This window comes from Rhizobium sp. ARZ01 (assembly GCF_014851675.1).
Taxonomy (GTDB): Bacteria; Pseudomonadota; Alphaproteobacteria; order Rhizobiales; family Rhizobiaceae; genus Mycoplana.
Window position 1 is genome coordinate 55,949 of record NZ_JACVAE010000002.1, and the last position, 113,554, is coordinate 169,502.

The 113,554-nt window shown below is 60.8% G+C and carries 114 protein-coding genes and 2 tRNA genes (1 of these 116 only partly in view); 35 read left to right on the forward strand and 81 right to left on the reverse strand.

All coding sequences use genetic code 11. The features are described 5' to 3' along the window. The first annotated feature begins 190 nt into the window (after positions 1-190). The 3 genes from aceA to IB238_RS14410 all read left to right on the forward strand — a co-directional run bounded on the left by aceA (position 191) and on the right by IB238_RS14410 (position 3,143). Positions 191-1,480 (forward strand): isocitrate lyase, encoded by a 1,290-nt coding sequence (aceA, locus tag IB238_RS14400; RefSeq protein WP_192248018.1) that lies wholly within the window; start codon positions 191-193, stop codon positions 1,478-1,480. A gap of 173 nt (positions 1,481-1,653) precedes the next feature. Further along, positions 1,654-1,893 carry a hypothetical protein gene (locus IB238_RS14405; protein ID WP_192248020.1) on the forward strand — a complete coding sequence of 80 codons (240 nt, stop codon included), beginning with the start codon at positions 1,654-1,656 and terminating at the stop codon, positions 1,891-1,893. 143 nt (positions 1,894-2,036) lie between these two features. Beyond that, entirely contained in the window at positions 2,037-3,143 is a 1,107-nt protein-coding gene (locus IB238_RS14410) for a LuxR C-terminal-related transcriptional regulator (RefSeq protein ID WP_192248024.1), read from the forward strand. A gap of 75 nt (positions 3,144-3,218) precedes the next feature. Here the strand turns inward: IB238_RS14410 and IB238_RS14415 are convergent, their stop codons facing one another. Next, the gene (locus IB238_RS14415; protein ID WP_192248028.1) at positions 3,219-3,452 is read right to left on the reverse strand and encodes a hypothetical protein; all 234 of its coding nucleotides are present in this window, start codon (positions 3,450-3,452) and stop codon (positions 3,219-3,221) included. A gap of 134 nt (positions 3,453-3,586) precedes the next feature. Next, positions 3,587-4,768 (reverse strand): NAD(P)/FAD-dependent oxidoreductase, encoded by a 1,182-nt coding sequence (locus tag IB238_RS14420; RefSeq protein WP_192248031.1) that lies wholly within the window; start codon positions 4,766-4,768, stop codon positions 3,587-3,589. 183 nt (positions 4,769-4,951) lie between these two features. On the opposite strand from IB238_RS14420, the gene IB238_RS14425 reads away from it, so the two are divergent. The 5 genes from IB238_RS14425 (at position 4,952) to edd (ending at position 12,022) form a co-directional block, all read left to right on the forward strand. Further along, a complete protein-coding gene (locus IB238_RS14425; protein ID WP_192248034.1) occupies positions 4,952-6,388 on the forward strand; it encodes a glutamine synthetase family protein in 1,437 nt (478 codons plus the stop codon). A 109-nt stretch (positions 6,389-6,497) separates the two neighbouring features. Further along, positions 6,498-7,784 carry an FAD-binding oxidoreductase gene (locus IB238_RS14430; protein ID WP_192248037.1) on the forward strand — a complete coding sequence of 429 codons (1,287 nt, stop codon included), beginning with the start codon at positions 6,498-6,500 and terminating at the stop codon, positions 7,782-7,784. 93 nt (positions 7,785-7,877) lie between these two features. Next, complete coding sequence (gene zwf, locus IB238_RS14435; RefSeq protein WP_192248040.1) at positions 7,878-9,350, forward strand: glucose-6-phosphate dehydrogenase; 1,473 nt, start codon at positions 7,878-7,880, stop codon at positions 9,348-9,350. A 3-nt stretch (positions 9,351-9,353) separates the two neighbouring features. Beyond that, complete coding sequence (gene pgl / locus IB238_RS14440; RefSeq protein WP_192248043.1) at positions 9,354-10,046, forward strand: 6-phosphogluconolactonase; 693 nt, start codon at positions 9,354-9,356, stop codon at positions 10,044-10,046. A 155-nt stretch (positions 10,047-10,201) separates the two neighbouring features. Then, positions 10,202-12,022, forward strand: coding sequence for a phosphogluconate dehydratase (gene edd, locus IB238_RS14445; protein WP_192248046.1), 1,821 nt, complete (start codon positions 10,202-10,204; stop codon positions 12,020-12,022). Between the two features lie 126 nt (positions 12,023-12,148). Here the strand turns inward: edd and IB238_RS14450 are convergent, their stop codons facing one another. The 6 genes from IB238_RS14450 to IB238_RS14475 form a co-directional block, all read right to left on the reverse strand. Further along, positions 12,149-12,562, reverse strand: coding sequence for a hypothetical protein (locus tag IB238_RS14450; protein ID WP_192249637.1), 414 nt, complete (start codon positions 12,560-12,562; stop codon positions 12,149-12,151). A gap of 101 nt (positions 12,563-12,663) precedes the next feature. Continuing rightward, positions 12,664-13,755, reverse strand: coding sequence for a sn-glycerol-3-phosphate ABC transporter ATP-binding protein UgpC (ugpC, locus tag IB238_RS14455; protein ID WP_192248049.1), 1,092 nt, complete (start codon positions 13,753-13,755; stop codon positions 12,664-12,666). A gap of 20 nt (positions 13,756-13,775) precedes the next feature. Beyond that, positions 13,776-15,428 (reverse strand): alpha-glucosidase, encoded by a 1,653-nt coding sequence (locus tag IB238_RS14460; protein ID WP_192248051.1) that lies wholly within the window; start codon positions 15,426-15,428, stop codon positions 13,776-13,778. Between the two features lie 28 nt (positions 15,429-15,456). Then, the gene (locus tag IB238_RS14465) at positions 15,457-16,602 is read right to left on the reverse strand and encodes a carbohydrate ABC transporter permease (protein WP_192249639.1); all 1,146 of its coding nucleotides are present in this window, start codon (positions 16,600-16,602) and stop codon (positions 15,457-15,459) included. Between the two features lies 1 nt (position 16,603). Continuing rightward, entirely contained in the window at positions 16,604-17,614 is a 1,011-nt protein-coding gene (locus IB238_RS14470) for a sugar ABC transporter permease (protein WP_192248054.1), read from the reverse strand. 124 nt (positions 17,615-17,738) lie between these two features. Then, a complete protein-coding gene (locus tag IB238_RS14475; protein ID WP_192249641.1) occupies positions 17,739-19,055 on the reverse strand; it encodes an ABC transporter substrate-binding protein in 1,317 nt (438 codons plus the stop codon). A 346-nt stretch (positions 19,056-19,401) separates the two neighbouring features. Here IB238_RS14475 and IB238_RS14480 point away from each other — a divergent pair, with 346 nt between their 5' ends. Further along, complete coding sequence (locus IB238_RS14480; RefSeq protein WP_192248058.1) at positions 19,402-20,424, forward strand: substrate-binding domain-containing protein; 1,023 nt, start codon at positions 19,402-19,404, stop codon at positions 20,422-20,424. A gap of 76 nt (positions 20,425-20,500) precedes the next feature. On the opposite strand, the gene folD is transcribed toward IB238_RS14480, so the two are convergent. Next, positions 20,501-21,400 (reverse strand): bifunctional methylenetetrahydrofolate dehydrogenase/methenyltetrahydrofolate cyclohydrolase FolD, encoded by a 900-nt coding sequence (folD, locus tag IB238_RS14485; protein ID WP_192249643.1) that lies wholly within the window; start codon positions 21,398-21,400, stop codon positions 20,501-20,503. A 377-nt stretch (positions 21,401-21,777) separates the two neighbouring features. On the opposite strand from folD, the gene IB238_RS14490 reads away from it, so the two are divergent. After that, positions 21,778-22,572, forward strand: coding sequence for a WecB/TagA/CpsF family glycosyltransferase (locus tag IB238_RS14490; protein ID WP_192248061.1), 795 nt, complete (start codon positions 21,778-21,780; stop codon positions 22,570-22,572). A 100-nt stretch (positions 22,573-22,672) separates the two neighbouring features. Here the strand turns inward: IB238_RS14490 and IB238_RS14495 are convergent, their stop codons facing one another. The 37 genes from IB238_RS14495 to IB238_RS14680 form a co-directional block, all read right to left on the reverse strand. Next, on the reverse strand, positions 22,673-23,200 hold the full coding sequence (locus IB238_RS14495) for a hypothetical protein (protein WP_192248064.1): 528 nt from the start codon (positions 23,198-23,200) through the stop codon (positions 22,673-22,675). Beyond that, positions 23,197-23,565: a hypothetical protein gene (locus IB238_RS14500; RefSeq protein ID WP_192248067.1), complete on the reverse strand. Its 369-nt coding sequence runs from the start codon at positions 23,563-23,565 to the stop codon at positions 23,197-23,199. The genes IB238_RS14495 and IB238_RS14500 overlap by 4 nt, the downstream gene beginning before the upstream one ends. 14 nt (positions 23,566-23,579) lie before the next feature. Further along, a complete protein-coding gene (locus tag IB238_RS14505) occupies positions 23,580-24,140 on the reverse strand; it encodes a rod-binding protein (RefSeq protein WP_192248069.1) in 561 nt (186 codons plus the stop codon). A gap of 220 nt (positions 24,141-24,360) precedes the next feature. After that, positions 24,361-24,759 (reverse strand): hypothetical protein, encoded by a 399-nt coding sequence (locus IB238_RS14510; protein ID WP_192248072.1) that lies wholly within the window; start codon positions 24,757-24,759, stop codon positions 24,361-24,363. A gap of 9 nt (positions 24,760-24,768) precedes the next feature. Further along, the gene (gene fliR / locus IB238_RS14515; RefSeq protein ID WP_192248074.1) at positions 24,769-25,518 is read right to left on the reverse strand and encodes a flagellar biosynthetic protein FliR; all 750 of its coding nucleotides are present in this window, start codon (positions 25,516-25,518) and stop codon (positions 24,769-24,771) included. Further along, positions 25,515-27,602 (reverse strand): flagellar biosynthesis protein FlhA, encoded by a 2,088-nt coding sequence (flhA, locus tag IB238_RS14520; RefSeq protein ID WP_192248077.1) that lies wholly within the window; start codon positions 27,600-27,602, stop codon positions 25,515-25,517. Before flhA ends, fliR begins: the two co-directional genes overlap by 4 nt. 111 nt (positions 27,603-27,713) lie before the next feature. After that, positions 27,714-27,980: a flagellar biosynthetic protein FliQ gene (locus IB238_RS14525; protein WP_192248080.1), complete on the reverse strand. Its 267-nt coding sequence runs from the start codon at positions 27,978-27,980 to the stop codon at positions 27,714-27,716. A 5-nt stretch (positions 27,981-27,985) separates the two neighbouring features. After that, positions 27,986-28,402 (reverse strand): flagellar hook assembly protein FlgD, encoded by a 417-nt coding sequence (flgD, locus tag IB238_RS14530; RefSeq protein ID WP_192248083.1) that lies wholly within the window; start codon positions 28,400-28,402, stop codon positions 27,986-27,988. After that, entirely contained in the window at positions 28,396-28,842 is a 447-nt protein-coding gene (gene flbT, locus IB238_RS14535; RefSeq protein WP_192248086.1) for a flagellar biosynthesis repressor FlbT, read from the reverse strand. The genes flgD and flbT overlap by 7 nt, the downstream gene beginning before the upstream one ends. Then, the gene (gene flaF / locus IB238_RS14540) at positions 28,839-29,186 is read right to left on the reverse strand and encodes a flagellar biosynthesis regulator FlaF (protein WP_192248089.1); all 348 of its coding nucleotides are present in this window, start codon (positions 29,184-29,186) and stop codon (positions 28,839-28,841) included. Before flaF ends, flbT begins: the two co-directional genes overlap by 4 nt. Before the next feature lie 37 nt (positions 29,187-29,223). Further along, a complete protein-coding gene (locus IB238_RS14545; protein WP_192248092.1) occupies positions 29,224-30,300 on the reverse strand; it encodes a flagellar hook-associated family protein in 1,077 nt (358 codons plus the stop codon). Between the two features lie 4 nt (positions 30,301-30,304). Next, the gene (flgK, locus tag IB238_RS14550) at positions 30,305-31,735 is read right to left on the reverse strand and encodes a flagellar hook-associated protein FlgK (RefSeq protein ID WP_192248095.1); all 1,431 of its coding nucleotides are present in this window, start codon (positions 31,733-31,735) and stop codon (positions 30,305-30,307) included. A 38-nt stretch (positions 31,736-31,773) separates the two neighbouring features. Next, entirely contained in the window at positions 31,774-33,333 is a 1,560-nt protein-coding gene (locus tag IB238_RS24600) for a flagellar hook protein FlgE (RefSeq protein WP_246723673.1), read from the reverse strand. A gap of 116 nt (positions 33,334-33,449) precedes the next feature. After that, positions 33,450-34,121, reverse strand: coding sequence for a response regulator transcription factor (locus tag IB238_RS14565; RefSeq protein WP_192248098.1), 672 nt, complete (start codon positions 34,119-34,121; stop codon positions 33,450-33,452). Positions 34,122-34,389: 268 nt separating this feature from the next. Beyond that, the gene (locus tag IB238_RS14570; RefSeq protein WP_192249647.1) at positions 34,390-34,941 is read right to left on the reverse strand and encodes a lytic transglycosylase domain-containing protein; all 552 of its coding nucleotides are present in this window, start codon (positions 34,939-34,941) and stop codon (positions 34,390-34,392) included. Beyond that, positions 34,892-36,346 (reverse strand): flagellar hook-length control protein FliK, encoded by a 1,455-nt coding sequence (locus IB238_RS14575; protein ID WP_192248101.1) that lies wholly within the window; start codon positions 36,344-36,346, stop codon positions 34,892-34,894. The genes IB238_RS14570 and IB238_RS14575 overlap by 50 nt, the downstream gene beginning before the upstream one ends. After that, positions 36,343-37,662: a chemotaxis protein MotC gene (motC, locus tag IB238_RS14580; RefSeq protein WP_192248104.1), complete on the reverse strand. Its 1,320-nt coding sequence runs from the start codon at positions 37,660-37,662 to the stop codon at positions 36,343-36,345. Before motC ends, IB238_RS14575 begins: the two co-directional genes overlap by 4 nt. Before the next feature lie 4 nt (positions 37,663-37,666). Beyond that, on the reverse strand, positions 37,667-38,818 hold the full coding sequence (locus IB238_RS14585; protein WP_192248106.1) for a flagellar motor protein MotB: 1,152 nt from the start codon (positions 38,816-38,818) through the stop codon (positions 37,667-37,669). Then, entirely contained in the window at positions 38,815-39,465 is a 651-nt protein-coding gene (locus IB238_RS14590; RefSeq protein WP_192248109.1) for a hypothetical protein, read from the reverse strand. Before IB238_RS14590 ends, IB238_RS14585 begins: the two co-directional genes overlap by 4 nt. Before the next feature lie 351 nt (positions 39,466-39,816). Next, positions 39,817-40,827, reverse strand: coding sequence for a flagellin (locus IB238_RS14595; RefSeq protein WP_192248112.1), 1,011 nt, complete (start codon positions 40,825-40,827; stop codon positions 39,817-39,819). Positions 40,828-41,153: 326 nt separating this feature from the next. Next, positions 41,154-42,158, reverse strand: a complete 1,005-nt coding sequence (locus IB238_RS14600; protein ID WP_192248115.1) for a flagellin — start codon at positions 42,156-42,158, stop codon at positions 41,154-41,156. A 246-nt stretch (positions 42,159-42,404) separates the two neighbouring features. Beyond that, a complete protein-coding gene (locus IB238_RS14605) occupies positions 42,405-43,367 on the reverse strand; it encodes a flagellin (protein ID WP_192248118.1) in 963 nt (320 codons plus the stop codon). An 892-nt stretch (positions 43,368-44,259) separates the two neighbouring features. Further along, on the reverse strand, positions 44,260-45,126 hold the full coding sequence (locus tag IB238_RS14610; protein WP_192248121.1) for a flagellin: 867 nt from the start codon (positions 45,124-45,126) through the stop codon (positions 44,260-44,262). Between the two features lie 358 nt (positions 45,127-45,484). Then, positions 45,485-46,225, reverse strand: a complete 741-nt coding sequence (gene fliP / locus IB238_RS14615) for a flagellar type III secretion system pore protein FliP (protein ID WP_192248124.1) — start codon at positions 46,223-46,225, stop codon at positions 45,485-45,487. Next, positions 46,222-46,728: a flagellar basal body-associated FliL family protein gene (locus IB238_RS14620; RefSeq protein ID WP_192249649.1), complete on the reverse strand. Its 507-nt coding sequence runs from the start codon at positions 46,726-46,728 to the stop codon at positions 46,222-46,224. Before IB238_RS14620 ends, fliP begins: the two co-directional genes overlap by 4 nt. A gap of 36 nt (positions 46,729-46,764) precedes the next feature. Then, positions 46,765-47,475: a flagellar basal body L-ring protein FlgH gene (gene flgH / locus IB238_RS14625; RefSeq protein ID WP_192248127.1), complete on the reverse strand. Its 711-nt coding sequence runs from the start codon at positions 47,473-47,475 to the stop codon at positions 46,765-46,767. Further along, positions 47,472-48,014 carry a MotE family protein gene (locus IB238_RS14630; RefSeq protein ID WP_192248129.1) on the reverse strand — a complete coding sequence of 181 codons (543 nt, stop codon included), beginning with the start codon at positions 48,012-48,014 and terminating at the stop codon, positions 47,472-47,474. The genes flgH and IB238_RS14630 overlap by 4 nt, the downstream gene beginning before the upstream one ends. Beyond that, positions 48,011-49,126, reverse strand: a complete 1,116-nt coding sequence (locus IB238_RS14635) for a flagellar basal body P-ring protein FlgI (RefSeq protein ID WP_192248132.1) — start codon at positions 49,124-49,126, stop codon at positions 48,011-48,013. Before IB238_RS14635 ends, IB238_RS14630 begins: the two co-directional genes overlap by 4 nt. Next, a complete protein-coding gene (flgA, locus tag IB238_RS14640) occupies positions 49,123-49,602 on the reverse strand; it encodes a flagellar basal body P-ring formation chaperone FlgA (protein WP_192249652.1) in 480 nt (159 codons plus the stop codon). The genes IB238_RS14635 and flgA overlap by 4 nt, the downstream gene beginning before the upstream one ends. Positions 49,603-49,652: 50 nt before the next feature. Then, positions 49,653-50,435, reverse strand: a complete 783-nt coding sequence (gene flgG / locus IB238_RS14645) for a flagellar basal-body rod protein FlgG (protein ID WP_192248134.1) — start codon at positions 50,433-50,435, stop codon at positions 49,653-49,655. A gap of 11 nt (positions 50,436-50,446) precedes the next feature. Continuing rightward, positions 50,447-50,791, reverse strand: coding sequence for a flagellar hook-basal body complex protein FliE (locus IB238_RS14650; protein WP_192248137.1), 345 nt, complete (start codon positions 50,789-50,791; stop codon positions 50,447-50,449). Further along, positions 50,788-51,207, reverse strand: coding sequence for a flagellar basal body rod protein FlgC (gene flgC / locus IB238_RS14655; RefSeq protein ID WP_192248140.1), 420 nt, complete (start codon positions 51,205-51,207; stop codon positions 50,788-50,790). The genes IB238_RS14650 and flgC overlap by 4 nt, the downstream gene beginning before the upstream one ends. A gap of 2 nt (positions 51,208-51,209) precedes the next feature. After that, the gene (gene flgB, locus IB238_RS14660) at positions 51,210-51,590 is read right to left on the reverse strand and encodes a flagellar basal body rod protein FlgB (protein WP_192248143.1); all 381 of its coding nucleotides are present in this window, start codon (positions 51,588-51,590) and stop codon (positions 51,210-51,212) included. A 179-nt stretch (positions 51,591-51,769) separates the two neighbouring features. Beyond that, complete coding sequence (locus IB238_RS14665) at positions 51,770-52,327, reverse strand: flagellar protein (protein WP_192248146.1); 558 nt, start codon at positions 52,325-52,327, stop codon at positions 51,770-51,772. A gap of 2 nt (positions 52,328-52,329) precedes the next feature. Further along, positions 52,330-53,745: a flagellar protein export ATPase FliI gene (fliI, locus tag IB238_RS14670; RefSeq protein WP_192249655.1), complete on the reverse strand. Its 1,416-nt coding sequence runs from the start codon at positions 53,743-53,745 to the stop codon at positions 52,330-52,332. A gap of 12 nt (positions 53,746-53,757) precedes the next feature. Beyond that, entirely contained in the window at positions 53,758-54,483 is a 726-nt protein-coding gene (gene flgF, locus IB238_RS14675) for a flagellar basal-body rod protein FlgF (protein ID WP_192248149.1), read from the reverse strand. A 1-nt stretch (position 54,484) separates the two neighbouring features. Beyond that, positions 54,485-55,264, reverse strand: a complete 780-nt coding sequence (locus IB238_RS14680) for a DUF1217 domain-containing protein (protein WP_192248152.1) — start codon at positions 55,262-55,264, stop codon at positions 54,485-54,487. A 185-nt stretch (positions 55,265-55,449) separates the two neighbouring features. Here IB238_RS14680 and motA point away from each other — a divergent pair, with 185 nt between their 5' ends. From motA to IB238_RS14710, 6 genes are all read left to right on the forward strand, one after another. Continuing rightward, on the forward strand, positions 55,450-56,322 hold the full coding sequence (motA, locus tag IB238_RS14685; protein ID WP_192248155.1) for a flagellar motor stator protein MotA: 873 nt from the start codon (positions 55,450-55,452) through the stop codon (positions 56,320-56,322). Beyond that, positions 56,323-57,273 carry a FliM/FliN family flagellar motor switch protein gene (locus IB238_RS14690; RefSeq protein ID WP_192248158.1) on the forward strand — a complete coding sequence of 317 codons (951 nt, stop codon included), beginning with the start codon at positions 56,323-56,325 and terminating at the stop codon, positions 57,271-57,273. It begins immediately after the preceding gene. 15 nt (positions 57,274-57,288) lie between these two features. Further along, a complete protein-coding gene (fliN, locus tag IB238_RS14695) occupies positions 57,289-57,921 on the forward strand; it encodes a flagellar motor switch protein FliN (RefSeq protein ID WP_192248161.1) in 633 nt (210 codons plus the stop codon). 27 nt (positions 57,922-57,948) lie between these two features. Then, a complete protein-coding gene (gene fliG / locus IB238_RS14700) occupies positions 57,949-58,983 on the forward strand; it encodes a flagellar motor switch protein FliG (RefSeq protein WP_192248164.1) in 1,035 nt (344 codons plus the stop codon). Between the two features lie 145 nt (positions 58,984-59,128). Next, complete coding sequence (gene flhB / locus IB238_RS14705; protein ID WP_192248167.1) at positions 59,129-60,220, forward strand: flagellar biosynthesis protein FlhB; 1,092 nt, start codon at positions 59,129-59,131, stop codon at positions 60,218-60,220. Continuing rightward, positions 60,217-60,672 carry a hypothetical protein gene (locus IB238_RS14710; protein ID WP_192248170.1) on the forward strand — a complete coding sequence of 152 codons (456 nt, stop codon included), beginning with the start codon at positions 60,217-60,219 and terminating at the stop codon, positions 60,670-60,672. The genes flhB and IB238_RS14710 overlap by 4 nt, the downstream gene beginning before the upstream one ends. Positions 60,673-60,696: 24 nt before the next feature. Here IB238_RS14710 and IB238_RS14715 read toward each other — a convergent pair whose 3' ends face one another. The 21 genes from IB238_RS14715 to IB238_RS14815 all read right to left on the reverse strand — a co-directional run bounded on the left by IB238_RS14715 (position 60,697) and on the right by IB238_RS14815 (position 82,257). Further along, positions 60,697-61,440: a LuxR C-terminal-related transcriptional regulator gene (locus IB238_RS14715; protein WP_192248173.1), complete on the reverse strand. Its 744-nt coding sequence runs from the start codon at positions 61,438-61,440 to the stop codon at positions 60,697-60,699. A 10-nt stretch (positions 61,441-61,450) separates the two neighbouring features. Next, on the reverse strand, positions 61,451-62,191 hold the full coding sequence (locus IB238_RS14720) for a helix-turn-helix transcriptional regulator (protein WP_192248176.1): 741 nt from the start codon (positions 62,189-62,191) through the stop codon (positions 61,451-61,453). A 517-nt stretch (positions 62,192-62,708) separates the two neighbouring features. Further along, positions 62,709-63,530: an alpha/beta hydrolase gene (locus IB238_RS14725; protein ID WP_192248179.1), complete on the reverse strand. Its 822-nt coding sequence runs from the start codon at positions 63,528-63,530 to the stop codon at positions 62,709-62,711. A 216-nt stretch (positions 63,531-63,746) separates the two neighbouring features. After that, positions 63,747-65,432 (reverse strand): flagellar basal-body MS-ring/collar protein FliF, encoded by a 1,686-nt coding sequence (fliF, locus tag IB238_RS14730; RefSeq protein WP_192248182.1) that lies wholly within the window; start codon positions 65,430-65,432, stop codon positions 63,747-63,749. Positions 65,433-65,764: 332 nt separating this feature from the next. Beyond that, a complete protein-coding gene (locus tag IB238_RS14735) occupies positions 65,765-66,160 on the reverse strand; it encodes a hypothetical protein (RefSeq protein WP_192248185.1) in 396 nt (131 codons plus the stop codon). A gap of 88 nt (positions 66,161-66,248) precedes the next feature. Then, on the reverse strand, positions 66,249-66,806 hold the full coding sequence (gene cheD, locus IB238_RS14740) for a chemoreceptor glutamine deamidase CheD (RefSeq protein WP_192248188.1): 558 nt from the start codon (positions 66,804-66,806) through the stop codon (positions 66,249-66,251). Next, entirely contained in the window at positions 66,803-67,192 is a 390-nt protein-coding gene (locus IB238_RS14745) for a response regulator (protein WP_112596299.1), read from the reverse strand. Before IB238_RS14745 ends, cheD begins: the two co-directional genes overlap by 4 nt. Then, positions 67,192-68,247, reverse strand: coding sequence for a protein-glutamate O-methylesterase CheB (gene cheB, locus IB238_RS14750; RefSeq protein WP_192248191.1), 1,056 nt, complete (start codon positions 68,245-68,247; stop codon positions 67,192-67,194). Before cheB ends, IB238_RS14745 begins: the two co-directional genes overlap by 1 nt. Beyond that, positions 68,244-69,146 (reverse strand): protein-glutamate O-methyltransferase CheR, encoded by a 903-nt coding sequence (cheR, locus tag IB238_RS14755; protein ID WP_192248195.1) that lies wholly within the window; start codon positions 69,144-69,146, stop codon positions 68,244-68,246. Before cheR ends, cheB begins: the two co-directional genes overlap by 4 nt. Next, positions 69,143-69,607 carry a chemotaxis protein CheW gene (locus IB238_RS14760; RefSeq protein ID WP_192248198.1) on the reverse strand — a complete coding sequence of 155 codons (465 nt, stop codon included), beginning with the start codon at positions 69,605-69,607 and terminating at the stop codon, positions 69,143-69,145. The genes cheR and IB238_RS14760 overlap by 4 nt, the downstream gene beginning before the upstream one ends. Positions 69,608-69,611: 4 nt before the next feature. Next, on the reverse strand, positions 69,612-71,906 hold the full coding sequence (locus tag IB238_RS14765) for a chemotaxis protein CheA (RefSeq protein ID WP_192248201.1): 2,295 nt from the start codon (positions 71,904-71,906) through the stop codon (positions 69,612-69,614). Between the two features lie 16 nt (positions 71,907-71,922). Next, complete coding sequence (gene cheY1 / locus IB238_RS14770; RefSeq protein WP_056316210.1) at positions 71,923-72,288, reverse strand: chemotaxis response regulator CheY1; 366 nt, start codon at positions 72,286-72,288, stop codon at positions 71,923-71,925. Beyond that, a complete protein-coding gene (locus tag IB238_RS14775) occupies positions 72,285-72,584 on the reverse strand; it encodes an STAS domain-containing protein (RefSeq protein ID WP_192248204.1) in 300 nt (99 codons plus the stop codon). The genes cheY1 and IB238_RS14775 overlap by 4 nt, the downstream gene beginning before the upstream one ends. Positions 72,585-72,714: 130 nt before the next feature. After that, the gene (locus IB238_RS14780) at positions 72,715-74,460 is read right to left on the reverse strand and encodes a globin-coupled sensor protein (RefSeq protein ID WP_348648254.1); all 1,746 of its coding nucleotides are present in this window, start codon (positions 74,458-74,460) and stop codon (positions 72,715-72,717) included. Positions 74,461-74,973: 513 nt separating this feature from the next. Further along, on the reverse strand, positions 74,974-76,338 hold the full coding sequence (locus IB238_RS14785; RefSeq protein WP_192249659.1) for an FGGY-family carbohydrate kinase: 1,365 nt from the start codon (positions 76,336-76,338) through the stop codon (positions 74,974-74,976). 7 nt (positions 76,339-76,345) lie between these two features. Then, entirely contained in the window at positions 76,346-76,660 is a 315-nt protein-coding gene (gene rhaM / locus IB238_RS14790; RefSeq protein ID WP_192248210.1) for an L-rhamnose mutarotase, read from the reverse strand. A gap of 8 nt (positions 76,661-76,668) precedes the next feature. Then, positions 76,669-77,673: an ABC transporter permease gene (locus IB238_RS14795; protein WP_192248213.1), complete on the reverse strand. Its 1,005-nt coding sequence runs from the start codon at positions 77,671-77,673 to the stop codon at positions 76,669-76,671. Next, on the reverse strand, positions 77,673-78,650 hold the full coding sequence (locus IB238_RS14800; RefSeq protein ID WP_192248216.1) for an ABC transporter permease: 978 nt from the start codon (positions 78,648-78,650) through the stop codon (positions 77,673-77,675). The genes IB238_RS14795 and IB238_RS14800 overlap by 1 nt, the downstream gene beginning before the upstream one ends. Further along, entirely contained in the window at positions 78,647-80,146 is a 1,500-nt protein-coding gene (locus IB238_RS14805; protein ID WP_192249662.1) for a sugar ABC transporter ATP-binding protein, read from the reverse strand. Before IB238_RS14805 ends, IB238_RS14800 begins: the two co-directional genes overlap by 4 nt. Before the next feature lie 264 nt (positions 80,147-80,410). After that, a complete protein-coding gene (gene rhaS, locus IB238_RS14810; RefSeq protein WP_192248219.1) occupies positions 80,411-81,400 on the reverse strand; it encodes a rhamnose ABC transporter substrate-binding protein in 990 nt (329 codons plus the stop codon). Between the two features lie 44 nt (positions 81,401-81,444). Then, complete coding sequence (locus IB238_RS14815; protein WP_192248222.1) at positions 81,445-82,257, reverse strand: DeoR/GlpR family DNA-binding transcription regulator; 813 nt, start codon at positions 82,255-82,257, stop codon at positions 81,445-81,447. A 202-nt stretch (positions 82,258-82,459) separates the two neighbouring features. Here IB238_RS14815 and IB238_RS14820 point away from each other — a divergent pair, with 202 nt between their 5' ends. Further along, positions 82,460-84,559 carry a bifunctional rhamnulose-1-phosphate aldolase/short-chain dehydrogenase gene (locus tag IB238_RS14820; RefSeq protein ID WP_192248225.1) on the forward strand — a complete coding sequence of 700 codons (2,100 nt, stop codon included), beginning with the start codon at positions 82,460-82,462 and terminating at the stop codon, positions 84,557-84,559. Positions 84,560-84,572: 13 nt separating this feature from the next. Then, complete coding sequence (gene rhaI / locus IB238_RS14825; protein ID WP_192248228.1) at positions 84,573-85,865, forward strand: L-rhamnose catabolism isomerase; 1,293 nt, start codon at positions 84,573-84,575, stop codon at positions 85,863-85,865. A gap of 323 nt (positions 85,866-86,188) precedes the next feature. Here rhaI and pncB read toward each other — a convergent pair whose 3' ends face one another. Beyond that, positions 86,189-87,493 (reverse strand): nicotinate phosphoribosyltransferase, encoded by a 1,305-nt coding sequence (gene pncB / locus IB238_RS14830; RefSeq protein WP_192248231.1) that lies wholly within the window; start codon positions 87,491-87,493, stop codon positions 86,189-86,191. A 242-nt stretch (positions 87,494-87,735) separates the two neighbouring features. Here pncB and IB238_RS14835 point away from each other — a divergent pair, with 242 nt between their 5' ends. The 3 genes from IB238_RS14835 to IB238_RS14845 all read left to right on the forward strand — a co-directional run bounded on the left by IB238_RS14835 (position 87,736) and on the right by IB238_RS14845 (position 91,271). Then, a complete protein-coding gene (locus IB238_RS14835) occupies positions 87,736-87,990 on the forward strand; it encodes a GlsB/YeaQ/YmgE family stress response membrane protein (RefSeq protein ID WP_192248234.1) in 255 nt (84 codons plus the stop codon). A gap of 205 nt (positions 87,991-88,195) precedes the next feature. Next, positions 88,196-90,484, forward strand: coding sequence for a methyl-accepting chemotaxis protein (locus IB238_RS14840; RefSeq protein WP_246723674.1), 2,289 nt, complete (start codon positions 88,196-88,198; stop codon positions 90,482-90,484). Between the two features lie 163 nt (positions 90,485-90,647). After that, the gene (locus IB238_RS14845) at positions 90,648-91,271 is read left to right on the forward strand and encodes a hypothetical protein (RefSeq protein ID WP_192248237.1); all 624 of its coding nucleotides are present in this window, start codon (positions 90,648-90,650) and stop codon (positions 91,269-91,271) included. Positions 91,272-91,357: 86 nt separating this feature from the next. On the opposite strand, the gene IB238_RS14850 is transcribed toward IB238_RS14845, so the two are convergent. The 3 genes from IB238_RS14850 to IB238_RS14860 all read right to left on the reverse strand — a co-directional run bounded on the left by IB238_RS14850 (position 91,358) and on the right by IB238_RS14860 (position 93,332). After that, entirely contained in the window at positions 91,358-91,813 is a 456-nt protein-coding gene (locus tag IB238_RS14850; RefSeq protein WP_192248240.1) for a hypothetical protein, read from the reverse strand. A gap of 142 nt (positions 91,814-91,955) precedes the next feature. After that, complete coding sequence (locus tag IB238_RS14855) at positions 91,956-93,068, reverse strand: hypothetical protein (RefSeq protein ID WP_192248243.1); 1,113 nt, start codon at positions 93,066-93,068, stop codon at positions 91,956-91,958. A 189-nt stretch (positions 93,069-93,257) separates the two neighbouring features. Beyond that, positions 93,258-93,332: transfer RNA gene (locus IB238_RS14860), tRNA-Thr, on the reverse strand. 155 nt (positions 93,333-93,487) lie between these two features. Between IB238_RS14860 and IB238_RS14865 the strand changes: the two genes are divergently transcribed. The 12 genes from IB238_RS14865 to IB238_RS24610 all read left to right on the forward strand — a co-directional run bounded on the left by IB238_RS14865 (position 93,488) and on the right by IB238_RS24610 (position 101,804). Beyond that, positions 93,488-93,724, forward strand: a complete 237-nt coding sequence (locus IB238_RS14865) for a hypothetical protein (RefSeq protein ID WP_192249784.1) — start codon at positions 93,488-93,490, stop codon at positions 93,722-93,724. 247 nt (positions 93,725-93,971) lie between these two features. After that, complete coding sequence (gene murA / locus IB238_RS14870) at positions 93,972-95,264, forward strand: UDP-N-acetylglucosamine 1-carboxyvinyltransferase (protein ID WP_192248246.1); 1,293 nt, start codon at positions 93,972-93,974, stop codon at positions 95,262-95,264. Between the two features lie 223 nt (positions 95,265-95,487). Then, entirely contained in the window at positions 95,488-95,925 is a 438-nt protein-coding gene (locus IB238_RS14875) for a DUF2948 family protein (protein WP_192248250.1), read from the forward strand. Positions 95,926-96,039: 114 nt separating this feature from the next. Next, the gene (hisD, locus tag IB238_RS14880) at positions 96,040-97,338 is read left to right on the forward strand and encodes a histidinol dehydrogenase (protein WP_192248253.1); all 1,299 of its coding nucleotides are present in this window, start codon (positions 96,040-96,042) and stop codon (positions 97,336-97,338) included. Between the two features lie 16 nt (positions 97,339-97,354). Beyond that, complete coding sequence (locus IB238_RS14885; protein WP_192249668.1) at positions 97,355-97,822, forward strand: UPF0262 family protein; 468 nt, start codon at positions 97,355-97,357, stop codon at positions 97,820-97,822. A 5-nt stretch (positions 97,823-97,827) separates the two neighbouring features. Further along, complete coding sequence (locus tag IB238_RS14890; RefSeq protein ID WP_246723675.1) at positions 97,828-98,304, forward strand: low molecular weight phosphatase family protein; 477 nt, start codon at positions 97,828-97,830, stop codon at positions 98,302-98,304. A 141-nt stretch (positions 98,305-98,445) separates the two neighbouring features. Further along, positions 98,446-98,664, forward strand: coding sequence for a translation initiation factor IF-1 (gene infA / locus IB238_RS14895; RefSeq protein WP_004435948.1), 219 nt, complete (start codon positions 98,446-98,448; stop codon positions 98,662-98,664). A 53-nt stretch (positions 98,665-98,717) separates the two neighbouring features. Then, positions 98,718-99,338 carry a Maf-like protein gene (locus IB238_RS14900; protein ID WP_192248256.1) on the forward strand — a complete coding sequence of 207 codons (621 nt, stop codon included), beginning with the start codon at positions 98,718-98,720 and terminating at the stop codon, positions 99,336-99,338. 16 nt (positions 99,339-99,354) lie between these two features. Further along, a complete protein-coding gene (yacG, locus tag IB238_RS14905; protein ID WP_192248259.1) occupies positions 99,355-99,561 on the forward strand; it encodes a DNA gyrase inhibitor YacG in 207 nt (68 codons plus the stop codon). A gap of 178 nt (positions 99,562-99,739) precedes the next feature. Continuing rightward, a tRNA-Phe gene (locus tag IB238_RS14910) sits at positions 99,740-99,815 on the forward strand. A 433-nt stretch (positions 99,816-100,248) separates the two neighbouring features. Beyond that, a complete protein-coding gene (locus IB238_RS24605; RefSeq protein WP_246723699.1) occupies positions 100,249-100,434 on the forward strand; it encodes a flagellin in 186 nt (61 codons plus the stop codon). An 806-nt stretch (positions 100,435-101,240) separates the two neighbouring features. Next, on the forward strand, positions 101,241-101,804 hold the full coding sequence (locus tag IB238_RS24610) for a hypothetical protein (protein WP_246723676.1): 564 nt from the start codon (positions 101,241-101,243) through the stop codon (positions 101,802-101,804). Positions 101,805-102,063: 259 nt separating this feature from the next. Here IB238_RS24610 and IB238_RS14925 read toward each other — a convergent pair whose 3' ends face one another. The 5 genes from IB238_RS14925 to IB238_RS14945 form a co-directional block, all read right to left on the reverse strand. After that, positions 102,064-103,095, reverse strand: a complete 1,032-nt coding sequence (locus IB238_RS14925) for a P1 family peptidase (RefSeq protein WP_192248262.1) — start codon at positions 103,093-103,095, stop codon at positions 102,064-102,066. Positions 103,096-103,260: 165 nt separating this feature from the next. After that, positions 103,261-104,004, reverse strand: a complete 744-nt coding sequence (locus IB238_RS14930) for an amino acid ABC transporter ATP-binding protein (RefSeq protein WP_192248265.1) — start codon at positions 104,002-104,004, stop codon at positions 103,261-103,263. 25 nt (positions 104,005-104,029) lie between these two features. Further along, on the reverse strand, positions 104,030-105,133 hold the full coding sequence (locus IB238_RS14935; protein WP_192248267.1) for an amino acid ABC transporter permease: 1,104 nt from the start codon (positions 105,131-105,133) through the stop codon (positions 104,030-104,032). A 20-nt stretch (positions 105,134-105,153) separates the two neighbouring features. Beyond that, the gene (locus tag IB238_RS14940; protein WP_192248270.1) at positions 105,154-106,014 is read right to left on the reverse strand and encodes an ABC transporter substrate-binding protein; all 861 of its coding nucleotides are present in this window, start codon (positions 106,012-106,014) and stop codon (positions 105,154-105,156) included. Between the two features lie 42 nt (positions 106,015-106,056). Continuing rightward, the gene (locus IB238_RS14945; RefSeq protein WP_192248273.1) at positions 106,057-106,920 is read right to left on the reverse strand and encodes a D-amino-acid transaminase; all 864 of its coding nucleotides are present in this window, start codon (positions 106,918-106,920) and stop codon (positions 106,057-106,059) included. A 167-nt stretch (positions 106,921-107,087) separates the two neighbouring features. On the opposite strand from IB238_RS14945, the gene IB238_RS14950 reads away from it, so the two are divergent. Then, entirely contained in the window at positions 107,088-107,981 is an 894-nt protein-coding gene (locus IB238_RS14950; protein WP_192248275.1) for a LysR substrate-binding domain-containing protein, read from the forward strand. Positions 107,982-108,005: 24 nt separating this feature from the next. Here the strand turns inward: IB238_RS14950 and IB238_RS14955 are convergent, their stop codons facing one another. From IB238_RS14955 to IB238_RS14975, 5 genes are all read right to left on the reverse strand, one after another. Further along, on the reverse strand, positions 108,006-108,740 hold the full coding sequence (locus IB238_RS14955; protein ID WP_192248278.1) for a DUF1003 domain-containing protein: 735 nt from the start codon (positions 108,738-108,740) through the stop codon (positions 108,006-108,008). A gap of 112 nt (positions 108,741-108,852) precedes the next feature. Further along, complete coding sequence (locus IB238_RS14960; protein WP_192248281.1) at positions 108,853-110,457, reverse strand: 5-guanidino-2-oxopentanoate decarboxylase; 1,605 nt, start codon at positions 110,455-110,457, stop codon at positions 108,853-108,855. Then, entirely contained in the window at positions 110,454-111,644 is a 1,191-nt protein-coding gene (locus IB238_RS14965; protein ID WP_192248284.1) for a pyridoxal phosphate-dependent aminotransferase, read from the reverse strand. The genes IB238_RS14960 and IB238_RS14965 overlap by 4 nt, the downstream gene beginning before the upstream one ends. Before the next feature lie 14 nt (positions 111,645-111,658). Then, positions 111,659-112,291 carry a TetR family transcriptional regulator C-terminal domain-containing protein gene (locus tag IB238_RS14970; RefSeq protein WP_192248287.1) on the reverse strand — a complete coding sequence of 211 codons (633 nt, stop codon included), beginning with the start codon at positions 112,289-112,291 and terminating at the stop codon, positions 111,659-111,661. After that, positions 112,288-113,166, reverse strand: coding sequence for an arginine deiminase family protein (locus IB238_RS14975; protein ID WP_192248290.1), 879 nt, complete (start codon positions 113,164-113,166; stop codon positions 112,288-112,290). Before IB238_RS14975 ends, IB238_RS14970 begins: the two co-directional genes overlap by 4 nt. Positions 113,167-113,412: 246 nt before the next feature. Here IB238_RS14975 and IB238_RS14980 point away from each other — a divergent pair, with 246 nt between their 5' ends. Next, positions 113,413-113,554, forward strand: partial view of an ABC transporter ATP-binding protein gene (locus IB238_RS14980; RefSeq protein WP_192248293.1) — the start only. 632 nt of this gene lie beyond the right edge of the window; only the first 142 of its 774 coding nucleotides appear in the window; it begins with the start codon at positions 113,413-113,415; the stop codon falls past the right edge of the window.

Consider the following 113,554-nt stretch of genomic DNA (forward strand, 5'->3'; position numbering starts at 1 on the left):
ACAGTTTTGACAAATTTACAGGAGCAGTCTGTCAATGGCAACACATGATAACCCGTTTGCGTGCCGCGATTTATCAATAGTTCTCGCGAACTTGTGCGCTGCGATGTAAATCTTTCCACATCGAAACCACGGGCAAGCACACCGAGCAAGGATGTGAAGCCACATGACAGACTCGATGGAGGCAGACACAATGACCGACTTTTACAATCTCGTTCCGACCGCACCGCAGGGCCGTTTCGACGGCATCGAGCGGACCTATACGGCGGAGGATGTAAAGCGTCTGCGCGGCTCCGTCCAAATCAAGCATACACTTGCCGAAATGGGTGCCAACCGACTGTGGAAGCTCATCCATGAGGAAGGCTTCGTCAACGCGCTCGGCGCGCTTTCCGGCAACCAGGCCATGCAGATGGTCCGCGCCGGCCTGAAGGCGATCTACCTCTCTGGCTGGCAGGTAGCCGCCGATGCGAACACGGCATCGGCCATGTATCCGGACCAGTCGCTCTACCCAGCCAACGCCGCACCGGAACTTGCCAAGCGCATCAACCGCACGCTGCAGCGTGCCGACCAGATCGAGACCCAGGAAGGCAAGGGCCTCTCTGTCGAGACCTGGTTCGCCCCGATCGTCGCCGACGCTGAAGCCGGCTTCGGGGGACCGCTCAACTCTTTCGAGATCATGAAGGCGTTCATCGAAGCGGGTGCCGCTGGCGTCCACTACGAGGACCAGCTTGCATCGGAGAAGAAGTGCGGCCACCTTGGCGGCAAGGTCCTGATCCCGACCGCGGCCCACATCCGCAACCTGAGTGCTGCACGCCTCGCCGCTGACGTCATGGGCACGCCGACCCTGATCATTGCGCGCACCGATGCGGAAGCTGCGAAACTTCTCACCTCCGACATCGACGAGCGCGACCGCCCCTTCGTCGACTACGATGCCGGCCGCACCGCCGAGGGCTTCTACCAGGTGAGGAACGGCATCGAGCCCTGCATCGCCCGCGCCATCGCCTATGCACCCTACTGCGACCTGATCTGGATGGAGACCTCCAAGCCCGATCTCGAACAGGCCCGCAAGTTCGCCGAGGCCGTCCACAAGGCGCATCCGGGCAAGAAGCTCGCCTATAACTGCTCGCCATCGTTCAACTGGAAGAAGAATCTGGATGACGCAACGATCGCCAAGTACCAGAAGGAACTCGGCGCGATGGGCTACAAGTTCCAGTTCATCACGCTCGCCGGCTTCCATCAGCTGAACTACGGCATGTTCGAACTGGCCCGCGGCTACAAGGATCGCCAGATGGCGGCCTATTCGGAGTTGCAGCAGGCTGAATTCGCTGCCGAGGTGAACGGCTACACCGCGACCAAGCATCAGCGCGAGGTTGGCACCGGCTATTTCGACGCGGTCTCGATGGCGATCAGCGGCGGGCAGTCGTCGACGACAGCCATGAAGGAATCGACCGAGCACGACCAGTTCAGGCCGGCCGCGGAGTAATCGGGCAACCGCCCCTTGTTTCACTCACTCCCCGCATGTGGGGAGTGAGGCATACCCCCGGACGACGCCTCGTTGCGAGCCGATACTCAACCTGAGTGATGAAGGCGCAGGCAGGCGGACGAAGGGTGGAGGAGAGACCTTCAGTTCAAGAACCCCGTAAGAGGAGAAATGCCATGACTGTCCAGACTCGAGTCAAGGAACGCGCGGAGGAACAATCCTCGGCAATGACGCCAGATCAGCAAGCGGCAATTCGCATGGTAGCGAACGATCTGCACCGACTGAACCAGTCCGTCATGAAGGCGGTTGAGGCCGGCGTGTCCGTCGAGCTCGTCCGCTCCGCTCGCCACCACGGCGGCGACGGCAATTGGGGCGACCTCCTGATTCCGGTGATCGTCACCCAAGGCAGGGGCTGACAGACGCGGCAGCCTTTTCAGCAGTTACGCAAAACAGAAGGCCGGTTCGACCGGCCTTTTTTGCGTCATAAGCTAATTTAGCCACCCACTTGTTTATCGCAATAGTTGTGCCATAGTCGCCCTCACGTTAGGGCAGGTGAACGATGCAGTGCAATGAAACGGCGGATTTGGCTGAGCTGACGGATCTCGTGTATGGCTGCCTTTTCGGCGAGTGCAGTTGGCAAGAATTTCTGGATCGCCTCGCAACAACCGTTCCGAATGGCAAGGCTGCGTTTCACTATCACGATTTCACGGAGCCGATTGCTCGTGTGCCCTATATGTCTGGCTTCAGCAGCTCGGAGATTGATCAGTTCACGAAGCACTTTGCATCGGTTAATCCCTGGATTCCCAGGACCTCACTCGTCCATGTCGGACGGGGCGTGACTGGCGAAGACCTTCTGCCGCGCAACCTCCTGATCAAAACAGAATTTTACAACGATTGGCTGAAACCGCAGGCGGGCTGCGAAACCGCCGTCGGGGTCACGGTGATCCGCGAACCAACGCGCACCTTCGTTCTTTCCACTTGCACCTCATCGGTTGACACCGCCCTCAACAGGCGGGCCGCCGACCTGTACACGGCACTGTCTCCCCATTTGAAGCGCATGGCCGATTTCCTGCGCAAGGCCGATGTCACACTGGGGCCAGGGCGGGCTGGACTGTCATTGTTTGACGCTATCGGAACCGGACTGATCTACGTTTCGGAGAATCGCCTCGCCCGCTCCCTGAACGAAAGCGCGAAGCAAATGATTGCGGGCGGCGCGCCGGTTCGCGTCACGGCGAATGGACGCCTCGGTTTTCAATTGAACGAGATGACGGAACGGCTCGAGTATTTGACATCACGTCACAGTGCTCATGTCGAGCCGCATGTTTCGGTGGTCAAGGGCAGCGACGATGCGCTCTACCGGGTGACATTGATTCGCATGAAGTCCGATATATTTCTAGAGCTTCTGAACGGACCGACGGTGGCTGTCATCGTGGAGCCTATGACAGCAACTCGCCCCTATGTGCGCGAGGAACGCCTCATGGAAAATTTCAAACTGACCCGGAAAGAGACTCGGATTGCTTCCGGCTTACTGACAGGTCTTACCCCGAAGGAAATGGCACTGGCGGATGGCGTCAGTTACGAGACGGTACGCACACATCTCAAAAGCATCTACGCGAAGCTTCAGGTGAACTCACAAGCAGCTCTCGTCGCACTGCTGATGCGGTGACGTCCGCGACCGACCGACAAACGCATCCGTATCGCAACGGCGGCCCTGGGACCGTTTCCGGGCAACAGATGTCGCTCAGAAAAAGGCAATGGTCGTTGCAGCCACTATGGCCAGGAGCAAGGCGGCAGCGGCGCAATTAAAAGCGAGGCCGACCGCGTGGCGACGGTTTTCCTCGGTAGCGGCAATCGCGATGGCACGGGCGGCGGGGCGGCGGTGTTCTGCGGGCATGGCGAGACTCCGTTTACGAGATACGGGCACCCGGATGATCCGGCCAAGCCGGCCCACATCATGTTGCTCCGGCCCTTCCATGAACTGTCCGGCTGGGGCGGAACGCCGACTTCAAAACAGGATCGGCCCGTAACTCTTAACGAAGGGTAAAGCCCGACTACCAGCATTGCCAGCCCTACTTTCGCATGGCTGCCCTGATCGTTTCCGAGAACTGATCAGGCGGCCTGGCCAGCCGCATACCCAGAAGCCCACGCCCATTGAAAATTGTATCCGCCGAGCCAGCCGGTCACGTCGACCGCCTCGCCGATGAAATAAAGGCCGGGAACGGACTTCACCACCATGCTGCGGGAATCGAGATCGTCGGTGTCCACGCCGCCGAGTGTGACCTCGGCCGTACGGTAGCCCTCGGATCCGGCTGGCCGGACGCGCCAGCGGCGGATGTGCTCGGCGAGCGCCTCGATCTTGCGGCCGGAGAGCTCCGCCAATGTGCCGTCGACCTCTGCCTGCTTGACAATCAGTTGCGCCAGCTTGCGCGGCATATGCTCTGCCAGCACCGTCTGGACGGCCTGCCTGCCATTGGTCTTGCGCGCTGTGGCGAGCGTTTCGACGACATCCAGGTCAGGCTGCAGATGTAGCAATATGTCCTCGCCCTCCCGCCAAAAGGAGGAGATTTGCAGAACCGCTGGCCCGCTCAGGCCCCGATGCGTGAATAGCATGGCCTCCCGGAACGCAGCCTTTCCGTGGGTGGCAACCACTTCAACCGAGACGCCCGGCATGCCATCGTGTTCAGCCAGCGACTGTGGATCGAGCGTCAGCGGCACGAGCGCCGGCCGGGTCTCGACGGTGCGCAATCCGAACTGCTCGGCGATGCGATAGGCAAACCCGGTCGCACCCATCTTCGGGATCGACTTGCCTCCAGTGGCGATCACAACCGATTGGGTATCCAGCGCACCATCGCTCGTGGCGACCCGGAAACCTGTCTGCAACCGATCGACAGAGACCACCTCGGTGCCAAGCCGCAATTCTGCGCCGACCGCACGCATCTCCTTCAGAAGCATGGCGATGATGTCCTTCGCCGAATGATCGCAGAAGAGCTGGCCGAGCGTCTTCTCGTGCCAGGCGATGCCGTGACTCTCGACCATGCCGAGGAAGTCGCGCGGCGTGTAGCGGGCCAGCGCCGACTTGCAGAAATGCGGGTTCTGCGACAGGAAGTTCTTCGGCCCGGCGTTGATGTTGGTAAAATTGCAACGCCCGCCTCCGGAGATGCGTATTTTCTCGCCCGGCGCCTTCGCATGGTCGATCACGACCACCCGCCGCCCGCGTTTGCCCGCCTCGATCGCGCACATCATACCGGCAGCACCGGCACCGATGATGACCACGTCCCTTTTATCCATCACGCCGCATCGTCCTTGTTTGACCTTCCATTCCGTCCCCGTTGATGAAAGTCAATCCGGTCCTTCATTTCAGCGCTGATCGAGACGAATTTTGCTCGTAAAGACTTGTTTTTCAGCAATTCCCCCCCCTAGCCAATACATAAACTCCGGCTATGATGCCTCATCCGAAACCAACCACGGTGTGTCATGCCCTCAAAAAAGACCGTTGCCACTACAGTTCAGAAAGCCAGCCGTTCCTCCAAAATTCCTCCCGCCCTCACCGCCCCGCGCGGCGTGAAGACGTGGAGAGAGGCCGTCGACTGGCTCAAGTTCCGAGGCATCGAAGATATTGAGTGCATCACCCCGGACCTTGCCGGGGTGCCACGCGGCAAGATGATGCCGTCATCGAAGTTCACATCCAATACCTCGCTTGCCCTCCCCTCCGCCGTTTACCGCCACACCATTTCAGGCGAGTATCCGGAAGAGACAGGACAGTTCCGCTATGAACCGCGCGACAGCGATCTCAAGCTCGTTCCCGATCTCTCCACGCTGAGCGTCGTACCGTGGGAAACCGACCCTACCGCGCAGTTGATCTGCGACGTCGTCGGCTCGTCCGGCGAAAGTGTGCCCTATGCACCGCGCAACGTCCTGAAGAACGTGGTGAACATGTACGAAGAGCGCGGCTGGCGCCCCGTCGTGGCACCGGAGATCGAATTCTATCTCGTCGCCATGAATGACGACCCGGACTATCCGCTGCACCCGCCGAAAGGCCGCTCAGGCCGCACTATTCTCGGCGGCCAGGGCTATTCGATCGCCGGCATCAACGAGTTCGACGAACTGATCGACGACATCTATCACTTCTCCGAAAAGCAGGGGCTGGAGATCGATACCCTAATCCACGAGGAAGGGCCGGCCCAGCTCGAGATCAACCTTCGCCACGGCGACCCGATCGAGCTTGCCGACCAGGTCTTCATGTTCAAACGGACGATCCGGGAGGCGGCGCTCAACCACGGCATCTATGCCACCTTCATGGCCAAGCCGATGCAGGGCCAGGCCGGCTCGGCGATGCACATCCATCAGTCGGTGGTAGATATCAAGACGGGCAAGAACGTCTTCTCCAACCCTGACGGGTCGCCCTCGAAGGAATTCTTCCACTTCATCGGCGGCATGCAGAACTACGTGCCGAAGACGCTGGTGATGATGGCGCCTTATGTGAACTCCTATCGCCGCCTGACGCCGGACATGTCGGCACCGGTCAACAATGCCTGGGGCTACGACAACCGGACCACGGCATTCCGCATCCCGGTCTCGGACGCAAATGCCCGTCGCGTCGAAAATCGCCTGCCGAGCTCGGATGCCAATCCGTATCTCGCACTTGCCGCTTCGCTCGGTTGCGGCCTGCTCGGTATCATGAACGGGATAGAGCCGACGAAGCCGACCGACGAATCCGCAAATGAAGGTTCAATCGACCTTCCGCGCGGCCTCCTTGAAGCCGTTTCGTTGCTCGAATCCGATCCGGAACTGGCCAAGGTCCTGGATCCGGAGTTCATCGGGCTCTACGCCGGCGTCAAGCGCGGCGAGTTCGAAACCTTCATGCAGGTGATCAGCCCGTGGGAACGAGAGTTCCTGCTGCTCCACGTCTGATTTCCTATCCGGCTGCGCCGGAACGCCCAATCGGTGGCCCATCTAGGCCCGGTAGTCGGCGTTCCGGTCGCGCCGACTCCTCAATCTATTGCGATCGGAAGTATTTTCCATGTCATGGCAAAGCCCAATTTCTCCTGGTGTCTCCTGGTATGAAACAACAGTCGGAGAACGCCCCGAATATGCACCGATGTCTGGCTCCTGCGAGACCGACATCGCCATCGTCGGCGGCGGCTTCACCGGCCTTCAGGCGGCCTATACGCTCGCGCGTAAGGGTGTCCGTGTCGTTCTGATCGAGGCGCACCGCTTCGGAGACGGCGCATCGGGCCGCAATGGCGGCCAACTCGGCACCGGTCAGCGCGCCTGGCCCGAAGAACTGGAAGAAGACCTCGGGTACGAACGCTCCAAAGGCCTGTTTGACCTCGCCGAACATGCCAAGCAATACATCCATGAATTTTCCGCCTCCGAGAATCTCGATATCGAGTACGTGCCGGGGCAGATGAATGTCTCTCACAAGGCTGGCCTGGAAAAGTACTACCGGGCCAATCCGGAGATCGCTGCGAAGCGGTATGGCTACGCGCACTCCACTTTCATGGACAAGGCGGAAACGCAGGAACGGCTGGGTTCAACTCGCTACATCTTCGGCGTGCGGGACACCGGCACCGGTCATATCCACCCGATGAAGCTGCTCGTGGGCATCGCGAAGGCGGCCAAGGCTGCGGGCGCCGTCCTGCACGAGAAGACTCCTGCGATCAAAGTGGATCGCGTCGGCGGCAAGGCGGTTATCACCACGGCAAAAGGCACGATCACGGCAGATAAGGCGTTGATCGCCTGCAACGCCTACATCGGCAATCTCGAGCCGAAGACGGCGGCGCACGTCATGCCGATCCGTTCTTTCATCGGCGCGACGCCGGTTCTGGACAAGTTCCCCAAGATCATTCCTGGCGGCGAATCGGTGGCCGACTCCCGCTTCGTGGTGCGCTATTTCCGCAAAAGCCGCGACGGCCGCCTGCTCTTTGGAGGCCGCGAAGCCTACACGGCTGATAATCCGCGCGACATCACACAGCATATCCGCCGCCAGATTGCGGAGATCTATCCGGAGCTTTCGAACATCGAGATCCCGCACGCATGGGGAGGCTCCGTCGGCATCACCATGTCGCGCCAGCCATATGCTCGGGAAGTCATGCCCGGTATCACCTCGATCGGGGGCTATTCAGGCCATGGCGTAATGCTGTCGAACTATTGCGGCAAGCTCTATGCGGATGCGGCAACAGGCAGCAGTGCGGAGCTCGACATGCTGAAGGAATTCAAGATCCCGGCCTTTCCCGGTGGTCCGCGATTCCGCTCGCCGCTGCTTTTCCTGGCGATGACCTGGTACGCGTTGCGCGACAAACTATAGGGCAATCCATCTCGATTTTGTTGCGTCGCACTCTGGTCATTTTAAATCGATTAGAATATAACGGCGCCAACGCGAACCAAATCGAGAATTGCCATGAGCAGCCAATTCATTCCGGTCGAGCCGTTCGACTATGTCGTCTTCGGCGGTACCGGCGACCTGGCAGAACGCAAGCTTCTGCCAGCCCTCTACCATCGCCAGATTGCAGGGCAGTTCACCGACCCTACGCGCATTATCGGCGCGTCACGGGCAGCCATGACCGATAAGGCCTATCGCGAATTTGCAGCCACGGCGCTGCGCGAACACCTGAAGCCAGGCGAATTCGATGACGAACAGGTCAAAGCCTTTACCGAGCGCCTCTTCTACATCTCCGTTGACGCGAAGTCGGAACAGGGTTGGGACAAGCTCAAGGAGATTCTCGATGAGGGCAAGGAGCGTGTGCGCGCCTTCTATCTTGCCGTTGCGCCGGCAATCTTCGGCGAGATCGCCGAAAAGATCCGCGATCACAAGCTGATCACCAAACAGACGCGCATCGTGGTGGAAAAGCCCATCGGCCGCGACCTCGCCTCGGCGACGGAGCTGAACGACACCATCGGTAAGGTTTTTCGCGAGGACCAGATCTTCCGTATCGATCACTATCTCGGCAAGGAGACGGTGCAGAACCTCATGGCGCTGCGCTTCGCCAATGCGCTCTACGAACCGCTCTGGAACTCCGCCCATATTGATCACGTGCAGATCACGGTGGCCGAATCCGTCGGCCTCGAAAGCCGAGCTGGCTATTACGACAAGGCCGGTGCGCTGCGCGACATGGTGCAGAACCATATTCTGCAATTGCTCTGCCTCGTCGCCATGGAGGTGCCTTCCTCGATGGACGCCGAAGCCGTGCGCGACGAAAAGCTGAAGGTGCTTCGGGCGCTGAAACCGATCGACGAATACAATGTGGAGCGGCTTACCGTGCGAGGCCAGTACCGTGCTGGCGCCTCCTCCGGCGGCCCGGTCAAAGGCTATCTCGAAGAACTCGAGAGCGGTGTCTCCAACACGGAGACCTTCGTTGCGATCAAAGCCGAGATCGGCAACTGGCGCTGGTCGGGCATCCCCTTCTACATCCGCACCGGCAAGCGCATGGCAAACCGCGTTTCCGAGATCGTCATCACCTTCAAGCCGATCCCGCATTCGATCTTCGAGCCGGCCGCAGGCCGTATCGAAGCCAATCAGCTCATCATCCGCCTTCAGCCCGACGAGGGCGTCAAGCAATGGCTGATGATCAAGGATCCAGGACCGGGCGGCATGCGGCTGCGCAGCGTGCCCCTCGACATGACTTTTGCCCGCGCCTTCGACTCCCGCAATGCGGACGCCTATGAACGGCTGCTGCTCGACGTTGTTCGCTCCAACCAGACACTTTTCATGCGCCGCGACGAGGTTGAAGCCGCATGGCATTGGGTGGATCCGATCCTCAAGGCCTGGGAGGCGACCGGGCAGAAGGTTCAGGGGTATACCTCCGGCACCTGGGGGCCGAGCCAGGCGATCGCCTTGATAGAGCGCGACGGCCGCACGTGGCACGAGAGCTGAGCCATGGTCACGAAGTTTCACGAATTTTCCGATGGGGCAACACTCGCCGAGGGGCTGGCGGATACCGTCGCCTCGGCTCTAAGAGCGGCAATTGAGGCTCGCGGATCGGCGACGATTGCCGTCTCGGGCGGTTCGACGCCGAAGCAATTTTTCAAGGCGCTTTCGTCAAGGGACATCGATTGGGCGAAGGTGACCGTCACGCTGGTGGACGAGCGTTTCGTGCCGGCGGATAGCCCGCGTTCGAACCACCTTCTGGTGGCCGAGAACCTGCTGCATACCGCCCCCGCACGTTTCCTGCCCCTCTATCGCAAGGCGGCAAGTGCAGAGGAAGCTGCCCAACTGGCTAGTGCGGACGTGGCAAGCCTTCCGGCGCCGCTGGACGTGGTGATCCTTGGCATGGGCAATGATGGCCACACGGCCTCGTTTTTCCCTGGTGGAGACCATCTGGCGGAGGCGCTGTCCCCCGAAATGCCCCGCGGCGTGATCACCATGGAAGCCAAAGGTGCCGGCGAGACCCGCCTGACATTGACGTTCTCCAGTCTTCAGGACGCCCGGCTCCTGGTGCTGCACATCGAAGGACAGTCCAAGAAGGACACACTGGAGAAAGCGCTTGCCGCTGGCCCTGAGAGCGACATGCCGGTGCGCGCGATGTTCCGGCGCGCTGCGACACCCGTCGACATTTTTTGGGCACCGTAGCATGCCGACTAAAATGTCGGAGCGCCTGTCAATGCAAGGCAGCGGCGCTTCGATTTCGACCCTAGGCCAGGCTTGGTCGAGCCATAAGCCGGCATTCGAAGGAATGCGCTGAAGGGCCCTCGTAAACACTGCAGAGAGAAATCAGGATAGCTCCCATGTCCGCCGATTCCCGCATTGAAGCCATCACCGCCCGCATCGTCGAGCGCTCGAAGTCCCACCGCGAACCCTATCTCGACCGGGTGCGCGCGGCCGTTTCCAAGGGTGTCCATCGGTCCGTACTCGGCTGCGGCAACCTCGCGCACGGCTTTGCCGTCTGTTCGCCCCCGGAAAAGGCGGCGCTTGCGGGAGACCGCGTGCCCAACCTCGGCATCATCACTTCCTACAACGACATGCTGTCTGCGCATCAGCCGTTCGAAACCTATCCGGCCCTGATCCGGCAGGCAGCGCACGAAGCCGGCGGCGTGGCGCAGGTCGCAGGCGGGGTGCCGGCGATGTGCGACGGCGTCACCCAGGGGCAGCCCGGCATGGAACTGTCGCTGTTTTCGCGCGATCTGATCGCCATGGCGGCCGGCATCGGCCTGTCGCACAACATGTTCGATGCCGTCGTCTATCTCGGCGTATGCGACAAGATCGTTCCCGGCCTGACGATTGCAGCGCTCACCTTTGGCCACCTGCCCGCAGTGTTCATTCCCGCCGGGCCGATGACCTCCGGACTGCCGAACGACGAGAAGGCACGCGTTCGCCAGCTCTTCGCCGAAGGAAAGGTTGGCCGCGACGAACTCTTGGAGGCAGAATCAAAGTCCTATCACGGTCCCGGCACCTGCACCTTCTACGGCACCGCCAACTCCAACCAGATGCTGATGGAGATCATGGGGTTCCACATGCCCGGCGCCTCCTTCATCAACCCGGGCACGCCGCTGCGCGATGCGCTGACGAGAGAGGCGGCGAAGCGCGCACTCGCCATCACCGCGCAGGGCAACGAGTTCACGCCGGCTGGCGAGATGATCGACGAGCGTTCGATCGTCAACGGCGTGGTCGGTCTACACGCCACCGGCGGCTCGACCAACCACACGATGCACCTGATCGCCATGGCGCGCGCGGCCGGCATCATCCTGACCTGGCAGGATATTTCCGACCTTTCCGATATCGTTCCGCTGCTCGCCCGCGTCTATCCGAACGGCTTGGCCGACGTGAACCATTTCCATGCCGCCGGCGGCATGGGCTTTTTGATCAAGGAACTCTTGAAGGCCGGCTACCTGCACGACGACGTTCGCACCGTTTACGGCAGGGGGCTGCACGCCTACACGATCGAGCCCCGCCTTTCGGACGGTGGCACTGTGCGGCGCGAGCCGGCGCCGATCGTCAGCCACGATCCCAAGGTGCTCGCCAACGTCGAGCATCCGTTCCAGCACACCGGGGGGCTGAAGATGCTGTCTGGCAATGTCGGCAACGCCGTGATCAAGATCTCCGCGGTCAAGCCGGATCGTCACGTGATCGAGGCGCCGGCAAAGATCTTCCATGACCAGGCCGAATTGAACGCCGCATTCAAGGCGGGCCAGCTCGACGGCGATTTCGTTGCGGTCGTCCGTTTCCAGGGCCCGAAGGCGAACGGCATGCCGGAACTGCACAAGCTGACCACCGTGCTCGGTATCCTACAAGATCGCGGCCAGAAGGTCGCACTTCTGACGGACGGGCGCATGTCGGGCGCCTCTGGCAAGGTGCCGGCGGCGATCCACGTGACGCCCGAAGCCGCAGATGGAGGCCCGATCGCCCGCATCCGCGAGGGCGACACGATCCGGCTCGATGCGGTGCAAGGAACCCTCGAGGTCCTCACCGGCGCGGAGGAGTTCTCCGCGCGCGCGCCCGTCTCCGTCGATCTCTCCGGCAACGCGTTCGGCATGGGCCGCGAACTTTTCGCGGCCTTCCGTTCGATTGCGGGACCGGCGGATCACGGCGCAAGCGTTCTGTTCAGTTGAATGTTGGATCCGGGTGTTTCGATGCCCAGCCCCTTCCCTCAGGCTGCGCGAGGGCCGCGAAATATGCCGTCGCCCGCTCAGGAGCAGGATTGCGACGGCCGCAGGGGCCGAGACATCAGCCAGCGCTTAGGAATAAATGTCCAGCGTCTGGTTCCGATGGTTTGGATGGGCGCTGTAGACGAAGATGCGTTTCATGTCTTTTTCGGCAAGCAGTCGCAAGAAGCGGGCCTCGACAGTATCGTTGACATGAACGCGCAGGGCGAGGCAGCCAATCATCGGAATACGCGCGCTGACGATGTCGAGATAGAAGTTCTTCGGCAGTTTGAACTTGGTTGATATTTTCAGCAAAGCGCCGCTGCGCGAAAGCTTGATGATCTGGCAGCGGCGGGAGGCAAGGTTCACAATACCGCCATTCTCGGTGAATTCGATACGAGCCTCATTAAAGGTGTCCTCCATCGGGAAGTTCTTCTCCCGGTCGTACATGAAGGATTCTTCCTTGTTCAGGTAGATCGGACGCTGATGAGGAAGGTGCGTGCTCATTACGATATTCCCATGCCCTTGCTTGCTGGAGAAAACTAGGCTGGAAACATTTAAAATCAGGTTGCGCCTGTCGATAAAAGGCGCTCGTCTGTGCCGCGACATTACACCGCGCGATAGCTTTTTCCACCGTCATCAAAGAGGTGGAGCCTGCTACGGTCTGCTGTGAAACGCACGTTGTCGCCGCGCTTGACCGACCGGATGCCGGGGATTTTGGCGATGATCGGCTCACCTTCCACCAAGCCATCGATGTAGAGCAGCGTCACCTCACCGAGGGCCTCGACGATCGAAACCGTCCCCTCGAACAGGAAGTCCGCACCGGTCGTGATCTGCAGATCCTCTGGCCGCACGCCGAAGCTCGCAACCTTGCCGCGTTCGCTCTCGGCCGTCGCGATATCCATGGTCGCCCGCGTTCCGCCCTTGAGCTCGACCGTCGTCGTTGCGCCCGGGCCTGTCACCGTCGCGGGGATCACGTTCATGGCAGGCGAGCCGATGAACCGGGCGACGAAGAGGTTGGCTGGGCGCTCGTAGAGCTCCAGCGGCGCACCGACCTGTTCGATATGGCCGGCAGACAGCACGACGATGCGATCAGCAAGCGTCATCGCCTCGACCTGGTCGTGGGTGACGTAGATCATCGTCGTGTCGGCCATGCGCTCGGCGAGCTTGGCGATTTCGATGCGCGTGGCAACGCGCAATGCCGCGTCGAGGTTCGACAGCGGCTCGTCGAACAGGAAGACCTTGGGGTTGCGGCAGATGGCGCGCCCGATCGCCACACGCTGGCGCTGGCCGCCGGAAAGCGCCCTGGGAAGGCGATCGAGATACTTGGTCAGTTGCAGGGTCTCCGCGGCTGAACGCACGCGGCGGTCGATCTCCTCCTTGCTTTCCTTGGCGATCCGCATGCCGAAGGCCATGTTGTCGTAGACGGTCATGTGCGGGTAGAGCGCATAGGACTGGAACACCATCGCGATGCCGCGCTTTGAGGGCGGCACGCCGTTGACGCGCTCGCCGTCGATCATCATGTCGCCGCCGGTGATTTCCTCCAGCCCGGCAATCATCCGTAGCAGCGTCGACTTTCCGCAGCCTGACGGACCGACGAAGACGATGAACTCACCCTGCTTGATATCCAGGTCGATGCCGTGAATCACGTCCACGGCACCGTAGGACTTGCGGATATCCTTCAACACCAGCCCAGTCATTCCACCTCCCCATCTGTCCGTTATACGAAGCGGGCGAAGAACCCGCTCCATGCCGGAAGTACGATCGTTTCGTCGTTCAGTCTGCTCTGGAATCCGTGACCTTCCAAGGTCTCGATCGCTTCTGCCGGCCGCGCAACCTCCTGCGTCTCTGATCTCATGTTGAACAGGCAAAGAATGCGTTCGTTGCCGTGGCTGCGGATGAAGGAGAGCACACTCTCGTTCGCCGGCGCGAATTCGATCTCGCCCTTGACGAGGGCTGGATGCTGGCGGCGGAAGGCGAGAAAGCGGCGATAATGGTTAAGCACGGAATGCGGATCTTCCTCCTGGACGGAGACTGCCGCCGACAGGTGGGCCGCAGGCACCGGCAGCCACGGTTTGCCGGCAGAAAAGCCGCCGTTGGCAGCGCGAGAATCCCACGGCATCGGCGTACGGCAGCCGTCCCGACCCTTGAAGTCCGGCCAGAACTGTATGCCGTAGGGATCCTGCAAATCCTCGTAGGCGAGTTCGGCTTCGGGCAGCGCCAGTTCCTCGCCCTGGTAAATACAGACGGACCCGCGCAGCGACATCAGAAGCGATGCCAGAAGCGTGGCGTGGGCGCTACGGTCGACAACGCCTGCGCCCCAACGGGTGACGTGACGCACCACATCATGGTTGGAGAAAGCCCAGCAAACCCATCCGTCGGGGGCGACCTTCTCGAGCACGTGCTGAACCTCAGCGACGGTGGCTGCTGTCGGCGCATCCGGCGCCAAAAACTCGAAGGCGTAGCACATGTGCATCTTGTCGCCGCCGGAGGTGTACTCGCCGGCAATCTCAAGACCGCGCTGACTGTCGCCCACCTCGCCAACGGCAGCAATCGCCGGGAACTCCTCCATCACGGCGCGGAAGCGCTTGAGGAACTCCAGGTTCTCCGGCCGGTTCTTGTCGTAGAGATGTTCCTGGTAGTTGTAGGGGTTGACCGCGGGCGCGGTCTGCGCATTGCGGCGCTCGGGCGGCAGCGAGGGGTTGTCGCGCAATTCCTTGTCGTGGAAGTAGAAGTTGATCGTATCCAGCCGGAAACCGTCGACGCCGCGCGTCAGCCAGAAACGCGCGACGGAAAGGAGTGCGTCCTGGACGTTCGGATTGTGCAGGTTCAGATCCGGCTGCGAGGTCAGGAAGTTGTGCATGTAGTATTGCAGGCGGGTCGGGTCCCACTGCCAGGCCGAGCCGCCGAAAATCGACAGCCAGTTGTTCGGCGACGTGCCGTCCGGCTTTGAGTCCGCCCAGACGTACCAGTCGGCCTTCTGGTTCGTCCGGCTCGACCGGCTTTCGACGAACCAGGGATGCTTGTCCGAGGTGTGCGACAGGACGAGATCGATCATCACACGGATGCCGAGCCGGTGCGCCTCGGCGATCAGCGCGTCAAAGTCTTCAAGCGTTCCGAAAATCGGATCGACGTCCTCGTAGTCGGACACGTCATAGCCGAAGTCCTTCATCGGCGAGGTGAAGAAGGGCGAGATCCAGATCGCATCCACGCCGAGCGAGGCCACGTAGGAAAGGCGCTGGGTGATGCCCTTCAGGTCACCGATACCGTCGCCGTTGGTATCCTGATAGGAGCGCGGATAGATCTGGTAGATCACCGCGCCGCGCCACCAGTCCTTGTCGCCTGCCGGCAGGGCTGTATTCGTCGTCGTCATTCAGAAATCCTGTCTTTTCTGTTGAGTGTCAGCCGCCCTTGACCGAACCCGCCAGCAGGCCGCGCACGAGATAGCGCTGCAGGGCGAAGAAGACGATCAGGGGGACGATGATGGTGATGAAGGCGGAAGCCGTCAGGATTTCCCAGTTGCCGCCTCGTGAACCGAGCAGGTTGACGAGCCGCCCTGTCAGTACGAGCTGTTCTTGGCCGGTGCCGAGGAACACGATCGCGACCAGCAGGTCGTTCCAGGTCCAGAGGAACTGGAAGATTGCAAAGGAAGCGAGTGCCGGAAAGGACAGCGGCAGGATGATCTTGACGAAAATGTCGAAGTCGCTGGCGCCGTCGACGCGGGCGGACTCCATGATCTCTTTCGGTAGGCCGGCCATGTAGTTGCGCAAGAGGTAGATCGCGAGCGGCAGCCCGAAACCCATGTGCGCCAGCCAGATGCCGACATAGGTCTTGGCGGGCACACCGAAGAAGGCCCCGACACCGTTGTAGAGCTTCAGGAGCGGGATCAGCGACATCTGCAGCGGCACCACCAAAAGGCCAACAACGACGGCGATCAGGATCGCCCGACCGGGAAACCTCATCCACGCGAGCGCATAGGCGCAGAAGGCGGCAACCAGGATCGGGATGATCGTCGAGGGAATCGCGACCGTCAGCGAATTGATGAAAGAAGTGCCGATGCCTTCGGCGCTCAGCACCTCGCGGTAGTTGTCGAGGGTAAAGCGCGGCGGCACGGATGCGGTAAAGAAGATGCGCTGCCCGCGCGAGCCCTCCATTCTCTTGTCCGAGGCGATCTCAAAACCGCCGTCCGCCTGAACGGTCAGCATCTCACCGTCGTTCAACTGAGCTGTCTGGCCGGGCTGGAAAGCAGCTGGCTCGCGGCTGTTGAAGCCGAAGGCGGAGACATTGCCCTTCCGGCCTTCAAGAAGATTTCCGGAAATGACGAACTTTCCGTCTTTCTCCACCTGACTTTCGGGCGGCGGCGCGCGATAGACGAGGTTCTGCGTCGAGGTCGAAAGCGCGGTCCACCAGCCGGAGACGGCGAGTTGGTCCTTGTCGCGCAGCGAGGAGATCAGCAGCCCCGCGGTCGGCAGCGTCCACAGCGCGACTAGCAGCAGGACGGAAAGATGGACGACAAACGCCAGCGGGGAACGGGCCGCGCCGGGCATCTCAATGCCCTCCCGTTTCGCGGGTGGCATTGCGGATGTTCCAGATCATGATCGGGATCACGAGCACCATGATGACGACGGCGATCGCCGCCCCTCGTCCGAAGTCACCGCCGCCGCGGAACATCCAGTCGAACATGAGATTGGCGAGAACCTGTGTCTGCCATTGCCCATTGGTCATCGCAAGCACGATATCGAAGACCTTGAGCACGAGGATGGTGATCGTCGTCCAGACAACGGCGATCGTGCCCCATATCTGCGGGATCATGATCTTGAAGAAGATCTGCGTGCCGCTCGCGCCGTCGATGACGGCTGCCTCCAATGTCTCCTCGGGAATGCCGCGAAGCGCTGCCGACAGGATCACCATGGCAAAGCCGGTCTGGATCCAGATCAGGATCACCATCAGAAAGAAGTTGTTCCAGAAGGGCAGTGTCATCCAGGCCTGGGGAGATCCGCCAAAATAGGTGACGAGCGCGTTCAATATCCCGATCTGCGCACTGCCCTCGGCGCGGTAGTCGTAGACGAACTTCCAGATGACGGCCGCGCCGACGAAGGAAATCGCCATCGGCATGAAAACCAGTGTCTTGGCGATGTTGCCCCACCAGATGCGATCGGTCAGGGCGGCGATGATCAGGCCGAAAAAGGTCGAGAGCGCCGGCACGACCAGAAGCCAGAGGAAGTTGTTGAAGATCGACTGGCGGAACTCGCCATCACCGAGCATCCAGACGTAGTTGCTTGAGCCCGCGAAGACCTGCCCGGCCCGGTCGTGGAAGCTGAGGCGGACGGATTCGAAAACCGGGTAGACCAGGTAAATTGCAAGCGCCAGCAGGGCCGGCAGCATGAAGAGCCACGGACGGATCGCGTTGGTAATGCGCAGGTTCTGGGATGCCTTGGCACCCTTGAGCCCCTTGGAGGGAAAGGTCCTGTCCAGGAGCCAGTTGGTTGCGAAGAAGTAGAAGGCGCAGGCAAGCACACCTGCGAGCATTGTGACTACGGCAAACAATAGCTGTTGCATAGCGCCGCCCCTCCCCCGAGGTCATGCCCCACATCGTCGTTTTTCCCGGCGACCGACCAGCCAATACCGGGACCGGAGGCGAACGGAGGCCGGCCAGATAACCCGAACGGCCTCGCAGCATCGATCACTTGATGGCGTCCCAGGCCTTCTGGACGCCGTCGGCGACATCGGCCGAGGATTTACCGCCGACGAAATCGACCATCCCGGTCCAGAATGCGCCGGCGCCGATCTTACCCGGCATCAGGTCCGAACCGTCGAAGCGGAAGGTGGTCGAGTTCAGCAGGATCTCACCCTGCTTCTTCATCGGCGCGTTTGCGTAAGCCTCCTTGTTGGCACTCTTGAACGGCGTCAGGAAGCTCGTCTGCGCCATCCAGAGTTCATGGGCGATCGGCGTCTTAAGGAATTCGAGAAAGGCGCGCGCGGCCGGCGTATCCTTGGTGATGAGCGCCAGCGTCCCGGCACCGAGAACCGGGTTGCCGAGTTCAGGCTTGCCGGCATAAGGCGGCATGTAGAAGAAGTCCGCATCTTCTCCGACCACGGTCCCCTCCGGGAAGAACGAGGGGATGAAGGAAGCCTGGTGGTGCATGTAGCATTTCGGCGGCGAGGCGAAGAGCCCCTTCGGGCTGTCGCGGAAATCGGTAGATGCCACGGCCGCAGCCCCGCCGGAGACGAACTTGTCGTTCTTGGCGAACCAGCCGAACTCGTCGAGCGCACCGGTGACGGCGGCATCGGTAAAGGGAATGGCATTGGTGGCCCACTTGTCGTAGGTCTCAGGCGTCTGCGTGCGCAGCATCAGGTCCTCGACCCAGTCGGTCGCCGGCCAGCCGGTTGCGCCACCCGAACCGAGCCCAATGCACCAGGGCGTTCCGCCATCGGCGACGATCTTTTCCGTCAGCGCCTTCAGCTCTTCCATGGTCTTCGGGATCTCGTAGCCGGCGTCCTCGAAGTTTTCCGGCACGTACCAGACGAGCGACTTCACATCGATTTTGTAGGGGAAGGCAAAGAGCTGCGGGTTGCCATCCTTGTCCTTGTAGGTCGACAGGTCGACCCAGGACTGACCTGCGGCATAGTTTTCGAGCAGCCAGTTCTTCGTCTCGTCGCCGAGCGGAGTGAGGTAACCCTTCGAGGCCAGATCAGCGATCAGGCCCGGTTGCGGCAGGATCGCGATATCGGGAGGGCTGCCGGCCTGCGTGTCGATGACGATCTGTTGCTCGTAGTTTTCCGAGGAGGAATATTTGAGATCGACACCCGTCGCCTCGACGAAATAGGCATAGACGCTCTTGAACAGCGTCTCGTCCTCCCCGCGCCAGGGGCCGAAGATCGTCAGGGTCTGCCCCTTCAGGTCATGCCCTTTCTTGAACTCTTCGAAGCTCGTCCAGTTGAACTTCGCATCCTCACCCGGCTTGAACTTCAATTCAGCCGCTCCGGCAGCTCCGGTCATTAGCGCCGCAATCACTGCGGTCAACAGCAGATTCCCTTTCACGTGCTTTCCTCCCACACTTGCCCGGCGTTGCCGTGCCGATCTTGCATCCCCTCCAGCGCCTTCAAAGCGCTTTGAATGAACCGGAACATTCACCATCACTATTTGCGCGTCAAGAAGCTTCGTCCCCGAGCGTTGACGACGGCAAATTTCATACAGCGCAACGCGTGTTTGCGCTGCAAACCCGGACTTTTCCTTTCACAGCACAAAACGCTGATGCTACATGGGACGCCCCGGCGCTTTGGCGGAACTGTCCCACAGATAAGGGCGCTTTCAAAGCGCTTCGATCTCTGCAAAGGCGAAGAACGTGAATCTGAAGCAGCTATCGCAACTCCTCGGACTGTCGCAGACGACGGTCAGCAGAGCCCTGAACGGCTATCCGGAGGTCAATGCCGACACGCGCCAGCGCGTTCTCGACGCCGTTCGAAAGACCGGCTACCGGCCCAATCGAGCCGCCCAACGTCTTGCGACGGGACGTGCCGGATCGATCGGTCTCATCATGCCGACGGCCGACGGACACGATTCGGACGTGCATTTCGGCGAATTCCTCGCCGGCCTCGGTGACGAGGCCGTGCGGCACGATTTCCACTTCGTCATCAATCCGAGCCACCCCGACGACGAGGAGGCGACCTGCCAGCGGCTGGTTGCAAGCGGCAATATCGACGCACTCTTCACCGCATACATGCGCGCGCACGACCCGCGCATCGCCATGTTGAAGTCGCTGTCGATCCCTTTCGTCGCGCATGGCCGATCGATCGGAATTCCGACGGATTACCCCTACCTGGACATCGACAATACCGCCGCCTTCCATGACGCGGCAAAGCTGCTGGTGCAGTTCGGACACAAGCGAATCGGGCTCTTGAACGGGCCGGCGCATTTCACCTTCGCGATCCGGCGCAAAAAGGGGATGGAACGAGCGCTCGCCGAGCGCGGTTACGTCCTTGACGAAGCGTGTGTACAGCACTCGCCGATGACGGACGAGCATGGCTATCGCGGCATGCAGCGCTTCCTCGAACTTGCCGAGCCGCCGACCGCGGTGCTCTGTTCGAGCACGGTCCTTGCCCTTGGCGCGGTCCGCTCGCTGAACCAAGCCGGCCTGAAAATTGGCACGGACGTCTCGCTGATTGCGCATGACGACGTCTTGCCGATGCTGAAGCCTGAGAACTTCACCGTGCCGCTGACGACGACACGATCGTCGCTACGTGCCGCTGGGTCGCGGGTCGCCAAGCGGCTGATCTCCCGTATTCTCAGCCTGGAAGAACTGCCGGATCAGGAACTGTGGAAGGCCGAACTGATCGTACGCGCCTCGACGGGTCCGGTGCCCCAATAGGACACGGCACAGGACTAAGTCTGCATCGGGTTTGTAGCGAGGAGTGTTCGGCGCGCCCCGACACCTTAGCCGCTCGTCAGAACCTCGGCGCCTTCCGCCCGCTCTTGCGATAAGCGGCAATAACGGTGTTGGCCATCAACATGGCGATCGTCATCGGGCCGACGCCGCCAGGAACCGGCGTAATCGCACCGGCAACCTCAGCGCATTCGTCGAAAGCCACGTCGCCGACGAGGCGCGACTTGCCTTCGCCCTTATCCGGCGCGGGCACGCGGTTGATGCCGACGTCAATCACCGTCGCACCCGGCTTGACCCAATCCGCCTTGACCATCTGCGGCCGGCCGACCGCGGCGACCAGGATGTCGGCGTTACGGCAAACCGAAGCGAGATCCTTGGTGCGGGAGTGAGCCATCGTCACGGTGGCATTGGCGTTGAGAAGGAGCGCGCCCATCGGCTTGCCGAACAGGTTGGAGCGGCCGATGACGACAGCGCTCAGTCCGGAGAGGTCTTCGCCGTGAATGCCGCGCACCAGCACCATTGCACCTGCCGGCGTACACGAGATCAGTCCGCCATCGAGATCGCCGGTCGCAAGCTTGCCTGTGTTGACCACATGCAGTCCGTCGACGTCCTTTTCCGGCAGGATCGACTGGATGATCGGTTCAGAATTCAGGTGCTTCGGCAGCGGAAGCTGCACGAGAATGCCGTGGACCGTGTCGTCGGCGTTCAGCGTCTGGACGAGTGCGGCCAGTTCTTCCTGCGTCGTCGTCTCGGGCAACGTGTGCTGGATGGAGGTGAAGCCACATTCCTTGGCCATGCGGCTCTTGGAGGACACGTAGGCGTGACTTGCCGGGTCGTCTCCCACGATGACCACCGCCAGCCCGGTCTTCACGCTGGCCTCCTGCTCGAGGTTGCTGGCGGCAGCCTTGACGGCATCAATCACGGAAGCGGCAACCTGCTTGCCATCGATAATGGTGGTCACGTTCTTCTCCCTTGCGGACTGGGCGAAATCTAGTGTCTCCGGAACGGAGGCAATAGCCTCATAGCGCCCTATGCTGTCCAGAAACGAATTTTGCAAGCGCACCGGCCGGCGACCAAGTGGCGCATTGCTCGTCCATCCGTAGCCGGCGGTCGCAAGCTGTTCGTGCAGCAGCGCCATCTGACGCTGCACAGAGCAAACCGTTCGTAAACGCAAAGCGTCTTTCTTTAACGAGCAACTTAAATCCACCTTCAGGCGAAGCTGCTACACGCAGGGTAACGCCTGAAGGACCGCGCACCGATGATTGATATGCTCGCCCATAGTCGGACTACCCCAGTCAATCTGGTCCTCTGCCTGCCCCTCCTCTGGGGCGCGCGCGCATGAACCTCCGATCGGCAAACACGCTGAAGGTGTCTCAACGCGACATTCTGGGATTGCCTGTATACGACCTTGACTGGGCCGGCGCGTTCGACTTCGTCGAAAGTCTTGCCAATATGCCGATCGGACAGACGACGATCGCGTTCCTGAACGCCAACGACGCAAACCTGATGATGAGCGATACCGAATATCGGGATGCGCTCGCGCGTCAGATCGTTCTGCCGGACGGGCATGTCGTGGGCATCGCCTCGCAGGTCATTCATGGCAATCCCTTCCCAGCCAATCTCAACGGCAAGGATTTCGTGCCTGCCCTGCTGACCTACATGGAGAAGCCGAAGCGTATCGCACTCATCGGCGCCGATCGGCAGGTGCTGTCTCAGGCAACGGAAAAGTTGCGGGAACACACGCCCTGGCATGAGTTTCACCCGATATCGGACGGCCACTTCGACCACAGCGAAACAGATACAGTCACGGAAAAGGTGCGGGCGTTGGCGCCTGACATCCTTCTCGTCGCCATGACCAGTCCCGTGCAGGAGAAGTGGATCGACCGGCACGTGGCGCCCGGCCATGCGCGACTGGTGATCAGCGTCGGCTCCCTGTTCGACCATGTTGCCGGTCAGATGCCCAGCCCCCCTGCACGGATGCACCGCCTCAGGTTTGAATGGCTGTTCCGTCTGATCAATGAGCCGCGCCAGCGCCTCTATCGTTTTGGTATTGGAAACACCCTGTTCCTCTATCACGTCGCCCGCTACAAGCTCAGCGCCATTGTCGGCCACCACCGCCGCAAAAGCGCTTGACGACCGACATTTTCGCGGCGACCCGAGCAATCGCCAGAGCGCAAAAAGGCGCCGCGTTGCCCTGAAACGCGGCGCCTTTAATTCGACCGGTATCCGGTCTTCAGTTTGTAGGAGACTGAGTAGCGGTTGCGGCCGCAGCATCATTCTTGACGATGTTGGTGCCTTTGCGCGCCGGTTTCGTCTTCACCTCCACCTTGGCGATGTAGTCGATCTGTTCGATGATGACCTGATCTATGACCGCCTCGCCGAAGCGCTTGTTCAATCCGTCCTTGATCGTAGCCCGGAAGGTATCGACGTCGAAGCTGTCCAGTTTTTCGACATCGATCATCCGCTGACCGACGAGCAGCGTGTAAAGCTCATCGGTGATTGCTTCGCCCATCGGCACCGCCTGCTTTGCAGCAAGCTCCTTATTGGCGGTGTAGGACAGCCTCGCGAGAAAATACCCTTTGACCGCCCCGTCGGAGATAACGGGAATGGTCGCCTGGCTACCCTTGACAAGCTCGAGTGCCGCCGCACGCGCGGCAGCCTCCTCATCGACTCTAGGCGCGGCTGCCATCTGCATGGAAAAATAGACGGAGGCCAGTGTAATGGCGCAGATCCAGATGCCGGTGAGGACGAGCTTGATCACGGCTGGTACCCCAGACGGAACTGCTCCTGCGAATAGGTGCCATCCGCTTCCTGCTCACGTACCGCGTCCTTGAGAATCTGCACGACTGCTCGTGCAGCCTCGAGGTGGGATGAAACGCGCTGCGCGTTGATGCTGAGCTTGTCGCGAAGGTTCTTCAACTGCGGGCCAAATGACTTCGGCATTTCTTCTGTCGGAACGTCGCGCGAGAGCATTGCCAGCTCATAGAGGCAGCGGCTCTTGTGCGCATTCGAGGTCTGCAGGTCGAAATCCGGATCGACGCCGATGCCGGTGTTTTCCGCATCCACGATGTTTTCAAGCCGGTTCAATACAGTGCGGATACGGAGATCGTTCGTTGCCATGTCCATTGTTTTTCCTCCGATCAGGATGTCTTTTTGTCTGTCGTTTCACCCGGTGTCAGCACGGCAAAGGTGTTGCGCTGCAACTCCTGAACCATCGCCGTGGAAACACGCTGGGCATTCGGGTCGATCACGGCGATGTCTTCCGTTACACCCTTCTTCTCGTTGTCCTTCATGAGGCTTGCGGCGATGCCGATACCGCCACCCTTGGAAATCACGTCACCGATCTGTTCGGCCATCATGCCGCGCCAGATTTCACCGGCAGTACCCTTGCCGTAGATCTCTTCGTTCTCGGCGGGCAGCATGGACTTCACGAAGTTCTGCAGCACCATCGCCTCGAACTTGCGGTACGTCTCCGGGATGGCCTTATCGGTGCCGCTGACGGCGGCCGGCATGGCGGCCCCGGCAGAGTCGCGATTCAGGATGCTGACCGCGGCGCCGAAGCCGTTGCCGGCATCCGCAAGGCTGTTTGCCTCGAAACTAGCGCGGTTCGATTTTAGCTGTGCCTGCGCCTCCTGCACCGCTGCAGGATCGGCAGCTCGCACAACGTCAAGCACCAGATCGCTTGGGGGTGAAATTGCCACGTCTCTTTGCCTCTCGGGTGTCAGGGAGCCGCGCCCGCCATCATGGCAGACTGTCAGCCCGTTACCTGCGAAGATCCCGCGATCGCTGCTGACGGGGAACGATGTCGTTCCGGCTGCCACGCGATAACCTCAACGGGGTTTACTCTTCGACCTGGATTCGACTATCGCTGCTCAACCTTACGGGAGGCTGGCCACATGAATCTGGCAGCGAGCAACTGCCCTAGCGAATGTCATCATCGCCATAGGCGATATGCTGGTCGATGAGATCGTAGATCGCATTGTCCTCGGCCTCCCGGTTTTCCAGGTCGCGGGCCTCACGCATCCGTTCCTCCAACCGATCGCCTTTCGTACGCTCGCGCACAATCCGCATCTCGTGCATCTGCTGCACGCCAGCCAGCATGACATCCTTGTGGCGAAGCTTGCCGATCTGCGCGGCATAGATGCCGGAGAAACCGCGATGAACCGGATTGAGCGAATTGATCGCGCCGGCGACCGCGTCCATGGTCTCGGTAACTTCCTGCCGCTCCTGCGTCGTCATCGCAAGATCCATTTCCGCCATCTGTTCGAGATGGCGCTGGACGGTGACGAGGCGCTTGAGCTTGTCGGACCGGTTCTTCATTTGAATACCTCAGCGGCCTTCGAACACCGGAATGAAGCCATTGGCAAAGATTTCCAGCAGTGAGGAAACGCCGAAATAAAGCAGGAACAGGCCGCCGAGAATGATGTAGGGCAGCGAGATGAAGTAGATCGGCATCTGCGGAGCAAGCTTGTTGATCAGGCCGACGGCCACGTTGAACAGCAACCCATATATGATGAAGGGACTCGCCAGGCGCAGCATGATGCTGAAAGTCTGCACCAGGGTGTCGGTCAGAGTGATCAGCGCGCTCTGCGGGTTAAAGCCACCCATCGGAACCGTGGTGTAGGAATCCACCAGCGCCCGAAGGACGACGTGGTGGAAATTCAGGGTGAACAGAAGCATCAACCCGGCGAAACTGATCAAATTGGTCAGCTGGTTTTCCGCAGCGTCTTCGATGATGTCGGGCGACGGCGGTGCGTTGAAGCCGATCATCATCGTCAGCGCCGTACCTGCGAACTGCAGGCCCAGCACATAGTAGCGGGTGATCAGCCCGATCACTGCTCCTGTCAGTGTCTCGAACAGGATCATCTGGATGTAGGTCACCATCGAACCCTGGGTTTTGGGATAGATCGCCTCCCAGAGGATCGGCAGGACCGCCATCGACACGGCAACCGCCAGGAACAGCCGGACCTGCATGGCGACGCGCGCCGAGGCAAAGCCCGGCAACAGCATGAAACAGCCGCCGACACGGCAGAAGGCGGCAAACATCGCCAGTACCGTGCCCTGCGGATCGGTGATCATGAAATCGAGCCGAGGATCTTGATCTCGATGCCCTTGGCGAGTTCGACGTGCGACAATACCGGCAATGTGGCAAACAGGCGTTCGATGATCATGCGCACATAAGTACGGGATTCGGGTGATGTGACCAGTACGAATGGCGTGCCGCGATCGAGAAATTCACGGATAACTTTCGTCGCCTGCTCACTGAATTCCTCCAGCTGACGCGGGTCGATGTCGAACTCGACGACATCGCCCTTCGCATCGCGCTTGAGAGCCTGGTGGAACACCATGTCCCAACGGTTGCCGAGACGCAGCACCGGCAGAACGCCATTTTCGGTAAGGTCGCCGCAAATTTGCTGGGCCATGCGGATGCGGACGTGCTCGACGATCTGCTCGGTCTTGCGCACATGCGGAGCAAGCTCGGCAACGGCTTCGAGAATGAGATGCAGGTTGCGGATCGAAACACGCTCGGCGAGCAGGAGTTTCAGCACCGCCTGCAGGCCGGAATAGGACATGTGCGAGGAGCAGATCTCGTCGGCGAGCTTGCGGTATTCCGGGTCGAGACGCTCGATCAGTATCTTGACGTCCTTGTAGGAAAGGAGTTGCGGAAGGTTATTGCGAATGACCTCAGAAAGATGGGTCAGAACGACCGAGACGTTGTCGATCGGGTGGAAGCCCTCACGCCGTAGATCCTCCACAAAGGTCTCGAGTATCGAAACTGCCGGCATGCCGAAGGCGGGTTCGCGGATATCATCTCCGGGAACACTCGGCTTGCGGCCGCCGCCGGTCACGACCAGCACTTCCCCGACACGCACGATGTTGGAGGCAACGGTCGTTCCGTGGATACGGATATGATAGGACTTGTCGGCAATCGAGATGTCGTCTGAGACTTTTATCTCAGGAACGACAAAACCATACTGGGTGGCAAACTTCTTGCGCATCTTGCCGACGCGAAACGCCAGTTCCTGGTGAGCGCCAAGGAGGCGGGTAGAGACTTGCTTGCCGAGGAGAAGTTCGATTTCGGCGGTTTTCAGTGCCGATTTGACCGAATCCTTGTCCGCGTCCTTGGTCTGCGAGGCACTTTTTGCCTCTTGTTCGCGACGCAGGTTGTTCTCCTGCTCCTGCCGGCGCGGAATAATCCATCCACCAAAGGCCATGACACCACCGAGCACCATGAACGGAAGGAACGGAAGCCCGGGCATGACTGCCAGAAGAACCATCAGGCCCGCAGCGACGAGCAGCGCGCGTGGATAGCCGCTCAGCTGATTGACGACGGCCTGGTCCGTCGAACCGGGAGCGCTGCCACGCGAAACGAGCAGGCCCGCGGCCAGCGATACGATCAGGGCGGGGATCTGCGAGACGACGCCGTCGCCGACCGACAGCTTGACGAAGACGTCCGCTGCCTCACCGAGTTCCATGCCATGCCGGAAGTAGCCGATGATGATGCCGCCGAAAATGTTGATGGCGGTGATGATGAGGCCGGCGATGGCGTCGCCACGGACGAATTTGGATGCACCGTCCATGGAGCCGAAGAAGGAGCTCTCGTCCTCCAGTTCGCGGCGGCGGTGCTGGGCTTGCTTCTCGTCGATCAGACCGGCGGACAGGTCCGCGTCGATCGACATCTGCTTGCCGGGAATGGCATCGAGCGTGAAGCGCGCGCCGACTTCGGCGATACGGGTCGCACCCTTGGTAATGACGATAAAGTTTACCGTGATCAGGATCAGGAAGACGATCAACCCGATGACGAAATCGCCGGACATGACGAGGTTGGCAAAGCCAGCGATGACGTTGCCGGCTGCATCATGCCCCTGGTGGCCGTGCGAGAGAATCACGCGGGTCGTGGCGATGTTGAGCGACAGGCGGATCATCGTCGCGATTAGCAGGATCGTCGGAAAGGACGAGAAGTCGAGCGGCCGCTGGATCCAAAGCGATACCATCAGGATCAGAACGGAAAAGGCGATCGAGAACGCCAGCCCCATATCGATCATGAACACCGGTATCGGCAGGAACAGGATCGACAGAATGGCGACGATACCCATCGCAAACGCGATGTCCCGGCCGCTAGGGTTCACCTTGGGGATGGAGAGTGCTGGTACTTGTGCCATTTTCGTCCCGTCTCGTCATGAGAGGCGCGACCCCCGAGAGAGTCGCCATGCTGCCGCAAATTCGTAACGTGCGAAACTTGCGCGAGGGTGGCAGCGGGGGCGAAAAGGACCTTAGAATCCGGACTCGATCCGGGAAAAGATAATGTCGCTGAAAATGGAAATCTGCGCCCCAATGAAGGGAGCTGAAATAGCAACCGTAATGAAGACGGCGAGAATCTTCGGAACGAAGGTCAAGGTCACTTCCTGGACCTGCGTCAGTGCCTGGATGAAGGCAATGCCGACGCCGATGACCATGGCCGCAAGGACCGCAGGACCGGATGCGACAATCACGGTCCAGATGGCGGCTTGGGCGATGTCGAGGGCGTCAGCCTCATTCATTTCGATCAGCTCACTTTCACGCCTGGTCCGATGACGAGCTTCTTGCCCGACTCAAGCGTTGCGACGATACCGTCCGTATACAACGTCACTTCCTTGACGACACCTGAAATCTTGCCGTCCTCGCTGGTCACGGTGCGCCCGATCACAGAATCGGCCTCCTGAAGCGAAGTGCGTTGCAGCATACTCTCCAGGTTCTTGTTCGTCTTGATGGTTTGTTCCACCTGCGAGAAGGTCGCAAGCTGCGCCATTTGCTGCGTCGGATCCATCGGTTCCGTCGGGTCCTGGTTCTTCAGCTGTGCGACAAGCAGCTTCAGGAAGCTCTCATAGTTGAGCGTAGCCTTGGACGAATCCGCAGCCGAGTCATTGGCCGACACGTTCGGCGTATAGCCGCTGCGTCCCGCTGCACCTACCGGATCTACCATATGGCGATCTCCTTGCGGATGTGCTCAACCGTCGCCGGTGTCATCTCATGGTTGTTGAGGATGCGGTCCTCGATCGGGTAGAGGGCGCGGATCGCCTTCAACGCTTCGAAGGCCCGACCCTGCGTCACGAGGCCGTCGATCCGTTTCAGCTCCGCCAGTACTTCATCGTTCTTGAAGCAGTTGAGGAGCATGATGACCGACTTGCGGAAGATCGTCGTCGATTGCTCGGCACCCTCCGGATTGATCAGGATCATCTGCGCGATGAAGTAGAGCTGGCGCAGCGGCGTCGTGGCCTGCTCGGGCTGAAGAACGTGGTTTTCCAGAAGGAATGTGACATCGTTCAGGAACTCCAGCGCAACCTTGCGGTCAACCCGCAATACCGCCCCGTTCACGAAGATGCGTTCGCCCGATTTCAAAGAAATCCGCAGTGTGCTTTTCATTTAATGCCATCCCTGATGATGGTTGTTATGTCGATGATGCCCTGGAAGTTGGACGACTCGCGTTTGCGGATGCGTTCGAGTTCCCCCAATATCCAAAGGGCGATAGAGATGAGATTGGCGCGTAGTTCTTGTTCCAGCTGGTTCTCCGGATTTCCGAGATCCTCGACGAAACGAATCCAGACGCGTCGGGTATAGTAGACGGCTTCGATGGCGTCCCGACCGTAACCTTTGCTCGCCTCCGCCTTGAGCAAAAGTTCGATCGACCGATCGAGAACCTGGCGCTCGCGGCTCTTGGAGGTTTCGACACCGTCCTCCATGATCTCGACATACGAGAACTGGTACATTCAGACACCCTTCATGTTTGTCACGCGGCTCTGATCATCAGAGGTAGTTCAACAGGCTCATCTTCTGAAGCTGGCCGGTCAGCGTGTAGGCGAGTTCGAGCTGGCTCTTGAGTGTCAGAACCCGCGTCGAGGTCTCGTTGGTATCGACTTTTTCGAGGCTGCCGATGCTCGCGTTCAGAATACTGGATTGAGCCTTGAGCGAAATGTCGGCCTGCTTTATCCGCGCTTCGGAGACGCCGAGCGTCGTGCGTTCCGCGTTGATGCCGGTAATAGCCGACCCGGTATATTCGCGGGAGCGAGCACTGACTGCGTTGCGTGTTTCCGCACTCAAGCCGAGATTGATCATTTCGTAGCCGATCATCGCGCCGAGAGCGAAATTACGCATTCCGTCCACATTGGCGTTGGTCGAGCTCTGGATGACCTCGGAATTGCTGATCCGGCTTGTCATGTTCTGGCTGGACGCATTCGACCAATCATCGTAGCCGACACCCGTGAGCGGCGGCCCCATAAGCGCACCCGAGCCCGTCATGTGATAGGCTTCCAGTTCGTCGATGAACTGGTTCATCTGGGCGGGCGTTATATCTTTCGCTTGCGGATCGGATTGGCTGAACCCGAAGAATCTTGAAAATGCCGTATTGAACTTAGACTGCGCCGTAGAACCGACATAGCTGTTGACCGGCTGGACGTCCGAATCGATTCCGGCAAAGAGATACTCGCCGGCGAAGGACGCATTGGCGGCATTGGTGAAGAGCGACAGCGCATCGCCGAGGGTCGTCTTGGCCCTGTTGAGGTGATCCTGGGCTTCGGAGCCCGAAAATGTAATCAGGGCTTCCTGAATCGAATCTGCCGCCTTCGATATCTGGCCCAGAGCCTCCTGCGAGGCTGCGAGACGCTGCTTCGTCAGTGAATTGGTGCTCAACAGAGATTCCAGCCGCTGCATATCGCGATGCATATTGAGCGTGCGGGCGGTCTTGGCGCCGAGGACGGCGCCGATGTCGGCATGCCGGCCCGTGACCGTCTCTTTCTGCTTCTGCATGATCTCCGTCTGTGCTTCGGCAATGGTCCGAAGCATGGTGCTCTGCATGGTCAGGTTGGATACGAAGGACGTCTTCATGAGCTTAGCCTGCTGCCTGGAGGAGCGCGGTCATCATCTCGTCAACCGCCGCTACGAGTTTTGCCGATGCCTTGTAGGATTGCTCGAGATCGAGGAGCAGCGCCAGTTCCTCGTCAAGGCTGACCGCGGTGACGCTCTTCAGGGCATCCTGCGTCCGCGAAAGCATCGCGGATTTGTCATCATTGGCCGTCGCCGCTGAACTGCGCAACTGCTCCACCCAACCAATGGAGGCGGTGGCGAAGTTGAGGATGTTCGCCGAGGTGTCGATGCCAGCCGTGACGCTGAAGGACCGTGTCGTCTCGAAGGACAACGCATATTTTTCCAGCAGAACGGAATAACTTGCTTCGCCGGTCGGGTTCTGGATGTCATAGGCACCGTCACGCAAGCGCATCGGGTCGCCGCCCTTCGCGGTGACGAAGTCGTTATTGACCTTGATATTGGCTGCACCGGGGATCCCAGCCCCCCAGGTAAACAGGCCTGCGTAGATGGTTGACGTTGGTGGCGGCCCTGGGCTGGTAACGGTTTCGGAGAACATGTCGACGAGCGTGCGTGCCATCTCATCGAGCTGCGTCTGAAAGGTCGGGGCGATATCGTCGCGCAGTTGCAACAAAGCCGAGAGCGTACCCTGGGCGCTGGTATTTCCGCCCTTGCCCGCCGGCATCGCGACGCCATCGATGTAGATCTGGTTGCCCGTCACCGTGGCCGTGTAGGTCATGGTCGCGGTAAACGTGACCGAGCGCGGCACAGTCTCAAACAGAACCGTGCCGTCGCTGGTGTAGAGCGCCATGTCGTTGTTGGTGCGCACGAGCGTGCTGACACCGACGATTTCCGAGATCTGCGTCAGGAGCTTGTCGCGCTGATCGAGCGCGTCATTGACATCGGTGCCGGCAGCGGTACCGCCCTTGACCTGGTCGTTGTACGTCTTGAACTCGCTCAAGAGCCGATTCAATTCGTCCACGGCCGTCTTGATGTCTGCGTCCGCCTCGGCGCGCATCTTCTGGACGTCCGCGGTCGACGAATTCAGCGAATTTGCGACGTCTACCGCATTGGCAATAACAGTTTCGGCGAGCGATCGTTCGCTCGGCTTGTCCGCAAAGGCCTGGAGATTGTTACGCAGGGTGGAGAGGTAATTCGACGTCGACAGTTCGTAGTCGTCGCCGCCTAACGTGGTCTTGATACGGACGAGCCCGGCCAGCGTCGTGTCCTGCGCCGCCGACTTGGAAATGCTCAGCAGGTTCTGCTTCTGCAGCGCCTCGTTCTGCGCACGGAAAGTCTGCACAACCGTCGACCCGTTGGCCGACGAGGCAAGGACCGCTGCGCGGCGGTTGTATGCGGTGTTGCTTGCGTTCGCAACATTCTTCGACGCCACGGCGGTCTGGATCGCCGTGTTCGAAAAGCTGGATTGGGCAATCTTGATTGCCGTTGAAAGCGACATCGTATCAACCTACCGTTCTATTGCAGCATTCGTTCCCGTCAACGCTTGAGGTTGACGAGGACATCCATCAGTTCGGAACCGGTCTGGAAGACCTTCGAGTTGGCGGTGTAGTTGCGCTGCGCCTCGATCATGCTGGTCAGTTCCTCGGCGATGTCGACGTTGGAGTCTTCCAGCGCGCCGGAGAGGATCGAGCCGTAGCTGCTGTTGCCGGCATAGCCCATGACGATGACGCCCGAGTCGTTGCTCTGCGAGTAGACGTTGCCGGCCAGCGGCTTCAGGTTGTCCGGGCTCTGCACGTTCGCCATGGCAATGCGGTACTTCGGCTCGAGTACGCCGTTGCCGTATTTCAGCGAGACGACACCATCGGCGCTGATCTCGTAGCCGACCACCTTGCTGACCGCGTTGCCGTTGATCTTGCCGTTGGAGACGTCAAAGGGAGAGCCGAGCTGCGTCGTGCCGGCGATGCTGATGTCGAGTGGTGCAAGAGTCGCACCATTGATGGTCATCCCCTGCGTCCGCAGCGAGGAAGGATTGAGCAGCTTGCCTGCCGTGTCGAAGGTCAGGGTGACAGGACCGCTGGCGTTAGCGGCATTGCCGTCGACCATGGCCGAGTTTGACGAAGCACCGGCCACCTGCGTCATCGCGCTGAAATCGATGTTCAGGGCACCGAGTGTACCGGATGCCGTCGTGGTCAAGGCGCCGCCGGATGTCAGCACGCCGGCCGCGTCGAAGGTCAGGTTCGACGTGCCGAGGGAGGTGGCACCATCCAGGACTTCGGCAGTCCAACCCGTGGCAGTCTTCGTATAGTTGTATGTCAAGGTCCGTGCCGCGCCGGTGCTGTCGTAGGCGGTCGCGGTATTCGTGACGATCGTGCCGACGACGGTGGCCGGATCCAGATTGCCGGTCGCATTCGATCTGGTCGAGGCCTGCATCGGCTGGTTCATGACGGAGACGCCGTTGTACTTGACGTCCACCGTCCAGGTGTTGTTCGCTGTCTTGGTGTAGACGTAGTCCAGCAGGCGGGTGTTGCCCTGGCTGTCATAGGCGACGAGCGAAGTGGTCTTGGTGTAGCCGACCGGCTCGTTGGAGGGCAGGTTGGCGTCGAGCGCACCGGCAGTGGAGCCAGTTGCTGTGAGCGAGCCCGAGGAAAGATTGATCTCCTTCAGGCCATCGAAGCCGTTGACGACGATGGTCGGGTCATCCGTGGAAGAGTATTCGTAGCCCATCAGCTTGAAGCCGGCGGAATTGAGCATCGCGCCATCGTCCATGACGGTGAAGGCGCCGGCGCGGGTCAGATACTCGACGCCGTCGGCGCCGGTGACGATGAAGAAGCCCTGACCATTGATGGCCAGATCGGTAGCCGAGGTGGTGTAGGTGAAGGTGCCCTGCTGCGAAATCGAGTAGCGCACGTCCGTGGTGACGCCGCCCGAATTGTAGGCGCCGCCGGTGGTCGGCAGGATCAGCGAGGAGAACTGCGTCGACGCCTTCTTGTAGCCGGTGGTGTTGGCGTTGGCGATGTTGTCGGCGACCGTGCTCAGGCGGTTGGCCTGGGCGTTCATGCCGGAAACACCGGTTCTCATGGTACCATAGAGGCTCATTTTGATTCCTCGCTATTCGAATTGCGTCGCTGAGAGTACGGGGTGGGCCTTGCGTGAGGCTGTCTGTCGTTTCGTAATGAAATCGCATTCCGGGCCGTAAGCCGGCCCGGCCAAAATCAGTTCCAGTCGATGCAGTAGCCAAGGAAACGCTTCGAATCGATCGGATCAAAGCCGAGCTTCTTGCGTAGCTTCTTGCGCAGCTTGCTGATGTGGCTTTCCACGACGTTCTCTTCGACATCCTCATCGAAGATGCCGTAGATGGCATTGAAGATCTGGGTCTTGGACAGGCGCCGGCCGCGGTTTGCGACCAAGTATTCGAGGATACGGCGCTCGCGGCGCGGCAACGGGAACACGGAGCCTTGGATTTCCGGATCACGTCCGTCAGAAAACACGCGGATCGGGCCGATATCGGTGTAGTTCGCAATCGCCTTGAGTCGCCGCCGAATAGCCGCGGCACGGGCCAGGATCTCCCGCGGATGGACGGGCTTGCGTACGACATCGTCCACGCCGCAGTCGAAGAACGCCAGCGTCGCTTCCAGGGATGGAGTGTCGCTGACTGCGATTACCGGTGCCTGGGAGCGATCACGGATCGCCCGCGGCAGGTCCAGCATCTGCTGTCCCTGGCCAATCAGAAAGGCTTCGACCGCATCGAGATCGGTATCTGCCGCCGACGTGACCCATTCACCGAATTCCTTCGGATCAAAGCCCGTGGAAGGCACGCCCTCGCGCCCAAAAAGAGAAGTATAGCCGTCCTTAACGAGCTCGCGCTCATCAACCACTACGATCATTCGTCCGCCTCCGAATCAGTGTGGTGCTTCGTTGGAAGAGTGGTACGAATCGAGGGATTCAGCGGCAATTAGATAAAATCATCTGATTTTTTTAATAATTGATTAACCATTTCACACCGATTTGCCCTACATTTAGTAGGTCGCCCCGAAAATGCGTCTATTTTTTCGTGGAAAAGGTTAACGCCGCTGACACGATCGCTTGCCAGCCACAATGCACGCTTATTGACGCCACATTTGGGTTTTCGAAATTTTTCAACGTAGAGTAGCGCTACTTACAGAAGGTGCGGGCGTTGTTCGTCCAGCTTCCATAGCCGGTGGCAACAAGGTTGGCGATTACCCGACAGACATATCGTTTCTGCGCTGGATCATTGTTGGGGCCGGCATGATAGCGCGCGACGGCCATGGTCCAGGTTTCATGGCGGGAATGCAGCTCGGCCAGGAACCGTGCGGCATATTCCACGTTGCGACGTGGATCGAGCATCTCTGCCGGCGAGGAAAACGCCGAGCCATGGAAATGGTGGTTGATCTGCATGCAGCCGAGGTCGATCAGCTTGGCGCCGCCTGCGCGCGCCTGCTGGAAGCGCATCAGCGCCTCGCGCTCATTGGCGGCGAAATAGGCTTTGCCTTCGATGTTCAACGCATAGGGCTGCAATGACCCTTTGCGGCCGGTCTCTGTCAGACCGACCGAATAGAGTATGCCGGCGGGGATGCGATATTTCGAGGCAGCCGCCAGGATCTCCCGCTCACAACTGCCCGTGGAAGCGTTGGCCTCACAGATAGACGCCGCCAGCGCCGCGACGCTGGCCAGCAACAGCGTGATTTTCCGCTTGCCCGTATTCATGCGCCGATCCCTCGTTTGGATCCATGAAGCCTGCATACGTTGGCTCTCCGTTGCTCTGCCGACCGCCACCGCCTTCGCGCGCCTGCTGCTGACCGGAGAACTGCGCCTGCGCATCCCCCTGTCCTGCTCCAGTGCTTCGATCAGACGAGGACGTGAACTGCACGCTGATTTGGTCGACGCTAAAGCCGTGACCACGCAACGCCTTGACGATCGCGTCCTGATCGTCACTGAGATTTCGGTAAGCCTTGCCGGTCTCCACCTTTAGATCGACCACCAACGCCTCACCCTGAAGGCGCAGCGTCGCCGTGACCATGCCAAGGTCGATGGGATGCAGTTGGATCTTCAGCGTGTTGACGACCTTGCCAGTCATGTCGGGCGCCTTGTCCGCCGCCTCCGTCAGGGCGGCCGCCCAGGAGGGATCCTGCGCGATTGCGGCGGTCACTGCCGATGAGTTCCCTGCCTGTGCCAAGCCAAGGTACCGCCGCGAATCCACGACGGTGACAGCCTCGAACTTGGTACCAAGCTGGTCTTTGACCGCGGAAGCCTCGCCATTGCCGGAGATTGCAATTTCCACCGGCTTTGCCCTGCCGTCGGCCCGGACCAGTCGGAAGATCTGATCGGCATCGGAAATGTCTTTCGAAAGCGCGTCCGCGGCAGCCGCGTCCTCCGCCGCCATATTGCCGAGGGTCGCCGCAGCGGCACGGCCGCGATCGGCCTGATCGACATTACGCCTTGCAGCATCCTCCGAACGACCACCGGCCGCGGTCTTTCCTCCATGGCTGATTTGTGAAAGGGCAGCCATGGCCGCGCTCAGCGTTGAGCTGGATGCCGCCGCGTCTGACTGCTCGGTCCCGGAAAGCGCTGCTCCGTTCAGCATCGAAAGCAGCCCGTCGTAGCCGGCGGTCCCTACAGCCCCGGCGTCTCCCGCCTGGCCGCTTCGCTCCGCATCCACGGCTTCGTCCAAGTTCGAGTTCCCGGCTTCATGAGACCGTCTCACAGACCGGTCTTCTTGGACGCGCGGATTGTCCATTGGCTGCACGCGCCCGTCGTCGGCTGCCGCTTCGATCGCGTCTTCAAGCGACTTTGCGGCATCAACCATCGCAGGGATTCCGCCTGAACGGTGCGACGTTGCCTGCTTGTGCCGGATCGATCTGAATGAGTCTGTTTCAATCCCGCCTTCGGCCGTAGCCGCCTCGGCGCTCAGTGCCCTGTTCGCAATCGGCTGATGGTCTACAGCACCACTGGCTGTTCCCTTTGCCGAGGCGTTTGCAAAAGCCTCCGCAAACTTGCCTTGGCCCTTGCCGTCTCCCTCGGTCTGCGGCTTGTCCTTCCCGGAAGACTTGGGCTGGAGCTGGCTCAATACGTTGGTGTCGATAGTGGTCAACTGCCCTCTCCCTCCAGTAGCTTGTCGATTTCGTCGAGTTTCGACCGGCCCGTTGCAACGTAGCCGTCGAACGCAGGATCGCCTTCGCTGGTCTTGTTTTCGGCCGACTGCGGCGCACTGCCGGGTATTTCCTGGGCGGCCTCTTCAGTCACTGCTTTCGGGCTCATGCGTTCGGCTTCGCTGATCTCGCTATTCGGCATGTCGGAGACCGCGCCCGGCTGTTCCGTCTGAACGACTGGCGCTGACAAAGCAGGCGCCTCAGTCATGACCGGCGGACGCAGAACTTCTTCCGCCACCACGCGCGCCGCCTCCTTGAGCGCGCGATCCTTTGCAGAAAGATCGGCATCAGGAATGGCGATCAGCCTTTCTGCTGCCTGGGTCACATCCGTAGACGATATCGATGCAAGTCCCGAATAGAGATCAGCGAGCGTCTTCGGCACCTTCTCGCCCTCTCCGGACAGAGCCTGCGCCCGATCCGCGGCCATGGCCGCCAGCCGGTCCTTGCCGGAAATGGCGGACAGGCGAGCCATGCGCAGGTAGACCTCGCGCTGACGCGGGGTATCCATGAAGGACAGGATCTCCTGAATATTCTCTTCGCCGATCTTCTCAAAATTCTCGACGGCCAGCTTGACGAACAAGTCGGCGAACTGGCTCGCGTAGGGCGAGTGCAGGAACCGCCGTGAATAGCGGCTCGAATAGGCGACGCCCCTGTCGACCATGTTGTTCTGCTCTGCGACGAAAATCGACCGACGCAATGCGGCCTCCTCCACGATCGTGCCAGGAGCAATCAGGCGCGCCCAATCGAAATAGCTGAGGGCGAGCTTTGGGTCCTTGCGCAGGACGGAGTTGGCGGAGACGAGCGCCAGATATGGCCCGATCTCCAGGCTTTTGTATTCCGGAAAAATCTCGGCAAGCGTTCTGGCATTCGTCGTGCCGCGGCCGTCAAGGTAGTTCCGCACCGCATCGGTGATGCGCGGATCGAAATGACCGGCCACGTCCTGCTTGGTCAAAAGCTCGAGCGTCTCCGGATTTCCACCACTCATGGCATAGACGAGCGCCGCATCCACGTTGCGTGGGTCCGCGAAGATCGAGGGATCGGCCGTCCGCAACCGCTCATCGATGGTCGACAGCAGGAAGCGCTGCATTTCCATCGCCGAATGGTCGCCGAGCACGACTGTGTCCTGCACGTATTGCAGGGAGCGGATCATCTTGTAAGGCGCGAGATTGTCCTGGTCCTGCCCAAGCGCGGAAGCTGCGAGCCCAAGACTCGCAGCAAGCGCCAAACCAATCGATCCGAGCCGCCGCCTTGCCTGCATGGTGCTAGCCCTCGGTCGCCTGAATCAGGATTTCGATGCGGCGGTTGCCGTCGGCCAACGGATCCTCAGGTACCTTCGGCCGCCGATCGGCAAAACCACTGACCTGGCTGACACGCTTCTCGTCCAGCCCGCCGCGCACCAGCATGTAATAGGCGCTTTGCGCACGTGCCGCAGAGAGCTGCCAGTTGTCGCCGTTGCCCTTGAAGGGTCGTGCATCGGTATGACCACGGATGGTGATCGCCCCCTTCCGCTCGGCAAGAATCTTGCCGATCTTCTCCATTGCGATCACGAGTTCCTTCTTCGGCAAAGCCGAGCCGACATTGAACATTGCCGAATTCAGCTGATCCGTCAGACTGACGAGCAGACCGCCCTCGGCCGGCGTAACCGTCAACCCATCGGCCAGTTTTCCGAGCGAACTGATGTTCTCGGCGATTTCCTTCTGCAGCTTCTGCGCTTCGTCCGTAGCTGCAGCCTCTGCACTGTCCTTCTCCGCCCCGTCTTCGGGCTTCTTGGCGGCCGTATCGGCTTCCTTCGTGGGGCCTGGCTTGGATACGTTCTCGCTGCCGGCACTGGTCGCCTGGCTGATCTCGACCTGCTGCGTCCAAAAATCAGGGTCGAACGGATCGCGATAGGCTTCGCCGCCGCTGGCTCCGGTTGCGGGACCCGAATCTGCTGCCCCGCCATCGCCCTTGGCGCTGACATTGGCCTGCTGGCCTACTTCCTGGGCGATCTCCGAGAGAACGGAGTAGGGGTTTTCGAAGAAATCGGCCTGCGAGTACTGGGTTTCCTCGCCAGCGGTCGTGCTCTGATCCTTGCCTTTCTCGGCGCCGTCCGACTGTGACGGCTTCTCGCCCTCGCTCCTCGATTTTTCCTCGGTGTTCTCGCCCTCAGCCTGCTTTCCGGGCTTCTTCAGGGACTTGTCGGCCGGCTTGTCATCCGTGAGCTTGATCGGGTTGAAGTAGGAAGCCACGGAAGCCTTCGTTTCCTCGTTTGCGGCATTGACCAGCCACATGACGAGGAAGAACGCCATCATTGCCGTCATGAAGTCGGCATAGGCGATCTTCCACGCGGAACCGTGATGCTCACCTTCACCGCCAGCGTGACGCTTGATGATGATGACTTCGTTCTTGCCTTGGTTGTTGTCGCCTTCGCTCATGCCAGCACCTTGCGAACCGTATCAGCCCAGGCCGCCATGCGCGTCACCAGGACCGTTTCTCCGAATTCCGCCGCAAGATCGAGATCGTCCGCTTCCAGATGCCGGAACACCGGAACCTCGCCCTCGAAATGCGACTTCAATTGTTCAAACAGATGCGACGGTCCCCTGACCGTCACAACGATGCCCTCGCCCTCCAAAACACCGGCGCGGATCAGCGCGGCCATATCGGCCACCGCCTTGCGCGACAACGCTTCGTCGAGCACCGGTGCCAGTACATTGGCTGCCTGTCCGGCAACGAGGTCGGCGACGGTGTCGGCCATCTGCGAAAAGCGTTCGGCGACCATGGCCGCAGCCCGTTGCTCATACTGGGTGCGCAATTCGGCCAGCTCCATCGCGTGAGCGTTGCGCAGCGCTGCAATCTCCTCCTGGTGTCGACCGTCAAGTTCGGCCTCCGCTTCGGCGCGACCAGCGGCGAACGCCTCGGCGCGCTCTACCTCGATGTCAATCTGCGGCTCCGGTGGGGCAATGTCGAACAAGGTCTCTTCAGTTGCGCCTCCCGCCTGCGCAAACGCGCCTTCGCGCAAGAACGGCGCAGATTGCCGTGGTGCGCTGAAATCCTTCAGGTATCTGGCAAGCTGCACGCTCATGACGCAACTCCGGTCATATCAGCCGCCGCCCGCCCACATGTCGTGCGAACGCATTCATTGCGGTTTCGCCCCGGTTCGTGCCTCGACACTTTCTTACACTTCAACACCGCTGCCCTGTCTCCTCGGACGTGCGTCCTGCCACTTTTGACCGGGCGACGCACAATTTTCCCGACTGCAGCCTACAAACTAGAAGGTCAAACTTGTGCGAGGATGAAGGTCTTGGGCCGCGCCAGGGCAAATCGCGCGGCCCAAGCGTCCCGGCGCGCCGATGGCCCCGACGCGCCGGTATGCTTGCGCATGTTTCTAAGCTCCGAAATGCCCCTCGGAAGCAACCATGCGCCGTTGGGTGGACTACTGACGGAACAACTGCAGGATGTTTTCCGAATTGGTGTTGGCGATCGACAGCGACTGGATGCCGAGCTGCTGCTGTGTCTGCAGCGCCTTGAGGCGGGTCGACTCCTCGTTCATGTCGGCGTCGACAAGACGGCCGATACCCTGGTCGATCGTATCGATCAAGGTGGCGACGAAGTCCTCCTGCATATCGATGCGGCTTTGGATCGACCCGAGGCTCGCGGCGGCGCTCGTCAAAGCCTGCAACTGCTTGTCGACAAACCGGCTCATGGCCTTGAGCGCGTCCTCGTCGGTGTGTGGAGCCGTGGCAGGATAGGCGGTGTCGAGCCCAGTCTTGGCGGCGGTCAGGTTCGTGACGCTCAGCGTCGAGACAGAGAAGCCAAGCGAGTTTCCTGGCGCGGCGCCTTCCATGGCTACTTTGTCCAGGATACCGAGGTTGCCGCCGCTAAGGTCGAAGAGGACGGTGCTACCGTTCAGGGGGTAGTCGACCGTCGTCACCGCCACCGTGCCGGACGAGTTGCGGACGAACGAAGCCACCACCTGTTTGTTCACAGTCAGGGGCGTCGGCACCGCCGGCGGCACGGCAGGACCGTTGCTGATCTTCTCCTGCAGCCAGTTCTCACCGGAGAAGGAAGCCGATTCGGAAATGCTCTTGAGCTGCTGCTGAAGCTGGGCGATTTCTTCCTGGATCTTGGCGCGGTCGACGCCGACGCCATAGGCGGCGACGATCTTCTTGTTGATCTCCTGCACCGTCTCGATGGCGCTTTCCAGCGCGGCATAGGCGGTGTCGACCTTGGCAGCACCGAGGCCGAGCGCGTCCTGGACGGTGGAGAGCGCCCGGTTGTCGGACCGCATGGTGGTCGCGATCGACCAGTAGGCCGCGTTGTCGGCGGCAGTTTCGACGCGCAGACCGGAGGAGACGCGCGCTTGCGTGGTTTCGAGATCCCTGTCGATCGAACGCAGGGTCTGGAGAGCCGCCATGGCGGCCGAATTGGTCAGGATGCTGGCCATTGGAGTATGCCTTGTCTAGGAGATGCGTTGCACGCCGGAGTGACTAAGACCGGCAACGACGGAACCGCGTCATGCGCGCTGTCGCCAACCTTTGCCCTGGGCGACAGTCCGTCCTTCTTAACAAAGGCTTAACGAGGCAATAGTTAACAAATGGTTAACGGCATTAAGGGCTTGTTAGGAATTACCGGCAAATGCGCAGACAATCGACATTCCGGCAAGCCTGGCGCAAGCCGAGGTTCAGCAAAACGCAAAATCCGCGGTCCCTTGCGGAACCGCGGATTATTTCCTTCAGAGCGGGACGAAGTCGCCCCTAGCCAGGGCGCCGCTTACTGACGGAAGAGCTGGAGAATGTTCTCCGAATTGGTGTTGGCGATCGACAGCGACTGGATGCCGAGCTGCTGCTGGGTCTGCAGCGCCTTCAGGCGCGTCGATTCCTCGTTCATGTCGGCATCGACCAGGCGGCCGATGCCCTTGTCGATCGAGTCGCTCAACTTGGAAACAAAGTCTTCCTGCAGGTCGATGCGCATCGAGATGGAGCCGAGAGCGGCTGCGGCACTGGTCATGGACTGAAGACCATATTCGACGAGGGCGAGAGCCTCGGCCATACCAGCGCTGGTGGTGATGAGGTTGAGATCGAGCGTTTGGATCGACTTGCCCAGAATTGCGGTTGGCGCGGCACTCAACGTACCGTCATTGTCCCAGTCGATCTTGGCGTTGAACGTCTCCGCGACCGAGCCGAGAATGCCCTTGGTAAGGTCGATTGCACCGGTACCAGCCGCGCCGCCGAAGAGCAGGGTCATCGATCCGACGGTGCTGGCATCCAGCGTGTACTCCGTGGTCTTGACGGCAACAGTACCATTCGAATTGCGGATGAAGCCCGACACGACGGTCGCCTTAATCGGCGCGGCTACGGTGTTAACGCCGCCGGCGACCCAGTTCTCGCCGCTGAACGAGGCGGATTCGGCGATCGAGACGAGCTGCAATTGCAGTTGCTTGATTTCTTCCTGGATCTTGGCCTTGTCGACGCCTTCTTCGGTGGCGGCAACGACTTTTGCCTTGATCTCCTTCACCACTTCGATGGCGCTTTCCATGGCGGCATAAGCCGTGTCGACCTTGGCCGCACCAAGACCGATCGCATCCTTGACCGCCGAAATCGCCATGTTGTCGGAGCGCATCGTCGTTGCGATAGACCAGTAGGCCGCGTTATCGGCAGCGCCGCCGACGCGCAGGCCGGAGGAAACGCGTGCCTGGGTTTCTTCCATGCTGTCGTTGAGCGCACGAAGCGTCTGGAGAGCGGCCATTGCGGCGTTGTTGGTCAAAATGCTGGTCATTGGAAAGGGCCCCTTAGATGGCTAGGTCTATGAAAAGGGACATCCCGGTATCGCCGGGTACGATGGAGCGGCCTGATGCCCGTTAACCCCTTCTTCGTCTTGGTTAACCCATCGTTTCGATGGCACCAGATAATGCGAACATGGTTAACAAAACTTAAACGGCCGTTTAAAAAGCAGAAAGCACAGAAGCCGCGCCCCTTGCGAGGCGCGGCTTCCGCGATCTTGTAATTGTCAGTCCGTTCCGGATTAACGGAAGAGCGACAGGATGTTTTCCGAAGAGGAGTTGGCGATCGACAGCGCCTGGATGCCGAGCTGCTGCTGCGTCTGCAGGGCCTTCAGGCGGGTGGACTCTTCGTTCATGTCGGCGTCGACGAGGCGGCCGATACCCGATTCGATCGAGTCCGACAGCTTGGCAGCAAACTCCGTCTGCAGGTCGATGCGCATCGAGATCGAGCCAAGTTCGGCGGCGGCGCTCGTCATGGCCTTCAGAGCGTTCTCGACAGTGTCGAGTGCGTCGGCCATTTGGGCAACCGCAGTGGCTGCGGCGTAGTTGATGTCCAGCGTGAACACCGACTGGGCGGAGACGCCGGCACTAACAGTGCCCAGGATGCCCTTGGTGCCGGGGGCGCCGGTTGCTGGATCGACAGTGTCGAACAGCACGTTGGCGGATGCCGTCGCAGTTGCCGTGTCCAAAAACGCGTACGCGGTCGTCTTTACAGCAACGGTACCGTTCGAATTGCGGATGAAGCCGGAAACGACTGTCTTGTCCGGGTTTGCACCCGCCGAGCCAGTACTGGTAACGCCGACAAGCCAGTTTTCCCCGTAGAACGTCGCACCCTGAGCGATGGAAACGAGCTGCTCCTGCAGCTGATCGATTTCTTCCTGGACTTTCTTCTTGTCGACGCCCTGCTCGGTTGCAGCGACAACCTTCTTCTTGATTTCCTTGACGACTTCGATGGCAGATTCCATGCCGGCATAGGCGGTATCGACCTTGGAAGCGCCAAGACCGAGGGCGTCCTCGACGGCGGAGAGCGCCATGTTGTCCGAACGCATGGTGGTGGCAATCGACCAGTAGGCAGCGTTGTGCGACGCTTCGCCGACGCGCAGGCCGGAGGACACGCGGCCCTGGGTTTCTTCCATCGAAGAATTGATAGAACGCAGCGTCTGGAGTGCGGACATGGCTGCGATGTTGGTGAGAATGCTCGTCATAATTGTGCCCCTTAATGGCTGACTAGGAAGGGACATTCCGGTTCTACCGGCGAACGACGGTCAACGTCATGCTTGCTAACCCGTTATTTTTGCTGAAGGTCAGCCCGTCGTTTCGATGGGCTTAGGTAATCCGAGCTTGGTTAATGAAGCACTAAGCGGCACAAGAAAAAACACTGCTCGACGAAATTTTTTCAACCTTTGCGCGTACGCGCGTGCCACATCATGCTTAAGAAAAAATGAAACCACCTTCGCCCGGGTCGATGTGGCACCAGACATCAGACACTCTGATTGTCCACACGCTCCCCTCCTCCCGTCACCCCGGACTTGATCCGGGGTCCAGCCGTGCCGCGTCGGCGGCGTGAAAGAGTCACTTGCGCTCAAGGACTGGAGCGCGCTGGATGCCGGGTCAAGCCCGGCATGACGGACCAGATTGACCGTCGTTCATACATATGAGCAGTCGGAGCAGGGCTCTGACAAGCCGCAGCCGCGCCCGCCGGATGCGGCTTTCGACTGCTGGCAAACCAATCGTCTTCGCGAACGCCCCCTCCTCCCGTCACCCCGGACTTGATCCGGGGTCCAGCCCGCGTCGGCGGCGCGAAAGGGTCTCTTGCGCTCCAGGACTTGAGCGCGCTGGATGCCGGATCGAGCCCGGCATGACGGACCCGTTTGGCCGCCGTGCGTACAAAGGAACGGTCGGAACAGGGCTGTGCCAAAAGCAAAAACCGCACCCGTTGCCGGATGCGGCTTCTTACAGGACCAGACGGTGCGGTCAGCCCCCGCGCCGTCAATCCTTCGATTTCGTTCCCCGCTTCTGGCGCGCCGGTCAGCCCCCGTTGCGCCAGATGCCGGGTGTGGGGCCCGCAACCCGAAGGATTGCGGGCGGTGTCTCCGATTAACGGAAGAGCGACAGGATGTTCTGCGAGTTGGAGTTCGCGATCGACAGAGCCTGAATGCCGAGCTGCTGCTGCGTCTGCAGTGCCTTGAGGCGGGTGGACTCTTCGTTCATGTCGGCGTCGACGAGACGGCCAACGCCGCGCTCCAGGGCATCGCTGAGCTTGGAAGCGAAATCTTCCTGCATGTCGATGCGCTTGGAAAGCGAACCGAACTCGGCCGCAGCGCTCGTCATGCCCTTCAGCGCAGTTTCGACAATGCCAATCGAGGCTTGCACGGTGGCGGTGGTCGTAGCTGAGGTCATCGCAGCGATGCCTTTGACGGCTCCAAGCAGGCCGTTGGCGCCAGTATCGTCGAACAGCGTGTTCGTGGCACCGAGGGTAATGTCGGTCGTGGTCACCTTCACAGTGCCACCGGCCTCACGGACGAAGCCGGACACAACGCTCTGAAGACCGCCGGCGTTCATGAGCCAGTTTTCGCCGTTGAACGAAGCGCCCTCGGCGATCGAGGTGAGCTGCGCCGTCAGCTGGGTGATTTCTTCCTGGATCTTGGTCTTGTCGACGCCCTGTTCGGTCGCGGCAACGTACTTCGCCTTGATTTCCTTGACGACTTCGATGGCGCTTTCCATGCCGGCGTAGGCAACGTCAATCTTGGCAGCGCCCATGCCGAGGGCGTCCTGCACGGCCGAGATGGCCTGGTTGTCCGAACGCATGGTCGTGGCGATCGACCAGTAGGCAGCGTTGTCCTTGGCGCTGCCGACGCGGAAGCCGGTCGAGATGCGGTCCTGCGTGGTGCCCATGTCGTTGTTGATCGAACGCAGCGTCTGGAGGGCCGACATCGCGGAAACGTTGGTCATGATGCTAGACATAGATTTTGTCCCTTTTTTTACGAAATACAATGGATGGGGACATACCGGACTTAAAATATACTACCGGTTACTACAGATCGGCGTCATGCCACTTGGTTTCTTTTAATTCAAATTCAAACCAAACCTGTCGTGTGAAGACAAAATTAGGCACCGATTCTTGCCAGGTTCTTAATTTCAGCCCCCCCCGGCGGCGCGTTGCAGAGTCGTGGTTAACGAACGAGAACGATTATCCAAATATAAACTGACAGCATTAACTACGATTACTTGGCCCCATTGATTCCATGGCGTTTTTTCGCGGAACGGCAAAAGCCCGCCTGCAGGTTGCAAGCGGGCCTTAACCAAACAATCTGGAATCGAATTAGTGGAAGGATCTGACCAGGCTGCCGACGAGCAGGTTCCAGCCGTCGATCAGCACGAAAAAGAGGATCTTGAACGGCAGCGAGATCGAGGTCGGCGGCAGCATCATCATGCCCATCGCCATCGTGATGGTGGCGACGATCAGGTCGATGACCAGGAAGGGCAGCACGACGAGGAAGCCGATCTCGAAGCCGCGGCGGATTTCGGAGATCATGAAGGCCGGAACGACGGCCCGCAGATCGACCTTGCCGTCCTCAACCACCGTGAGCCCCCGCTCCTCGGCGAGCGAGATGAAGAGGTCCATGTCCTTGTCGCGGGTATTGGCGGTCATGAACTCGCGAAAGGGCTCGGCAACGCGCTTTGCCGCCTCCGTCTCGTCGATCTGGTTGGCCAGCAGCGGCTCGACGCCGTTCTCCCAGGCGCGGTCGAAGGTCGGCATCATGACGTAGAAGGTCATGAACAGCGCCAGGCTGACCAGGATCATGTTCGACGGCGTCGTCGAAAGCCCCATCCCGGAGCGCAGGATCGCAAAAGCGATGACGAAGCGCGGGAAGCTCGTCACCATGATCAGGATGCCCGGTGCGACCGAAAGCACGGTCAGGAGGCCGAAGCTCCGGATGATCCAGGAGGCGACGGATCCGTCGATGGGCGTGTTGAGAATCTGGGCGGGGGTCTGCTGGGCAAACGCCATGGTGGTCATTGCCATCATGGCAACAAAAGTCAGCGTGAAAAATCGAATCATTCGATCACAAAAGTCCGGAACATGAGGTTCGTTACGCGCCCTTCCGAGCGAAGGTCAACCCGCTCCATCAGGTCGTCCCGGAGATATTGGAAGCCGCGTGGCCCCTGGATCTGCTGCAGCGACACGGTGCGCATATAGGCCATGATGTCCTGATGGATGGCTTCGGCCAACGCCGGGTCGGGCGCGTCCTTGAAAGCGAGCGCCACTTCCATGCGCACGAGGTTGTCGGCAGGATAGGCAAGGTTGCTGGTGAAGGGCTCGAGCGTGACGATGCCGTTGGCCTCTGTTGCAAGACGCGGCAGATCGCCGTCCTCGCCCTTCTTGCCCCCCTGCTCGCCGGCCGCTTCGGCTGCGACGGCCTCGGCGGGTGCCGACGGCGCCAGCAGATTGCCGACGAGCCAGCCGCCGCCGACCGCCAGGACGCTCAGGCCGGCGACGATTGCGATCGTCATGACAGGCGAAGGCTTCTTCTTGCCCTCGCCGCTCTGGTCTTCGTCGGTCATGTCCGTCTTCATTTTCCTGCTTCCGTGGGCTCGCGATCAGATCGGCGACAAGAGGTCGACGGCCTGCTGCCCCCATGGCGGCTGCTGAACCTCGGTCAGGCGGCCGCGACCGCCATACGAGATGCGCGCCTCGGCGATCTTTTCGTAGGAGATGCGGTTGTCCGAATCGACGTCCTGCGGCCGCACGATGCCGGCGACGTTGAGGATGCGCAGTTCCTGGTTCACGCGCACCTCCTGCGAGCCGCTGATCAGGAGGTTACCGTTTTCGAGCACGCCTGTGACGACGGCGGCAACGAGCAGGCTGAGCCTTTCGGAGCGTTCGGTCTTGCCGTCGCCCTTGGTGCTCGTCGACGAGCCGTAGGTGAGGTCGCCTTTCGTGTCGAGGCTGAAGTTTTCGCCCTCACCGCCGATACCGAAGTTCATGCCGCTCTTGTTGACGCGGCTGCGGTCGGTCTTGTTGTCGAAGGTCGCCTCGTCATTCAGGCGGATCTTCACCGTCAACAGGTCGCCGACGTTGATGGCGCGTGAGTCCTTGAACAGGTTCGACTGCTGATCGCTCCAGATTGAGTAGCCGGCCATCCTGGATTGCGGCTGCTTCGGATAGAGCGCCATCTGCGGCGTCTGCGCGTATTGCAAGCCGCTGCCGATCGGGCTCATCGACGGAGCCCGGCCGATTTCCCTGATCGCCTGGTTTGCGCAGCCCGACAGCAGCGATGTGGCCATCATGGCGAGTGCGAGCTTCTTCATGACGGGTCCTTCGAGGTATTCGGGTCGGAAGCGCTGGCGATGATGCTGGCGAGAACGGCGGCCTTCTCGGCCTCCATTTCGCTCATGATCAGGCTCGACATGCGCGGATTAAGCTTCATGACGATCGCGGACGCGATCTCGGGATCGATTTCCTGTAGCTGCGCGGCCGCCGCATCAGGCTTCATCTTCTTGTAGATCTCGATCAGGCCGGCTTCGGCCACTTTCAGGAATTCGTTGCGACGCCGCAGCCAGTCCTCATACTCCGCCCGTCGCTTCTCCAGCGTGGCGATACGGCTGTCGACGTCCTTCTGAAGGTTCTCGAGTTCCTGCTTCTGGAGCAGATAACGCTGGTCCCGCGCCTTGTCGGCGATGTTGGTGCAAAATTCACGGATTTCGTCCGCCGTCGCCTTGCTCGTGACGATCACGGGGCGCTCTTCTGCAAGTGCACCGGGAATGGCAAGCATCAGCGCGCCTGCAGCGGGCAACAGCAGGCCGCGAAGGCTTGCCAGGATCGAGGTATGTTCAGACCTGGTCGTCATTGCAGCACCAATTCTGCCTGAAGCGCGCCGGCGGATTTGATGCCCTGCAGGATCGAAATGATCCCGTCAGGCTTCACGCCGATGCTGTTGAGCCCGGAGACGAGCGTGCGAAGGTTCGGGCCGTTGAGGATGGCAACCGTGCCGCCGTCCTGCTGGGCAACGATGTCGGTGTTCGGCTCCACCGCCGTCACACCGTCGGAGAAGGGCGCCGGCTGCACGACCTGCGGCATTTCCGTCACCTGCACGGTCAGCGTGCCGTAGCTCACAGCCACTTCGGAAATGCGCACGTCCTGGCCGATCACGATCGTTCCGGTGCGCTCGTTGATGACGACGCGCGCAGGCACGTCCGTCTCGATCACGAGATTTTCGACTTCGGCCATCAGGCGCGCGAGATCTGCGCGCTTCGGTTTGGCGACGTAGACAGACTGCGAATCGCGCGCTTCGGCGATCTTGCCGCCATATTGCGCGGTCGCGTAACGGTTGATCGCATCCGCCATGCCGACCGCCGTCGAGAAGTCCGGGTTACGTAGTTGAAGCACCAGGTCGGAGCTATCCTTGAACCGGGCCGGCAGCTCACGTTCGATGATCGCACCGTTCGGCACGCGGCCGGCCGTCGTTACACCCTGCTGGATCGAGGCTGCTTCGCCCTCCGCGTTGAAGCCCGTAACGACGACGGAACCCTGCGCCACGGCATAGATCTGACCGTCCGCGCCGGTGAGGGAGGTCATAACAAGGGAGCCGCCGCGCAGCGAGGTCGCATCGCCGAGCGAGCCGACAGTCACATCAACGCGGCTGCCGGGGCTTGCAAATGGCGGGAGTGTCGCAGTGACGAGCACCGCCGCGACGTTCTTTGCCCGCGAGCGCTCGCCCTGCGTGTTGATCCCGAGGTTCTGCAGCATCGACTGAAGGGCCTGATCCGTGAAAGGCGAGGAGCGCAGGCTGTCGCCGGTGCCCTGCAAGCCCACGACAAGGCCGTAGCCGATCAGTTGGTTGTCTCGTCCCGCCTGCAGCGAGGCCACGTCCTTGACGCGCGCGGCCGAATGCGCCGGCGCGACCGAAAGCGCGAGCCCCACGAAGGCGCCAAGAAGGCGGGACAGGAACGGTCTAATCATTTTGCCACCACGTGCACTGTATGGTCGCCCATGACGGTTCCGGAGACGATGACGCCGGAATCCATGTTGCGGACCTTGATGAGGTCGCCGACCGAGGCGTCTTCCAACGGCGTACCGGATGCCGAGATGATGAGCGGACCATTCTGGAAGACGAGCCGGACGGTCTTGCCGCGAGAGACCGCGAAGGGCTCGCGCAAAGAGGAAACGGGAATGATGCGTCCGGCAAGAAGTGTCTTCTTCGTGATCAATCCGCTGACGGTCACAATCTGCTCTGCATAGCCGGGCGCAATGTTCGGATTGGTGACCTCGACCTCCTCGAGCTGCGCCGGATCGAGCTGTTCACCGGGATAGATGGTTCGCTTGGGAACAACCGCGTAGCGCGCTTCGGCGAGGGCCTGAGCCGTGCCCATTCCGAGCGTGAGACCCACGGCTGCCAGCGCGAAGGCGACGGCGAGCGCTCTCACCCGACCCTTCATTCGACGCGATTGTTTCAGGCGAAACATCATGTTTCCCTCGTCTGTTGCGATTACCGGAGATTCTTGCTGACCACGGCCGCCATTTCGTCTGCCGCCTGGATGATCTTGGAGTTCATCTCGTAGGCGCGCTGGGCCGAGATCAGGTCGGTGATTTCCTTGACTGGATCAACGTTCGACGCCTCAAGATAGTTCTGCTGCAGATAGGCGAAACCGTTTTCATCCGGCGTACCGACGATCGCATCGCCCGAGGCTTCGGTTTCGCGGAACAGGTTCTCCCCGAGCGGCTCCAGGCCGGCTTCGTTGACGAAGTTCGCAAGGGTGATCTGGCCGAGATCCTGCTCCTCGCCGTCGACGGTGGCGAAGACCTGGCCGGAACGGTTCACGGTGACTGCGGTTGCGTCCTGTGGCACGGTAATGCCCGGAACGACAGTATAGCCGTCGAGGGTCACGAGCTGGCCATCGGCATTGGTGTTGAAAGCGCCCGAACGCGTGTAGAGCGTGGTGCCGTCCGGTGCCTCGATCTGGAACCAGCCGCGGCCAACCAGCGCGAGGTCGAAGGAGTTACCGGTCTGCGTCAGGCTTCCCTGCAGGTGAATGTTACGAACAGCCGCAGTCTTGACGCCGAGACCGATGATTGCTCCCTCGGGGACGATCGCGGCGTTGGCGCGGTTTGGCACGCCCTGGGCTCGCTCGGTCTGGTAGAGCAGATCGGAGAACTCGGCGCGTGCCCGCTTGTAGCCGGTCGTGTTGATGTTGGCGATGTTGTTCGCGATGACCTCAAGGTTGGTCTGCTGCGCGTTCATGCCGGTTGCGGCGATGGCAAGAGCTTTCATGGCACGTTCCTTCAGATCTGCATGCGTGCGACTTCGAGGTAAGCGGTAACGACCTTGTCGCGGATCGAGATCGCCGTCTGGAGTGCCTGTTCGGCGTTCATCACGGCGTCGACCACCTCACGGGTGTTCGCCTTGCCCTGAACGGCCTCAAAGGACTTTGTTTCGCTGAGCTTCAAGGAATTGACCGCCTCGGTCGCCATGTCGCCCAGCACCTGGGCGAAGCTCATCGGCTGCGGCGCGACGCTTGGCGCGAGCGCCGACTGCATTGCACTGCCGGTAACGGTGTTTTCCGTCGAAGTTCCCGTCAGGCCGGAATTGGAAACGAGCGAACGGACGCCCTGGATCGATTCAATCATTGCGATGCCCTCAGGAGATCGATGGTCGCGCTGATGAGATCGCGCGACTGCTTGATGCTTTGCAGGTTGGCTTCATAGGACCGGTTGGCTTCGCGCATGTCGGCCATTTCGACCAGCACGTTGACGTTGGGGATCTTCACCATACCCTTCTCGTCGGCGGCCGGATTGCCGGGATCGAATTCAGCTGAAAAGTCGCTCTCATCCTCAGCAAGGCGGTCGACCTCGACCAGCGATGCCCCGACCGTGCGGTCGAGCTCGGAAACGAAGGTGATCGTCTTGCGCCGGTAGGGATCCGCTCCGGGCGTGTCGCCGGTCGAGCGGGCGTTCGCCAGGTTTTCCGAGACGATACGGATGCGGGTGGACTGCGCCTCGAGACCGGAGGCGGCGACTTTCATTGAAGCGAGTAGGGGATCCATCATTATTTCCTGACAGTCATCAGCATCATGCGATGAAACGACTTGACGAGGCCGGCGTTGAGCTCGAACTCACGCTTGACCTGGCCCTGCTTCATCAGTTCCTCGGCGAGACCGACGGAGTTGCCCGAAATCTGTTCGCCGACATCCTCGTTCGGTTCGACTTCGGTAATCTCGTTGCTCAGGCCTGCTTCGGTGAAATGCATCGGATTGGTGGCCGCCATGCGGATGCCGGTGTTTTCGAGCACCGACTGGAAGGGGCTCACATCCTTGGCCTTGTATCCGGGGGTATTGGCGTTGGCGATGTTGCCCGCAACCACGGACTGGCGCACGGAAAGCCACTCGGCCTGCCTGGAAGCCAGCTCGAAAAATTGGATTGGTTGCATGACGACAAACTCCATCGTTGGTGTCACAAACCTAGGGAGCTAATCTTGCGTGGGACTTGCCAGGCCGCCGGTCTTTCCCTTTGAGAACGAAGCCGCTGGAAATCCGGGCCAAAAATGCAAGAACCGCCTGGTGCGGCACACCGGCGGTTCCGTCAGGCTGACCGTGCTGATCAGACGAATCAGTTGCGCTTGTAGACATCTCCGTTGGAGGTGACGATTACCCATTCGCCATCGCGCTGCTCCAGCGTCGCAAGCCGGCTGCTGTCGGGCAAGATCGATCCGACGCGCACGATGTAAAGGCCTGATGCATCTTCGATCAGGGCGCGTCCGTTGGCGACGTGCATCAACCGGAAACCCGTCGGCGCAGGAAGAGGCTGATCCAGCGACTTCTCCGGTGTGGCACCCGTCTTCTTCTCGTTTCCGAGATTTGGCACGGTCGCCGTCTTGACCGGGTCGACAGCGTCTGCGGAATCAGTATCGTCTTCGTCTATCATGGCGGTCGGCGAGACGCTCATCACATCCCGAGCTGGCGTTTCCGGCAGATCGCGCCGATCGCCCTGCCACAGCGGCGGAACGGAGAATTCCTTCGGGTTGAGGAAGACATACCATGGGAAGAAGGCAGCAAGGGCTGCCAGCGTCACGCCCGCCGTGACCAGTAAGCGGTCACCGAAGTTTCTGGTTTTCTCTTCCTGTCGCTTTAGCGGCAGGACGACCTTGTCCGCGTCGTAGTCTGTCATGTTCACCCCCTTGCCCTCGCACTGCCGGCACCGTTCGGCTGGTTAGCCGGCGCATTGCGAAGCGCCACTGCCAGATCGGCGAAGGAATCGGCTGCCGGCTTTTCGCCGGGCGTCTGGCGCAGCACGTCGTAGATGATGGGAACCTGCCTGATCGCCATGTCGAGATCCGCGTCGCTCCCGGGCCGATAACCGCCGATCAGGCGCAGGTCGCGCGTCTCTTCGTAGCGGTGGATCAGCGCTTTCAGCCGCGCCACCAATTTTTCCTGATCGGCCGTCCAGGCCTTTCGGGCCAGGCGCGAGATGGACGAGAGCGGATTGATCGGCGGATAACGCCCCTCGTCGGCCAGGCTGCGCTCCAGCACGATGTGGCCGTCGAGAATGCCGCGCGTCGAATCGGCAATGGGGTCGTTGTGGTTGTCGCCGTCGACAAGGATCGAGATGATTGCTGTGATCGTGCCCGCGCCCTCCGCACCGGGACCGGCGCGCTCCAGAAGGCGCGGCAGTTCGGTGAACACCGAAGCCGGAAAGCCGCGCGCGATTGGCGGTTCCCCGGACGCGGTCGCCACCTCGCGAATCGCGTGCGCGAATCGCGTGACGCTGTCGACGATCAAGAGCACGTTGTCGCCCTGATCACGGAAATGCTCGGCAATTGTTACCGCTGTCAGCGGCGCCATCTTGCGCAGCATCGGGCTCTCGTCGCTGGTTGCAACCACCGCGACCGACTTCGACATATTGTCGCCAAGCGTGTCCTCGATGAACTCGCGAACCTCGCGGCCTCGCTCACCGACCAGTGCGATCACGACCTTGTCAAAGGCATCTGCCCGCGCCAGCATCGAAAGCAACGTCGACTTGCCCACGCCGGAGCCGGCGAAAATGCCCAGACGCTGCCCCAGGCAGAGTGGAGCAAAGATATCGATCGCACGAACGCCGGTGGAAAAACCTTGTTCGACACGGCGGCGCGTCATCGAAGGCGGCGCCGTATTGGCGATTGATCGACGGACATCGCCCTGCGACAGCGGCCCGAGACCATCAATCGGCTCGCCAAGCGCGTTGATCGTTCGGCCGCACCAGGCACCCGTTGGCGCGATGCGGAAAGCGCCCTTGCGGATGACGGTGTCGTGAATGCCGATCGGTTCGCCCGGTTCGATCGGGCAAACGACAACTGTTTCCGGCTCGACCCGCACCACCTCGCCGAGATGGATGCCCGTTGGGCTGCGATGCGCGACGAATTCGCCGAGCCGCACGTGGCGCGACAATCCGCTGACGGTATAATTTCCCGCCGCGATCGTCTGCACATGGCCACCATGCGCGACGGAGAATTCCGGATTGGAGTAGCGCCGCACAAGTCCCGCCAGCGCATTGAGCTTGCGGGCACCGTTACTGGCCGCCGGATGGTTTGATCGATCGTCCGCCGTCATGCTCATTGGATATTACCGGCTGCCGCCAAGCGTCTTGATCGCGTTGTCGATCGAGGACTCGCTCTGCTGGAGCAGTGAGTTGATGCTTTCGAACGCGCGCGTCACGGTTATCAGCTGGGTCATCTCGGAAATCGGATTGACGTTCGATTCCTCGACAAATCCCTGCGCCACGCCGACATCGATGCGGTCGACGACCGGTTCAGGCGCGAGCGTCGGAATGATACCGCTGTTGCCGGCACGGACGAAGCCTGCCGAAAGATCCGCCTGGAACAGGCCGAGTGCGGCTACCGGTTGCCCATTCTGGTTCAACTGGCCATCGGCACTCAACGTGATTTGACCGGCATTGCCGTCAATCTGGATCGGCGCGCCACCGGCATCGAGGACGGGGTAGCCATTCAGGGTCACGAGATCACCGTTTTCCGTCAGCGTGAAGCGGCCATCGCGTGTCAGCGTCGGCCCCATGGGAGTCTGGACGGAGAACCAGGCTTCCCCCTTGATCGCGAAGTCGAGCATCCCCTTCGTCTCGGTCATGCCGCCATTGCGCGTCGAGAGAAACTCGTTGCCCTGGTCCACGAAGGCGATCTTAGCCTTCCCGTTGTTGGCAACGACATCGTTGAATTTGATTTCGGTCGCACGGAAGCCGACCGTGTTGGCATTGGCGACGTTGTCGGCGAGCGTCGTCAGGCGACGATCAAGCGCGATCTGGGACGAAAGCGAGACGTAAAGCCCGGTCTCCATACTATCGGCCTCCAAGTTTCAGGTTGTTGATGGAAATAAGGAGATCCGTGGAGATCCCGGTCAGGCTCGTCGGCTGGAATGCGGTCAGCGGATCGTAGGAGCCGGAAGGGTTGCTCAGTTCCCACATCGCCGTGAAGCGTTCGAGGAACTTACCGACCTTCACCGGATCCTGGAAGTCTGCGAGATCGAGGACGTCCTCGTAGTAGGCCGCCTGCCGATCAACGTCTGTTCCGACGAACTCGTCAGGAAGCTGCAAGGCAGTGCGCACGACCTGGGAGATCGCATCGTCAGCAATGATCGAGTAGCCGCTGGTGACCGACGAAGCCATTCGCTCGAAATAGAGCGCAAGCCGCACACCGGTGTTCTCGCTGCCGGCATCTACCTCAAGCGTCTGGCGATTGTACTTCTCAACGACGCCTTTCTGGGCGCGCTCAAAACTTGTGGCTGCTTGCCCGTGCCGGGCGAAGTTCAGCGATTCTGCCAGTTCCTTATAGCGGCTGTCAGAAAGCTTGTTGGCAAATGCATCATCGCCGTCGATGCCTTCAGTCAGGACCTTGCGCATGAAGGCCTTGGCGTAGGCCATGTCCTCGAGGCCATGCGCCTTCATCGCAAAATTGTAGAGGCGGCTGTCGGCGAAGAACTCGTCGATGGATTTCACCGAGCCAATCTTGGCCAGATAATACTCGCTTTCACGCTTCACGTCCGGCTGTTCCGAGACCCGTTTGAGCGAGGTTGCGAGATCGGCGGTGATCAGTTTGTAACTCGTATAGGTGGTCGTCACGATGGATTCCGCACTTTCCGTTTCGCAAGGGCACAGTGCCCCCCATGCGGCGCCAACCTGCCGATCTTTGCTTGCGCGAACCTGTAACTGCGACACGATCGGTGAACGACACCGTTACAGCCTCACACAAGGCTCGAACTCTATTCAGGTAGGGTCGGAATTTTGTCGAGGCTTGTGGGCTTACAATGAATATTATCATCGGTTTGATCGTCACCTTCGGCTGCGTCCTTGGCGGTTACATGGCTATGGGTGGGCACCTTGAGGTCCTCAACCAGCCGTTCGAACTCCTGATCATCGGTGGCGCTGGTCTCGGTGGCTTCATCGTCGCCAACAACATGAAAGTCGTCAAAGACACGGGCAAAGCGCTCCTTGAGGCATTCAAGCATACGGTGCCAAAGGAACGGCACTATCTCGACACGCTCGGCGTGCTCTACAGCCTCATGCGGGACCTGCGCACGAAATCGCGCAACGAGATCGAGAGCCACATCGACAACCCGGAAGAATCCTCGATCTTCAAATCGGCCCCAACAGTCCTGCAGAACAAGGAACTGACCACGTTCATCTGCGACTACGTCCGCCTTATCATCATCGGCAATGCCCGCTCGCATGAGATCGAGGCCCTGATGGACGAGGAAATCCAGACCATCACGAACGACAAGATGAAGCCGTACTCGGCAATGAGCACTGTCGCCGACGCACTTCCGGCAATCGGTATCGTTGCCGCCGTTCTCGGCGTGGTCAAGGCGATGGGCGCGATCAACGAATCGCCGGAAATCCTCGGCGGCAAGATTGCTGCGGCCCTGGTCGGGACCCTTCTCGGCGTGTTCCTTTCCTATTCCGTCGTCTCGCCGATCGCGACCAACATCAAGTCCGTCCGCGCAAAGCAGAACCGTCTCTACATCATCGTCAAGCAGACGCTGCTCGCCTACATGAATGGCTCGGTCCCGCAGGTCGCCCTCGAATACGGTCGCAAAACCATTTCCTCCTATGAGCGACCTTCCATTGATGCGGTCGAGCAGGAAATGATGAATCCGCGCGGCGACTCGAAGGCGGCCTAAATGAGCGGGAACGACATGACAGCGTCCAAAAAACCGAAACACGACCCCATCGTCCTCGCCCGCCTTACCGGCCAGCTCGGCGACAGGGAAACCATCTCGAAGCGTTGCGCCGCACTCGGGGACGTAATCGCCGAGTTCCTGCCTGACGTCTTCGCCAGCGAGCTCGGGTTCGAGATCGCTGTTTCCTATGCTGGTTACGAAGTCGGTCGTTACGGCCAGCTGATTTCCGGCCTCGGAGGCGCGATGGCGCTTGCCGATTGCGAACTTCGCAACTGGAGCGACCAGTACGCCGTCGTTTGCGACAGCCCCTTCATCGTCACGCTCGTAGAGAACATGCTCGGCGCGGTGAGCGACTCGATCGAGGAGCCCGAGCCGCGGCCGCTGTCACGGATCGAGCTTGATGTCGCTGCCATGGTCTTTGACCGGATCTCCGGCGTACTCAAAACCGCCGTCAGCGACGGCAACGGCTACGAGCCGGTGGTTGGTCTTGCTTACAATGTTGAAGGCCGCAAGACCCCGGAGAATGGCTCCGAGGACACTTTTGCCGCGATGGTGGAAATGTCCGTCGGCATCGGTCCAGTGCTATCGAGCTTCTACATTGTCATCCCACAATACGTTCTGTTGAAATCGACGATCACCGCGCCCAAGCCAGCCAATGCGGTCAAGTCCCGCAAAGACTGGAGCGAGCAGCTCAGCGAACAAGTGCGGCGCTCGAAAGTGACGCTGCAGGCCCGCATCCACCTGGAGCGCCAAACATTGGACACTGTAAGCCGCCTGCAGGCCGGCGATATCATCCCTTTCCAGGACGCAAGCGACGTTCGCGTCGATGTCACCGCCAACGGCAACAAGCTCTATATCTGCGAGTTCGGGCGGGCCGGTGCGCGTTACACGGTTCGCGTGAAGGATACTTACGGCTCGGAGGACGAGCTGCTGCAACACATCGTCGGATAGCACCAGCCGGGCAGCATGCCTCGGGCAAGATTAAGATGGAATAGTGATCACATGGCACCGAAAAAAGCACCCCTCGCAGACGACCTTGCGTCAACCATCAACGCCAACGACGCCGAACTCGAACAGGCGATCGACGACCTGCGCGGCGTCCTTCAGCAGGATGCATCCGGCGCACCCGCGACCGACTTCGGCATGGACTTTCCGCAAGCCGAGGAGAGCGATCCACTTGCAGCCTTTGGCGGGGACTTCGGCTCCGACACGACCGTCAGCGGGTTCGGCGGAGACTTCGGCGCCGCAGAAACGGCATCCTTCGAAGACACCAGCTTTGCCGGCAGCGACTTCGGCGGTGAGGAATTCGAGAATGCGGCGACGCCGCGGCCGGGGAGCGCCATGGAGGCCAACCTCGACCTGATCATGGACATCCCGATCGACCTGCAGATTGTCCTTGGCTCGTCACAAATGCCGGTCTCTGGATTGATGAACCTCACGGAGGGAGCGACGATCGCACTCGATCGCCGCATCGGCGAACCGGTAGAGGTCATGGTCAACGGCCGCACCATCGGCCGCGGCGAAATCACCATCCTCGAAAACGACGACACCCGCTTCGGGGTGAAGCTGATCGAGGTCAAGAGCACTTCCAAGATCTGATACCGGTTGAGGTTTCAGGAGGCATCCATGATGGATTTCGACAATTTCGGCAGTACCGCCGTCGGCGCGCCGCTCAAGCCGGTGGACAAGGCAGCTGCGGTCCTTCTTGCAATGGGCAAGCCGGTTGCGGGCAAACTTCTCAAGTTCTTCACGCAAGGCGAGCTTCAAGGCATCATCGCGGCGGCACAGAACCTGCGCCAGATCCCACCGCAGGAGTTGCTCGAACTCGTCAACGAATTCGAAGATCTCTTTACCGAAGGCGCTGGCCTGATGGACAACGCCAAGATGATGGAGAGCATCCTCGAGGAAGGCCTGACGCCCGACGAGGTCGATGGCCTGCTCGGCCGCCGGACGGCCTTCCAGGCTTATGAGACGACCATCTGGGACCGCCTGCAGGATGCCGATGCGATCTTCATCAGCCGGTTCCTGTTGAAAGAGCATCCGCAGACGATCGCTTACATTCTGTCGATGATGCCGTCTGCATTCGGCGCCAAAGTGCTGCTAGAAGTGCCGGAAGAAATCCGCGCCGATATCATCAACCGGACTGTGAACCTGAAAGAGGCAAGCCCCAAGGCGGCAGCCATTATCGAGAACCGCGTTCTCGAAATGATGGATGCCTTCGAGGCCGAGCGCAATTCGCCCGGCTCGAACAAGGTCGCCGAAATGATGAACGAGCTGGAGAAGAATCAGGTCGACGAACTGCTCGCCTCGCTGGAGACGATCAGCACCGCCTCCGTCAAGAAGGTGCGACCGAAGATCTTCCTGTTCGAGGATCTGCTCATCATGCCGCAGGCAAGTCGCGTGTCGCTCTTCAACGACGTTGCAGGGGACATCATCACGGCCGCCCTGCGCGGCACGTCGATGGAACTGCGCGAGGCCGTCCTGTCTTCGATCGGTGCTCGCCAGCGCCGCATGATCGAGTCCGATCTCGCCTCCGGCGATCTGGGCAAACCACGCGAAGTGGCGATCGCCCGCCGCTCGATCACGCAGGAAGCGATCCGCCTGGCCGCAGCCGGCCAGATTCAGTTGAAAGAGAAGGACGAGACGCAGGCTGCCGCCTGAACCAGCTTGACTCTCCTTCCCACAGGATTGACCGTTTAGAGGACCCGATTCTCCTGGAGAACCGGGTCCTTTTTCATGGGCCGATGCCGGTGCGGGGCGACCGCGCCAGGCCTGATCGGCCACGCAAGCTTCGGGAGTGATGTCCATGGCCGATGGCGAGGACAAGGATAGTAAAACAGAAGCCCCTTCCGAGAAAAAAATTCGCGACGCGGCAGAGAAGGGAAACACGCCATTTGCACGCGAAGTTCCCGTCTTTGCCTCGACGATTGCGATCTATGTGTTCCTCGTATTCTTCCTGCCAGGCGGAATCTCGCGAATCGCCGAATCGCTGCGCGACCTCTTCGAGCAGCCCGAAGCCTGGGACCTGGAGACGAGCGGAGACGTCGTGGCGCTGTTTCGCCATCTTGTCTGGGAGGCCGGTGCACTGCTCATGCCGGCGCTCATCATGATGATGGTGTTCGGGCTCTCCGCCTCGATCCTGCAGAACATGCCAAGCCCGGTGCTTGAGCGCGTACGTCCGCAAATATCGCGCCTCTCGCCCATAAAGGGATTCGGCCGCATGTTCGGCAAGCAGGGTCTCGTCGAGTTCGGCAAATCGTTCATAAAGGTCGGCGTTGTCTCAGTCGTCGTCGTTTTCGTCCTGTGGGACGACTATTTCGCCACGCTCAACGCCATGTTCACCGATCCATCGGCGATCTTCCCGATCCTGGCGAAGGAAGCCCACAAGATCTTGATCATCATCCTGTTTGCCACTGCCGCGATCGCCGCTCTCGATTTCGCTTGGACGCGCCACCATTGGTACTCCGAACTGCGCATGACCAAACAGGAAGTCAAGGAAGAGCACAAGCAGGCGCAGGGCGACCCAATCGTCAAGAGCCGCCTTCGATCGATCCAGCGCGACCGTGCCCGCAAGCGGATGATCGCCGCCGTGCCGCGCGCGACCCTTGTAATCGCCAATCCTACCCACTTTGCCGTGGCGCTGCGCTATGTGCGCGAGGAGCAGGACGCACCCATCGTGGTCGCCAAGGGCCAGGATCTGGTAGCCCTCAAAATCCGCGAACTCGCTGAACAGAACGGTATTCCCGTTTTTGAAGACCCACCGCTTGCACGCTCCATGTTTGCGCAAGTCTCGATCGATAGTGTCATTCCGCCGGTGTTTTACAAAGCCGTGGCGGAGCTGATTCACCGGGTCTACCAAGCTTCGCCCCAGATGAGACGGGTAAACGAGATCCGATGAGAAAATGCTCCTATTCTGCCCAGCGCGAGAGGATTGTAGCCGAAGCCATTGGGCCGGTTGCGTCGGAACTGCGGTTGCTTGACGCGGCCGATCTCGTATCGCTGCTGCGCTTCGAATGTTACGGAAACCTGGCCGATCTCGTGGCATCGGCCGCTGAACTGTACTTCCTGCCCGGCACCGTGGTCTTCGGTGCCGGCGGCGACTACAAGCTTGATTGGGGCGGCGAACCCGAAGTGACGCTCGACCTCGAACTGCGTCCGCAGGGCGTGATCGTCTATGCCCGACTACATCTCGGCAACGAGCATGCGGGGATCGAAATCACCCATGTGGCCTTCGATAATCCAGCCGCCGCCCCTGAAGACAACACCGCGTTGCTTGCGGCGAGCCTCAAGGACGCGCAATTCAAGCGGATGGCACCACCTTCGCTGGACGCTATGGACGCGGCGGCATAAAGCGGGGAATTGCGCCGCCTCGGCTCATCGGATGTAGCCGAGGCGGATTGCTTTTGCGATAGCTTGGATGCGATTGACAGCGTCGAGCTTGGCCGTCGCCGTCCCGAGATAGGCGTTCACGGTATGAACCGACAGGCCCATCTTCTCGGCGATCGTTTCGCTGATGCAGCCGTCGCCTGCCATCTGCAGGCAGGCGATCTCGCGATCATTAAGCGCTTCGGCCGGTAGCATCCGCTTCTCATCCGCGCCCAGCAGCTCGATCATGACCTGGGTGGCACGCATGTGCATGTCAAGCACGACATCATCACCGAGATCCAGGAGATCACCTGTGAAGACAACGAAACCATTGCCGCCAGACCCCAGACGGACCGGAAAGGCGATGCCGGAGACGGGATAACGCTGTGACGTGAAACGCTCGGTGAAAAGAGGAATCTCTGCCGCTTGGCCCCGATCGGTTTCGGCGCCTTCCCAAACAACCGGCAACGTGGAGGCTTCAAGATGGGTTATCAGCCCCGCACCATACTCCTCAAGCAGAGAGCAGGCCTGGTGTTCCGCCTGGTCGGCCCAGTTGCTGAGCGCACAGGCCAAGCGCCTGGCCGAAGGAAGTCCCTGACCGCGGATGCGGAAGACAGCGAAGTTTTTTGCGCCAATCATCTTCTGCATGTGCAGAAGCGCGGTCACGGTATCAGTCGTCCGTTGCGGCTTGGAAAGCTTGCCAATCCGGATTTCCGGATTGGCAGAAGCGGCTTGGGAGAGCTGAATTTCCATTGCGCCCCCTTCAGACGAGATTGTTTCGTACCGCCCAGGCGATCGCTTCGGAGCGCGTTTTGGTCGCGGTCTTTCGCATTACGCTGGCGATGTAGTTGTTGATCGTATTGCGGGAAATGCCGAGAATCACCGCAATCTCGTCGCTGGTCTTACCCTCGGCGATCCAATAGAGGCACTCGATCTCGCGATCAGTCAGGTCTGACTCGCGTTCCTGTCGCTTCGACGGCCGACAGCAGACGCTGGCAAAATAGCCGGTTAACAGGCCTATATCGCGAAGCTTGCTCTGAGAGAGGATGAAATGCTCTGGAAAGAGCAGTAGCAACGTCATCCGCACCTGCCCGGCATTGAGCGTAATGGCGCAATACTCCCGGCCGACGCCGTCGGGAACCGCGACATCGTCGGGAAACTGCGAAAAGTTCGGCTGCATCAGGTTGCAGCTTCGATCGAACTCGCTCATGCGAGAATGTCCCGCGTCGACGGAGCCGGTAAGGCCGCGCACCATGTCGAAAGGCCAATCCGATGCGACGACAAATCCGATGTCCGTGTTGAAGGACAAATCATGACGGACGAGAAGGTAATGGGAGGCGCTGACATACTGGGTGAGCGCCCGCAGGCCCGCCGGAAGGCTAGTCCGATCTGCACAGCGTCGGAGTTGGTGAACCAGAAGTTCCCGCGCACTCTTTCGCTCATTGGCGATCGCTGAGAATCCATAGGACTCCCGGAGCGTTACATCCGCTCGGATCGTATCCATAAATGCCCCCGTTGCCGAATTCGGCCGGATCATCCCGCCCTCCCCTCGTGCCGGCGCTGAAAAACCAGCGCCGCCCGATCAAGCCGCATGGGGCGGGATTCACCAAACGAATCAGTAACTAAAGTGTACAGAGACGCGAATCAAAAGCCACAGCCACCGCTTCGGGATTTACTTTTCGGATGGTTCGTGCCGCCGATTCGCCTGGACGTCGCAGGACTTTTTGCCGCACGCCGCAGGCTTGAACCTAAACTTTTGTTAATAATCAGATTTTCCCATCTGCCGCGAATCTCGGCGATTCCGTGCTGCGTAAACAACCGTCTCCTGATTGGGTGAAATCAGCCTGACGATTATCATTTTCAGCCAAAACAAATTTTCTTGGGCGCGCGAAAAATCAGTAGATACGACAACTAACGCCAGGTGAGCCAAATCGTACGACCGACGAAATCGTCACTTTTGAGTCACACACGATGTCAAAAGCGCGACCGTTGCGGTCGCGCTTCGAAGCAGCCGAGCGCCGTCAGTCGGCGATGAAGTTCAGAACGTCCGTGTTGAACTTGTCAGACTCGACCTGGGCCAGGCCGTGCGAGCCGTTGGGATAGACCTTGAACTGAGCCCCTTTGACAATCCTGGCTGTTTTCTCACCTGCGGCCTTGATCGGCACGATCTGGTCGTCTTCACCGTGGATCACGAGCGTTGGTTTGTCGATCTTCTTCAAATCCTCGGTGTAGTCGACTTCGGAGAACTCGTGGATGCAATCATAGAGCCCTTTGATACCGCCGAGCATGCCTTGCAACCAGAAGGAATCACGCAAGCCTTCGTTGACGTTCGCGCCGTTGCGATTGAAGCCGTAAAACGGAATCGCCAGATTCTTGAAGAACTGGGAACGGTCGTCGGCGGTACCCTGGCGGATGTTATCGAACACTTCGATGGGAGCGCCTTCGGGATTGGCGCCAGTTTTCAGCATCAGCGGCGGAACGGCACCAACAAGCACAACCTTTGCGACCCGGCTCGTACCGTGCCGTCCGATGTAGTGCGCCACTTCGCCGCCTCCCGTAGAGTGGCCGACCAGGACGAGGTTTGACAAGTCAAGCGTCTCGATCAGTTCGGCAAGGTCGTCGGCATAGCGGTTCATCTTATTGCCGTCCCAGGTCTGGTCGGAGCGGCCATGGCTGCGCCGATCGTGAGCGATAACGCGAAATCCCTGCCGGCCAAAGAAAAGCATCTGGTTATCCCAGGCATCCGCCGTCAGCGGCCAACCATGAGAAAAGAGGATCGGCTGGCCCGCTCCCCAATCCTTGTAGAAGATCTTCGCTCCATCGCTCGTCGTGATCGTAGCCATCGGTGTCGCTCCTGCTTCAGGGTTGGTTGAGGGTATGCGAAACGGTCTCCCTGCCGACTGTCGGGAGGCTGCGCCAAAATGATATAGAGCCGAGGCTGCAGAAATCAGCACGAACCGGATACGAAAAGTTGCGGCAGGCCGCGAGGACTGGTGCTCCCCGCCGAAACAAAAATCCCGCCTCGCGGCGGGATCTCTGTCGTTTGTTTGGCTGGCGGGTCAGGCGGCCTGGTTCTCGGCCCACTTGCGCAAGATCTTGGCCGCGCGCTCCTCGCTGATCTCGACCATCCGCGCCAGACGCCGCTCCGGCCCCTCCTTGACGCGGCGGTTGAAGACACCGTCGCCATCATCGCCGGCACTGAGCAGATCGTCGGTGCTGTCGAAGCCGAAGTCCGAGCCAAATCCGTCCATGAGCGCGCCGCTTCCCGCGCCGACGCCAACGGCCGGCGAGAAGTCGGGCAGTTCGAGACCACCCGCATCGGCTTCCAGCGCCGTGGCGCCGGCACCGCCGGATACGGAGCGCACGACCGGCCGGAAGCCGAACCAGACGACCAGGAAGGCAACAGCGACGAAGGCGAGCGCATTGATGATCGTCGAGAAGTTGCGCGCCAGCGTCTCCATCACGCCCGGGCCAGGTACGGCTTCGTCGAGGAGTTGGTTGTCCAAGAAGGTCATCGCGGTCAGTGTGACGACGTCGCCGCGGTCAGCGTTTAGACCAGCTGCAGACGAGACGATCTTCTGCATCTCGGCCAGGTAGGCGTCGATTTTGGCTTGCTCGGCAGGCTCGCCGACCAGCGCCGCGATACGGCCTTGGTTGACGACTACGGCGACCGAAAGACGCTCGATCTGGAAGCTGTTTCGGACCGTGGCGACCGTCTTGCTGTTAATTTCGTAGTTGGTCTGTTCTTCCTTCTTGTCGGCTTGGTCGCTCGATTGCGGACCGATGCCTTCGTCAGGACCGCCTTGCGGAATGTTCTGTTCGACCGTCGCCGGCTTCTGCAGCTGGCTCTGGTTGGACTTCTGGCTCTCACGAGTGACACGTACCGAGCGCTCTACGCGTGATTCCGGATCGTAGACGGTTTCCTGCGTCTGCTGGGAATCGGTGTTGAGGGACGCCATGACGCTGGCACGGAAGTTGTCCATGCCGAGGAAGGGCGCAAGCGCCTTTTCGATGTTGCGTTCGACGTCTTCCTGCACCGACTGAACGATGTTGAGAGAGCGGTTGAGCGTGTTGCCCTCTGCATCCTCTCCCGAGGCGAGGAGCTGGCCGGCGGAATCGAGGATCGTCACGTGTTCGGCTTCAAGGCCCGGGACGGATGCGGCGACAAGATGGCGTATGGATGCGGCGGACTTGCGCCCAGCGGCGCTGCCGGCGCGGATCATGACCGAAGCCGTCGGAGCCTGCTCTGCCTTACGGAAGTTGCCGCGGTCCGGCATGACGATATGAACGCGGGCGGCGGCGATACCGTTGATCTGCTGGATCGTGCGGGCGATTTCGCCTTCGAGAGCACGAACGCGGGTGACTTCCTGCATGAACGAGGTCAGGCCCAGCGAGCCGACATTGTCGAAGAGTTCGTAGCCGGAGTTCGAACTGCTCGGCAGGCCGCGCTCTGCGAGATAGAGCCGAGCCTTTCCGGTGTCACCGACGGGAACCTGAAGGCTTGCGCCGTCGGTGCCGGTCTTAAAGTCGATATTCGCCTCCGCCAAGGCGACGCTTATCTGGTTGATGTCCGTGCTTTCCAGCCCGACATACAAGGTCTCATAGGCGGGTTTGTTGACGAAGAACGCGGCGGCAAGCACCAGGCCGACGGTAACGACCCCTGCCCCCGCTAGAAGCGCCAGCTTCGCCTGCCCCAGCGAAGCCAGATTCTTGCCCATACTCTTAAGCTGATCCAACAGATTCATTCTGTTCCCGCACGAACTTTCCCAGGCTGCCATCGGCCATGAAGGCGAAACCTGCTCAGTTTAAATTGCCCAACCCCGGTATGGCGCCACAGCCAACGGCACCCTCAGCCCCAAGAATTACGCAGATCCATAAAGACCCGTCTGGCAAACTAGATCGTGAAACTTGCGCGAACGTTTCGCAGATGTCAGATGCGTCGGGTGCTGCCGCGCTTGCAGGAAATCAGAATTCCGTCTTTTAAATCAAATAATTAAAGACCACATCCCCCGAACGGCAAAACGCCGCACGTTCGCTGGAAACATGCGGCGCAGGAATTTGAACGATGGGCGGCGAATCAGAAGGCTTCGAAATCACCGGATGCTTTGGCGAACGGCTGCGAATGGCCGTGACGCTCAGCGCCATTGCTCAATGCCTTCTGCATGTCCGTAAGCTTGACAAGGTTGAGTGCGGTGGTCACGTCGACAGCCCATCCATCGGGCATGTCGGCCGTCACCTGGCCAATGAAATCCGCCAGGCCCCGCGCTTTCTGTACGGCAAGGTCGATCCCCTGCAGCACCTTTATCCGGTCGGCGGCGTCGTCCTGCCCGACTTCGGGATGCAGATCGCCGAGCAACGGCTCGATCCGCTCGACGAGGCAGGCAACGTCATACAGTTCGGACACGACGCGCATCAGCACGGCGGGAAGGGATTCCTCCATGACGGGCGCTTCACTCAGATACTCGGCTTTCATGGTTTCTCCACTTCCCGCGAGGAGTGTCCTCCATGCGGGCATCTCCTGCGGCTGCTTGCATAGCGTCTTTCCGAGGCCGGTGTCGGCGTCAGAAAAATTCGATAGAGCTTTCGGCTGGTTTCGGTGCGGGTATCGGCTGCCGCTGTTCCAGCGCAACGGTACGCTGTGTTTCCACGCCGGTGAGCGCGTGTTGGCGAGCCCTTCCCGTTGATGGCCAGAATTCGAGCTTGCGCCCGTGTTCGCCGCCCGTACTCTCGCCGACGATCTTGATCCCTTCATCCATCAGAAACTGTCGGGCGAAACGGGCATTCTGCTCGCCGACATTGGAGAAGCGGGCAATCGTCTTGGCGCCGCCGAAGATCTTGGCCTCCAGCCGGTCGCGACGCGCGCCTTGCTTCAAGAGGCCGTTGATCAGCAGTTCCATGAGATGAACACCGTAGCGGGTCGCGTCGCCGCCGGACGCCATCGTCTCCACCGAACCCGGAAGGAGAAAATGGTTCATGCCGCCAACTCCGGTCACCGGGTCGCGCAGGCAGGCAGCGACGCAAGATCCCAGGATCGTCGTCAGCACGACGTCGGGGTCGTTCACCACCTTGTATTCGCCCTGTATCACGTGGACGCGACGCGTCCCGGCATCGGTGTTCATTTCAATGCCCCGAACACGGCTTCGATAGCCGCCTTCATCTTGTCGATCGTGAAGGGCTTGGCGAGCACGTTGTTGGCGCCGAGGGCCGCGGCCTTCTGCACCAGTGCGCGATCGCCCTGGGCTGTCAGGATGATGAAGGCCGCTTTCTTTGTTGCAGGATTGGCGCGGACATGCTGCAGGAACACCAGCCCGTCCATCTTCGGCATGTTGAAGTCGGAGATCACAAGGTGATGCGGTTGCTGGGTCATGATCTTCAGACCCTGCTCGCCATCGCCGGCGGCGGTGATCTGCTTGAAGCCCAGCTGCTGGAGCGCGTCGCCCAGAAGGAGACGGCTCGTGACCTGGTCATCGACGATCAGTACTTTGATTTTCTCAGCGATAGACATTATTCGCTCCCTTCTCTACGGGCGGCAGTGATCTTCAGAATTTCCTCCCCGATGGACGTGAGCGGAAACTGGTGTTCGACTGCGCCCAGTTCGTATGCCACTCTCGGCATTCCATATACGACGCAAGTTTTTTCATTCTGGCCGATGGTTCTCGCACCGGCATGGCGCATCTTCAGTAGACCCGCCGCTCCGTCGCGCCCCATCCCGGTCAGGATGACGCCCACGGCATTGCGGCCGGCAAGTTCGGCGACCGAGTCGAACAGCACATCGACGGAAGGTCGATGGCCATTGACGGGATCGCGATCCAGAAGACGGCAGCACGGTGCCGTCGCGTTCGCTACCTGCAGGTGACGGTCGCCGCCCGGCGCCAGGTAGATCTTGCCGATCTCCAGCCGTGCGCCATCGGTTGCTTCCTCGACCCTTGGCGCGCACAGACGATTGAGGCGCTCCGCAAAGCTCTTCGTGAAAGTGGGCGGCATGTGCTGGGTGATGACCGTCGGCGGGCAGTTCACCGGGAACTTCTGCAACACGGCAATCAATGCCTCAACGCCGCCAGTCGAAGCGCCGATGGCAACGATCTTGCGGCCATTGCGATAGGCTGCGGCCGCGCTGGCGCTTGTGGCGGCCGGCGCTGCCGGCGTCTCCACCTTGAAGTCACGGCGTTGCGAGCGGGCAGCGGCCTTCACCTTTTCGGCAAGGTCGCCGAAGGGGCGGGCGTCGCCAGGCTGGGGCTTGCCGACGCAATCGAAAGCACCGATCTCGAGCGCTGCCAGGCTCGCATCCGCACCGCGATGCGTCAGCGTCGAAACCATGATCACCGGCATCGGCCGAAGCCGCATGATCTTTTCGAGGAACTCCAGCCCGTTCATGTTCGGCATCTCGATGTCGAGCGTGACCACGTCCGGATTGAGCTGCTTGATGGCGTTGCGCGCCTCCATGGCGTCGCCGGCCTGGCCGACGACGGTGACGCCCGGATCGGCACTCAGCACGGCCGTGATCAGGCCACGCATGGTGGGTGAGTCATCGACGACAAGCACGCGAGCGGGTGCGGTCATGCGCGTCCTCCCTTGCCTGTGTATCGGTAGGTGGTGATGCCGATGTTATCGAACAGGCCCTTTGCCTCGCCGGATACCCGCTCGGAGTGACCGATATAGAGGTGACCGCCCTCGGCAAGCATGCCGGAGAAGCGCGACCAGATCTTCATCTGCGTCGGCTCATCAAAATAGATCACTACGTTACGGCAGAAGATTACATCGAACGGGCCCTTGAACGGCCACTGGGCCATCAGGTTGAGCTCGTTGTAGGTGATCAGTCTCTTGACCCGGTCATCGACCTGCCACTTCTGGCGGCCGTCGATCTCGACCTCGCGGAAATACTGTTTGCGCATCGCCGGATTGACCGTTTCCAGCGCGGTAGCGTCATAGGCGCCGGCGCGTGCCTGGGCAAGGATCTTCGGATCGATGTCAGTGGCCAGAATGCGGAAGTCATAATCCGCAGCATTCGGGAGTAGCGACAACACCGTCAAGGCAATCGAATAAGGCTCTTGCCCGTCCGAGCAAGCCGCCGACCAGATTCGCACGCGACCACCGGCCTTGGCACGAGCGATCAGCTCGGGCAGGACTTCGCTCTTAAGATGATCGAAATGATGGTTCTCGCGGAAGAAGCGGGTAAAGTTCGTCGTCAGGTGCGACAGCATCTCGCGGCGTGCAGTGGCGCCGGCCGGTGACGACACCAGGTCACAGTATTCCCGAAAGCCCTTCAGCCCCAGATTACGGATGTGCTTGGACAGCCGCGAATAGACGAGCGACGCCTTCGATTCGTTGAGATAGATGCCCGCGTCTGCGTAGATCATCGCGGCAATCTCGGACAAATCACGACGCGTCAGCGGGTACTCGCCACTGGCCAGGCACTCGTCCGGTGATGTTCTGGGTTCGAAGGCGGTCGACATCTTCATGCGGCTTCACTTTCGATCGAGGGGAACAGCGACTCGAGCTCGATCATGCAGATCATCCGACCTTCGATCGCTAGAATGCCGCGGGCGTAGTTCTTCTCCAGCTCGCTGGCGATATCCGGCGTGGGCTGCACGTTTTCATCAGTAACCGTCAGGATATCGGAGACGGCATCGACCAGGAGGCCGACGATCTTGGCTCCGACCTGGGCTACGATGATGACGTGGCGAACGGTGGGCTCGGCCGCCTTCATGCCGAGCCGCAGCGACAGGTCGACGATCGGCAGCACGGCGCCACGGAGGTTTAGGACACCAAGCACGTGGTGCGGTGCGTGCGGCATCGGGGTGGCGGGAGTCCACCCACGGATTTCCCGCACTGCCATGATGTTCACACAGAATTCCTGTTCCCCGATCCGAAAGGCGATCAGTTCCCGGCCCTGCGACAGTGTTTTGGCTGCGTAGGTCATTCCACTATCCGGCCGCGGCAAGCGACATTTCTTGTTTCAGGGACTGGCCGCGCGAAGCGGCGACAACGGCATCGACATCGAGGATGAGCGCCACGCGCCCGTCACCGAGAATCGTAGCCGCGGCTATTCCCGGCACATGTGAATAGTTCGCCTCGAGGCTCTTGATGACGACCTGGCGCTGCCCCTGGATGGCATCGACCATGAGTGCTCGCTGACCGCCGCCTTCCGACTCGACCAGGAGTGCAACACCTTCGACCGGGTTTGCCCGCGACGAGCGGAAATTCAGGATCCGACCGACATCCACCAACGGGCAGAAGGAATTGCGGATCGAGATCAACCGCTGGCTGGCGCCGAACGAATGAATGGCGGAGGCTTCCGGCTGCAACGTCTCGACGATTGCTGTCAGCGGCACGACCAGCGTCTGGCCGGCAACGGTGACAACCATTCCGTCGAGGACGGCCAGCGTCAACGGCAGGCTCATGGTGAAAACGGAGCCCTGACCCGGCTTGGACGAGATTGAGATACGGCCACCGAGCGCCTGAATCGAACGTTTGACCACGTCCATCCCGACGCCGCGGCCGGAAATGTCGGAGATCTTGTCGGCGGTCGAGAAGCCGGCGTGGAAGATCAGATTGTCGATTTCTTCGTCGGACAGGTTCGCATCCGCCGCGATCAGGTCGTTGTCGATGGCCTTCTGGCGCACCTTCTCGCGGTTGATGCCGCCGCCATCGTCGGCCAGTTCGATGACGATACGACCCGAGCGATGCTTTGCCGTGAGGCGAACCGTGCCTTCCGGGTTCTTGCCGGCAGCCACGCGCTTCTCAGGCGTTTCCAAACCGTGATCCACGGCATTGCGGATCATGTGCGTCAACGGCTCGGCGAGCTTGTCGATGACGGTCTTGTCGACTTCCGTGTTTTCACCTTCCGTGATGAGACGAACCGACTTGCCGGTAACGTCAGCGATTTCCCGCACGATACGCGACATGCGCTGGAACACCGGCTTCACCGGCTGCGCGCGGATCGCCATCACCGAGTCCTGGATCTCGCGCGTGAGCTGCTGCAGCTCCTCAAGCCCCATATTGATCGAGGAGACACCATTGTTGTCGTTCTCGATGACGCTCTGGGACAGCATCGCCTGGTTGATGACGAGTTCGCCGACGAGGTTGATCAGGCGGTCGACACGATCGAGATCGACGCGGATGGTCGGCGCCGCTGCAGTCGACGCTGCAGATGCCTGGCTCGCATTCTGCTGCGCTGCGACGGCCGCACGTGGTTCGTCCTTTGCGGCATCGACGCGGGCACTTGCAATCTGAAAGACATTGCTTGCGGTTTCAACGGCAGCAACGTCCGCCACGGTGGACACGGCCGGCTCCTCGTCGGACGCATCGCCGTCCGCTTCACCCCCGTCGTCCAGGATCGAAAGGTCGAACGGGACGGGCTGCATCGGCAGTTCATCATCCTCGGCGGAGGCCGCGACCTCTTCCTCGATCGTACGGACCTCAAGATCGCAATCCCACTCGGCAAATTCGAAGACCGAGCGAACCCCGTCCTCACCCTTTTCGGTGCTGACTGAGATCTTCCAGGAGAAATAGGCCTCTTCCGGGTTCATGTCCTGCAGCAGCGGCAAGCTCTCCATGTCGCAACGGATGCTCATCTCACCCAGGCGAGAAAGATCGCGCAGGAGCAGCGTTGCCTCATTGCCCTTGGAGTAGAGGTCGCGCTTCGGCCGGAATTGGATCTCACAGGTCGGCATGTAGGGTGCGACCGGCACTTCCTCGTCGTCGAAGTCGTCGAAGGAGAACGGAATCGGCTGGAAGCCTTCGTCGTTGGCAGGCGAGGCGGCAACCGGCGCAGGTGCTGCCGCCTTCGGAGCCGGCGCAGGCTTTGCAGCGGGGGCGTCGCTCGTCGCGGGCACCTCGCCTTTTGCGAGCGCCTCAAGTTCCCGGATCAACTGCTTGCTGCGGGCGTCGTCGACGCCGCCCCCGTCGCGCGAGGCGCTGACCAGGTCGGCCAGCACGTCGGCCGACTTCAGCATCACCTTCAGCACGTCCTGGTTTGGCTCGAGCTTGTTGGATCGTACGCAATCAAGTGTGGTCTCGAAGACATGGGCGAAGGACACCAGTTCGTCCAGGCCGAAAGCGCCCGCGCCGCCCTTGATCGAGTGCACCGCGCGGAACACGGCATTGACCGTCTCCGGATCGCGATCGCCGTCATTCAGCTTCAAGAGACCTGATTCCAGTTCTGCGAGTTGCTCCTCGCACTCCTGGAAGAAAATCTCCTTGATTTCGTTCATATCCATCGGGAAGAACCTCGATTTAAGCGGTTACACGCTCGATTGCATCGATGAGTTTGGTGGGGTCGAACGGCTTGACGATCCAGCCGGTTGCACCGGCCTGGCGGGCACGGTTCTTCTTTTCGGCGTCGCTCTCGGTCGTCAGGACGAGAATCGGAATGGCCCTGTACTTCTCGTTGCGACGAACTCCCTCGATGAAGCCGAAACCGTCGAGACGCGGCATATTGATATCGGTGACGATGACGTCGGGGTTGGCCTCTTCCAGCACCTCAAGCCCCTCGACGCCGTCTTCGGCCTGGATCGTCTCAAACCCGGCATTGTTGAGCGTCACCAGAAGCATGTTCCGGATCGTCCGTGAATCATCCACGGTAAGAACCTTCTTTTTCATTGCTGAGTCTCCTTGGCCAGCAGGTGTTCAATGTCGATGCCGATGAGTTGCATCGTCTTCAGGAACGGCTCGGACGCATTTGCAAACGTGTAGGCGCGCTTGTCGGCTTCCCAGGTCTTCGCTCCCGCCATCAGCACCTGAGCGCAAAGCGCGCCGACACGCTCGACGGCGGATGCGTCGATCGTTAGGTTGCTGCCCTTCAGCGCCATCAGTTTGTCGCGAAGTGCGGTCGCCTCGTTGAGATCCAGCACGGGTGCCAGGCTCAGGCTTTTCTGAGCGGCCTTCTTGCTCGCCATCACTGCGTTCCTTGTCTGCGTCTGTCCGCGTTGAAAGTTCGGGTCGTCGGTGTGACCGGAAACAGGCTGACGCCCTGGCGCCGGCTTCGTTCGGTCGAGAAATGGTGGCGAGGCTGTTCCTGGCGCATGGTCAGCCTCCGAATCCGATTGCTCTGGCCGCCGGAGGAGCGACCGAAGAGAACTGCGCATCCCACGCTCCTTCGATCGCGCGTGGCGCGACGCTGCCGGCTGTCGGCTGCGGTGGGCGAATACGGAACTGCCGGATCGTCTGCCCCAGCTCAAGAATAACGGTGTGCAGGTCCGCCCCGGACTGGCCGGCGCTTGCGGCAAGCTCGGCATCGCCCTTCGCCTGGGTACCGATCCTTCCGAGGTTGCCTGCGACCGCATCCAGCCCGCTGACGTCCTCGCCGCCCTGCCGGGCAATGCTTGCGATCGCGTCGTTGATATCGACAACCTGGCGCACGATGCCGCCGATCGCGTCCTGCGTACGGTTGACGCGGTCGACGCCAGCCTCGACCTGTGCCTTCGTGCCGGAAACCAGTTGCTTGATCTCGCGCGCTGCATCCGCCGAGCGTTGCGCCAACGCACGAACTTCCTGCGCCACGACGGCAAAGCCTCTACCGCTGTCGCCGGCCCGCGCCGCTTCGATTCCGGCATTGAGTGCAAGCAGATTCGTCTGGAATGCGATCTCGTCGATCACTCCGATGATCTGGCCGATCTTTTCGGCCGACGCTTCGATATCCGCCATCGCCGACATTGCCTCGCCAACGATGCGACCGCTCTGCTCGGCTGACTGGCGTGTCACGTGAACCGCCGTTTCGGCCTTGCGTGTTTCGGAAAGGTTCGCCTTCACCCGATCTGCAATCGCGGCCAGGGAGGCGGCTGTATCGGCAAGTTCCGTCGACTGCGACGACGAGCGCTCGGCGAGCCGGCCGGTTTGCACCGACAACGTTCGCACCAACGCGTCGGAGGCCTCGCCGTGTTCGAGCGCATCGCCCAGATGGCGCTGGACATTCTCCAGCGCGGTATTCAGCGTGCCGGCAAGGTCTCGCCAGGCATCAGGCATCTGTTCGCCCGTCTGGTGGGTGAAATCGAGATTGGCAAGGCTGCGAATGACTTCACCGAAGGTGCCTTCCAGCGCGCCGTGATCGATCTGGCGCTGCTCGCCCATCGCACGGTGATGGTTGTGGCGCAGTTCGTTGAACCGCAGTGACACGCCAATCTCCGCGTCGACCATGGCGGTGCGGACAAAAGCTGTCAAAAGCTCGGTCAGTTCCTGTCGTCGGCTGTTCTTTGCGCCCGACAGGATGGACCTCGGCCAATATTCCTCGATCAGCCCGTCGATGACGTGTTCGAGCACGATGGCGTGGCCGGACATGCGCCAGCGCGGGTCAAGGCCCATCTGGCTCTCAACATCAGCCAGAACCTTCACTCGCTCGGCATAGAGACCGTCGAACCGCGCGTCGGTGAGGACGCTCCAATGGGAAGCGTGAAGGTCGTGCAGGCGATCAACCGCGCGCTCGCTCTGGAAATGGCGGGCCGCATCGGGAAAGGTCTGGAAGCGCTGGAAGAGATCGCGAAGCGCTGTTTCGACATGCCGCTCAAGCGTCTGACGGTGAGTGCGCAGAATTTCACCCTGGGAGGGCTCCAGGCCAGCAAATCTCAGGCGATCGCGAAGGCTTGCCGCCTGCGCCGTCTGAGCCTGTTCTGCTGGCATTTCCTGCACTTTAAGTCCCCATGCGCAATGCAGTTTGCCGGCCAGTTGCGCTGGCCAAGCCAATGAATTTGCCACGGGGACGTGCAACGATCCTACGGCTTTAGTTGCCGCATCACTTCGATATGCTCGGCGCCAACTGGCTGCCGTACGCCGGTCCATGGTGTAATTCGGTGAAGCTTGATACCGGGTCGAAACCGGTGCGGGCGGTACGGCATCATGCCTGAGTGGGAAATGGTCCAATTTCCCATTCCGACGCGTGCTCTCATGTTTATGGTTAATTCCTTGCCTGAAGGTTAATGGACTCTTCCATCGTTATGCAGTTCGCCGCGCAATGATTGCGGAAGGAGGCGCAATTTTTCGACTGGCAAGCGTGATGTTGCCAGGCAGTGAGTCAAATTCGCCACTTCATCCCTAAAATTCGCTAGTCCAGCCTGGCTGAAAGACAAAATCGGCAAGGCAACAGCAAGGTTTGACTGCTACAAGCGTATTCGAGACGATGATGTCCTCTGGGAATGAGCAATGATTGTTCTTTTGTTGAGTGCAATGCTTCTGACTATCGCAACGCTTGCAGCAGTCGCCACCCTTATCGGTATAGACCGCCAGCAGCCCACCCGGACGGCTGCAATTTTCTGATCGCTTCTATCCACTGAGCTATCAGCGGAGCGCTGGCCGCTAGTTATCGGCTAGGTCGCGCCATTTTTGGATATAGGCCACGGCCGCTTCGGGTAGCGACTCCTCGACCTGCCGCAATCTCGGCTTCGGTACATTTTCAACCGCAAGACAGGCCGCACCGATGCTGGTGCCGGTGGCGCTTTCACCGACGAACACGTCCCTGCCGGTCGCCGCTTTCAGCATGGCGAGATAGGGAACATTTGCCGCGAACGGCCCTTCGACGATGCTAGGCCCGTCCGCGCCGATCAGCGAAAGGCAGGTGGCGCTCATCAGCGCCAAATGGAAAGCGATAGCCACCTGAGCCTCGTCCTCGCCGAGTTGCCCGCGATCAATGGTCCACCGCGCCTCCTGGCCGGGATAGGGGCCTGAATCACCGGGGATCGAGGGCAGGATCATTGCCTGGCTCGCAAGAACGTTAGCAATCGCCGTATCGCCGACGAGCGCATTGCTGCCGCCAAGCAAGGAAAATGCCCGGCCGCCCATGAAGCGAGCAGATGGCACCGGATCGCCGAGCGCGTTCACATTGACCAATGTGTCGCGATGCTCGTCGAGCTCCTTTGGCGTTGCGCCCATGGCCATCAGCACGACCCAGGTCCCGGTCGATACCACCGCATAGGGCGACGGTGTGGTAAGGACGTAGGGAAGAAGAGACGCGTTGGAATCGTGGATCCCGCAATGAACTGGCGTCTCCCTATGCAAGCCCGTGACGGCTGCAACATCCGCGCGGACGGCTCCGAGCACATCGGAGGCCTTGCGCAGCGATGGCATCAGTCGCTGCCAGCCTTGGCGGGTGACGAGCGTCGAATAACGATGGTTCGCGGGCTCCCACAAGTCGGCATGGCAACCGAGCGAAGTCACCTCGCCGGCCAGAACGCCGGTCAACCGAAACGACCAGTATTGCGCATACATCAGAATGGCCGCGACCTTGGCGAAGGCCTCCGGAAATCGGCGGGACTGCCAGTAGAGTTGCATGCCGGCGTTCAGTCCGACGGGCAGCTTCGGCGTGCCCGTTTCGGCGAAAGCCGGACGCAGCGCCTCGTATTCGGCTGAAAGCTCTTGCGGCCCGGCATGTTCGTAATCGAGGACCGGCAGCGCCAATCCGCCATCCTTGTCGACGAGGGCGGCAGTCGCCCCGTGCGTCGCGACGGAAATCCTGTCGATCGTCCGCTCGGCATGCAGGGCCCTAAGGCTTTCAAGGATGAAGGCCCATAGTCGTTCGGTGTCGAAATGCGGATATGGCGGGGCATCCACCACGCCGTTTTTCATCGTGCGGACGGCCAATTCACGAAAACTCTCTCCGTCGACGAGCACGACCTTGGCGTTCGTCTTGCCAATATCGATGACGGCGATCGTTTCTGCCATGATATCCGGCTCAATCCATGTGAAAGACAGTGCGGAGCGGGACGGCAACGGGCTCGTTGTCCGGCTTCGTCTCCATGATGTCGGCCATATGCGCCCACCAGCGCTTCATCACCGGATGTTCGGACAACCGGCCCATGGTGTGGTCGTCGCGTCGCCACAGGACGCCGAACAGCAGGTTCGTCTCCTCGTCGAGATGGATCGAGTAGTCCGACACGCCCGCCTCTTTCAGCAATGCCGAAAGCTCCGGCCAGATCGCGTCGTGGCGCGCTTTGTATTCCTCGGCCATGCCGGGAATGAGACGCATGCGGAAAGCGTACTTTTCCATTCCCTCCCTCACTGCGTGATGCGACGCTTGAAGCGCGTATAGAGGATTGGCAGCGCGATCACCGAAATCAACAGCAGGCCGATGAAGATCGACATGACGATGCCGGGAACGTTTAGCAGACCGAAGCCGAAGGTGACCATGCCCATGATCAGCGCCGCCAGCATGACGCCGCCGATCGTTCCCGAACCGCCGAGGATGCTGACGCCGCCGAGCACAACCATCGTGACGATTTCGAGCTCCCAGCCGAGCGCGATGGAAGGGCGCGTCGAGCCGAGGCGCGAGGTCAAGCAGATCGAGGCGATCGCCGACATCAGACCGGTCAGCAGGAACAGGGTGAACTTCACCCGTGCCACCCGGACACCTGAAAACAGCGCTGCCGTCTGGTTGTTGCCGATCGCGTAGACGGCCCGGCCGAAATTCGTCTTGTGCAGGAGCAGCGCGTAGAAGCCGGCAAAGCCGAGAAAAAGGCAGAATTCGAAGGAGAATACCCACCAGACATAGCCTTGCCCGAAGAAGGAGAAGCTTGCCGGATACTCGGTAAACGCCTGGTCGCCGAGAATGATGAAGGCGATGCCGCGAAACAGGCTCATGGTGCCGATGGTCACGACGATCGAGGGCAGACCGAGGCGGGTGACGAGAAGCCCGTTGATCGCCCCGCAGACAAGCCCGACGGCCAGTCCGACCACGACAAGCGCCGGCGTATCGAAGCCCTGCGTTGCCGCATACCCCATGGTCGTCGAAGTCAGCGCGACGATCGCCGCAACCGACAGGTCGATCTCACCGGCCATGATGACCATCGCCATGGCGAAGGCGATCATCGCCTTTTCGGTAAAGTTGAAGGTCGCGTCCGACAGATTCCACGGATCGAGGAAATAGGGCGAGGCCAAAGAGTTGGCGATGAAGATCAGGATCGCCACCACCACAAGCAGGCTTTCCCAGCTCTTCAGAAAACGGGCGCCGCGGCCTTGAAGCCGGTCGGGGATGTGGCGCGACTTTATATTTGCATCAGCCATCAGTGCGCCTCCGCCTTCTTGAGAATGACCCGGCCCTTGCGCCGCTCGGCGCGCGCATTGACGGCAACCGCGATGATGATAACGGTGCCGGAAATCGCCATCTGGGCAAAGGGCGAGATGTTGATGACCGGCAATGCGTTCTTGATGACGCCGAGGAACAATGCCCCGAGGACTGCGCCCGGCACCGAGCCGATACCGCCCGCGATGGAGATGCCGCCGATGACGCAGGCGGCGATGATGTCGAGTTCGAAGCCGAGCGCGATGTCCACATAGGCAACCGCATAGCGCGACACCCAGAGATAACCTGCAAGCCCGGCCAGCGTACCCGACAGACAGTAGGCGAAGAAGCGCGTGCGGCCGACGTCGATGCCGGTATAGACCGCCGCATGCGGATTGCCTCCGACGGCATAGAAGGCGCGGCCGAGTGCTGTACGGCCCATGACGACGAACATGATGGCGATGATCAGGATGGAGAACCACGACAACGTTGGAATGCCGAGAAGGTCGGCGCGCGGCAGGCGCTTGAAGGTCTCGCTCATCTGGTGCGCGTTGATCCACTGCCCGTTCGTCAGGAGGAAGATCGTTCCGCGATAGATCGTTAACGTGCCGAGCGTCACGACGATCGGCGGAATCTCCAGTTTCCAGACGAGAAGACCGTTGATGGAGCCGAGTGCAGCACCCAGCGCCATCGCAGCCAGGATCACGAACGGGATCGGCAGATCGGGATAGGCCAGGTTGATCAGGCCGGCGACCATGCCGCAGAGCGCGAGATTCGCCGCCATGGAAAGGTCGATGCAGCGCGTCAGGATCACCGCCATCTGACCGAGTGCAAGGATGATCAGGATCGAGGTGTCGTTGTAGACGCGTCCGAGATTGGCCGGTTCGACGAAGCCGGGAAAGCGCGTCGCTATCAGCGCGACCAGCACCAGGATCGCGACGACCAGAAGTGCTTCGCGATTTCTGAGGAGAACGTTCATTGTGCGGCCTCCGATATACCTGCGGCGGCGCGCACCAGTTTTTCCGCTGTCAGTTCCTCGCGATTGAATTGGCCCACCATCCGTCCCTCGCGCATGACGATGACGCGGTCAGACATGCCCATGATCTCGGGGATCTCCGAGGATACCATGATGACGCTCAGTCCCTGCGCGGCAAGCTCGCTCATGAACGCATGGACAGCCGCCTTCGAGCCGATGTCGATGCCCTTGGTCGGCTCATCGAGAATGATGACCTTTGGCTTGGTCGCCAGCCACTTGGCGATAACCACCTTTTGCTGGTTGCCGCCGGAAAGCGTGCCGACGTCCTGATCAAGGGCTGCGGCGCGCAGGTCCAGCCGGGACGTGTATTCGCGCGCCAGCTTGAACTCTTCCGCCATCCGCAGGAAGCCGGATCGCGAGGTGCGCGCCAGCGATGGCAGCGTGACGTTTTGGAAGATCGGCATGCCGATGATCGCCCCCTGCCGCCCCCGCTCTTCCGGGACATAGACGATGCCAGCTTCGATCGCTTCGGCCGGCGAGCGGATGACCAGCACCTGCCCGTCGAGACGGATCGCGCCCGCGGACGGCTTGGTGATGCCGATCAGCGACTGCATGAATTCGGAACGGCCTGCGCCGACAAGACCATAGAACCCAAGGATCTCGCCACGGCGCAGCTCGAAACAGATGTCCTCGAACTCGGTCGGATGGCGATAGCCTGACACGGTCAGCACCGGCTCGCCGATGGCTACCTGCTGCTTGGGGAAGACCTGGCCGACGTCGCGGCCGACCATCATGCGCACCAGATCGTCCTGGCGCGTGTCTGCGATCAGCCCCTCGCCGACCATGCGACCGTCGCGGAAGACAGTGTAGCGGTCCGCAATGCGAAAAATCTCGTCGAACTTGTGGCTGATGAAGAGGATCGCCTTGTCGTCGGCCTTCAGGCGGTCGATCAGTTCGTAAAGCTCATGGATCTCCTTGTAGGAGAGTGCAGCGGTCGGCTCGTCCATGATGACGACGCGCGCGTCGATCGAAAGGGCGCGGGCGATCGCCACCAGATGCTTGCTGGCGATGCCGAGATCGCGCAACCGAATGGTCGGATCGAGATCGGCGCCGACACGGTGAAGCAGTTTACGGGCTTCGGCGTTCAGCCTGCCCCAATCCATCAGGCCAAGCCGCGTGCGCGGCGCATGGCCGAGGAAGACGTTCTCGGCGACGGACAGCTCGTCGAACAGCACGGTTTCCTGGTGGATCGCTGTCACACCGGCCTTGGCCGCGGCACTTGCGGCCGGAAAATGCGTCTCCTCGCCGTCGACGCGGATCGTGCCGGCGTCAGGCTGGTAGATGCCGGTGAGAATCTTCACGAGTGTCGATTTTCCCGCACCGTTCTCGCCAACCAGCGCCGTCACAGAGCCCGGATAGAGCGACAGCGAGACTTCGGAGAGCGCCCGTACACCGGGGAAGGACTTCGAGATCCCCTCCAGCGCGATCGCCGGCTTCATCCGCGATGTGGTGGTGTCCTGCAACAAGGGCTCATCCGCCGGGTTGGTTTGTCGAAAGCAGAGCCGCACATCGCACTGCACTGCTCAGAGAGGTTGCCCCTCACTCTAGCCCTCTCCCCGCAGGCGGGGAGAGGGAACGGCCAGGTTTCCGCTTTGCTTCCTTCTCCCCGTTCACGGGGAGAAGGTGGCCGGCAGGCCGGATGAGGGGCACCGTCAGTTCAAGACAGTCTGGCCCGGCGACATGTCGGGCCGGGCTTCGCCAGATCAGAAGATCTTGGCGAATTCCTCGACGTTGGAGGCGTCGTAGACGAACGGGTCGGCCATCGCGCCTTCATTCTTGTCGTCGAGCTTGACCGTGCCCATGCGACCCATCTTCAGCTCGGCACCGGGCTTTGCTTCCGCGCCCTCAATCAGGTCGTTGGCAATCATGGTCGCTGAGTAGCCGAGATCGATTGGATTCCAGATCGCGAACGACTTGGAGGCGCCCGACTTCACGTGGCCGGCCATTTCGGAGGGAAGGCCGAGACCGGTGACGTTGATCTGGCCGGCCTTGCCCGCATCCGTAACCGCCTGCGCGGCTGCGACGATACCAACCGACGTCGGCGCAATGATCGCCTTCAGGTTCGGATAGGACTGCATCAGCCCCTGCGCCTCGCGATAGGATTTGTCGGCAAGATCATCGCCGTAGACCGTCGCCACGACGTTGATGCCCTTGTAGTTCGGCAGCACCTTGTTCATCTCGGCAATCCAGGTGTTCTGGTTCGTCGCGGTCGCCGAGGCCGACAGCACGGCCACGTCGCCGCCATCGGGCAGGTGATCGGCTGCAAGCTTGATGATCATGTTGCCGATCAGCGGATTGGACGACGGGTTGAGATGCATCATGCGGCCTTCCGGGGCGACGCCGGAATCCCAGGAGATGACCTTGATGCCGCGATCCATCGCCTTCTTCAGGGCCGGAACGAGCGCATCGGTGTCGTTGGCGGAGACGGCGATCGCATCGACCTTCTGGGCGATCAGCGAGTTGATCACCTCGATCTGCGCCTCGGCCGTGGTCGTCGTCGGGCCGGTATAGATCACCTCGACATCGCCGAGTTCCTTGGCCGCTTCCTGCGCGCCCTTGTTGGCGGCTTCGAAGAAGCCGATGCCGAGCGCCTTGACGACGAGGGCGATCTTCTTGTCCGCCGCGTTTGCGACGTTTGCGACGAGCGCCGTGGAAACGGCAGCCGCCACGAGCAGTGCTTTCCAGATCTTCATTTCGAAGTCCTCCCTGACTTGTTCGTTCCCCTCCCCTGCCGGCCCTATGCCTGCGAGGGGGCATTCTCCGCCTGCGCAGCCGCCTGAACGTCCGCGACGATCAGGCTGACGCCGGCATTTTCCAGCATCGAGGCTTCCCGGTCCTCGATGCCCGAATCCGTGATGACAGTTGCGATGCGCTTCAGCCCGCAGAGGATGAGGCTGGAGCGCTTCTTGAACTTCGAGGAATCGACCAGCACGACGAGGTCGTCAGCCTGGTCGATCAGTTTCTGTTCGGCCTGGATCAGCAGAGGATCGGCCTCCATTAGACCGAGCGGCCCGAGACCTTGCGCGCCCATGAACATGCGCCGCGCATAGAAATTGCGCGTCACGTCATTTTCGAATGGGCTGAGGATGATGTTCTGCTCGCGATAGATCGTGCCACCCGACAGCATTACCGTGTTCTTCGAGTGCTTCAGCAGGTGCTCGGCGATCGGAAACGAGTTGGTGAACACCTGCATCCGACGGTTCGCCAGGAAATGCACCATCTGGAACGTCGTGGTGCCCCCGTTGATGATGATCGGCTCGCCGTCCTGGCAGAGCGCCACCGCTTCCTTGGCGATCGCCTGTTTCTGCTTGGTGTGCAGCGCCTCGTTGACGCTGAAGGGCCTGCCGGCGAGGCCGACGAACTGCGGCGGATTGATTGCCTCGGCACCGCCGCGCACGCGACGAAGGCGCTTTTGCAAGTGCAGCGCGGCAATGTCACGCCGGATCGTCGCCTCGGAACTGTCTGTCAGATCCACCAGTTCAGGTACCGTGACCACTGGCTTTTCCTGGACGGCCGACAGAATGATCCGGTGTCTTTCCTTCTCGTGCATGGCTCCTCCCAGTTGCTCACATGCTTCCATTGCGACCGCGCAATGTCAATCACGATCAATCATTTTTTTTCATTGTGCGGCGCAATATGACCAATTTTGAGCGTTTATGATTGACATTGTCGCGATATCCGTGAAATTTGACTCCATCGAATTCGACAGGCGGCCGCCAGGGTCGCACGACAAACGACCGGAGGAATTGCCGATGCTGGACAAGCAACAAGGGGCGCGCCTTGCCAATCTCTGGGATGAGGCAAAGGCAGCTTCGATGAGCGAATCCGAGCGCCTTCTCTATCGCTCCAACCTGCTCGGTTCCGACAAGCGCATCACCAATTACGGCGGCGGCAACACCTCGGCGAAAGTGATGGAGAAGCACCCGCTCGGCGGGGGAACGGTCGAGGTGCTGTGGGTCAAGGGCTCGGGCGGCGACGTCGGCACGATCAAAATGGACGGGTTCGCCACCCTCTACATGGACAAACTCGAAGCGCTGAAGGAACTCTATCGCGGCATAGAACACGAGGATGAGATGGTGGGCTACCTCCCCCACTGCACCTTCAACCTCAATCCGCGGGCCGCCTCCATCGACACACCGCTGCACGCCTACGTTCCGAAAAAGCATGTCGACCACATGCACCCGGACGCGATCATCGCGATCGCCGCTTCGAGGAACAGCCGCGAACTGACGCAGAAGATCTTCGGCGACGACATCGGCTGGCTGCCGTGGAAACGCCCCGGTTACGAATTGGGCCTGTGGCTCGAGAAATTCTGCAGAGAGAACCCCGCGGCGCGCGGCGTCGTGCTCGAAAGCCACGGCCTCTTCACCTGGGCCGACACGGCCAGGGAATGCTACGCGACGACGATCGAGATCATCAACAAGGCGATCGCCTGGTTCGAGGCCGAAAACACCGCCGCCCCCTTTGGCGGCGCCGTCAAACCTGCCCTGCCGACCACCGAGCGCCGTGCAATCGCGCAAAAGCTCATGCCGATCATCCGCGGCCTGATCGGCACCGACGAAAAGAAGGTCGGCCATTTCGACGACAGCGAGGCCGTTCTCGATTTCGTCATCTCGAAGGACCTCGCCTCGCTCGCAGCCCTCGGCACCAGCTGCCCGGACCATTTTCTGCGCACCAAGATCCGCCCGCTGGTGGTCGACTTCGACCCCGCACGGCCCAATATTGACTCCACGCTTGCCGGCCTTGCCGACGCCATCGCCGCCTATCGCGCCGACTATGCCAGCTACTACGAGCGTTGCAAGCACGCCAACAGCCCGGCCATGCGCGATCCCAACGCGGTCGTCTATCTCGTCCCCGGCGTCGGCATGATCACCTTTGCCAAGGACAAGGCAACGGCGCGTATTTCCGCTGAGTTCTACGTCAACGCCATCAATGTCATGCGCGGCGCTTCGGGTGTGTCCACCTATGTCGGCCTACCGGAACAGGAAGCCTTCGACATCGAATACTGGCTGCTCGAGGAGGCCAAGCTGCAGCGTATGCCGAAGCCGAAGAGCCTCGCCGGGCGCATCGCGCTTGTGACCGGCGGCGCAGGAGGGATCGGCAAGGCGACCGCAAACCGCCTGATGGCCGAGGGCGCCTGCGTCGTGCTCGCCGACATCGACGGGGAAGCACTCGCTTCGGCACAAGCCGAGCTCGCCGGCCGCTACGGCAAGGACTTCGTGCGCTCGGTCGCGATGAACGTCACCGACGAGGCGCTGGTGGAGAAGAGCTTCGCCGATACGCTCAGCGAATTCGGCGGCCTCGACATCCTCGTTTCCAACGCCGGCCTTGCCTCCTCCGCGCCGATCGAGGAGACGACGCTGGCCCTCTGGAACAAGAACATTGACATCCTCGCGACCGGCTACTTCCTCGTCTCGCGCGAAGCCTTCAAAATCTTCCGCCGGCAGAAGGCGGGCGGCAATGTCGTTTTCGTCGCCTCAAAGAACGGGCTCGCCGCCTCGCCGGGCGCTGCAGCCTATTGCACGGCCAAGGCCGCCGAGATCCACCTGGCCCGTTGCCTTGCGCTGGAGGGTGCGTCCGAACAGATCCGCGTCAACGTCGTCAATCCGGATGCGGTGCTGCGCGGCTCGAAGATCTGGACCGGTGAATGGAAGGAACAGCGCGCAGCCGCCTACAAGATGGACGTTGACGATCTCGAGGCACACTACCGAGAGCGCTCGATGCTGAAGCGCAGTGTCTTCCCGGAGGATATTGCAGAAGCGATCTATTTCCTCGCCTCCGACATGTCAGCGAAATCGACCGGCAACATCATCAACGTCGACGCGGGCAATGCCCAGTCCTTCACCCGCTAACGGAGGACCGGCCATGACAACGATGATTTCGAAGGACGTGATCGCAGCTGAGAACGCGAAACGCATATCCGATCTAAAGAGTGACTACGCCCATCTCTGCGATCAACTCGCGCGCCGCGGCGTCGATATCGACGCCGTGAAGAAGAAGGTCGCCGCCTACGCCGTCGCCGTGCCGTCCTGGGGCGTCGGCACCGGCGGCACGCGTTTCGCCCGCTTCCCCGGCGAAGGCGAACCGCGCAATATCTTCGACAAGTTGGAAGACTGCGCCGTCATCCACGAACTCACGCGTGCCACGCCGACGGTGTCGCTGCACATCCCTTGGGACAAGGTCGCCGACATCTCGGCGGTGAAGGCAAAGGGTGACGAACTCGGCCTTAGCTTCGACGCAATGAACTCCAACACCTTTTCGGACGCGCCGCAGCAGGAGCATTCCTACAAATACGGCTCGCTGTCGCATGCGAATGCGGCAACGCGCCAGCAGGCGATCGAGCACAATATCGAATGCATCGAGATCGGCAGGAAGCTCGGCTCGAAAGCGCTGACAGTGTGGATCGGTGACGGCAGCAACTTTCCCGGCCAGACCGATTTCACCAGGAGCTTCGAGCGCTATCTCGAGGCGATGAAGGCGATCTACAAGCACCTGCCCGATGACTGGCGCATCTTCACCGAGCACAAGATGTACGAGCCGGCGTTCTACTCGACCGTCGTACAGGACTGGGGCACAAACTACCTGATCGCCAAGGAACTGGGCGACAAGGCTTTCTGCCTCGTCGACCTCGGCCATCACGCGCCGAACGTCAACATCGAGATGATCGTCGCGCGACTGATCCAGTTCGGTAAGCTTGGCGGATTCCACTTCAACGACTCGAAGTACGGCGACGACGACCTCGATACCGGCTCGATCGAGCCCTACCGCCTATTCCTCGTCTTCAACGAACTGGTCAACGCGGAAGAGCGAAAAGCCGAAGGCTTCGCGCCGGCGCACATGCTGGACCAGAGCCACAACGTCACCGACCCGATCGAGAGCCTGATGCGCAGCGCCACCGAAGTCTGCCGCGCCTATGCGCAGGGGCTGATCGTCGACCGCAAGGCGCTCGCCGGTTACCAGGAGGCCAACGACGCGCTGATGGCGTCCGAGACGCTGAAAGCCGCCTTCCGCACAGACGTCGAGCCGATCCTCGCCATGGTGCGCTGTGAAAACGGCGGGGCAATCGATCCTGTTGCGACCTATCGCTCTGCCGGGTATCGGGCAAAGGTCGCCACAGACCGTCCGGCGGTTGCCAGCGGCGGTGGCGGGATCGTGTGATATTCAGGGAATTGCCGCAAGGCAACGACGGAACTGCATCTGCCGTCAATTCCATGAAAGGCCTCTGGGTGCAGTTGCGGAGATTACCGTCATCCCGGCCTTGAGCCGGGATCCAGCCGTGCCATGCCCGCGGTGCAAAGGACTCATTCGCGCGCAAGAGTTTACTCAATCTGGATGCAAGATCGGGTCCGGCATGACGAGCAAGATGGGCGCCGCCGGACGCTCATTTGAACTCAGCGACGAGAGCAGGCGCGGCAAGTGTCTTTCTCCCGGCGCGGAAAAGAGACACGTGTCGGCAGGCGGATGCGGGTCCCCGGGGAGAGCTATACCCGCACCACCTGCTCCACAAAATCCTCCGTCCCAAAAAACTTCAGATAGCGCTGCACCTCGGCCGGATCGCCCGTCGCCTTCTTCGGATTGTCGGACAGCTTTACCGCCGGCCGTCCATTGGCGTCGCTGACCTTGCAGACGACCGAGATAGGATCGAGTCCGCCGAAGGGCTGGGGCGCGCAGCCGATGAAGTCATTGGTGAGGTTTGTACCCCATCCGAAGCTCATGCGCACGCGGCCCTTGAAATGCTCATAGGTCTTTATGATGGTGTCGACGTCCAGCCCATCGGAGAAGATCAGCAGTTTCTCCCGCGGGTCGCGCCCCTTCTTTTTCCACCAGGCGATGATCTTCTCGCCACCTTCAATCGGGGGGGCGCTGTCAGGGCGGAAGCCCGTCCAGTCTGCGACCCAGTCCGGTGCATTTTTCAGGAAGGCCGCGGTGCCGAAGGAATCGGGCAACACGATCAAAAGGTTGCCGCCATAGAGCTGGTTCCAGTCCTGCAATACCTTGTAGGGCGCGGCTGCCAGTTCCGCGTCGGTCCGCGTCAGTGCGGCGGCCACCATCGGCAGTTCATGTGCATTGGTGCCGAGCGCCTCCAGATCCGTATCCATGGCAAGCAGCACGTTGCTCGTGCCGGAAAAGGATGCCCCGATGCCCTCCTTCAGTGCCTCGACGCACCAGCGCTGCCACAGGAAGGAATGCCGCCGGCGGGTGCCGAAATCGGAAATGCGCAGGTCCGGACGCTGGCGCAGCAGCTCGACCTTGGCCCACATCTTCGCCTTTGCCCGGGCATAGAGCACGTCGAGCGCAAACTCGCCCATACCCTTCATTGCCGAGCGCGAGCGCAATTCGTTGATGATCGCCAGCGCCGGGATCTCCCACATGGTGGTGTGCGACCAACGGCCGGAAAACGTCAACTCATACTGCCCGTCCTTGCGCGCCAGATGATAGTCCGGCAGCTGGAAATCGGCGAGCCAGGCGAGGAACTCCGGCGAAAATATCTGCTTCTTGCCGTAGAAGGTGTTGCCGGCAAGCCAGATCATCTCCTTCTTGGTGAAGCGGATCGTGCGGGCATAGTCGAGCTGGTCGCGCAATTCCTGCTCATCGATCTCGTCAGAAAGCCGCACCGTTTTCGTCCGGTTGATCAGCGAGAACGTGGCGTCGACGTCCGGATAGAGCTTCCAGATCATCTGCAGCATGAGAAGCTTATAGAAATCGGTATCGAGGAGGCTGCGTACGATCGGGTCGAGCTTCCAGGCATTGTCGTACACGCGACGGGCAATATCCGTCTTGGTCATGAAATCGAACCTCGCTGCACTTCGCGCGGCACCGATCCGTTCTACCGAAACGAAACCGCGGGCGGTTGCGCACACCGCTTACGACGCACTCATGGCACGCCTATCGGGGCTCCTGCAAGACTAAGGAATGAGATTGGGGCAAGTAAAGCCGGGCCGGATTGTGGAACGATAAGCTCTTGTATTCTTTCCGCCTTCAATCAATGCTGGCGATGTTGATCAACTCGCTCTCAGGAGGCGCGTCCATGGGTATCGAAAGCATCATCGTCTTTCTTATCGTCGGTGCAGTCGCAGGCTGGCTGGCCGGCCTCATCGTTTCGGGCTACGGCTTCGGTCTCATCGGTAACATCGTCGTCGGCATCATCGGCGCCTTCATCGCGGGTTACCTGCTCCCGGCACTCGGTATCGGCGTCGGCGGCGGTGTCGTCTGGTCGATCATCCATGCCACGATCGGCGCTGTGATCCTCCTCATGCTGATCAGGATCGTCAAGCGGGCCTGATCGGCGCGCCGGCAGCATAGCGCCCGTAAGGCGACCTCCACTGCGGTGTGTCGGCGGTACAACGCCGCCGGCACCGATATTCGGCTACTATGTGAGGAGATATTTGACGGACGACAAAGACGGTATCCGGAGCGTCATTCACACTTACGCGGTGCATGATCCGCACACTTGCTGATGGCATGAGGCCAGCGTTCCGGAGTGTTCCATGAGACTGGTCGATGTTTCAATCAGCAAACGGCTGTGGGCGGCCGTCATGCTGCCGCTGTTAACCGCGGGTTATCTTGCCTCTCTTCAGATTTCCGACAAATGGCACGACTATCGTGACATGCACCAGATCGTGATGGTCAGCGAACAACTGACCCAGTTGAGCGACCTCGTGCATGCCCTGCAGGTGGAGCGCGGATTAACCGCCGGCTTCATCGGCTCCAAGGGCGAGAAGAATGTTTCGGAGCTCAAGAACGCTCGCATAGCAACCGATGCCGCGGCTACATCGTTTGGAACTACCGCCGCTGATCAGGAAAAGTCGCCCCCCCGGCAAGAGGTCAATGACCTGCTGTCCGCACTCCCGAACTTGCGCCGCTCCATCGACACGCTCGCAGCGAGCGGCACTGACGCCATACGGGCCTTTAACGGAACGATTGTAGCCGCCATTGGGCTGACCAAAACCTCGACGCATGTCGGATCGGATGGCGAGCTGTCGCGAAACATGAGCGGCTATGTCCAACTGATGCAGGCGAAGGAGTTCGCCGGCCAGGAGCGTGCATTGGGTAACAACTTCATCACAGCCCGCCGCGTCGATCCGGTGCGCTTTGGCGAGTTTTCATCCATGCGGGGCCGTCAGGACGCCTTGATCGACGCATTTTTTTCCGCGGCGGACGAAGGGAAGCGCGTTCAATACCAGACGATGCTGGAGCCCGTGTCGAAAGACGTCGCGGCAATGCGCTCTCGCATCATCGCCAATGGCGAAAATGCCGAACTGGACGGCATCGACAGCAGTGCGTGGTTTGCAGTGACAACGAAGCGTATCGACGTACTGAAGCAGATTGAGAATGAAAGCCTGTCGGAAATTAGCCTCCTTGCAAACCGCAACGCGGACAGCGCACTTCGGTCCCTGATCTTCATTGCGGGCCTCGGCATTGTCGGCGGCGGCATAATGGTCGCCTTCTCCAGCGTGATTGCCATGAGTATCGTTCGCCCCATCGGCAGGCTGGTTCAGGCAATGGGCAGGCTTGCGGGCGGCGAGATCGATTCCGCCGCTGCTGTTTCCGGCCGCCGGGACGAGGTCGGCGACATGGAGCACGCTGTCGAGGTGTTCCGGCAAGCTGCGATCCGCAACCATGAACTGGAAGCAGCCGAGGCGCAAGCGCGTGCGCGCGCCGAAAGCGAGAGGGCAGAAATGCAGCGGGTCGCCGACGCAGAGGCCGAGGCGCGCCTGATGCAGGCAACGAGCACGTTCGCAGCCAGCATGAAGCGTCTAGCGGCCGGCGACGTGCTTTGCGAACTGCACGAGCCTTTGGCATCGCAATTCGAATCTTTGCGGCAGGATTTCAACAGCGCTGTTAAGCAATTGCGGGAAGCGCTGCAGAGCGTCGGAAACTCCGTATCAGCGGTAACGGACGGCTCGCGGGAAGCCTCCACCGCCGCTGACGATCTTTCCTACCGGACCGAACAGCAAGCGGCATCGCTGGAAGAGACCGCGGCCGCGCTCGAGCAGATAACGGCCAATGTCACGGCAACCTCCAGGCGGGCTGCGGAGGCGCGCGACGTCGTCCGTGATGCCCGGACAAAAGCCGACCGATCAAGCGATATCGTGCGCCACGCCATCGTTGCCATGGAAAAGATCGAAGCTTCGTCCAACCAGATCAGCCAGATAATCGGGGTGATCGACGAAATCGCCTTCCAGACCAATCTTCTGGCACTGAATGCCGGTGTGGAAGCCGCACGCGCCGGTGAAGCGGGCAAGGGCTTCGCGGTCGTTGCGCAGGAGGTGCGTGAACTGGCCCAACGCTCTGCGAACGCGGCAAAGGAAATCAAGAGTCTGATCGGCAATTCAGCGATAGCGGTCAGCGAAGGCGTGCGCTTGGTCAGTGACACCGGCGACGGGCTTGATGCGATCGCGCAACTCGTCCAGACGGTCAATGCGCATATGGACGGAATCGCCTTGGCGGCTCAGGAGCAATCCGCAGGCCTTGCTCAGGTCAACACCGCCGTCAACCAGATGGATCAGTCGACACAGCAGAACGCTGCGATGGTCCAGGAAATGAGCGCGGCAGGCATGTCGCTGGCCAAGGAGAGTGAGAATCTCTCCGCCCTTCTGGCAAATTTCCGTATCGACGAGCAGTCGGCCGGTTTGCGTGAAACGAATGCACGTCTTGGGGCGGGCTCCACTCGGTCCCTGACTCGGACTGCGCCAGCGCAGCAGACAAGAGCCGCCTATGCCAGCCATGGCAATGCCGCACTTGCGCAACTCCAGGAGAGCTGGGACCGGTTCTGAAACATTCCACATTGAGGATCTTGCAAGCGGCCCTTTCGCGGGCCGCTGGCCATGACACCGTTGCCGCGATGTGGTGCGTATGCCGTTCATCACATCATTTCGATTTTACTCCAGCGGCAACTCCCGATAGGCTTCCGTGACCATATCGCTGGGAGAGAGGCCAATGAAACGCCGGTTTGCAGTCATCGCAGTCGCCTTGGCTTGTTCTGGAGCAGTCTATGCCCAAGACACCAGCATGAGTTTCTTCGTCACGAGTGTTAACCCCGGAAAGGGTGGCGACCTCGGCGGCCTGCAAGGGGCGGACGCCTATTGTGACTCTCTGGCGAAGGCTGCCGGGTCAACGGGCAAGACATGGAAGGCCTACCTCTCCACGGATACGGAGAATGCCAAGGACCGGATCGGCAGTGGCCCCTGGTACAACGCCAAGGGCGAGAAGATTGCTGACGATGTTGCATCCCTGCATGGCGCGACGAACAACCTGACGAAACAGACGGCACTCAATGAGAAGGGCGAAGTCATCAACGGTAGGGGTGACACGCCAAACCGTCATGATATCCTGACAGGCTCGAAAGCGGATGGAACCGCTGCGGCGGAAACGTGTGGCAACTGGACGATGGGCGGGGCGGACGGTGTTGCGATTGTCGGCCATAGTGACCGCACGGGCTTGAACGAGTCTGCCGAGGCCAAATCCTGGAACGCTTCGCATCCAACGCGTGGCGGCTGCACGGTCGAGGCGTTCAAAGGCACTGGCGGGGACGGGCTGTTTTATTGTTTCGCCGCGAACTAGCCAAAAGGTCCAGGGTCAGGACTATGCGGCTGTGTCACCGCATGTCGGGATGGTTCGAGATCAGAAGGGCGAGTGGCACTGTCAATCTATCGCACGATCGCGTCGTTTGCGGCGTACCATTCTGACGGTTCCACTTTCAAATGCTCGATCGCAATCATGGTGACGATCGTGCTTATCCTTCCAAGCTCTTCCTGAAACTGCTCCGGTGTGAGCGGAACCGCGCCAGCGGCAATATCTTCTTCGGAAAGAGGATCGAGGTCGAACTTCAGATTGCTCGCAACCACATTCACAGATGCCAATTGATGCAGGATGGCTGCAAGTGCGATACCCTCCAATGGGCGAATGCGATCGGCCGGCTTCATCATGTCGTCCCCGTTTTTGGCAACACTTTGTGTTCTCCAGAACAAGCTGACAGCCTGCACGCAGGAGTCAAGCCAGAGTGAAACAACGTAAGTCGAAACGACTATCTCAGAGATTGGAACCGTACTGAGACGAGATAGGTTTTGTGCCAGCGCGCGCTCATTTCGGATCGCGAACTTCATTCCTCGACTGGACGCCTGAATTGCCGACGGCTAATCGGCGCTGCTGCTGCTATGCTTCTTCGACGAGCAGAAGCAGAATATCGAAGGGCTTTTCCAATCTGAGTGGGTTCATCGAGGGGGCGGACAAAAGAGGGTGCGCTGCTCATGCGATAGTTTTGGCAGTGCCCCCATCTTCTTCATCAAGTAACTTGAGGGTTGAAAAACGGGAGATCAGCTCTGATTGCCTACTCATCCCCGTCTTGGAAAGCACTCTCTTCACCTGCGTTCTTACGGTTTCGACACTCACGTCATATCTTTCTGAGATACTCCGTATGGATTCGCCCAGGCACAAATTCTTGGCGACCCGTGTTTCGGAAGCGGTCAGATCGTAAAGCGTCGAAAGCAGTTCGGACAGGTCACCTTTAGCCGTGCTCAGCGAGGCGACAGTGACGATAAACTCGGTCCTGGCAAACAAATCCCGAGCCTGGCGTCGCAGTGGCACCACATGTAGCACCACGGGAACGGTTCCGTCTCTTGCAAGTACGGGAACTGACTGAACGACCATGTCCCGGTTCGATCTGCGGAGAGCTTCCTTCAGGAGACCATGTGCCCGAGCATCTCTCAGTGCCAATCTGTCTTGTGCGCCGATGAGTATTTCATGGCTAATGGCTTCAAACAGGGAATTAATCCGCTGGACTCTCCCATCGTACGAAACGAGAAGCGCGGGAATGCCAAGGGCTTCCAGATGCGAAAGGGTATTCGATTCCTGCTCTTGGCGGACCCGTGTTGCCAAAGCGGAGGCGCGGGCGATGTGCGGTCGCAGTCCGTTCAGATAGGCGATGACCGAAGTCGAGATTGGACCGCGCTCATGAAGCTGGTCGATAGAAAAGATCGCAAAGTCGCCGCTCGCCCCTACAATGTAGGTTGCCGCGGTCCAGCCAAGGCCACGCGGCCGCAGGAACTCAGTGTAGATAGGATGATTGATAAACTCCTCTTCATCACACCATTCAGAATCACTGGTAAAATAGTTGCACTTCTGCGAAATAAGCCTCTGTGCGCGGATATTTTTCTCCGCCCACCCCTGTGAAATCATATCTTCCAGGTGGATTTTACAGTTTTCACTCGCCGCGATCGCGGAGAACCCTGCTCCAGACGTATAAATCGACCCGCCAAAGGAACCTGTGACTTCTGCTATGCGCTCAATGACAGAAGACCAAAGCTCCGGAATGACCGCTGCTTCATAAATACGGTCTACAAGCTCGACATCGTCTTCCATCTCTCTGTTACAACTCTCTTCCTTGGCGCACTCCACCAAGAGTAGAAATTCTAGATGAATTAGATGTTAATCATGCTTTGAAGAAAGGGGAAAAATGGATTCACTGTGAAAAACGTGGGCCGCCCCTGTGAATCAGCAAGTGCTGCAAGCCCAGACAACAGACAAATATTTGTAATTCAAGTAGAAAAATGGTGCTGCTAGAGAGATTTGAACTCTCGGCCTCTCCCTTACCAAGGGAGTGCTCTACCCCTGAGCTATAGCAGCATCCGCGAAGCAGTCTGGCTGCGTTCGCATCAAGCGAGGCGCCTATTGCCACAGTCTCACCCCCTATGCAAGCCGCAAACGCATCATGGGGACAACAAAATCTGGAAAACGTCGTTGCGCTTTTGTGGGGGCCGAATTCGCGCTATCGATGGCATATGCAAAGCAAAGACCATACGGACGGCGACGGCACACGCGGCGAGCGCAAGGAAAAAACCCGGGCACCTGAAAGCGAGGCTGTGCGGGCACGCGCCGAAGAGCGCCGGACGCGGCTCGCAAAGACTTTACGCGACAATCTCGCCCGCCGTAAGCAACAGGCCCGCGCGCGCCGCGAAGGTGCCGCCGACGAGACGGAAGGCCTGCCTGCCGCAAAAACGGACGAATCAGAGAACTAGGCTTGAACAGCGCCGTTCCTGGCGCCGGGCGATGTCATCGAGAAGGTCGCTGCGTGCGGCATCGCGAGAGCTGAGGCGCAATCTGGCCGCGGCAAAACTTCCCTGGGGACAGGATCAGCCCAGCATATACACTTCCAAGCCCGCGCGAATGCGGTGGACTTCATTTTTTTGTGACGATGCTCTAAAGAGGCGCCTTCCTCCAAGAGCCGTTAGTTTGAGAAAGGCGGGCGCGGGCCCGTAGGGACACATGGATCGTATCAGGATTGTAGGCGGCAATGAGCTCAAGGGCGTGATCCCGATTTCGGGCGCCAAGAATGCAGCACTCCCGCTGATGATCGCCTCGCTCCTGACGGACGACACGCTGACGCTGGAAAACGTGCCGCATCTGGCCGACGTCGAACAACTCATCCGCATCCTCGGCAACCACGGTGCCGACATTTCCGTGAACGGCCGCCGCGAGCGTCAGAGCGAAGGCTATTCGCGCACCATCCACTTCACCTCGCGTCAGATCGTCGACACGACCGCCCCCTACGAGCTGGTCTCGCGGATGCGGGCGAGCTTCTGGGTCATCGGCCCGCTTCTGGCGCGCGAAGGCCACGCGCGCGTCTCGCTGCCGGGCGGATGCGCAATCGGCACCCGCCCGGTCGACCTCTTCATCGAGGCGCTGGCCGCGCTCGGTGCGAAGATCGAGATCGATGGCGGCTACGTCGACGCGACCGCGCCGGATGGCGGGCTGATTGGCGCGCACTACACCTTCCCTAAAGTGTCCGTCGGCGCGACGCACGTGATGCTGATGGCGGCAACCCTTGCCCGCGGCACCACGGTGATCGGCAACGCCGCACGCGAGCCCGAAGTGCAGGATCTTGCCAAATGCCTGAATGCGATGGGCGCGAAGATCACCGGCGCCGGCACGAGCACCATCACCATCGAGGGGGTCGCAGCCCTCTCCGGCGCACGCCATCGCGTGCTGCCCGACCGCATCGAGACCGGCACCTATGCCATGGCCGTGGCCATGACCGGCGGCGACGTTTTGCTGGAAGGCACTGAGGCAGGACTGCTTTCGACGGCACTGGAGGCTATCCGCCGCACGGGCGCAGAAATTACTTCGACCGAAAGCGGCATCCGCGTCGTCCGCAACGGCGGCGGCATCAAGCCGGTCGACATCGTCACCGATCCCTACCCGGGCTTTCCGACCGACCTGCAGGCCCAGTTCATGGGTTTGATGACGAAATCCACGGGCGTTTCGCACATCACCGAGACGATCTTCGAAAACCGCTTCATGCACGTGCAGGAACTGGCCCGGCTTGGTGCAAAGATCTCGCTTTCCGGCCAGACAGCAAAGATCGAGGGCGTGGAACGCCTACGCGGTGCGCCCGTGATGGCAACGGACCTGCGCGCCTCTGTCTCCCTGGTGATCGCCGGCCTTGCCGCCGAGGGCGAGACGATGGTCTCGCGCGTCTACCACCTCGATCGCGGCTTCGAGCGCCTGGAAGAAAAACTGCGTCGCTGCGGCGCATCCGTCGAGCGCGTCAGCGACTGAGACCGCGCACATCATTTTAGCCGCCGTCCGGAAGCGCCATGCAGCGGGACGGCGGTTGCGCTTGCCGGCCTCCCGTCCTATCTCCTGAGCAGGCAGAAACAGGTGGCCCCTTCGCCTTTCGCCCGGCTTCTCCGTCGCCGTATAGGCACGGCATCGGTCGGAGGCTCAGGGCAGACGCAGGCCGCCAAAACGGAATGCGACGCGGTCGCCCGGAAGGAGCGCTATGGACAGTCTGAAGTTGCTGGCATTGGATGCGGACGATCTCGCCGTCCTTTCTGCACATCTGCAGGACGGCGTGTTCAAGACGGGTGACATCAGCTGGGATGCCCGCCACGGCGTTTTTTCCGCCGCCATCAACCGGTTCGTCTGGGAAAAGGCGGGAGAGCGACACAAGGGCTTTCAGCGCCGCCGCGCACTGATCGCCTTCAAGCGGGTGCGCGCGGTGCGATCGATTGGCATCGACCGGAAGGACAATGACGCCGTGCTGTCGCTGCTGGCGATCCGCTTTGCACCATCGGCAGATGGTCCGGAGGGGACGGTCGAATTTTTGATGTCCGGCGACGCCTCTATCGTACTTGAGGTGGAATGCATCGAAAGTCAGCTTGCGGATACGGGCGGCGCGTGGGAAACCAGCTTGAAACCTCGCCATCCGGCGGGCTAGAGCATTGGATGGCCTGCTCCGGTCGAACACTCAAGCGCGGGCCGAGCCCGGTGCTTGCAGATGCTCACGGCCGAGCAGAATACGGGACCCCGGAAATGACAGGAAGTTTTGGAATTGGCGATCAGGCTTGATTATCGCGACGGCGACTTCGAAACGCGGTTCGCCGTTTTTCTGACGACCAAGCGCGAGGTGTCGGAGGACGTGAACGCTACGGTTCGCGCGATCATCGACGACGTTCGTGAAAATGGTGACAAGGCACTTGCGGCCTATTCGCTGCGCTTCGACGGGCTCGACTTCAACGTTACTGCGATGCGCGTAGCCGCGGACGAGATCGAAAGCGCCTATCGTGAAACGCCTGCCGAACTCATTGCGGCACTCGAACTGGCTGCCGCACGTATCGAAAAGCACCACGCACGCCAGCTGCCGAAGGACGATATCTACGAAGACGACATCGGCGTCGGGCTTGGCTCGCGCTGGACGGCGATCGATGCGGTGGGCCTCTACGTTCCCGGCGGAACGGCAAGCTATCCGAGTTCGGTGCTGATGAACGCGGTTCCGGCAAAGGTTGCGGGCGTGCCGCGCATCGTCATGGTCGTGCCGGCCAAGGAGGGCGCGATCAATCCGGTGGTGCTGGCGGCCGCCCGCATTGCCGGCGTCGATGAGATTTATCGCATCGGCGGCGCCCAGGCCGTGGCAGCGCTCGCCTACGGTACCGCGACGATAGCGCCGGTGGCCAAGATCACCGGGCCCGGCAACGCCTTCGTTGCCGCCGCCAAGCGCCAGGTGTTCGGCACGGTCGGCATCGACATGATCGCCGGCCCCTCCGAGGTGCTGGTGATTGCCGACGGCGAAAACGATCCCGACTGGCTCGCCGCAGATCTTCTGGCCCAGGCCGAGCACGATCACGGCGCGCAATCGATCCTGATCACCGACAGCGCAGAACTCGCCGATGCCGTGGAGGCCGCCGTTGCGCGCCAGCTCAAGGCGCTCGCGCGCTCCGAGACCGCCGAGGCGAGCTGGCGGGACTTCGGTGCGATCATCCTCGTGCCCGACCTGGAAAAGGCGGTGCCGCTGGCCAACCGGATCGCCGCCGAGCATCTGGAGATTGCAACGGCTGACGCGGAGGCCTTCGTGCCGAAGATCCGCAATGCGGGCGCGATCTTCGTCGGTCGCCACACGCCCGAGGTCATCGGCGACTATGTCGGCGGATCGAACCACGTGCTGCCGACCGCGCGCTCGGCGCGCTTTTCTTCCGGTCTTTCGGTTCTCGACTACATGAAGCGCACCTCGATCCTGCGCCTTGGCCCTGACCAGCTTCGCACGCTTGGGCCAGCAGCCATCACACTGGCTGAGGCCGAAGGGCTCGGCGCGCATGCACGTTCCGTCGCAATTCGCCTCAATCCAGGAGGATGAAGGGCGTATGACGAAGATGCCTGCATTCCGACTTTGCGACGTGGTGCTGGACGAGACGATCGGCCGTGCCACCCCGGACGTCGAGCATGAACGGGCGGTGGCCATCTTCGACCTGATCGAGGAGAACTTCTTCGAGCCCGTCGGCCACTCGGGCGGTCCATACCGGCTGCAGCTTTCGCTGATGGATTCGAAGCTGATCTTCGCCGTGACGACCGAGGACGGCAGCGCCGTCGCAACCCACATCCTGTCGCTCACACCCTTCCGGCGGATCGTCAAGGACTATTTCCTGATCTGCGAGAGCTATTACCAGGCGATCCGCTCGGCCACGCCAAGCCAGATCGAGGCGATCGACATGGGTAGGCGCGGCATCCACAATGACGGGTCGCAGACGCTGATGGATCGCCTTTCCGGCAAGATCAAGCTGGATTTCGACACCGCGCGGCGGCTCTTTACGCTGGTCTGCGTACTCTATTGGCGCGGGTAACCGGGATGAGCGTCAGCGGCACGGGACAAGGGCAGGTCATGGCGCGCAGTCCCAGATCGCTCCTTTTCATGTGCCGCATGAACGCAGTCCGTTCGCCGATGGCCGAGGCAATTGCCCGCAGCGTCCTGCCGTTGGGCACCTACGTCGCCTCTGCCGGTATCCGCCCAGGCGAACGCGATCCCTTTGTCGACGTAGTCCTCGACGAAATTGGCCTTTCAATCGAGCGACATGCCCCTCGCTCGCTCGAAGAACTGGAAGACGACTACTTCGACTTGATCGTGACGCTTGCGCCGGAGGCCCATCACGCGGCGCTGGAACTGACGCGCTCCAATGCGGTAGAGGTTGTCTACTGGCCGACCCCCGATCCCACGGTTGCGACGGGGACACGCGAGCAGATCCTGGCAGCCTATCGGGAGGTGCGCAACCACCTTGCGTCGCTGATCGAACGTCGTCTCGGTGCGGGCGCGGCCACATCATCTTAAGCAAAGATGAGTATGTTGCGATCGCATATGCAGAAAGCCGGATCATTGGTGTTCACAAAAGACCGCCGATTGTGTAGTTTCCGGCAAAATTTCGAGGGGCGGCATCGTGCGGCCCACTCAACGAAGGATCACCACTACAATATGGCCAAAGAAGAAGTCCTTGAATTCCCGGGTGTCGTAACGGAATTGCTGCCGAACGCCACTTTCCGCGTCAAGCTCGAGAACGAGCACGAGATCATCGCGCACACGGCCGGCCGCATGCGCAAGAACCGCATCCGCGTGCTCGCCGGCGACAAGGTCCTCGTCGAAATGACCCCCTACGACCTCACCAAGGGCCGCATCACCTATCGTTTCAAGTAAGCTCACCGCTCGGCGCGCGCCGGGTGTTAGCGTCAGGTTCCCTCCGAGGTTTTATGGCTTTCGACGACAAGCTCATCCTGGCATCCGGTTCGCCGCGCCGCGTCGAGCTTCTGGCGCAGGTGGGCATCGAGCCCATGCGGCTGATGCCGATGGACATCGACGAGACCCCGAAGAAGTCGGAGCATCCCCGCTCGCTGGCGCGGCGTCTTTGCACCGGCAAGGCGGAAGCTGCCCTCACCGCAATCAAGGGCGATCCGGGCGCGCTAGGTAGCTACATCCTCGCCGCTGATACCGTCGTCGCGGTCGGGCGGCGCATCCTCCCCAAGACCGAGATGGTCGATGAGGCATCCAGTGCGCTGCATCTCCTCTCCGGCCGCAGCCACCGTGTTTTCACCGGCATCTGCCTGATCACACCGGACAAAAAGGTGCGCCACCGCATCGTCGACACGAAGGTCCGTTTCAAACGCCTTTCCGGACTCGATATCGAAAGCTATCTTGCTTCGGGTCAATGGCGCGGCAAGGCGGGCGGCTATGCGATCCAGGGGATCGCCGGCAGCTTTGTCGTCAAGCTGGTCGGCTCCTACACCAACGTTGTCGGCCTGCCGCTACAGGAGACGCTTTCGTTGCTTTCGGGCGAGGGCTATGACATCCACAGGCGCTGGGCCGAGGCCTAGGGTCAGGACCTGGACAATGCCGGAACATAAAGAAAAGCCGACAGCAAAAGTCGAGCCACTGCGCAAGAGCCGCCCCTGCCCCGAATGCGGCCGGGCCTCGGTGCGGGAGCACTATCCCTTCTGCTCCGACCGCTGCCGCAACATCGACCTGAACCGGTGGCTGTCGGGCTCCTATGCCATCCCTGCCAGCGAAGACGAGACAAAGCCCCGCGAGGATGAATAGAACCTTCAGGCATTCACGGCGGAAAGATCAATTATTTCCGTAGCTTGCCAAAAGTTCTTTTTTTCCAATGAAATTCGCCGCTGGGGTCTGGACACTGCCGAGCAAGATGTTATAACCCCGCTCGCTTCCGGGGCGAAACCAACCGCCCCACGGTTTCTGGATGGAAACCAGCAAGGATGCCCGGATAGCTCAGTTGGTAGAGCAGCGGATTGAAAATCCGCGTGTCGGTGGTTCAAATCCGCCTCCGGGCACCATTAATTTCTCAAAGAAATTCAAATGGTGGACCGAAACGTGGAGCGGCAAATTTGCTGATCCATGTCGCGTTTATGTTGCAACTGATTTCCCTTGATTTTCGACGTTCCTCGGTCACACTCGGCAGTTCCACGCGGTTCTAAACCATGTGCTCGCCGGTCAGGGGTTTGAGAGTGTAACCGCTAGCGGGTCGGTGATCACTCTAAATGTAGACTCCGCCACGTATCCCGATAGGCATCACCAATGTGCGGGACAACATTGGCAACCCCCCCGACGTCAATTTCGTCGACATCGACATCACAGAAGCTTCAGCGAGCATCGACCACTTTATCGACATCATAGAATCCATGAGCCATAAGGTCACCGCTGGAGCCGCGGTTCTCGGCGCGCTCTTAACGCGAATCGAAAATGCAAACCGAATTCGCCACCACGATGATGGCAACCATCGACAAGGGTGTCGGTCGCCTCGTTGACGCAGATATGAACGAAGTCTCGACACGGCTATTGGCACTTCAGACGCAGGAGCAACTGGCCTACAGTCGTTGCAGATTACAAACTCGAACTCCGAGAACATTCCGCAGCTCTTCCGATAGGTGGCACTACGCCGCGGCCTGCGCCTGACTGCAGGCGATGCCGCTTTTCTCCTCCACCCACAGCATGAAATGCCCGCGTGGCGGCGGGGCCTCGATGACGAGCAATTCGAGCGATCATTCTCGCCGGAGCCGTTGCCGCCGGACCGCCATGGTCATCAATACCGGACAGTCGGTCGGGTGGTGGAGATCGCGGGAACATTCCGCTCTCGACGTCGTTTTTCTCTCTAGGCCTAAGCTGCTCTACCATTCCCACGGCAAGCGAGCTTGGGTGCGGGCTTTAACCCACCTGCCATGCCGGCAGCGCCATACCGTCGGCATGCTGCGCCGGAATTGCGATGGGCTCCGACTTAATCAGTTTTGGCAGGGGCGGCTGCACTGCGGACAATATTCGAGAAAGTGTGCGAATGTGAGTGCATTTCCAATCAGTCGGCCGTAGCCGACGAACTTGCCAAGCAGTTGACGCAGATGTTTCTGGCCGGAACCCACGAGCCAGCCGAGCTATTGGCGTCCATGCATGAGCGCCTCACCCGATGCATACGGCTCCGGAGCAACAGCAGTTTGCACGGTCCTACATTACATCGGGATCACTAGTCCAACGTGCAACTTCGGTCGTGGCCAGGTGCAGGAAGGGAACCATGTCAGTACGCTTGATGCTGGTTGTTGTTGTGGCGGCCCTAGTCGCCTCAGTCGCGAGTATCCTTCTCCTCAAACGCGAGCCCGGCATCGGCAGTACGCCTCCGCCGGCCGAAGGCGGATCATCACATCCCCCCACGCGCACGGCGAACTGACGACTACAGAAGTTTTATTCTTCCTCAGGTGAGCAAGGAGGTGACCATGACACAGACTGTTTTGACTTCCATCACAAGACGAAGCCTTGTCGCAGGGCTGACAGCGGCGGTCGCCTCCATGGGTGCTATGGCGGGGATCGGTAACGCGCAGGCCAACCAAACCGCATCCGAAGAAAGTTTGTACGAGCGGCTGGGCGGCGTTTTCGTCATCGCTGCGGTGGTGGATCACTTCAGCGACGCCGTCGTGAAGAACCCTATCGTCGGGCAGGAGTCCAAGAACCCGCAGTTGCGGGAATGGCACACCAAGAACCTGGGCCGCGCACAAGAGCGAGGTTACTGCCGGCTAAGTGGCGCGCGGCGGTGCCGTGTCAGCGCGTCATCTGGCCTTTTTCCGGATCGCGGCCGACAGGCATCAGCTCGTGCCCAGGCGGAGCCGGAAAGATCGTCGCTGCACTTTTTTCGCCTCTTGGTTGGCGTCATGGACGTCGGCAAGCGCGCGCTGCACATTTTTTCCGGTTGCGCCAGCACCGACGAACGCAACCGGCGGGACGCCTCCGCAGGTGAAGAAGGTGCTGCCGTAGTCGCTCATGACGATGGCGCGCTGGCCTAGCTTTTCCACGCATCTTCGGTTGCTCGCCTGCTGCGGGTGGCGGTTTGCAAGCATTGCCTGACCTAATGCTGCCCTAGGTGCATGCCTTAAGAGCCGGTCGGGTGCGATCAATTGTCAAAAAAACGTTGTCGTTTGCCGCACTGCCGGGAACAAATCGGCCCTCTCATCCGTCATTGTTGCAGGTGCTTGTCACTGCACCTGCTCGGATTGGAGACCGAGCAAATTCCGGCGGGTTCGCCCGCCGGCTTTTTTGATGGATTCAGCCCTGCTGGCGCAGCCAGTCCGCAAGCGATGCCCGCTTGGCGCCGCCTCTCCCCTGAAAGCCTTCGGCCGCACACAACGAGTTCAGGATCGCCTCCTGCGTCGCCTCGGTGGCGGCGCGGAAAAGCATGTCGATCCGATCCTCGTTCAGGGCAGTGATCGAGTAAAAGTCGTTCGGCTCGTCATGGTCAACGGTGACGCCGGTGGTAAAGCCGACAGCGATATCGCCGCTTCCATGCCCCCAGAAAGCGCCAAGGCGGGCGATACCGGCGCCGCAGCGGCGCGTGACGCGCTTCAATTGCCGGTGCTCCATCGGCACGTCGGTGGCAAGCACGATCATGATCGAGCCCTTCTCCGCTTCATTCTTTACGCGCGGATCGGGATGGCGTCCGTCCGGCAGCACGAGGTCGCCAACGCGACCGAAGTTCGAGAGCACCAGCACGCCAAGGTGAAAGTCCCGGCCATCGAGCGCAATCCGACGCGAGGATGTGCCGATGCCGCCCTTGAAGCCGAAGCAGGTCATGCCCGTGCCCGCGCCAACACTGCCTTCGCAGACCTCGCCCTCATGTGCGTTCGCCAGCGCGAGGCGAACGTGCTCCTCGGACACGGCCAACGCCTGAATGTCATTTAGCGGGCCATCGTTGCACTCGCCGACGACAGCATTGACTGTCGAAGTGGTGCGGCCGATATCCGGATTGGCCGCAATCGCCTCGCGCACCAGCGCCGTGACGCAGGTTCCGACCGAAAGCGTATTTGTGAGCAGGATCGGCGTCTCGATCGTGCCGAGTTCATCGACCTGCACGAGGCCTGCGGACTTACCAAAGCCGTTTATCACCTCGGTGGCGGCCAGGACTTTCTTGCGGAAAAGGTTGCCGCCATGCGGCAGAATGGCGGTGACCCCGGTATTCACGTCGCCGTCGCGGATCGTGTGGTGCCCCACCTGCACGCCCGGCACGTCGGTGATGGCGTTCTTCTCGCCAGTCGGCAGGATGCCGCAGGCGATCCCCAAATTGCGTGCTGCCATCGACATGGCGTCTACCCTTCTGTGCTGCAGCCTCGAATGTCGTGTTACTTCAATCGCAGTCGGCTGGTGCTTGAATGCCTCGCGGCACACATGAATAGCCCCCCGGACCAGGTCGATCCAAGGGGGCCGGAGAACTTTGTCGGTCGGGGCAACGGCCGCAACCCCGTGGGATCAAAGCCGGCCGGCTTCGATGATCCGCTTGAGGAAGGCTTGCGTGCGCTCGCCCTGCGGCGCTCCGAAGATCTGCGACGGTGGCCCCTCCTCGTAGACGACCCCGCCCTGAAGGAAGCAAACCTTGTCGGCCACCTCGCGGGCAAAGCCCATCTCGTGGGTGGCCAGCACCATCGTCATGCCCTTCTTGGCGAGATCGCGGACAATGTCCAGCACTTCGGAAACGAGTTCCGGATCAAGTGCCGAGGTGATCTCGTCGAGCAACAGCAGGGTCGGGTCCATCATCAGCGCGCGAACGATCGCCACGCGCTGCTGCTGGCCGCCGGAGAGGCGATCCGGATATTCGTTTGCCTTGTGATCCAGGCCGATGCGGGCAAGCAGCCCTTTCCCCTTCTCGACCGCCTCCTTCTTGTCCATGCCGAGCACCTTCAGCGGCGCCAGCGTGACATTCTCCATCACCGTCATGTGCGGAAAGAGATTGTAGCCCTGGAAAACGATGCCGATCTCGCGCCGCAGCATGTCTAGGTCGACGCCTGGGCCGGTGACGCGATCGCCATGCAGGCGAATTTCCCCTTCCTGGATCGACTCCAATCGATTGATGCAACGAAGAAGCGTGGACTTGCCGCAGCCGGAGGGGCCGATCAGGCAGACGACCTGATGTTCCTCGATGTCGAGGGAGATGCCGGCCAGAACTTCGACCGGTCCGTAGCGCTTGTATGCCTTGTCGATTTCGACGAGTGCCATGTCTCTGAATTCCTTGCCTGCCGGCTCACGAGCGCATCTTGCGGCGGTCGCGTTCAATCAACTTGTCGACGAAGCGGGCCTGCGGGATGGTGAGGACGATGAAGATGATCGCGACCGTCGTGACGGCGGAGAGGTTGAAATAGTTGCTGGCGATGATCTTCGACTGGTTGAAGGCGTCGATCGTGCCGATGATGGCAACGAGTGCCGTATCCTTCTGCAGGCTGATGCAGTTGTTCATCAGCGGCGGAACAATGCCGCGCACCGCCTGGGGAACGACCACGTAGCGCATCGTCTTGAAGTAGGAGAGGCCGAGGGAGCGGGCGGCGGCAATCTGGCTCGGGTGGACGCTCTCGATGCCGGCGCGGTAGACCTCGGACGTGTAGGCGCCGTAGGTCAGCGTCAGCGCGATGATTGCGTAAGCGTTCGACGACAGATCCTTCAGGATCGGCAGCCCGGTCAGTGGCAGGCCGAAGCCGATCAGATAGATGGTGATGATCGCCGGAAGCCCACGGAAGAGGTCACCGTAGATGATGGCGAGCGTGCGGATCGGTCGGCCCGCTTCGCCCGGCAGAGTGCGGGCAATGGCGACGACGAGCGCCCAGACCAGGATCAGGATGCAGGAAACGACGAAGATGAAAACGTTGGTGCCGAAGGCCTTCAGCACGGCGCCGGCGGATTTTGCAATCAGACCGACGTCGAAGAAGGTCCGGCTTACCGCCGCATCGTTTACGACGAGAAACCCGGCGAGCGCGCAGATGATCAGCAGCGCAGCCGAATAAGCGAGCGCCTTCCACGAGGTGTCGGACGCTTTTGCGCCAAGCTCGCGCCCAAGATAGATGTCCGAGGAACCGGCGGATTGCCGCGACAGTTGCACGGCCCGCAGTGCTACTGCGACTACGAGGATAGGAAAGGTGACCGCAAGGATCGAGACCAGATTGACCGGCATGGCCGACCAGCCCTGGATCAGGACGTAGTTGCGGATGGAATAGACCGTGTAGACAACGGCCAGAAGCGTGAGGATCGAGCAGATCAGCGACACGAGGGCGCGTCTGCCATGGGTTTTCACCTGGTTGCGAGCGCGCCAGTTGCTGGCGCGCTCTCCCCCGGCTTCGACAGCCGATATGGTCATGGGGTCTCTCTATTCTCGGTTCACTGCTTCCAGGCTGGGATGTCGTCCGGCGAGACACCGCCGAAGGATTCCAGCAGGTAGGCCTTCTCAAGCTGCTTCAGCGTACCGTCCGCCTTCAGCTCCTCCATCACCTTGTCGATGACCGGGTTGTTGGCCGAGCCCTTCTGATAGATGCCGGCCGTCTGGCCACCGGTGGAGTACTTGCCGAGCGTGACGAGCTTGCCGTTGGAGTTGGCAACCTGGCCGAGGACGATGCCGAGGTCGGTCATGACAGCGTCGACCTTGCCGGCGACAGCCGCGGTGAACATCGAACCCGTGTCGTCGAACACGTCAACCTGTTCGACCTTCAGCGTTTCCTGCAGGAACGGGATCATCGTCGTGCCGGCCTGGGTGCCCATGTGGCTCGTCTTGATCGTTTCCTCGTTCAGCGTCGAGCCGGCCTTCGCGGCGATGCCGTAGTCCGAGGAAGCATAGGGCATGGAGAAGTCGACGACCTTCTTGCGTGGCTCGGTGACCGAGATCAGCGCGAGCGCAATGTCGAAGTCCTTGTTCTGGCCGGCGACAATAGAATCAAACGAGGCGTTGACCAGCTTGACCTTGTCGAGGCCGAGACGGTGGGCGATGTTGACCGCCATGCAGAACTCGAAGCCGTCCTTGATCGTCTCCGGCGTGTCGCCGTTGAACTGACCCACGGCCGGCAGGTTGATGATGACGGTGAACTGACCCGGAACGGCCGGGGTGATCGAAGCCGTCCCCTTCTGGCCGGTCAGCGGGCAATCGCCGTAGCCTTCCGCTGCCATTGCCGTACCGGCAGAGAGGGCCAGCGAAGCGGCAAGCAAAGCACCGGTCGCAAAGCGTTTCGTGATGTTGGAAATGGTCATGGTTCCCTTCCTTTATAGTCGTTGGCTTGAGAGGATCTTCGTCTACAGGAGCGGCTCGGAGTTCTTCAGGGCAAGCTCGAGATAGACGGTCTGCAGGCGGCGCGTGATCGGGCCGGGCTTGCCGTCCGCAATCGTCCGATCCGCTATTCTTATGACCGGGGTTACAAGGCTGGATGCGCTGGTGAGGAAGGCTTCCTTCGCCTGATAGGCTTCCTCGACCGTGAACCGGCGCTCCTCGATCGGCGCATCCAGTTCTTCCGCAATTTTCAGAATGGCCTGCCGCGTGCAGCCGGGCAGGACGGCATGGGAGTTCGGCCGGACGATGATCTTGCCGTCGGCAGTGACGATATAGGCCGTCGAGGATGCCCCCTCGGTGACAAAGCCGTCTTCCGTCAACCAGGTCTCGTGAAAGCCCTTACCCTTGGCCTGCTTCTTCGCCAGCACCTGAGCAAGCAGCATAACGGTCTTGATGTCACGGCGGGCCCAGCGCTGATCTTCCTGCACGTCCACCGCGACACCGTTCTGCACGGATGCAGCCCCCCGCAGGTTCTTGGCCTGGGTGAAAGCGACGAAGGTCGGCTGCATACCGTCGGCGAATCCGAAGTCGCGATCGGCCGCGCCGCGCGTCACCTGCAGGTAGACGACGCCTTCGCGCAACTCGTTTCGACGGATCAGCTCAGCCTGAATCTTCACGATTTCGGCGACCGGTACCGGCAGCGGGATCATGATTTCCTTGAGCGACCGCTCCAGGCGGGCAATATGTAGGTCATTGTCGATGAGACGGCCGTCGATGACCGCGCTCACCTCGTAAATACCGTCGGCAAAAAGAAACCCACGATCGAAAATCGAAATCTGTGCAGCGTGCTCAGGCAGGTACTGCCCGTTCACATAAACGGTCCTGGTCAAGGCGAAAACCTCGGTAAATTGAGATGAAAAGTCCCTGGACCAAACGCTAGGGAAAAGGCTTCAGCCTGGCCAATGCTTTGTTTTTCAAGCTCTATGCATTTTTTGCATAGGACAATTTTTTGTGCTTTGATAAGTGGCGCATCCCACGAAGGAGAGGCCGGCCCCCTATGGAACTGAAATGGCTTGAGGATTTCACGACCCTGGCACAGACGCTCAGCTTCTCGAGAGCTGCGGAAGTGCGAAACGTGACGCAGTCGGCGTTCAGCCGGCGGATCAAGCAACTTGAGATGTGGCTCGGTGTCACGCTTGTCAGCCGTGCAACCTTTCCTGCCGAACTCACGCGCGAAGGCCGGGCGTTCCTGCCGGTTGCACAGGAGGCGATTCGGAACTTCCATGCGACGCGCGAGGCACTTCGCCCACAGAAGAACGATCAGACACTGACCTTTTCGGCACTCCACACGCTGACAGTAACGTTCTTCCCGGAGTGGCTCAGCGAGGTGAGCAAAAGGTTGGGCAACATTCGCTCCCGTCTCAGCCCCGACAAGGGAGGGATCGAGGAGAACATTGGGACGCTGGTGGATGGCGAGGCTGACTTTTTCCTGACCTATGCCCATCCCTCCGTGCCATTCCTGCTGGATTCACAACTCTTTCCCTACCGCATACTTGGGACGGAGCGGGTAATTCCGGTCTCCCGCCCGACTGCAGGCGGCCCGATGCTCGACCTGACGATCGAGAGCGGAGAAGCGGTTCCCTATCTCAGCTACGGCGACTTTTCCTTCTTCGGGGTAGCACTGTCGAGGCTCCTCGCGGCGCGGCCGGCGTTCAAGGCCCGGATCGTGCACGAAAACACGATCTCGATCGGCCTGAAGACGATGGCGCTTGCCGGCTGGGGGCTCGCCTGGTTGCCGGAAAGCCTGATACGCACGGAACTCGCGGAAGGCAGCCTGGTGCGGGCGAGCAACGATCCTGCCTGGGACTTCGAGACCCAGATCCGCATCTACCGGCACGCTGCCGCCGGCCGGCCGATCGTAGAAGCCTTCTGGCAGGCGATCCGTTCCTAATAGCGCGATGCGCTTCGGTTGCACTCAGCTGTGTTTCACCCGCTGTCGTCCCTCGAGAAGTTCGATCTGGATCTGCTGCAATTCCGCCAGCCGCTCCCATTGATGGGCCATCTGGTGGTCGATCATATCGTGCAACTGACGGATCTCGAGTTCGGCGCGCAGGTTGATCATGTAGTCGTTTTCCGCACGCAGGCGATCCTTCTCCTCCTGGCGCTTCTGGCTCATCATGATGACCGGCGCCTGCAGGGCGGCGATGCAGGAGAGCACAAGATTGAGCAGGATGAAGGGATAGGGATCGAAACCGCCCGCCAGCAAGCCGGTCACGTTGATGGTCATCCAGCCGACCAGCACAAGGCAGAAGGCGATGATGAAGCTCCAGGAACCGCCAAATGCGGCCACCTTGTCCGCCGCCCGCTGTCCGAATGTCTCTGTTTCCAGGTCCTTCCTCAGCGTGCTTGCCGCGCTGGCGTGGACGGAGGAGACGCCCATTTCGAAACTCTCAAGCACCTGGCGATCGAGATCGCTCAGTTCGCCGCGCTCCTGTTCGAGAAGGTCGGCCACATAGCGGCGACGGTAAAGCGACAGATCGGGACCGCAGATGCGGCTGTCCGCATTCCAGTCCTTCACGTCGCTGGCGATCAACTCGGAAATGCCGGGACGGATGGCGGAGGCGTGGTAGAGCCTGCCAGGGGCAAACAGCTTGCCGCAGACCGCACAGGGCTCCGTCCTGGTGCGGGCGCCACTTCCGTTCTTCCCCATCCGGATCGCCTCCTACACATCGGAAAGCGCGCAGAGTGCCTTTCCCGGCCGGAAAACTACAGCGGGCGGAGGCGAGCGGCAACTGTACGTCGCCGCTCGACCCGAAACGGCTTCAGGCGGTCGCGCCCTTGGTTCGCGTCTGGTGGATTTCGATCAGGCTCGGGCCATTACGCCGGGTTGCCGCCCCCAGTGCCGGGCCCAGCTCTGCGACGTCGGTGAGACGGACGGCCGGAACCCCATACGCCTTCGCGATATCAAGGAAGTCCGGCGCCGAGGGTCTTACGCCTTCCGGCTCAACCCCCGTTTCTACCATGTAGTTTTCGATTTCCTGATAACCGTCGTTGTTCCAGACGAGGAAGATGACCTTCGCGCCGGCATCAGCGGCCGAGCCGATCTCGGCCAGCGAAAACTGGAAGCCACCGTCGCCCGTGAGGCACACGACCGGGCGGTCCGGTGCGCCGATAGCAGCGCCCACCGCCGCCGGTGCGCCATAGCCGAGTGCACCGAACCCCGTTGCGGCGTTGAACCAGGACATCGGCCTTGCGACGTCGAGATAGAGATTGCCGGCATAGACGGCCTGCGTGGAATCGCCGACGACGATCGCATCGGGCAGCGCGTCGTAGACCATCCCCATGATGCCGATCTCCGTCTGGATCTTCGGCGAAAGTTCGTTCCATGCGGATTCCCGCGTTTTGCGGGCCTGCTCCGCGCCCTCGGTGCTATGGGCGGAGAGTAGCGGCAGGACGCCGTCGACCGCTGCTTGCACCGTCGAGAGAACAGGCAGGTCCGCCCGTGGCTCACGCGCCAGCTGCTGGGCGTCGATGTCGACCCGCACGAATTTCTTCAGCACCGGAAAGGCATCGTTGGCATACATGTCGTAGTCTGTCTGCCCCATCTCTGTGCCGAGACCGATGACGAGATCGGCTTCCGCGATCAGCGCCCGGGGCGCCTTGAGACTTGGGCTCGCCGGGACCCGCAGCGGGTGGCCCGACAGCATGCCGCGGGCATTCGTCGTCAGAACCACAGGTGCGTCCAGCTTTTCAGCCAGCGCAGTCACGGCCTTGTCCGCCGAGACAGCACCGCCGCCGCACATCAGCACGATGCGTTTTGCCTGGTTGCAAAGCGCGGCCAGTTCCTTGAGCGTTTCCGAATCCGCGCTCGGGCGCGCCGCGCGGGTTGCCTTCGGCACCATGTCGCCAGCCAGAAGCGGCATCACATCCGTCGGAATTTCGATATGAACCGGACCCGGTCGCGCGGAGCCCATGATCGAAAAGGCCTGGGCGATGACTGCGGGCAAATCCGCGGGATCGACCAGCGTGTGCGAATAGAGCGCAAAGCTCTTCATCATCGCCGCCTGGTCCGGCAGTTCGTGCAATAGGCCGCGGCCGTGGCCGAGCGAGTTGCGCCGGTTGACGCCGGAGATCACCAGCATCGGGATCGAATCCTGCCGGGCCTGCGCCATCGCCGTAATTGTGTTCGTGAGGCCCGGTCCGGTAATGACGAGCGCCACGCCCGGCTTACCGGTGACGCGGGCGTAGCCATCGGCCATGAAGCCTGCGCCCTGTTCATGGCGCGGGGTGATGTGCCGGATCTTCGATGAGGCAAGTCCCCGGTAGAGTTCGACGGTGTGCACCCCCGGAATGCCGAAGACGACGTCCACACCATTCGCCTCGAGGAGATCGACCATCGCCTCCCCGACTGTCTTGGCCCTCGTCATGCCCGCTTCTCCTTCTTAAGGCCCGATCGCGCGGCCAGGGCGGACATCCGCCGGCAGGCCTCGTCAATCTGGCCTTCCGGCACCGTCAGGCTGATGCGGACAAAGTCGGCCGCTCCCTCCCCGAACGAAGCTCCGGGCATGACGGCGACCTGCTCTTCGTTCAGCAGCGCCCAGGCAAACTCTTCACCATTCATGCCCGTTCCGGAGACATCGACGACGATGAACATGCCGGCCTCGGGCGGCAGCGGCAGCAACCCCGGCGCCTCGGCCAGGCTCGCAACGATACGATCGGCGCGGCCCTTGTAGGACGTGCGCATCCGCGCAGACGTGTCGATCGGATTGTCGAGTGCAAAGGCGGTCATATCGGCGATGAAGGGCTGCACGCCGAAGAGCATCGTTTCGGAAACCGAAAGCAGCCGGCTTGTGAACTCTTCCGGTCCGATTGCCCAGCCGCTACGGAAGCCGGGAGCAGCGTGAGACTTCGAAATCGACGAGCAGACAATCGTGCGCTCGGCAAGGTCGGGATTGTCGAAGGGAGAGACAAATCCGCCGGCGAAGACCAGTTCCTCATAGACCTCGTCACAAACGATCCAGAGATCGTGCTTGCGGCACACCTCGCCGATGGCGGCAATCTCGGCGGCGGTCAGCACCGCGCCGGTCGGATTGTGCGGTGTGTTGAGCAGGAGGACACGGCATTCCTGCGTGATTGCCCGCTCAAGGTCCGCCGCCTGCATGTGAAAGCCGTTTTCCGCGCGCAAGGGAACGGTTACCTGATCGGCGCCGGTGGCACGGATCACGCCTTCGTAAGTCGCATAGAGCGGATCGCCGACCAGCACGGCATCGCCCTTCTCGACGAGGCCGAGCATGACGGCGAAGAGGGCCGTCTGGGTGCCTGGGAAGCAAAGAACGTTGGCGCTCGTCACATCGGCGCGGCGCTTTTTGTACTTGCGAACCAATGCTTCGACGACCGGCGGCTCGCCACGGCCGTTGGAATAACGGTAGCGACCGGCATGCATCGCGCGCGTCGCTTCGGCGAGCAGGCTCTCATGCGGGGGCATATCCGGCTCGCCGATCGTCAGCTCGATGATCGGCTCGCCCTTACTCTTGCGCCGACGCGCTTCGATGTGGATCTCCCACTTTTCCGAGCCGAGGCTGGCCAGCCTGTCCGTAATGGATGCATACCGCATCGTCTTCCTCCCACTTACAATTCATTTACCGCCGGTGCGCCGATCGGCACGCCGATCAACGCCTCGACCGAAGAAAGCGCGATCCTGACAAGTTCGCTCTCCTCGAATAGTTCTCCCGCCAGGCAACCTTCAAGCCAGAGGCCGTCCAGCAGCCCGTTGATCGCAATAGCCAGGGCACGGCAGCGGGCCGCCCCTCCATCTTGTCCCTTGGCAGCCAGGAAATCCGCAAGCAGCCCCTCCAGCGCGTCACGAAAGCCCAGATAACCTTCGCGGTGGATCGCAGCGAGTTGCGGATCGACACTGACCTGACTGATGAATGCTGCCCATAGCGACAGGCTTCGGCTGTTTGCGACCGGTTCTGTCAGGTTGATGATGATAAACGAGCGCAGCCGTTCCTCAGGATCTCCGGTGACACGCGCGGCCTTTTCCGTCAGCCGTGCGATCACCACCCGGTAGGCTTCCTGGAGAATGTGCTCCTTGGAGGAGAAATAGTGCCGGATCAGCCCGGCGGTCACGCCGGCCTTGATTGCAATCTGCCGCACCGTCGCCCCCTGCAGTCCGCTCTCGGCAATGCAGTCGAGCGTCGCCTCGATCAGGTCGTGGCGGCGTTCGCTCTCCGGCGCGCGGTGGAAGGGGCGTCTCGTCATGCGGCTCGCCGGAGGACCGGCCGTGTGAGGCAGGTAGGCCCGCCCTCGCAGGCGATGCACAGCGCGTCGGCTTCGAAGGTCTCCACCAGGCAACCCGCAGCCTCCATCGCCGCTTTCGTCTTCGGGAAACCTTCGACCATGATCACCTCGTTCGGGCGCGTCGGAAGCACGTTCAGGCTCAGTCCGTTGCTGGCATGGAACTCGTCGGCCGGCGCCTCGATCAGGCGGATGCCGCGTGCCTTCAGGAGCTGGTAGAAAGCGGCCGGCAGGAGCGGCGCGAAGACGAGCGCGAGGTCGCCGGCAAGCGGGCTCATCACGCTCATCAGGTGCAGGCAGGCCGCCTCCCCCTGCCATAGCGGTAGGTCATAGGCCAGCACTGAGATGCCGTGCGGTGCGAGCATGCGCATCAGTTGGTCGATGCCCTCCTGATTGGTTCGCACGCCGCGGCCGACGACGAGCGTCTTGGCGTCCAGCCAGATGCAGTCGCCGCCCTCGACCGTTCCCGGCGCCTCGATACGGCCGAGGATGGGAATCTGCCGCTCGGCATAGGCCTTCTCGTGCAACTCGGTCTCGTTCGCCCGAAGCGGCTTGCCCATGCGCAGGATGATCGCGCCGTGGTCGGACATGAGCGACGGGTCGTGGGTGAACATGGCATCGGCAAGCCCATCGCCAGAATCCTCCAGCCAGATGATCTCCGTCCCCGACTTTTCCACGAGCCGTGCGAACTCCGCATACTGGCGCAACGCCTTCTGCCCGTCGAAAGTCGGCCCGTAGTGCCATTTGGCCGGATCGGCGGCGACCAGGCTCGGGCCAGGTCGGCGCATAAGCACGCGCAAAAGCGGAGCTGACATTTCCTGGGAACCGAACGTGGGCATCAGCTACTCCTTTGACGGAAAACGGGTTTTGGCGGGGTCGCGCAAAAAGTCTGCGGCGCGGTTATTATACGCTTGAACAATTACGCCACAAGTGCAACGATGGTGTCAATGGAAGGACGTGACGGGCCGAAGATGCCCGCGCGAAAGGAAGCACCTGGCCGCAAAGGCACGGTTGCGAAAAACAACAGGGGAAGAAATGCGCATGACTCATGCCGTGTTCTGCTGTGCGTCGGAGAACCGTATCCGATGACGGATCGCGCCGAGGCAATCGCAGTCGAAAACCTGCATAAGCGCTTCGGACCGCTCGAGGTCCTAAAGGGGGTTTCCCTCACGGCACACGAAGGCGATGTCATCGCCATCATCGGCGGCTCCGGCTCGGGCAAATCCA

Excerpts from the sequence above, each read along its gene's own strand:
- aceA (WP_192248018.1), top strand. The coding sequence starts at position 191 with ATGACCGACTTTTACAATCTCGTTCCGACCGCACCGCAGGGCCGTTTC.
- IB238_RS14405 (WP_192248020.1), top strand. The coding sequence starts at position 1,654 with ATGACTGTCCAGACTCGAGTCAAGGAACGCGCGGAGGAACAATCCTCG.
- IB238_RS14410 (WP_192248024.1), top strand. The coding sequence starts at position 2,037 with ATGCAGTGCAATGAAACGGCGGATTTGGCTGAGCTGACGGATCTCGTG.
- IB238_RS14415 (WP_192248028.1), bottom strand. The coding sequence starts at position 3,452 with ATGGAAGGGCCGGAGCAACATGATGTGGGCCGGCTTGGCCGGATCATC.
- IB238_RS14425 (WP_192248034.1), top strand. The coding sequence starts at position 4,952 with ATGCCCTCAAAAAAGACCGTTGCCACTACAGTTCAGAAAGCCAGCCGT.
- IB238_RS14430 (WP_192248037.1), top strand. The coding sequence starts at position 6,498 with ATGTCATGGCAAAGCCCAATTTCTCCTGGTGTCTCCTGGTATGAAACA.
- zwf (WP_192248040.1), top strand. The coding sequence starts at position 7,878 with ATGAGCAGCCAATTCATTCCGGTCGAGCCGTTCGACTATGTCGTCTTC.
- pgl (WP_192248043.1), top strand. The coding sequence starts at position 9,354 with ATGGTCACGAAGTTTCACGAATTTTCCGATGGGGCAACACTCGCCGAG.
- edd (WP_192248046.1), top strand. The coding sequence starts at position 10,202 with ATGTCCGCCGATTCCCGCATTGAAGCCATCACCGCCCGCATCGTCGAG.
- IB238_RS14450 (WP_192249637.1), bottom strand. The coding sequence starts at position 12,562 with ATGAGCACGCACCTTCCTCATCAGCGTCCGATCTACCTGAACAAGGAA.
- ugpC (WP_192248049.1), bottom strand. The coding sequence starts at position 13,755 with ATGACTGGGCTGGTGTTGAAGGATATCCGCAAGTCCTACGGTGCCGTG.
- IB238_RS14460 (WP_192248051.1), bottom strand. The coding sequence starts at position 15,428 with ATGACGACGACGAATACAGCCCTGCCGGCAGGCGACAAGGACTGGTGG.
- IB238_RS14465 (WP_192249639.1), bottom strand. The coding sequence starts at position 16,602 with ATGCCCGGCGCGGCCCGTTCCCCGCTGGCGTTTGTCGTCCATCTTTCC.
- IB238_RS14470 (WP_192248054.1), bottom strand. The coding sequence starts at position 17,614 with ATGCAACAGCTATTGTTTGCCGTAGTCACAATGCTCGCAGGTGTGCTT.
- IB238_RS14475 (WP_192249641.1), bottom strand. The coding sequence starts at position 19,055 with ATGACCGGAGCTGCCGGAGCGGCTGAATTGAAGTTCAAGCCGGGTGAG.
- IB238_RS14490 (WP_192248061.1), top strand. The coding sequence starts at position 21,778 with ATGAACCTCCGATCGGCAAACACGCTGAAGGTGTCTCAACGCGACATT.
- IB238_RS14500 (WP_192248067.1), bottom strand. The coding sequence starts at position 23,565 with ATGGACATGGCAACGAACGATCTCCGTATCCGCACTGTATTGAACCGG.
- IB238_RS14510 (WP_192248072.1), bottom strand. The coding sequence starts at position 24,759 with ATGAAGAACCGGTCCGACAAGCTCAAGCGCCTCGTCACCGTCCAGCGC.
- fliR (WP_192248074.1), bottom strand. The coding sequence starts at position 25,518 with ATGATCACCGATCCGCAGGGCACGGTACTGGCGATGTTTGCCGCCTTC.
- flhA (WP_192248077.1), bottom strand. The coding sequence starts at position 27,602 with ATGGCACAAGTACCAGCACTCTCCATCCCCAAGGTGAACCCTAGCGGC.
- IB238_RS14525 (WP_192248080.1), bottom strand. The coding sequence starts at position 27,980 with ATGAATGAGGCTGACGCCCTCGACATCGCCCAAGCCGCCATCTGGACC.
- flgD (WP_192248083.1), bottom strand. The coding sequence starts at position 28,402 with ATGGTAGATCCGGTAGGTGCAGCGGGACGCAGCGGCTATACGCCGAAC.
- flbT (WP_192248086.1), bottom strand. The coding sequence starts at position 28,842 with ATGAAAAGCACACTGCGGATTTCTTTGAAATCGGGCGAACGCATCTTC.
- flaF (WP_192248089.1), bottom strand. The coding sequence starts at position 29,186 with ATGTACCAGTTCTCGTATGTCGAGATCATGGAGGACGGTGTCGAAACC.
- IB238_RS14545 (WP_192248092.1), bottom strand. The coding sequence starts at position 30,300 with ATGAAGACGTCCTTCGTATCCAACCTGACCATGCAGAGCACCATGCTT.
- flgK (WP_192248095.1), bottom strand. The coding sequence starts at position 31,735 with ATGTCGCTTTCAACGGCAATCAAGATTGCCCAATCCAGCTTTTCGAAC.
- IB238_RS24600 (WP_246723673.1), bottom strand. The coding sequence starts at position 33,333 with ATGAGCCTCTATGGTACCATGAGAACCGGTGTTTCCGGCATGAACGCC.
- IB238_RS14565 (WP_192248098.1), bottom strand. The coding sequence starts at position 34,121 with ATGATCGTAGTGGTTGATGAGCGCGAGCTCGTTAAGGACGGCTATACT.
- motC (WP_192248104.1), bottom strand. The coding sequence starts at position 37,662 with ATGCAGGCAAGGCGGCGGCTCGGATCGATTGGTTTGGCGCTTGCTGCG.
- IB238_RS14585 (WP_192248106.1), bottom strand. The coding sequence starts at position 38,818 with ATGAGCGAAGGCGACAACAACCAAGGCAAGAACGAAGTCATCATCATC.
- IB238_RS14590 (WP_192248109.1), bottom strand. The coding sequence starts at position 39,465 with ATGAGCGTGCAGCTTGCCAGATACCTGAAGGATTTCAGCGCACCACGG.
- IB238_RS14595 (WP_192248112.1), bottom strand. The coding sequence starts at position 40,827 with ATGGCCAGCATCCTGACCAATTCGGCCGCCATGGCGGCTCTCCAGACC.
- IB238_RS14600 (WP_192248115.1), bottom strand. The coding sequence starts at position 42,158 with ATGACCAGCATTTTGACCAACAACGCCGCAATGGCCGCTCTCCAGACG.
- IB238_RS14605 (WP_192248118.1), bottom strand. The coding sequence starts at position 43,367 with ATGACGAGCATTCTCACCAACATCGCAGCCATGTCCGCACTCCAGACG.
- IB238_RS14610 (WP_192248121.1), bottom strand. The coding sequence starts at position 45,126 with ATGTCTAGCATCATGACCAACGTTTCCGCGATGTCGGCCCTCCAGACG.
- fliP (WP_192248124.1), bottom strand. The coding sequence starts at position 46,225 with ATGATTCGATTTTTCACGCTGACTTTTGTTGCCATGATGGCAATGACC.
- IB238_RS14620 (WP_192249649.1), bottom strand. The coding sequence starts at position 46,728 with ATGACCGACGAAGACCAGAGCGGCGAGGGCAAGAAGAAGCCTTCGCCT.
- flgH (WP_192248127.1), bottom strand. The coding sequence starts at position 47,475 with ATGAAGAAGCTCGCACTCGCCATGATGGCCACATCGCTGCTGTCGGGC.
- IB238_RS14630 (WP_192248129.1), bottom strand. The coding sequence starts at position 48,014 with ATGACGACCAGGTCTGAACATACCTCGATCCTGGCAAGCCTTCGCGGC.
- IB238_RS14635 (WP_192248132.1), bottom strand. The coding sequence starts at position 49,126 with ATGATTAGACCGTTCCTGTCCCGCCTTCTTGGCGCCTTCGTGGGGCTC.
- flgA (WP_192249652.1), bottom strand. The coding sequence starts at position 49,602 with ATGAAGGGTCGGGTGAGAGCGCTCGCCGTCGCCTTCGCGCTGGCAGCC.
- flgG (WP_192248134.1), bottom strand. The coding sequence starts at position 50,435 with ATGAAAGCTCTTGCCATCGCCGCAACCGGCATGAACGCGCAGCAGACC.
- IB238_RS14650 (WP_192248137.1), bottom strand. The coding sequence starts at position 50,791 with ATGATTGAATCGATCCAGGGCGTCCGTTCGCTCGTTTCCAATTCCGGC.
- flgC (WP_192248140.1), bottom strand. The coding sequence starts at position 51,207 with ATGGATCCCCTACTCGCTTCAATGAAAGTCGCCGCCTCCGGTCTCGAG.
- flgB (WP_192248143.1), bottom strand. The coding sequence starts at position 51,590 with ATGCAACCAATCCAATTTTTCGAGCTGGCTTCCAGGCAGGCCGAGTGG.
- IB238_RS14665 (WP_192248146.1), bottom strand. The coding sequence starts at position 52,327 with ATGACAGACTACGACGCGGACAAGGTCGTCCTGCCGCTAAAGCGACAG.
- fliI (WP_192249655.1), bottom strand. The coding sequence starts at position 53,745 with ATGACGGCGGACGATCGATCAAACCATCCGGCGGCCAGTAACGGTGCC.
- flgF (WP_192248149.1), bottom strand. The coding sequence starts at position 54,483 with ATGGAGACCGGGCTTTACGTCTCGCTTTCGTCCCAGATCGCGCTTGAT.
- motA (WP_192248155.1), top strand. The coding sequence starts at position 55,450 with ATGAATATTATCATCGGTTTGATCGTCACCTTCGGCTGCGTCCTTGGC.
- IB238_RS14690 (WP_192248158.1), top strand. The coding sequence starts at position 56,323 with ATGAGCGGGAACGACATGACAGCGTCCAAAAAACCGAAACACGACCCC.
- fliN (WP_192248161.1), top strand. The coding sequence starts at position 57,289 with ATGCCTCGGGCAAGATTAAGATGGAATAGTGATCACATGGCACCGAAA.
- fliG (WP_192248164.1), top strand. The coding sequence starts at position 57,949 with ATGATGGATTTCGACAATTTCGGCAGTACCGCCGTCGGCGCGCCGCTC.
- flhB (WP_192248167.1), top strand. The coding sequence starts at position 59,129 with ATGGCCGATGGCGAGGACAAGGATAGTAAAACAGAAGCCCCTTCCGAG.
- IB238_RS14710 (WP_192248170.1), top strand. The coding sequence starts at position 60,217 with ATGAGAAAATGCTCCTATTCTGCCCAGCGCGAGAGGATTGTAGCCGAA.
- IB238_RS14715 (WP_192248173.1), bottom strand. The coding sequence starts at position 61,440 with ATGGAAATTCAGCTCTCCCAAGCCGCTTCTGCCAATCCGGAAATCCGG.
- IB238_RS14720 (WP_192248176.1), bottom strand. The coding sequence starts at position 62,191 with ATGGATACGATCCGAGCGGATGTAACGCTCCGGGAGTCCTATGGATTC.
- IB238_RS14725 (WP_192248179.1), bottom strand. The coding sequence starts at position 63,530 with ATGGCTACGATCACGACGAGCGATGGAGCGAAGATCTTCTACAAGGAT.
- fliF (WP_192248182.1), bottom strand. The coding sequence starts at position 65,432 with ATGAATCTGTTGGATCAGCTTAAGAGTATGGGCAAGAATCTGGCTTCG.
- IB238_RS14735 (WP_192248185.1), bottom strand. The coding sequence starts at position 66,160 with ATGAAAGCCGAGTATCTGAGTGAAGCGCCCGTCATGGAGGAATCCCTT.
- cheD (WP_192248188.1), bottom strand. The coding sequence starts at position 66,806 with ATGAACACCGATGCCGGGACGCGTCGCGTCCACGTGATACAGGGCGAA.
- IB238_RS14745 (WP_112596299.1), bottom strand. The coding sequence starts at position 67,192 with ATGTCTATCGCTGAGAAAATCAAAGTACTGATCGTCGATGACCAGGTC.
- cheB (WP_192248191.1), bottom strand. The coding sequence starts at position 68,247 with ATGACCGCACCCGCTCGCGTGCTTGTCGTCGATGACTCACCCACCATG.
- cheR (WP_192248195.1), bottom strand. The coding sequence starts at position 69,146 with ATGAAGATGTCGACCGCCTTCGAACCCAGAACATCACCGGACGAGTGC.
- IB238_RS14760 (WP_192248198.1), bottom strand. The coding sequence starts at position 69,607 with ATGACCTACGCAGCCAAAACACTGTCGCAGGGCCGGGAACTGATCGCC.
- IB238_RS14765 (WP_192248201.1), bottom strand. The coding sequence starts at position 71,906 with ATGGATATGAACGAAATCAAGGAGATTTTCTTCCAGGAGTGCGAGGAG.
- cheY1 (WP_056316210.1), bottom strand. The coding sequence starts at position 72,288 with ATGAAAAAGAAGGTTCTTACCGTGGATGATTCACGGACGATCCGGAAC.
- IB238_RS14775 (WP_192248204.1), bottom strand. The coding sequence starts at position 72,584 with ATGGCGAGCAAGAAGGCCGCTCAGAAAAGCCTGAGCCTGGCACCCGTG.
- IB238_RS14780 (WP_348648254.1), bottom strand. The coding sequence starts at position 74,460 with ATGGACCGGCGTACGGCAGCCAGTTGGCGCCGAGCATATCGAAGTGAT.
- rhaM (WP_192248210.1), bottom strand. The coding sequence starts at position 76,660 with ATGGAAAAGTACGCTTTCCGCATGCGTCTCATTCCCGGCATGGCCGAG.
- IB238_RS14795 (WP_192248213.1), bottom strand. The coding sequence starts at position 77,673 with ATGGCTGATGCAAATATAAAGTCGCGCCACATCCCCGACCGGCTTCAA.
- IB238_RS14800 (WP_192248216.1), bottom strand. The coding sequence starts at position 78,650 with ATGAACGTTCTCCTCAGAAATCGCGAAGCACTTCTGGTCGTCGCGATC.
- IB238_RS14805 (WP_192249662.1), bottom strand. The coding sequence starts at position 80,146 with ATGAAGCCGGCGATCGCGCTGGAGGGGATCTCGAAGTCCTTCCCCGGT.
- rhaS (WP_192248219.1), bottom strand. The coding sequence starts at position 81,400 with ATGAAGATCTGGAAAGCACTGCTCGTGGCGGCTGCCGTTTCCACGGCG.
- IB238_RS14815 (WP_192248222.1), bottom strand. The coding sequence starts at position 82,257 with ATGCACGAGAAGGAAAGACACCGGATCATTCTGTCGGCCGTCCAGGAA.
- IB238_RS14820 (WP_192248225.1), top strand. The coding sequence starts at position 82,460 with ATGCTGGACAAGCAACAAGGGGCGCGCCTTGCCAATCTCTGGGATGAG.
- rhaI (WP_192248228.1), top strand. The coding sequence starts at position 84,573 with ATGACAACGATGATTTCGAAGGACGTGATCGCAGCTGAGAACGCGAAA.
- pncB (WP_192248231.1), bottom strand. The coding sequence starts at position 87,493 with ATGACCAAGACGGATATTGCCCGTCGCGTGTACGACAATGCCTGGAAG.
- IB238_RS14835 (WP_192248234.1), top strand. The coding sequence starts at position 87,736 with ATGGGTATCGAAAGCATCATCGTCTTTCTTATCGTCGGTGCAGTCGCA.
- IB238_RS14840 (WP_246723674.1), top strand. The coding sequence starts at position 88,196 with ATGAGACTGGTCGATGTTTCAATCAGCAAACGGCTGTGGGCGGCCGTC.
- IB238_RS14845 (WP_192248237.1), top strand. The coding sequence starts at position 90,648 with ATGAAACGCCGGTTTGCAGTCATCGCAGTCGCCTTGGCTTGTTCTGGA.
- IB238_RS14850 (WP_192248240.1), bottom strand. The coding sequence starts at position 91,813 with ATGAAGTTCGCGATCCGAAATGAGCGCGCGCTGGCACAAAACCTATCT.
- IB238_RS14855 (WP_192248243.1), bottom strand. The coding sequence starts at position 93,068 with ATGGAAGACGATGTCGAGCTTGTAGACCGTATTTATGAAGCAGCGGTC.
- IB238_RS14865 (WP_192249784.1), top strand. The coding sequence starts at position 93,488 with ATGCAAAGCAAAGACCATACGGACGGCGACGGCACACGCGGCGAGCGC.
- murA (WP_192248246.1), top strand. The coding sequence starts at position 93,972 with ATGGATCGTATCAGGATTGTAGGCGGCAATGAGCTCAAGGGCGTGATC.
- IB238_RS14875 (WP_192248250.1), top strand. The coding sequence starts at position 95,488 with ATGGACAGTCTGAAGTTGCTGGCATTGGATGCGGACGATCTCGCCGTC.
- IB238_RS14885 (WP_192249668.1), top strand. The coding sequence starts at position 97,355 with ATGCCTGCATTCCGACTTTGCGACGTGGTGCTGGACGAGACGATCGGC.
- IB238_RS14890 (WP_246723675.1), top strand. The coding sequence starts at position 97,828 with ATGAGCGTCAGCGGCACGGGACAAGGGCAGGTCATGGCGCGCAGTCCC.
- infA (WP_004435948.1), top strand. The coding sequence starts at position 98,446 with ATGGCCAAAGAAGAAGTCCTTGAATTCCCGGGTGTCGTAACGGAATTG.
- IB238_RS14900 (WP_192248256.1), top strand. The coding sequence starts at position 98,718 with ATGGCTTTCGACGACAAGCTCATCCTGGCATCCGGTTCGCCGCGCCGC.
- yacG (WP_192248259.1), top strand. The coding sequence starts at position 99,355 with ATGCCGGAACATAAAGAAAAGCCGACAGCAAAAGTCGAGCCACTGCGC.
- IB238_RS24605 (WP_246723699.1), top strand. The coding sequence starts at position 100,249 with ATGGCAACCATCGACAAGGGTGTCGGTCGCCTCGTTGACGCAGATATG.
- IB238_RS24610 (WP_246723676.1), top strand. The coding sequence starts at position 101,241 with ATGACACAGACTGTTTTGACTTCCATCACAAGACGAAGCCTTGTCGCA.
- IB238_RS14925 (WP_192248262.1), bottom strand. The coding sequence starts at position 103,095 with ATGTCGATGGCAGCACGCAATTTGGGGATCGCCTGCGGCATCCTGCCG.
- IB238_RS14930 (WP_192248265.1), bottom strand. The coding sequence starts at position 104,004 with ATGGCACTCGTCGAAATCGACAAGGCATACAAGCGCTACGGACCGGTC.
- IB238_RS14935 (WP_192248267.1), bottom strand. The coding sequence starts at position 105,133 with ATGACCATATCGGCTGTCGAAGCCGGGGGAGAGCGCGCCAGCAACTGG.
- IB238_RS14940 (WP_192248270.1), bottom strand. The coding sequence starts at position 106,014 with ATGACCATTTCCAACATCACGAAACGCTTTGCGACCGGTGCTTTGCTT.
- IB238_RS14950 (WP_192248275.1), top strand. The coding sequence starts at position 107,088 with ATGGAACTGAAATGGCTTGAGGATTTCACGACCCTGGCACAGACGCTC.
- IB238_RS14955 (WP_192248278.1), bottom strand. The coding sequence starts at position 108,740 with ATGGGGAAGAACGGAAGTGGCGCCCGCACCAGGACGGAGCCCTGTGCG.
- IB238_RS14960 (WP_192248281.1), bottom strand. The coding sequence starts at position 110,457 with ATGACGAGGGCCAAGACAGTCGGGGAGGCGATGGTCGATCTCCTCGAG.
- IB238_RS14965 (WP_192248284.1), bottom strand. The coding sequence starts at position 111,644 with ATGCGGTATGCATCCATTACGGACAGGCTGGCCAGCCTCGGCTCGGAA.
- IB238_RS14970 (WP_192248287.1), bottom strand. The coding sequence starts at position 112,291 with ATGACGAGACGCCCCTTCCACCGCGCGCCGGAGAGCGAACGCCGCCAC.
- IB238_RS14975 (WP_192248290.1), bottom strand. The coding sequence starts at position 113,166 with ATGCCCACGTTCGGTTCCCAGGAAATGTCAGCTCCGCTTTTGCGCGTG.